This is a genomic window from Paenibacillus sp. NPDC101420 (genome assembly GCF_050277435.1).
Taxonomy (GTDB): Bacteria; Bacillota; Bacilli; order Paenibacillales; family Paenibacillaceae; genus Paenibacillus_AQ.
Genome location: NZ_JBNNSE010000002.1, coordinates 401,497 through 516,839, shown reverse-complemented (window position 1 = coordinate 516,839; position 115,343 = coordinate 401,497). Strand labels below are relative to the sequence as shown.

Sequence of the window (115,343 nt, the reverse complement as noted above, 5' to 3'; positions counted from 1 at the left end):
AATTTACCTCCTAATTTAAGTGATATTCTGTTCAAATCCTATCGAAATTTCTGCACCTCGTCTCAATGAAGAGCGGTATTCTTATACCGCCCTTCATTGTAGAGTGATTAATTAGAGGGAAGACGCCCTTTTCAAGAAACGCCTCCGTCCTCCAACCACTCCGCTATTCGAGGAACCATTTGATCCGTAAGCATATGCTCCATTTTCGGGCCAGGCAACGAATACAGGAAATACTTCCCATAGTGAGATTCGATCACCCTTGTGTCATACACAATAACAATACCCCGATCCTGCGCTGTCCGCACCAGTCTTCCAAATCCTTGCTTAAAGCGGATAACTGCCTGAGGAACAGACAACTTCATGAACGGATTCTTCTTCTGGGCTTGTAATAACTCAGACTTCGCTTCCGCTAGGGGGTGATTCGGCGGTTGAAATGGAAGCCTCACGATAGCCAAGCATGTTAATGCTTCACCCGGAATATCTACACCCTCCCAAAAGCTGCTTGTTCCTAACAGCACAGAGGCTGCACTGTCCTGAAAACGGCGGATCAGCTTACTACGGCTGCCCCCCTCCACGCCTTGACCTAGCACCGTGATCTCTTGTGAGGCTAGAGCCTCTTTCAGAGGATCATAAACCTGGCGTAGCATCTTGTAAGAAGTAAACAGGACAAGCATCCGCCCACGTGTTGTAATAGCTGCTTCTGCTAGTGACTGTACGAGTGTATCGACAAATCGGGCATCGCCTACACTCCCCTTCACACTTGGGAAATCCCGCGGAATAACTAACAGCGCCTGCTCCCGATACTTAAAGGGAGAAGGCAGGAGTGATGTCATCAGACGCCCCTCTTCCGCAGCTTCATTAAGTCCGAGATTATCAATCATAAACTGGAAAGATTTATCCACAGAGAGTGTCGCCGAAGTTAGTACGATACTTTTCTTCTTGTCGAAAAACAGCTCCTTAAGCTGATTACTAACATCAACAGGAACGGCATACAGCTGTAGCGATTTACTGCGATAATTTCCATTCGCCTCCAGCCAATATACTACATTCTCATCATTTAATCCCATAAAAAACCGTACTTGCTCACGTATAGAAGCTAAATCCTTAAATAAGCCGCTAATATCGGTAACTAGGCTATCTGAGGAAGATTGTCCTTCTTGATCTCGCATCTCATTAAGCATTTTATCACCTTTACGGATAATTTCGCTTAATGTCAGATTCATAGTATTCTCTAAAGCAACCAATTCATCCCAATCTTTCGGTTTACGGGTAGGAAGTAGCCGCATGACTAACTGGCCGGCTTCTCCCGCCGCTGCATCGCTGCGTTCCGGCAAGAGGCTGAATAGTTTATCACTAAGCAGATCCCAGGTTTCTTTTACGGTAAGAAGGTCCGGATAGATTCTATCGATCACTCCGCTCCATTCAGAAGCTTCCTCACTGCCTGATGACTGAAGCATTTGGCGAAGTGTAGGAAGTTGGCCATTTCGACTATCCTTATAAAGACGCGATAGTGTATGTGCCACCGTGAAATGCTTCATATGCATGCCTAAATGCTTGCCAGCCACGTCCTCCAGATGATGGGCCTCATCTATTACAAGATGTTCATAAGCCGGAAGTAGTTGATGCCCAGCCTTAACATCTGCGAAAAGCTTAGAGTGGTTCGTAATGACCACGTCTGCAATACCAGCTTCATGCTTAGCCCGATGATAATAACACTTACGGAACCAAGGACACGAGCGACCCAGACAAGAATCGGTATCGCTTGCCACCGTCTCCCAAAAATCTCCGCCACGTCCACTTAGATTGAGCTCTTCGTCATCTCCTGATTCACTTTGTGTCAGCCAAACGATCATCTGAGCCGCAGTAAGCGCATCTTCCCTCGGACTTATAAAGTCTTTTTTATTAATTTTATGTTCGAACTTACGAAGACACAAATAATGCCCTCTGCCCTTAAAAATTGCAGCTTTAAATGGAAAAGGAACTACCTGCGTTAACAAAGGAATATCACGCTCACGCAATTGATCCTGCAGATTAATAGTATGAGTGCTGACCATGACTTTTTCATTAGTGCGTACGCTTTGGTATATGGCAGGCAATAAATAACCAAGGGATTTACCGGTTCCTGTCCCTGCTTCGATCAATAGATGCTTGTCTTCGGCAAGTGCCGTCATCACCTCATTGATCATAATATCCTGAGCTTCTCGGCTTTCATACTGTGGCAAAGTTTCCTTAAGTCGTTTCGTTACTTCATCCATATAATCTGTAAAAGATAAATTGTGTAGTGGATTCTCAGCATGCTCGTCTCGAGGTGGAGCTAATTCGTTCCAGTCTCCTACAGCAAGCGCTAATTGACGATAGAAAGTCAGATCACCTTCGGGCTGAAGCGTCTCCGCTTCCCGTTCACGCAGTAGACCATCAAAATACCAACCCAGATCACTATCCTCTTCCGTAAACAGCTCACAGAGTCTCTGAATCGTCAGCAGAGGCAAATCGTAGAGCTCCTCCAGACATTTCAGCAATACAAGAGCAGTTGCGAGTGCATCACTGTCTGCCTGATGCGGACGATCGTGCGTCACTCCAAAATGTGCACTAACTGATCCTAGTTGATAGGATGTGAGGGAAGGAAAGCAGATTTTCAGAAAATCAATCGTATCTAAAATCCGCCCTTGAAATGGTAAATACCCACATCGGTCTAAAGCATTTTGCAAAAAATGGAAGTCAAATGCGACATTATGCCCTACAAGCACAACATCATCCAAGAGTGGGACAAGCTCCATCATCATCTCATCCAGCTCAGGTGCATCCTTTACATCATCATCGGTAATCCCCGTTAGACCAGTTATAAAAGGAGGTATCGGCGTTCCGGGCTTGACGTAGGAACCATATACCCGGGAGATGGACCGGTCTTCTTCTATAATTGCAAGGCCAACCTGGATAATTTCACCCACGGATTGGGTTCCCGTTGTTTCAAAATCAAGCACGGCAAATTTCATTATAATTCTATTCCCTTTCAATTGAGACTCTTAATCAGCATAACAGAAGTTGCGAAAAAAGGCGATGCACACCACTGGTACAGGGGATGCATCGCTTGAATGAAAATGCGGAATAATAAACCGTAAACGTAATAATTTACAATAATGAAACAAGCTGATTTCCGAAATGAAGCTTACCTCCTCGGCGGCGGCAAACCTCCAAATTAACGGTTGGTTCAGGAAGTGCCGGGTCAAGTTGCAAAGAAAGGCCAAACAGCTCCTGCGCTTCATTGAACCGTTCTTGAGAGGCCCTGATGCAACCTAAAGCGTTATAAACCATTGCCTTCAGCTTGGTTTCCCGTATCAAACCGAGCATATGGTTCAGATGATTCCAAGCAGCTTCCCCCTCCCCTTCCTGCAGGTAAGAGATAGCTAAATATAATCGAGCAGCCAAGCTATCCGGATATTGCACAATAACTTCCTTAAACTGTTCAATACATTTTCCATACATCAGCAGCTTATAATACCCCTGACCTCTAACAAAAGTATCCATGCACAGCTCGGGTGCTTCCTGTTCTGGCACTTCCTCTTCAACCACAGTCGTAAAATCTACACTTTCACGAAAGTGACTTAGCTTCTCTGCAAAGGCCAGCCATTCATCCATCACTTTATCACTAAGTCGATGCAGCATATTATAATTGCATAAAAGCTCATTCCGGCGGGCACCCTCCGCTGTAGGGTAATCTGTAACGATCTCCTGAAGCACCTTGTTCATTTCAGCAAACAAATGTTGAAACATGGGCTATCCCCCCTTACTGAAGATGAAATCAGTTCAGCTTGCCTGACTTCATTTTCTGCGAGAACGGGGTCTTTCATCCCTGCCATTCATTACATGGCGTAAGTCCATAATTTAAGCGATTGTAGCATGCAATTCATGATCAGCCAGCTTCACTGGTCTGTTGTTCTCATCCACGAATACCACCGTTGGCTTATGCGACTCCAGTTCTTCCGAAGACAACATCGCATACGAAATAATAATTACTGTATCTCCCGGTTGAACAAGACGTGCAGCTGCACCATTTAGGCAGATCACACCACTGCCGCGAGGCCCTGGAATAACATAAGTTTCTAACCGTGAACCATTATTGTTGTCCACGATCTGCACTTTTTCATTCTCAAGAATATCTGCCGCTTCCATTAAGTTCTCATCAATGGTAATACTTCCCACATAATTCAAATTCGCTTCTGTCACCGTCGCACGGTGAATTTTGGATTTCATCATATGTCTAAACAAGAGCGGCAACCTCCTTTGGAATAAATACATTATTGTCAATTAATCGCGTTCTGCCAAACTTCACGGCAAGCGCTATAATAATTTCCCCATTTACATCCGTTAATAAAACTTCGTTCTCTAAGCCTTCCAGATTAGGGAAAGTCAGTATTTCCGCATAATCAATGACCGCCAAAGGAGAGCTGGAAATAACCGAGGTCAACAATTCCCGCACTTCAGCAACGGTTGTTACTTTTCCTTCTTCAATAGACTGACGTGCTTCACGCAAGGAACGAGATAACACTAGAGCTTGAGAACGTTCCTCTGGAGATAAGAATACGTTACGCGAGCTAAGTGCAAGTCCATCTCCTTCACGAACGATAGGGCAAGGTACAATTTCAACATTCATATTCAAATCAGATACCATTCTGCGGAGCACAGCTACTTGCTGAGCATCCTTTAGCCCGAAGAAAGCATAATCTGGCTGCACGATATTGAATAGTTTATTAACAACTGTTGTCACGCCATTAAAATGCCCTGGACGCGAAGCCCCACAAAGTCGAGTGGTAAGCTCTGATACCGAGACAGTAGTCCGGGTAGGCTGCGGATACATTTCTTCCACACTGGGGATAAATACAATATCGACACCTTCGCGTTCCGCAAGCTCCAAATCACGCTCTTCATCGCGCGGATAGGAATCATAATCCTCATTCGGTCCGAACTGCAGCGGGTTCACAAATATGCTCATAACGACCGTGTTGCTCATTTCTCCCGCCCGCCGAAGCAGACTGGCATGTCCTTCATGCAGGTATCCCATGGTTGGAACAAACCCAATCGGGGTATGTCCACCTTGTCTCATATATTCCAAAGCTTCGCGAAGTTGCTTAATGCTTCTGACGACTCTCATCTTATTCCCCATCCTTTCCGGCACCGCCGTATAAAGATTCCAGAACGGTTTCATCTGCTTTAAAAACATGACCTTCATCTGGGTACGAGCGATCCTTCACTTCTTGCACATATTGGCTGATACCCTCACGAATCAGGCTACCCACATCTGCGTAGGTTTTGACAAAACGTTTCTCACGGTAGGGTGAGGCATAACGCAACAAATCATGGAAAACCAATACCTGTCCATCACAATAACGACCTGCACCAATCCCAATGGTCGGAATGCTCAGTGCCTCAGAAATTGCTTGTGCTACTTCTTCTGTCACCAGCTCCAGTACCACTGCAAAAGCACCTGCTGCTTCAAGGGCCTTAGCTTCATCCATCAGACGTTTTGCATCTTTGGCGTCCTTACCTTGAATGCGGTAGCCGCCAATCATATTTACCGATTGTGGTGTAAGTCCAATATGCCCCAGCACAGGAACTCCCGCAGCTACAACCGCAGTAACTGTCTCGCAAATTTCGAGACCGCCTTCCATTTTGACGGCATGAGCCCGCCCTTCCTGCATCAGTCTGCGCACACCCCGCAAGGTTTCATCTATACTTCCGTGGTAGGTCATAAATGGCATATCTGCCACAATGAATGTTTTTTGTGCGCCCCGAGTTACCGAACGAGTGTGGTAGACCATATCGTCAATCGTAACAGGTAAAGTTGTATCATATCCAAGTACCACATTTCCCAGGGAGTCACCCACCAGAATAAGATCGATACCGGCTTCTTCAGCAAGTAGAGCCGATGGGTAATCATAAGCAGTCAGCATGCTTAACCGCTCACCATCTGCTTTCATTTTTTTCATTTTCACAATATTAAGTGCTTGTTTGTTTGCCATTTCTCTCTTCGTCCTCCTTTTTGAAATTACATCCCCGTAAAAATCGCAACAAAAAAACCTTTTAGCAACGATTTGCTAAAAAGGTCCGAAGGGCAAAAAAGAGTCACTCGCGATCGTCCCTTCTGTCTCGGTCCTTACGGCTCAGAGCAGAATCCAACGTAACCGTCTAACGCAGTTATGAAGGTGATTCCAATAATAAAACCATTATAAGTACATCAGATCAAGAGTACAGTTCGCAAAACGATACCGCCTCTGCCCCATAGTATAACAAAAAGGACTCGGAAATACACGAAAAAAATATGACAGGGGATGACACCCTGTCATATAAAAAAGATTTATAATAGCTCGATTTCACCTGAGCATACGCTAGAAATCTCTCCTGTGCTGTTTTTAAGGATTAGTCCACCTAACTCATCCAAACCTACCACAACGCTTTCAGAGCGTCCCTGAGGGCTATTCAGAGCGATTTGGCGACCCAAAGTAACTGACATCGACTCCCACAGCTCTTTGATAGGTTTAAAACCTTGTTCCATGTAAAGATTGAAATGCAGCTCTAACTCATTCAGTACAGCTCTTACCAGCTCCGAACGGTCAATAGGGACACCGCCCCGCTGAATCCGAAGAGAAGTCGCTACTTCCTTCAGATGATCAGGATAATCGTCTTCAGTCAAGTTCGCAGAAATTCCAATCCCGGCGATGCAATAATGAAGCTCTCCTTCTCTTAGCGAAGACTCGAGCAAAATTCCACATATCTTTCGACCGCCCGCAAGCAAATCATTTGGCCATTTAATCCCGGCGTCTACTCCGGTTACACGGCGAATTGCCTTACAGACTGCAACCCCAGCAAGCAGTGTTAACTGAGGAGTCTGTAACAAAGGTAAATTCGGACGCAATACAATACTCATCCAAATGCCTTTGCCACGAGGAGAAAACCATTTCCTACCCATTCGCCCTCTAGCACCGGTCTGTTCTTCAGCGATTACGGTTGTTCCTTCTGGTGCACCGTTTTCCGCCAATCGTTTGGCTTCCTCCTGAGTAGATACGACAGACTCCAGGAGCTGAACTCTGTCTAGCCAATTCGAATCAGAAGCTTTCTGCTTCAACCCGGTTAGCGACAGCGCTTTTTCATAGCTCATGTCCATCCATCCTTTTTGCTTCAAGCAGCAATTCTTGTTTATTGTTAAGAAGATCTCCCGAAGCAGTCGCCTGCAGAAGTGCACTCAGCATATTGCCAAGCCAAGGTCCTGGACGTTTCTCAAGCGCTTTCGCCAACTCATTGCCTGTAACAGCAAGCTCCGATAAGCTCTTAAGCGGCATCTGTGAGATCCAGTCTCTTGCAGCTTGCAAATGGATCAAGCCATTTACAAGCTCTGGCGCCGCTGGGGTAGTGACAGCGGGTGAAATCTCTGAAACCGCTGGCGGGTTCGCAGCGGGAAGGCCACCTGCTGGCAAGATCGCCAGCAGCGAGAGCCACCCTTCGGCGGCTTCCACGCCGAAGGTCAGCACGGCGGCGATCCAGCGCCGCCGCAGTAGATCCGTGCCGCCCGGTTCCCCTGGCGGCACAGCCTCCAGGGCAGCGGTCCAAGCTTCGCGGACCCGCAGCACCTGGACGACGCTAGTACGCGTCGTCCCAGAGAACGTCCATGCCCGCAGCAGCTCATCGGCCTCCTGGGCCGACTGCTTCAGGGCATGGAGGAGAAGCGCCCACCGCAGGTGGGCGCTCTCCAGTTCCCCTATCCCGGCCGTTAAGGCGGCAGCAGCCGCCAGATCGGTTCCGGTCCAGGGGAACGGGGCTTTGCCGCGCGCGAGCAGCTCGCAGCGCGCGAGCATAGCAAGGCCGCGCCGAGGATGCGGCCCCTCTACGATGCGGTCCAGCTCCGCGCGGACACGCTCTACAGCAATATGCGCCAGCTTATCTCGCTGGCGCAGTAGCCCCCTCCACGTATTCTTAGCGATGGAGAAATCTAACACCGATGCGAAACGAACGCAGCGAAGCATGCGAAGCGCATCCTCATCGAACCGTTCCTCAGCATCACCCACACAGCGGATCACACGGAGAGCTAGATCCTTCTCGCCTCCGAAGGGATCAATCAAATCTCCACCCAGCCCGCAGCATATCGCGTTAATCGTAAAATCACGACGACGAAGATCTTCCTTCACATCACTAACAAATTCAACATGGTCCGGACGACGATGATCGACATAGCCGCTTTCAGTTCGGTATGTCGTCACCTCAATTCCATGCCCATCCTGAAGCACAGTGACCGTCCCATGTGCTAGCCCTGTCGGAATACTGCGTGCGAAAATGGCTATCACTTCCTCCGGCACTGCTGAAGTTGTAATATCCATATCATGCACTGGCCTACCCAATAGCTCATCGCGAATGCAGCCTCCAACCCAAAAAGCCTCATGGCCGTTTTGCGTTAGCTCAGAAATTACATTTTCCGCCGCAAGAGCCATAGCAGATGGCGCCATTTTCCATTTCATTACGAACTCCTTACCCCCTGACTGTATCCAGTCTAGGTACCTTGCGCCCGAGCACACGGTAATATATATCCTCATACTGACTTGTAATCGAATCCTTACAGAAATCTTTGCAGGCCGTTTCCAGACAAGCTTGTCTGAACTGCTCCACCATGCGATCATCCGATAGGAGTTTGATTGCATATTTCGCCATAGTTTCTGTATCACCAATTGGAGCAATGAATCCTGTCTTGCCATGTTCTATGAGCTCCGGAATGCCTCCGGTTTGAGAACCTATAGTCGGAACACCACAGGCCATCGCTTCCAGGGCGACCAGACCAAAGCTTTCCTTCTCAGAAGGTAACAGAAGAAGATCAGCCAACGAAATAACTTGAGCAATCTCATCCTGTCTTCCTAAGAAGCGGACTTTATCATCCAGACCCATTTCACTGATCTTAGCTTGAATCTTAGGAAGATCTGGCCCTTCGCCAACAAGCAGCAGACGTGAAGGGATTTCACGATTCACTTTAGCAAAGATATCGACAACATCGCTTACCCTTTTAACTGGGCGGAAGTTACTGATGTGCATCAAGATCTTCTCCTCAGGAGAAGCAAAATCTTCTCGCAGATTCGATACATCCCGTGGATAATAGACACGATGATCAACGAAGTTATAAGTGAGGTCGATCTGGCGCGTAATATCCAGCACTTCTCGTGTTTCTCTAATGAGATCCTTCGATACGGCTGTTACGGCATCACTTTCATTAATTCCAAGACGGATTAGATCTTTTAGCGATTCATCCTGTCCAAGTACCGTAATATCAGTGCCATGCAAAGTCGTTACAACTTTTATATCATTACCAAGCATCTGCTTAGCAAGGAAAGCACAAACAGCATGCGGAACGGCGTAATGAACATGCAACAGATCTAAATTCTGCATTTTGGCAACCTGAGCCATCTTCGTAGCAAGTGCTAAATCATAAGGAGGATATTTAAATACATAATAATCATTAACCTCTACCTCATGATAAAATATATTTTTCTGGAATTTCCCTAACCGAAACGGAATGCTGTGTGTAATAAAATGAACTTCATGTCCCTTCTCGGCCAAGAGTTTTCCTAATTCAGTCGCTACTACGCCTGAGCCGCCAAGAGACGGATAACAAGTGATGCCTATTTTCAAACGATCCATATTCCGTCCCCTTCTATACCTTATATAGTTTGATCCCCTGCAGTAAACAGATCTACTGCATAGGGAACTTTTGTTGCAAATCCTTCCGCATAGGGAATAAGTCTCCGCTGTCCAAGCAACATGTCTCTGGAACGAACACGTTCAATATAACCTTCCGTTAGCGGTGTGGATACAGCATCGGCACCGAGCGGCTTGGTGAACTGGGAGCGATAGCAGGACAACGCCTGCTCCTTCAGCCCATATTGTTTAGTAACATCTACAATAAGATCCGTACGTCCTAAATCATTTATAAAATAAAAAAACAGCTGAGGAGCCGGAACTGCCGGCTTGTCCGGCATATATTTACGTAGTTTAGCATTAAAAACAGCCTCTTCTACTAGCTTACTGCACGCAATATGATCCGGATGACGATCTTCCCAATAAGGAGCAAAAACAATCGCAGGAGCAAACCGGCGAATTTCGGCTGTCACAGCGGCCACATGCTCTTCTGTTATAAACAGCCCTCTGTCAGATAAACCCAAATTCGTCCGCACAGACACGCCAAGCAGATCAGCAGCTTGCTGTGCCTCTTCCTTGCGTAGCTCTACAGTACCGTTCGAGGACATTTCCGCAGCTGTTAAATCGCACAGACCTACTTTTAGTCCTGCAGCGGTATGCTTCGCAATCGTACCTGCCATTCCGATCTCCGCATCATCCGCATGAGCCCCAAATACAAGAATGTCCAGCTTCATTCATCAACACCTGGTTTGTATTTATGGACGAGTTCACGCCAAGCAAAGTCACCGCGATCAATCGCCTTCACAAGCACCTCAGCTGTTGCGATATTCGTTGCTACAGGGATACCATATACGTCACATAGACGAAGTAAAGCTGTAATATCTGGTTCATGTGGCTGTGCCATTAATGGGTCGCGCAAGAAAATAATAAGATCCAATTCATCTTGGGCTACCATTGCCCCAATTTGCTGATCTCCACCCAATGGTCCTGACATATAGCGATGAATCTTCAAGCTAGTCACATCCATGATCCGTTGGCCAGTAGTCCCCGTAGAAAATAGTTCATGACCTACAAATACATGCTCATAGGCTAATACAAAATTTACGATTTCATCTTTTTTACGATCATGTGCAATAAATGCGATCTTTAACATGGTGTTCTCCCCTGTCTATTCTATAAAGTGCTCAAATCCATAGATCAAGCCAGTATATCCCATAACCTTTTGAATACCCATCTTAACGCCTGGCATATAGCCTGCTCGCTCATAAGAATCATGCCGGATTTTTAAGGATTGTCCGAACCCACCAAAAATCACTTCTTCTTGGGCAAACACACCAGGAAGACGGACACTATGTATCCGGAATCCATTATAGTAACCCCCGCGCGCACCCTCAATCGTTTCTTCTTCTTTAGGGTTTCCTTGACGAAGCTCTTCCCGTACTTCTGAAATCATCTCTGCTGTTTTGACTGCAGTCCCGGATGGAGCATCCAGTTTTTGGTCACCATGATACTCGATAATCTCCAGATGCGGAAAGTATTTTGAAGCTTGAGCCGCAAATCTCATCAACAGAATAGCCCCTATAGAGAAGTTTGGAGCAATAAGTCCACCTATCCCCTGGTCTTGACACTGCTTGTCCAGTTCCACAATTTGCTCCGGTGTGAATCCGGTTGTACCGATAACCGGACGCACTCCATATTTAATGGCTAGCACTGTATTCATATACGCGGATTGTGGTGTAGTGAAATCGACCACAACATCTCCGTTGCTTCCCGCGAGGGCAGCCTCAAGATCTGAAGTTACAATAACTCCTGAGTCTTCGAGACCTACCAGACGGCCTGCATCGATATCCATCGTTGAACGATCTACCGCAGCCGCTAGCTCCAACTCTTCGTCCTGCAGCACAAGTTTAACAACCTCTTTACCCATTCTCCCGCCTGCTCCGGATACGATAACTCTGATCTTGTTGCTCATATCTTTTCATCCTCGCTTTCACTAGTTATATAGTTACTGCATATACGATTGTATGGATTTCTGAAGGTCTACCATTAATTCTCGCAAGCCAGAATCATCCGGATGTAAAGAAATCACTTCTTTCAAGGCGGCCATAGCCTGCATATGTTCATTCACCCGACTATGTGCGATGGCAAGCCATACATAAGCATCCCCATATAATGGATCAAGGGTGATGGCCTCTTTGAGTAGCGTAATCGGATGATACGGGTTACGAGTTTTGTTATCTTCATCTTCTATCAACCGCTTAGCTTCCTGTACATGCATCATAGCTTGAAGATGCTGTAGATGTAGACTATACTCAGGTTTGCTGCCATCTAACTTCATAGCCGCCTGAGCATGAACTAAAGCTTTATCTAGCATACCACTGCGGGCATACGTTATGGAACAACGATATCTGACTTCAGCATCAGCCGGACTTGCTGCAATCGCGGCTTCAAAGCATACAATAGCTTCTGCAAAGTCACTACGCAATATAGAGCGATAGGCTTCTCTTACATAATCCCTTTGATCCATATCCTCACCATCCTCACGGCTAAATCCCGTTCGTTTGGTACAGCATATGTTATAGAGGCCTAATCGGTGTCTTTTGGTGTCCAACGACCAGCGTCTCGGGTATTAAACTTATGCATGACCTTATTATGTGCTTCAGTCAGATCAATCCCAAGAGAATTTGCAAAACAAACAGTAATAAACAAAATATCTCCCAGTTCAAGCTCTATAGAATTCTCTGCTTCATCAGACTTCTTCGGCTTCTCACCGAATTCATGATTGACTTCCCGCGCCAACTCTCCGACTTCCTCGGACATGCGGGCTAACATAGACAGCGGACTGAAGTACCCTTCTTTAAATTGCGATATATAAGCGTCTACTTCACGCTGAATGTCACCAAGACTTTTGTCCATAAAATGTATCTTTGCCCCCTCTGTATATCTTGCCTTCTGTTTGCCCCTATGTTATCGTAAAGACGTTTTGAAGACAAATCTTTTTTGAATATTTTAACACCTGCAAGAAAAGGTATACTTATTATAGGAAAAGAAAAACTGCCTTAACAAGGCCTAACGAGGGATTCCATGAATTCAAACAAGGTAATTTCAATCAGCAAAACAGTTGCCCCTATCATGCTCGGAACCGCAGTATATGCATTCGGACTACTGTATTTCATCATTCCCAGTCAACTAATGGAAGGCGGCGTAACGGGAATCACACTGCTGCTTAATTATGCCTTTGACATTCCAATCTTTTTAACAACACTGCTAATCAATCTCCCATTGTTTCTGCTCGGTTGGAAAGTCCTAGGCGGCCGCCAAATTGTATACACAGGGGTAGGAATCGGATCTTTGTCCCTTTTCTTGTGGATCTTCGAAAGATTGATCTCTGCTGGATGGATTGTCCCTTTCAGTACCGAACATGACTTTATTCTTGCTGCACTATACGCAGGGGTAACACTTGGAACCGGGCTTGGGATTGTGTTCCGTTTTGGTGGCACTACAGGTGGCGTAGACATTGTGGCAAGAATTCTGGGACGGAATTTCGGCTGGAGTATGGGGCAGATTATTCTGGCCATCGACATTTTCATTATCGGCTCTTCCATCTTCTATATTCCCAAAGAAAAAATTCTATACACACTCGTTGCAGTGTTCATCGCATCGCGTGTCATCGATTTTATCCAGGAAGGCGCATATGCCGCCAAAGCATTTACAATCATTAGTGATGAGGCACCCCAAATTGCTGATCTAATAACTGCTGAACTAGAACGAGGTGTAACACTCATCCCTGCAATCGGTGCGTATTCTAAGCAAGCCAAACATATGGTGTACTGTGTAGTTTCAAGGCAGGAAATTCGCCGTCTTAGTTTACTGGTCAAATCGATTGATCCGCACGCGTTCGTAATTATTAGCGATGTGCACGACGTACAAGGCGAGGGATTCAGAGAAACATAAAATATCCCCACAAAGTGGGGCCTTGCTTCGATACGTACTCAGGTACTTTGCGGGGGCCCCAAATATATAAGTTTTGATTCGTTAAAAAAGGAGCGGGGGATTCTACCCCGCTCCTTTTACTTATTTATATAACCATTCCACTAAATTGGTTTGAAGTTCTGATTCTCTCCACGGTACTTACGATAACCCGCATAAGCTAATACAGCGATAATAAATCCTGCGGCTAGTCCTCCCCAAATCCCAAATTCTTGTGAGGCCAGGGGTACTGACAAAGCCGGCTCATCCTTCTCTTTTCCGAACATTACCCGCACAGTATCCTGACCATAAGACACAATTTCAAGTAACCGGGCCCGTTCGATTTTTTGTGAGGAAGAAGGAATGCCTGCGGCATATGAGAGCCAAGAATCAAATGTATTTACAACTTCAGGTTTCCGAGAGACGATCACCGCTGGCCGGATATTTTCATACCTGCCCTGTAGCCTCTCTACAGCCGTTTTCCATCCCGCCAGATCATTTGTAGCGCCACTTTGCTCCATCGCATTTAAATCCTCGCGAATTAGCTTATAATACTGAAGCCAAATGGGTTGTCCGGGTTGATTCAGACTGTTGGCAGCTAATCGTAACCTGGTAGCTGTAGCCTCCAATTGCTGCTGAGATACTTTTGCACTTGCCACAGCAGCCTTCAGGTCCATAATGACCCCTGACAACGCATTAATGCCCTCTACAGAGGTCATTCCTTCAAAAGAAGAGGACACTATGATCCTAGAGATCTCTTCGGTCTCTTGTCGGACCTTCATCACATCCCCTTCCAAGACATACCCATACAATGCCTCAGCGGCTTGTTCTAGCTGCTGTGCTCCAGTCTTTCCACTCATCACTGTCAAACCGTCGCCCGAACTAACGTCGGCGCTTTGCTTCGAAACCTTGCCAGAACCTTCACCAGCATTCCCTTGCGCTGCTGAAGCTTTTTCAACATTCATGCTGGTCAATAACCAACAAAACACTAGAATAACCAACACATAATATCTCCCTCGGAGCATGAGACATCCCCCTCCTACCTAAGAAGAAACGACGTTGTCGTCTTTATTAGACGATTTTCGTTTCTCGTAAAATTATAAGGATAAAGTATAGGATAAAACTTATACTTCTTATAATTCTAAATGTATGGCAGGCGGACAAGGGTTAGAACTGCTTACTAGAACCTGTTCTTAAACTGATAGATAGAGTCTACTGATCTTTGTCTACTACTAAACAACCAAGCAACAATTACACTAAACACCGTTAGCGCCATCGTGAAATATTGCACCTGTGTGACATCATCATTCAGTACAGAAGGTAACCATGGGTATATTCCATAGGAATAGTCCAGCATATCGTTAGCAAGGGTCCAGAACAGCGCTAGCGGAATCATTTTGCGGAAAGAAAAGAATCGTGCATAGATCAAGGCTTCTACCGCCATCCCCAAATGAGAGATCACCAGCATCCAGTCTTTCCAAACTAGAATGTCTCCTTGATAACCTCCAGCAAAAATCATACTTACTGCCCAAATCCCATACTTCACAGACGTCACAACCGCTAACGCCTCTATAAGCTCCCTTACATTGTTTCCCGTATAGCTTTTTGGAGGAAAGAGCATTAGCAACAGCGCCAAGGTAAAGAACAAGCTTGCGGTTGGACTATCTGGAACAAACGGGAGCAGCCAAAGCGGAAAGTTAGCCGCCGTGAACTCCAATTGATTGCCATACCATATGTAGCCATAAATGGTACCGAGAAGATTCACAATAAATAACAACCAAATGATTCCTCGGTGCTTAAACAGTTTATCAAGAACGGACATACAGATCATTAACCTCCCAAGTAGTGGCAACTTTACATTTAGACATACAAAAACCTGACCGCAGTTTCGATCAGGTTTTGCGTTATTTTTATTTTACTGTTCGCTTTTTTGTTTGGCAAGCCAGTCTGCCAAGGCATCAATGTCTTGATCCGAAAGCCCCGCTCCCAGAGCAATATCATACATCTTCGGCATCTGTCCTTGACCCTCTTTTATAATAGTAAGGATTGCTTCTTTATCATGGGTGTCCCCAACGCCGCGAAGTGAAGGCCCGCCTGCCCCTTTCAAATCCGCCGCATGACAAGAGATGCAAGTAGCTTGCTTAAACAGCCCCATAGCCGGATCATCCTTATCTACAATCGCTACTTCCTTTGCCTTAACTGCACTCGAGGTTGGAAGCCCCTTCGCCCTATTCTCTGCCGCCTTCTCTTCCCGTTGAACATCTTCAGGAATTTGACCAGTTTCAGCCATTTCATGTTTGTATTCCGTCCAAGCGGTATTTGTTAAGTACACAATCGCCGCTAGCGATAAGAACATCAAAGATGAAGCGATCGGTCTACGATAGAAGCGACGTTCTCTGCCCGTGTCAAGAAATGGTGCTAAAAGAAGTGAACCAAAAGCTACACCGGTTACACCTAATGTACCCAGAACGATATAATCACCTGAAGCATAAGGAAGCTTCAAATACTGATAGAGAAACAAGAAATACCAGTCAGGAATTGGGATAACCGTAGCACTCGCATTCGCTGGAAACCCTAGCGGCGCTGGCTCTGAAATAGTAAGCACTAATATTCCTACAAGTACAACGACGCCAACCATCCATTCTTTCAGTAGAAAGTTAGGGATAAAGGCTTCCGATTTACCAGGATAGGCTGAATAGTCTGGAGGTGTGATAAATCCATTGCCTTTACGAACTCTGGTATCACCGACATATACAACCTTTTCCTTAGAATTGTTTCCATGTGCCATCCGTATTCCTCCTCTCTCAGATTAACTTACAACGGTCCAGAAATCCCTTGTCTGCGGATCATAATAAAGTGTCCTACGAGCAGACTAAGAAGCACCGCTGGGAGGAAGAATACATGAAGTGCGAAGAACCGAGTCAACGTTTCTGCACCAACAATCGTACCGCCTTGCATAAGTTCTTTCAATACGGGTCCCATCACTGGAACAGAGTTAGCAATTTCGAGTGTTACTTTAGTCGCGAAGTAAGCTTTATTATCCCAAGGCAATAAGTAACCCGTTAAACCAAGCCCCAACATTACGAAGAAGATGAGCATTCCAACTACCCAGTTCATCTCACGCGGAGCTTTATAAGAGCCTGTAAAGAAGACGCGCATCGTATGAAGGAACATCATAACAATGACAAGACTTGCACCCCAGTGATGCATTCCGCGAACAATTTGTCCAAAGGCAACACTAGATTGTAAATACTCAACACTTGCATAAGCATTGATAATATCTGGAACATAATACATCGTTAAGAACATACCCGATAAGATCTGAATCACTGTAATAAAAAAGGTCAGTCCGCCAAAACAATACACAAACGCAGAGAAGTGATGGGCCGGGTTAACATGCTCAGGAACCTCGTGGTCGGCCACGTCTCTCCAAATTGGCGTAACATCCAAACGTTCGTCAATCCAGTTATAGACATTTTTAAACATTAGAACCTACGCCTCCTCACTAGCTACTGTATTAGGCACAATATCACCCAAAAGAACCCACCCGTTATCAAATTTCGTTTTATACTGGTCAAGCGGTTTTGGAGCTACTTCGAGATTTTTGCCGAGTTTGGTATAACGCGCACCGTGGCAAGGACAGTGATACTCGTCCGGATGTGCCTTATCATTGTTCCATCCAACCGTACAACCTAAATGTTTACAAATGGGTGAAAGCGCATAAATATCACCCTTTGCGTCTTTACGGATCCACGCAGTCAGCGTCGCTGTGCTGTCGTACCATCCGTCTTTCTGTTTCAATTCAAACGTAAACTCTTGGGGCTCTTCGGTGATTTTGCTAATTTCAGCAACCTTTATAAAATCACCTGCGCCCTTCTTATGTAATATTGGGTCCACGACAAAACGGACCATTGGGAGAATTGTACCTGCCCCCATAAAAGCAGTAGCGCCACCTAGCGTGTAGGTCAAAAATTGCCTGCGCGACATCTCTTTACGGCTGGGTGGTTGTTCAGGCCAAATATCCTGTTGATCATTATGGCTGCTCATACTGTTATATAACCCCCTTCTCAAGATATAAGAAAGTATCTAAGGTGTCCGATCAGAGATGCCTTACTATAAATAATCCGTTTTCAAATCTTTTCAATGAAATACATCACATACCATTTCGATTCAACCTAATAATAGCTTAGGCACTAAAACCCGTCAAGAATATTGTCTAATTTGTGACAGGCCAAAAAGTGATTTCCACTTACAATTGTTGATTTTCTGTCACATTTAAAAGTGACTCACCGTCCCCACATCTTTTGAATTTTCATACCAATATCACTATTAATCTTACCTTCCAGAGAGCCCTCAATGATAGGCAGAGAGAGTACTAAATCGCTTTCAAAAATTTCTTGTTCCAGAAGTGCTATATCTGCTGTTAACACCACGGCATACTGGAAACCACTGGATTTGACTTTTCGGCAAACCTCATTAATTAGATCGACATATCCTTCCCCTCCATACTGAATCGCCGGGTAAGTTACAATCCGTCCCTTAAACGGTATTTCCACCAAATCCATAAAATCACGTAATCTTTCTAATGCTTGAACCGTCTCAGGGGGACTCTCGGACCCACTTAATCCTGTAAAAGGTATGAGACATGTATCATAGAACTTTCGATTTTCTTCCCACTGTTCAACTTCAAAATCACTGAATTTCATTAATGTCATCTCCCTATTTGCGATCCTTTTTCGCATCCACTTTTCACAAATTTGCCCGATGTTATAAATCCCATTATATTGAAAGAGGAAGACAAACGTCTAGATTTAGATTTTCCCCCGGCTTCCTTCACCTCTAATTGATACAGAAAGTGAGTTGAACAGGTACCTATTTAATAAAAAAAGAAATGCGCTAAGCGCATTTCTTTATGCCAAACTTTTAAGTTCTTCTGTAAGATTTCGAAAAGCCAATTTATCTCCTGTAGCCAGCGCCGTGTCAATCTCACGGTGCAAGATGTCGGAGCGACGCTTTCGCAGCGCTTCATCCCACACCATTTCTGCCGCAAGTCCTAGCATCACTTCGTACGTAGCCTTCATTTTGTCCATTCGATACACCTCCGCTGTTTAAGAGATCCTTATTGCTTTAATATTTTGATATCCATCAAGATGATTTTGTTTTCGGTTTCAAAAGTGACGGCACCTACTAAATCATATTCAACAATCCTGTCTACGTTCTACATATTTACCCATTCTGATCAATACTTCATCTAATGTTCCTATCAACAACCAAAGCGAAGTCCTCATCTACGTATGTAATCCCCATAAGCATTTGCTTGTATGCCTTCATACTACTATAGATGTTTAGGCACGGCTATCTCCATCCCCCACGGCGTCATCATCACAGTGAGACCAGCAGTAGTCTCCCCTAATTTAAGCATCCCAAGGTGCACCATCATCCGAATAATTCGTTGCTCCAAAATAGAGGCAGCATTGTCATAATAGAACGGTTTAATTAACCACCCAATACCATCCACTAATGAAGGTACGCTCACCCAATTCCCAGCACTAATGCTTACCCAATACACAAGTGAAGGCAGGTTTGGTACAGCCCCCTTATATAGTTTTAACCAAAAAGAGAATATCTGCATCAAAGAGTCACATTTTCCGTCGGCTAACACTGCCTCTCCAGTCGCCGTAAGCCTTAGCCGAAAACCTTCTTCAGTGATCCAGCGGCGATGACGAACATAATCATACAGGAGCGCTAATCTAGGCGGATAATGCTCACATGCCCTACCATAACCAAATCTCCAGCCGCCTTTGCTAAGAAGATCCTCCGGAATATGAAGTGCATTCATCACTCCTTGCTGATACCGCCTATACATTGCCCCTTCCTGATTAAGCTCTGGCTCATTTTCCTTGATATATCTCAGAAGCATAACCAGATCACTTAATAACAATTCTCCTTCATTTCGATACATGGCTGGTTCAGAGCTAACCGCAACCTTATCCTTGATATGTGCGCTCATCGTCTCACGAAAGCGCTCTTTCAAGTCTTTAGGCACTTGGAACAAGTATCTGGTTTGCTGGGAGGAACCGCTAAAGAGCCAGCCTCCGCTTTTGAAACGAGAAACCATTTCCCGGAAGCCCCCGGTCTTTCCTTCTTGAGCATCAAAAGAAGCCTGTCTAGCTACAGCCAACAAATCTTCCAGACTAAAGTAGCTGCGTTCATCAAAAAGTAATGTATTCAGAAACCGTAGATCCTCCGGAGCACATTCCCGGATATGAGACTCCATAAAACTTCTGCTTCCAAGCATAATCAAAATACTCTGGATCAAGTCATGTTTGGAATTCTGCTTGCATTCACACCGGTAGCGTCCCGCTATGGCGGTCAGCTGTCCAATATCTGCATAAGTGAGCATATCCGCCAGATTCATGTTTTATCGCCTCACCGTTTTACTACCATTATGGGAAATACAGCCCTTTTTATTCCCCTTTGCGCAAAAAAAATAACCCGATGCACGGGTTAACGCTGATTTTGCAGGATATGGCGAGTACAATTATATAGAATAGGGTTCCACTCCCGTTCTTTCTTCTCCAAAATTGTCAGGGATAAATTCCCAATTCGCTCAGAATACTTATCTTTGTAAAATGCAGTATACAGTTGAGCGAGGAATCCTCCATGAGATATGACTAGTATGTTCCGATTGGGATGCTGCGCAGAAATATCCTCCATAAAGGCAAGTGCACGTGCTTGAAGCTGTTCGTCAGTTTCTTGACCAAGTGAAAGCTGACTCCAATCTTTCCCCCACTTCTCTTCACGCTCAGCGGCAGTAAGCCCTTCTACTTGCCCGTAGGCACGTTCCCGGATCCGGTCATCAGGATCAAGCAACGGTACATTTAATTTATCAGCGATGATCTTGCCTGTCTCTGCTGCCCGGGAAAGGTTACTTGTAATGCAATAATCCCAGCGATACGGCTCTTGTAATAAGCGGTCAGCAAGCATAGCAGCTTGCATCCGTCCTTCATCATTAAGCGGAATATCACTTTGCCCCTGTATCTTTCCAATTGCGTTCCAGTCCGTCAATCCATGGCGTATCAAGCCGATTAGCATATTGCCTCCCCCTTTTCACCTAAGTATTTGTCTCTTAATGTAACATGGATGAAATAAAAAGTCTTCTTTTATGCGTATTAGAATACAAAAAAGCCCCTTATCTTTACATAAAGGGACTCCTACATCGTTCTTAACACTATTATATACTGCAATAGCTAAGTCATACATCAATAGACCCTTTATGATCTGCGATATCGATTCAGCCGGGTTAACGAAAACACTGCAAAACCCACGCCAAGCATGGATAACATCATCCAATATTGAGGATGAGTAGGTCCCATATTTACTACAAGCGGTTCAATAATCCCACCTTCAGAGCCTAAAATGGGATATGTAGAAGTCCATTCCATAGAGCCAGCAACGCCAGTCTCTACAATTCCACTTTGAGCCACAGTGATATCTGCAGGTGTTCTAAACATAGTAAAGTAAAGAACACTAGACAAAAATACCGCCAGGAAGCAAGCGATCCAGAGACTAAGCCTATGACGAACAATGGCAGATGTCCCTGCGGATTTCCCATCCCCTGGCATCAACCAAGGACTCTCTAGATAAATCCGCTCCATAACTTTAACATTTATAACTTCTGCACGCTCTTCACTAATCTCTTCTTTCAAATCATGCATAAGCTGGCTACTCTCTTGCCACAGAGACCATTCAGCCGCGCAGTAAGGACAAGTTTCAATATGTTGTTCGAGCAAAATCCGCCTAGGATGTGTGGGGGGAGCGTCCCACAAGAGCGGAATACATTCTTGCGCTTCCCTGCAATTCATTCGCCTTACACCCTCTCAACCTGCTCTTCAACTTCAGGCTCATTGAAATAGGATTCGAGTTGAAGCTTCACACTACTTCTGGCACGAAACAACAATGATTTCACGGAGCTTACACTCTGATCCAAAATTTCTGCAATTTCTTGATAATCCATCTGATCGTATTCACGCAGGATTAGCGCAGAGCGTTGTTTCTCCGGAAGATTATTAATTGCCTCACGAACCAAATTCATCCGTTCTTTACGCAATGCAGCCTGCTCAGGCGCTACTTCAAACGGTGCAACGGGAGTATATCCACTCTCTTCTAGGGATACATTTCCGGCACGATTCTTACGAAGCTCACTTAGCACGGTATTACGAGCAATAGTGTACAACCACGTTGAAAAGGAAGCATCTACCTCTCGAAAGGAATGCAAGCTACGGAATGCCTTGTAGAAAGTCTCCGAACAAAGGTCCTCTGCAATTAGCTCCATTTGTGAGTTTCTAAGCATATGATATACAAATGCCAATATTTTTCGTTGATAACGACGCATTAATTCTGAATATAATTCTGTGTTGCCTTGTTTAATTTCCTGGATCAACTGGGAATCCGTCATGGTGAGATTGGCCCTCCTCGCCCTTGCACGTCTTTTCCCGTCCGGTCCGTACTTATTATACCGGTTTGGGCTTTAAAAGTTGCGCTGGTTTACTACAACTTTTTAGTTTATTACAAGAAGAAACGATATTGTCGACCTTTTATGTAAGACAAACGTTCCTTGTGGGAATTTAAGGGGAAATATATGACGTGCAACTTATCCGTTCTTCAATTTTGAAATACACCTATGTATATTCAAACACCCAATAATTAAGGCATGATGATTGTGATGAATATAAAAAGAAAAATGGCATATTTCTATGAGCATATAAATTTTATAACGAATCTAGAAATATACCAGATCTATTGTATCACAGATTCTCATAGGATGACATTAATAGACTTCAGAGCAGTAATCTCGTCAGCATGACCTGACAACAGATTATAAACGAACATGAAGTTCAACCATAAGACTTTGATCACTGTAATGTGACTTTAATCTCTTTTTAATAAACTGTTGACAAAATGTAAACGTATACATATAATAAAAGTACAGTATGGTTTCTCTCCACTCCTATCCAAATACTACACGGTTCCAATTTATTGTGAACTGTAGCCGCTTACTTTGTAAGCGGTCTTTTTTTGTCCTGTAAGCGCTGTACCTTTTGTTAGATGATCTATAATAGGTTATTTTACTATAGCGAGCGAATTAGCTTCTACAAATCCCCACAGTCATCTATTACCCCGTTTGCGTCCACTTGAAGAGGTATGGAAAAGAGTCAAGATAAACAATATACTAGCTATAAAGATATTTGTTGAGGTGAATATGAAATGAATGAAATCGATGAATCAAAACAACTTGTACTTCAAATCGGCGGTGCCTTGAAAAAGTACAGAAAAGAAAAAAACATGAACTTAGATGACTTAGCGGAATTAACAGGTGTAAGTAAACTTACTCTGGGGAATATCGAACGCGGCGAGACAAATCCAACTTTGGCGATTATATGGAAAATTTCAAAAGGCCTATCTTTACCCCTACTAGCTTTGTTCAAATCTGAAGACCCTGTTAGTTTGTATCGAGCAGGCGAAGGTCTTCGGTTTTCTAATGATCAAAAGAATTGGATCATTGAACCCGTCTTTAAAAACGTAAGCAACGATATTGAAATGTGTCGAGCTTACTTACAGCCAAATAGTTCGTATCACCCTGAAGGTCATCATGTGAATACAACTGAAATTGCGACAGTAATGACTGGTTCCATTGAAATTCAAGTCAATGGTGAGATGTACACATTGAATCAATATGATACGATCAGTTTTCGTGCAGATCGCCCTCACTCTTATACCAATCATACGAATAGCGAAACAGTGCTCCATATCTCCTTAAAATATGGTTTCTAAAAGCCGAAAATTTCACTTATAAAATGCAACTCAGTATTCCATTATATATGGGAACTCAGAGTTGTATTTTTTTTAACTAATATAAAGCACTTCAAGTGATAGGACAGTCTTTATAAAGTTAACTATAAAATACTTATTGTTAATTTTAATATATTATAATATACTTTTATTGTCCGCGCGGATGTTATTTCATAGTTTTTCAATCAGCAGAAAACCAAAAGTACACATAATTCTGGAAGGTGAAATGAAGAATGCCGAACAAGAAAATCTTACCATCATCTCTAGGGCTGCTAATACTCGGCATTATTATTATTGCCGCAAATTTACGTGCTCCCTTAACCTCGGTCGGTCCTTTAGTGGGTCTCATAAGGGAAGACGTTCATATCTCCAATACTTTAGCAGGCCTGATAACAACGGTACCGTTACTTACCTTTGCTTTATTATCGCCTCTAGTACCAAAACTAGGACGCAGGTATGGAGTAGAACTTTTAATTTTGTTTGCCCTGATCTTTTTGACTGTTGGTATTGTAATACGTTCTTTAGCTGGCGCTGCAAATCTGTATATTGGAACTGCAATTCTTGGATTTGCAATTGCCGTTTGTAATGTATTAATGCCAAGTTTAATTAAACGTGATTTCCCTAATAAAATAGGTGCCATGACTGGTATCTTTGGAATTTCAATGAGTTTATCTGGAGCGATCGCATCGGGAATTAGTGTACCGCTAGCCGCAAACGTAGGTTTAAAATGGCAGGGAGCGTTGGGAATATGGGGGATCTTAAGCTTTGTATCGATCCTCTGCTGGTTGCCTCAATTAAGGAAGCATACGAAGCGAACAACCTCGACGAGTCAACAGATGGCCTGCAATGATGTAAATGTTTGGCGTTCCCCTCTCGCCTGGCAAGTAACCTTGTTTATGGGTATGCAGTCCATGATTTTCTATGTGCTGATCGCATGGTTGCCTGAAATTTTAAAGCAGCAAGGCATTGACTCAAGCCAATCAGGATGGTACCTCTCAATAATGCAGTTAGCGCTGCTTCCATTTACCTTTATTGTCCCCGTTATTGCTGGGCGAATGTCAAGTCAACGTTCGTTAGTGGTCATCACAACCATTTTGCTTTTGACGGGAACGCTCGGACTGCTTTACGGAAGCTCCAATATCATTCTGTTGTGGATCATCATACTCGGAATTGGTGGAGGCTGCGCCTTTAGCTTATCCATGATGTTTTTCGGTTTACGTACTAAAAATGCGCATCAAGCGGCGGAACTGTCTGGTATGGCGCAATCGATCGGATATCTGCTTGCCGCAATCGGTCCTGCCCTTATAGGATATCTGCATGATGCGACAAATAGTTGGAACCTGCCACTTTTCATTCTGCTTGGAGCTTCGGCCTTTCTCTTTTTAGTTGGTATAGGAGCAGCAAGAAATCGTTTTGTAGATAGCCAAAATAGTTACGGCGAAATAAACTCAAGTTAATTTGGTTAATGTCAGCCAGGAATTTATAATGAATGGCATGACTTATGTACCTGAGAATTTCTTGGAAGAAATACTGATCGAAATGGAGAAAGCGAGTTCGGGAACAGTTACAAAAAGCCAAATCTAAATTAGAGCGAAAAACACCCAATATAAGCCCTCCAAATGAAATAGCGTCAGTGGAGTCCGAAAGACTACTTCAAAGGTGGTACTGACGGCGGCATGTGGAAGCTAGCAACCAACAAGCCAGAATAACAAAACAGCGATTCTCTAATAACATGAGAATCGCTGTTTTTACTATTTATTACGATTTGAAAATGACCCTGAGCGAACCTTAATACTACACATATACGGTATAATCGTGCTCCTGCAGGAGCACTTTCGCTCGTTCCATATCGTTCTCCTGACGAAAAGATAGGCGCATAATACCCGGCACATCTTCACGACTCTCGATGATTTGTACGTTGCTAAGGTTAATGCCTTGGTCCCCCAGCTCAGTAGCGATGCGACCGATAATCCCCGGATGATCCGGTACATCAATATGTAGGTCAAATAAAGGTGCGATCATGCCTTTACGCCGTTCAGGCAACTGACTGCGGAAGCCATTCGCTTCTTCGAAGGCCTCTTCAATCCCTACGCCATCTTCTCTTTCCAGTAGACGAACAAAAGAAGAAACTTCCTCGTTCCAATCCTTCAATAAACGAAGCATTACGGAACGATTGTTCAGCAAAATGTCTCGCCAAATTATAGGATCACTGGACGCAATCCGAGTGATATCCCGAAAGCCCCCTGCAGCTAGCGTGCTATATAAGGAGTCTGTATCGTCATAGGCACGAATCTGATTTACCAAAGCAACAGCAATAATATGCGGTAGATGACTAATGGCACCTACAATCTCATCATGGCGTTCTGGATCAAGGCGTACTATCTGTGCTCTTGTGTGGTGTAGTAGAGACTCCAGTGCATGATAAGCCTCATCTGGCACTCCTGGAGGAGGCGTCAACACATAATAGGCATTCTCAAATAGCAGTGATGAAGCTGCCTCAACACCTGAGCGCTCTGATCCTGCCATTGGGTGTCCGCCGATAAAATGTACTCCAGGAATATCTAAGGAGACCGCACATGCGGCAATACTAGCTTTCGTGCTTCCTACATCTGTAATAATGCAGCCGGGTTTTAGAGGCAATTTACTTAATTGCTGCAGATAATCCTCTAACATCCCTACCGGTACACATAAAAAAATGAAATCAGCATCAAGTGCCGCTTCTTCAACAGAAAGCGTGGCTTGATCAACCACACCTCTGCTTATATATTTACTCGCGGATTCAGGACGGTGGGCATGTCCTACGACGGTCAGGCCCTCCTTGCCTTTAAAGCAAAGGGCCAGTGAGCCTCCGATCAGACCGACACCGAATATAGCTATTTTTGTCGTCATGTTCTTTGAACTACCTGCCTTTTTTAGTCTAGTCTTGCTGTTTATTACTAAGCCCGCACACCAGACTCTATAAGCGTTTGTTCCAGCGCAGTTATAAACGCTGTGTTCTGTTCAGCAGAGCCCACAGTAACACGAATATAAGTAGGGTAAACTTGATGACCCGCTCTTACTATGATTCCTTTACGCATCAAAGCATCGAAAACCTCGGTTGCAGGTTTACGAACATCTACCATAATGAAGTTCCCGTGTGCAGGGAAGGATTCAAGGCCCAGACGTTTGAATTCACCTTGTAATTGGACAATACCCGCGCTATTAAGACGACGGCATTCCTCCACGTATTCTTGGTCATTCAAGGCAGCAAGAGCCGCGGCTTGCGCAAGACGAGTGGTATTGAAAGGCTCGCGTACCTTGTTGATCAATGAAATAATCTCAGGACTAGCAACGCCATAACCAATACGCAATGCGGCTAAGCCATAAATTTTGGAGAATGTGCGAAGCACAACCAAATTCGTATAACGATTTAATAATTGGATACCGTTGGAGTAAGAAAGATCTGTTACGTACTCACAGTAAGCTTCATCAAGAACAACCATTACATTGGAAGGAACAGCATCAAGGAAAGAAACCAAGGCTTCCTCTGGTACAATCGTTCCTGTTGGGTTATTCGGATTACAAATCCAGATAACCTTCGTACGGTCCGTAATACGGGCCAGCATCCCATCCAGATCATGTGTACCATTTACAAGTGGTACCTCGATGGACACAGCGCCTTCGATATCTGCGTTACTCTTATACACAGAGAAGGTCTGGTCAGCCATGATTGTCTCATCACCTGGCAAGAAGAAAGCACGAGCAATAAGAGCAATAATCTCATCAGAACCACAGCCAAAAATAATATTATCGCTGTTCACACCAAGACGGTTGGCAAGTGCTGCCGTCAACTCAACGGCCGATCCGTCTGGATATAGATAAAGATTCTCAAGCTCTGCTAGAATAGCTTCTTTAGCACTCGGGGAAGCTCCATACGGGTTCTCATTGGATGCAAGCTTAATAACCTCACTTAAGCCAAGCTCCTTCTTAACTTCGTCTATAGGTTTCCCTGGTTTGTAGACAGGGAGATTAACTATATTCGGTTTTGGATTCATGAATAGTCCTCGCTCTCCATAGTTGATTACTCCACTATACACAGGTCAAAATGACACTGTTATGGTCTTTTTAATTGTGCCACAAATTCTCGAATTTGCAACAGCCCCTCATTCCGTGTAGCGGGATTATCGAGCAGCGGAATGACCTCTTCTATTTTACGAACAATCGCACTACCTACTACCACGCCATCGCAAATCTGAGCAAAGCGGGCAACCTGTTCGCCAGTTGAGATCCCAAATCCTACAGCCACCGGCAGATCCGTAGCTTGACGCACGGAATCAATAAACGCCTCTACATCAGCATGGAAAGTGGATCGTTCCCCTGTCACACCTAACGAGGATACACAATAGATAAACCCACTCGCACCTGAGACAATCTTCGCAATACGTTCACTTGAGGTCGGTGCAACTAGTGGAATGAGATTAACGCCAACTTCACTACTGCGGCGGCGCATCTCCTCTGATTCCTCGACAGGAAGATCTGGAATAATAAGACCACTAATCTCATGAGCATTCAGTTCTGCGAAAAATGTATCCAACCCCATTTGCAGGATAGGATTGTAATAGGAAAACAAAATAAAGGGCAGGCTGCTTCCGGCTTGACGAGCTTTTAACGCGGTCTCCATACAGGTACGCAGGTGAACCTCCCCCCGCAGAGCTCGTGCAGACGCTCGCTGAATGACAGGGCCATCTGCTAGCGGATCAGAGTAAGGTACTCCTAGCTCCAAAATGTCTGCACCTGCCGCCTCCAGTTCTGCGATGATGGCAAGCGTAGTCTCCAGATCAGGGTCTCCAACCGTCAGAAAAGGAATTAATGCCGTCCGTTCTTCAGCTTTAAGCTTCCGGAATACCAAATCCATCCGGTTTGTAGTTTCGGTTGTCATTCGTTTCCCTTCCCTTCTGTGTACGCCATGATCGATTCCACATCTTTGTCTCCCCGGCCTGACAGGCAGATAACAACAATATCATCCTTGGTAAGGGTTGGACCCATCTTCACTACATGGGCTATCGCATGTGCTGACTCCAAAGCTGGAATAATGCCTTCCGTTACACATAGCAGCTTCAGTGCATCAAGCGCCTCTGCATCCGTAATCGGAACATATTTTGCGCGTTCGATATCTTTTAAATAAGAGTGTTCAGGACCTACGCCTGGATAATCCAGACCTGCGGAGATGGAATGAGCCTCTGTTACTTGACCATGTTCATCCTGCAGAAGGTAACTCATCGAACCCTGGAATACGCCATGAGTCCCCTTACTCATCGTCGCCGCATGAAATGGTGTGTCAATTCCCTTGCCTGCTGCCTCAACACCAATCATACCGACACCTTTATCCTCTACGAATGGATAGAACATGCCGATAGCATTACTACCGCCGCCTACTGCAGCAACAAGCACATCCGGCAGTCTTCCTTCAGCCTCCAGAATCTGGCGCCGCGTTTCATCACCAATAACCCGCTGAAAGTTACGAACCATCATCGGATAAGGATGTGGGCCTACGGCAGAACCGAGAATGTAAAAAGTATCTTCCACATTGCTAACCCAGTAGCGAAGCGCTTCGTTGCCGGCATCTTTTAAGGTACGCGATCCGGACGTAACGGGAATTACCTCAGCACCAAGCAGCTTCATACGGAATACATTGAGTGCCTGGCGACGAGTATCCTCTTCCCCCATAAATACCTTACATTCCATACCAAGAAGGGCTGCAACCGTAGCAGTAGCTACACCATGCTGACCAGCTCCAGTCTCAGCGATCACCTTGGTTTTACCCATCATTTTAGCCAGAATGCCCTGACCAATCGCATTGTTAATCTTATGAGCGCCCGTATGATTCAAATCTTCACGCTTCAAATATATTTTTGCTTCTCCCAGATGTTTACTTAGACGTTCCGCATAATACAGTGGGGTCTCCCGTCCGGAATATTGCTTTAATAGATAATCTATTTCTTCTTGAAAAGCAGGGTCTGCCGAATACTTCTCATAGGCTTCCTCCAGCTCAATCAATGCAGTCATCAAAGTTTCGGGCACGAAGCGCCCTCCGAATGAACCGAAACGTCCATGCTGGTCCGGTACTTGTGTCATGATTGCTTCACCCTTTCCACAAAAGCTGTCATTTTAATAATATCTTTAACGCCTTCACTCTCTACTCCACTAGATACGTCTACTCCGTACGGAGCATAAGTATCTAGCAACTCTCCTACGTTATTAGGATGAAGTCCGCCAGCCACAAATAACGGCAAACCATTTCGTAGCGCGATTTCCTGATAATCAGGCAACCTCTCCCAAGCGAACGTGCGCCCAGAGCCGCCGCTCTGCTGAGGATCATAAGTATCTAACAATACAGCATCAACGAAGCCTGCGTATTGTTCCAATGTATATTTGTTATCCGCGTCATCACGCTCTTTATCAGCAACAGACAATGCCTTCCACACCTGAACTTGTGGGAAAGCTTGCTGAACCTTTTGACAAAAGGCTGGACTTTCCTGCCCATGTAGCTGAATGACATCTAGTGACACAACGGAAAGCAGTTCGCTCAGCTCATCCAGCTCTGGATTAACAAAAACCCCAGCAGCTTTAGGTTTTTCACTAGTCTTCCATTGCGGAAGTTCAGCAATCAGTTCGGAAGCACGCTCCAGAGTAACCCTGCGACGACTAGGAGCGAATACAAATCCAATATAATCTAGTGGTAAGTGTAACATAGATTTTAGCACTTCAACGTCCTGAAGTCCACAGATTTTTACCAATGTCTCAGCCATGCCGGACACGGTCCTTTCCATTTGGAAGCATTCCTAGCAATCCATTTACCGCTTCTTCTACATTTGCCTGACGCATTAGATATTCCCCTACGAGGACCCCGTGAGCGCCAGTCGTTCTTAAGTAGTCAATATCACTTGGCCCTGCAATTCCGCTTTCACTGATCACAGGTACCCCTTGAGGTACTAGTGCTGCCAGCTCTGCCGTTGTCTCTAAGGACGTCTCAAAGGTACGCAGATTACGATTATTAATACCCAGCAGAATATTAGGATGTGTTATCTTGTCTGTACTTAATACCACTGCAAGCTCATTCCGATCATGAACTTCGATTAATACATCCATTCCAAGTCCAGTAGCTATTTCTATAAAATGAGACAGTTTATCCGGTGTCAAAATAGCAACGATTAACAACACCGCATCTGCTCCAAGAATACGCGCTTCATAAATTTGTTTCTCATCGATAATAAAATCTTTGCGTAGCAGCGGCAGATTTACAGCTTCCTTCACTTGCTGCAAGTAAGCAGCGCTTCCCTGAAAATAATCCGTATCCGTCAAAACAGATAAACAATCAGCACCGCCCGCTTCATAACCTTTTGCAATGGAAACAGGATCGAAATCCTCACGAATCAGCCCTTTTGAAGGGGATGCCTTCTTTACCTCCGCAATCAAACCTATATCCCTGTTCTTCCCCTGGGTCAGAGCCTTACGAAAGCCTCTAGTCTGAGGGAGTGCTGCTATATCACGTTCAGCTTGGGCTAGAGAAAAGCTATTACTGAGCGCCTCCACCTCTTTGATCTTTGTAGCGACAATTTTATCAAGATACATAATTAAGCTCCTCCGTCATCACAACAAGCTGTTTCAGCTTGGATAATGCCTTACCCGAATCCACTACTTCTTTAGCTTTCTCGACGCCTCCGGCCATGGTATCTGCCAGACCCGCAACATATATACATGCTCCTGCATTAGCTAACACGATATCTCGGTAGGGATTGATCTCACCTTGGAGCACAGAGGTAATAATTGCTGCGTTCTCTGCTGCGTCTCCACCCAAAACAGCTTCAAGTGGATGTCTGTTAAGACCTAATCCCTCCGGAGTAATTTCATAAGTTGTCACTACACCCTCTTTTAGTTCAGACACTAATGTAGAGGCTGAGATGCTAATCTCGTCTAGACCATCCGAACTGCTTACAACCATTGCGCGCTTGGAACCTAGCTCCTTCAGTACATTAGCCACCGTCTCCGTCTTATTTCGGTCATAAATCCCTAGGAGCTGACGGTCAGCTCCAGCGGGATTCGTAAGAGGACCCAACATATTGAAGATCGTACGTACACCAAGCTCCTTGCGAGGAGCTGCTGCATGCCGCATCGAAGGATGATAAATTTGTGCGAATAAAAAGCAAATGCCGATACGATCCAGACATTCTCGGGCTTGGTCTGCATTCAGATGAATGTTTACGCCAAGGGCTTCAAGTACATCCGCACTTCCCGCTCTGCCTGAAGCAGAGCGATTTCCATGCTTGGCAACTCTTACAGAAGCCGCTGATGAAATAATTGCTGAGGCGGTTGAAATATTAAATTTATGGATGCCGGAACCGCCCGTACCACAAGTATCTAACAAGCGTGCGCGATCAGTCAGTACGGATGTGCCGAACCCTCTCATAGCTTCTGCAAAACCCGTAATCTCCTCCACGGTTTCTCCTTTAATTCGTAAAGCGGTCAGCAGTGAACCGATTTGCGCTTGTGAAGCATCTCCTAGCATTATAGCACCCATTATATCCCGTGCTTCTGTACGTGTCAGATTCTTGCCTTCGATTAGTCCGGCGATTCCTGTTTGAATTAATTTCGTTGCATCCATAATGTTCTTCCTCCCAGCCTTAATGAGTTACTATATAAATCAAACCACTTGTTCAGGGGTATATTCGTACATATAATCTTGGTTGATAACTTGTTTTTCTTTCACTTCGGATGGAAACATAGCTTCTGCCATACGAATAGCTTTCAGCATCCCCTTCGCCTTATTCACCGTTTCTTCATACTCTTTCTCGGGAACCGAATCCCAAACGATACCTGCTCCGGCCTGTACGTACGCACGACCTTTTCGGAAGATGATGGTACGAATGGTGATACAAGAATCCATGTTTCCTGAGAACCCTAAATATCCAATTGCTCCGGCATAAGCACCTCGAGCTTCTTTTTCCAGCTCTGCTATAATCTCCATAGCTCGCAGCTTCGGTGCCCCAGAAACCGTTCCGGCAGGCAGACAGGAGAGAAAGGCATCAAAGAAATCTTTATCCTCACTGAGCGTGCCTGACACATTCGATACCATGTGCATGACATGGGAGTATCTTTCAATCTCCATAAAGGAATCACATTTTACTGAACCAAATTTGGATACTCTCCCTAGATCATTACGACCCAGATCAACAAGCATCAGATGTTCCGCACGTTCTTTTTCATCCTCCAAGAGCTCCGCAGCAAACGCCCGGTCTGATGCTTCACTGTCACCCCTTGGTCTAGTTCCAGCAATCGGCCGTGTCTCCACACGATTTCCATCTACCTTTACGAGTGCTTCAGGTGAAGTGCCAACAATAATCTCCTCGTCCATTTTCAAATAGTACATATAAGGAGAGGGGTTAAGAGTTCTGAGCATCCGATATACATGCAATGGAGAAACTTCCGTTTCAATATGCAACCGCTGTGACAATACCACTTGAAAAATATCGCCTGAGCGAATATATTCCTTCGCCTGTTCTACATTGTTGATGTACTGCTCTTTAGTGAGATTAGAATGAATCTCTCCAAGCTCGATATCCTGCGGAATGCTGCGACGATTCACATTTTCCTTAGGGCCTTCTTTTTGTAGATCTTCGGCCATAGCCTCCAGCTTACGACTCAGGCCTTCATAATTGGATCTGATATCCGAATCTGTATCTCCGTCTTTTACATGCAGGTTACCAACAAGCAGAATCTGTTGCTTCACATGGTCAAAAACAATGATCCGATCGCAAAACATAAATCTTATATCATCCATTTGGAGATCATCCACAGGATGCTGAGGTAACTTCTCATAATATTGCAGCAGATCATATCCGAAAAATCCGATAGCCCCTCCAGTAAATGGAGGCATTTCGTCAAGCTTAGGACTACGGTATGAACGAAGTAACGCTTTAAGCTCCTCAATCGGCTTTCCGTATAGTTGCTTCTTCTCTCCGCCGACTTCAACGTTAATTGCACCCTTTTTACCGGATATCATCAAAAAGGGATCGCTACCGATGAACGAATACCGTGCCCATTGTTTTCCACCCTCTACACTTTCAAGTAAGAACGCGCGATCACGTTCAGCGAAACGTTGGAATAATCGGATAGGTGTTTCCATATCCGCGAGCAGTCGCTTTACAACAGGAATCAGATTATAATCCCGCGACAGCTTTACCACCTCTTGAACACTTGGATTCGTCATTGTTAGATGCCCCCTTAGATATATGAATGGTTCCGAAATACAAAAAAACCCTCTACCGAAGTAGAGGGTTTGTGTAAGTAAGTATATGTTTTTGAGCATTGATTAGCATAATTATGTAGTGTTTACAGACTTATCCCTAAATAAGATATATCACTGATAAATGACTTCAGTGCATATCAAAATAAAGACTCTGCTTACACGATAAATGCTAATCTAAAAAACTTCTCGCACTCTGCTCAACTATACTCATCTCAACTAAACTAAACTCTTCTATACTCGGCTAACTACACTATACATGATGACGAGGGTCATTGACAACCCACAACTATAATTTAAGACTTGCTCTCTGATAAATCCGGACGTAGCTTCTGAGCCTCATTCAGATAAACGTGGCGAATCTCACGCTGCGATTTATCCGTATTAATCTGTACCATCAACCGGATACACATCGGCAAGCTTCCTTTAACCGGGATTTCCGTTGAACACATAAGTGGAACCATTTCCCAGCCTTCAATCTCACGAATAGCTCTTGCAGGAAAAGTAGCATCCAGATCATTGGTCATCGTAATCCATACATTGCTTATATTCTCAGCTATAACATCATTACGTTCTACGATCTCCCGCAGCAATATAACGGTCTCACGTAAAATCTCTGCCTCTTCGTTCCTAGTCACGGTTGTTGCTCCGCGAATTCCTCGGTTTACCACGGTCTTCCCTCCTTCTTAAGCTCTGCGAGAACCTCTCGCACAAGCGACTCCTGCACATCGTTCACAATGCTTACAGAGCCTATGGAATCAGGCACGATAAAGGTCATCTTGCCTTCCTTGAATTTCTTATCATGCATCATAGCGTCCATCAGTTCATCTTCATCATACTCGGAAGGAAGCCGTACAGGCAGTGACAGCGCGGTCAGCATAGATACAGTGTCCTCATAAATGGAAGTACCCCGCCCAAGCTTCGCAGCCAATAGCGCTGAACCCGCCATCCCAATCGCAATCGCTTCTCCGTGCAGAAACACCCCATACCCACCAACTGCTTCAATGGCATGTCCAATCGTATGTCCAAGGTTCAATATCGCTCGAAGTCCATGCTCACGCTCATCATTCGCCACTACCTCTGCCTTAATTGCACAGCCACGCTCTAAAGCATAACCTAAGGCTTCGACATTCAGCTCTAGCAGCTCTTCGGCATGATCACGACACCAATATGCGAACTCTTTGTCCACGAGGAGACCGTGCTTTACCACTTCAGCCAGACCTGATGACACTTGCCGTGCTGGAAGAGTACTTAGTGTATCCAAATCGTAGAGTACCATTGACGGTTGATAAAAAGCACCTATCATATTTTTGGCTAATGGATGATTGACCGCCACTTTACCACCCACACTACTATCATGAGCTAGGATCGTCGTCGGAATTTGCAGAAAGCCGATTCCACGCATATAGGTTGCTGCTACAAATCCTGCTAAATCGCCAACCACGCCGCCGCCTAAAGCTAGAACTGCTGAATTGCGGTCTAATCCTGCTTGAATCGCGGTTGTCATGACTTCTTCATACACGGCTAATGATTTAGAGGCTTCACCTGCCGTCATTATGTGACTAACCACAGTATAGCCGTGAGAACGCAAAGCTTCTTCAAGAGCCGGCAAGTACCTTGGCGCTACTTCAGTATCACTCACTACTAACAGTGGACTACGCTCCGAAAATCCGGCCTCAGCACAATAATGGGCGATGTCCTTTAGTAAACCACTACCGATAAGAATAGGATACGAGCGGTCGCCCAAATCTACATTAATAGTACGCATAATTAGTAGCTCTCCAGCTGTGATAGGTAATTTTCATAGTTCGCTTTAATTTCTTCCAGTGAGTCGCCACCGAATTTATCAAGGAATGCTTTTGCGATTTCCCAAGCCACTACGTTTTCCAGAACAACACACGCCGCTGGAACTGCACAAGCATCGGAGCGTTCAACTTGCGCTGTAAATGGTTCTTTCGTGTCAATATCCACACTTTGAAGCGGTTTATAAAGGGTAGGGATCGGCTTCATGACACCGCGAACTACAACCGGCATGCCGTTAGTCATACCACCTTCAAAACCACCTAAGCGATTACTTGCACGGTAGTATCCTTTAGAAGCTTCATACATAATTTCATCATGGACTTGCGATCCACGCAATTTGCCAGCTTCAAACCCAATGCCGATTTCAACGCCTTTGAATGCATTAATCGACATTACCGCCCCAGCGATTGCTCCGTCAAGCTTCCGATCAGACTGTACATAACTGCCAAGTCCAATAGGAAGTCCTTCGACGATACATTCAACGATTCCACCGATGGAGTCGCCCTCTTCCTTAATCTGATCTATGTAAGCCTCCATCTTCTGTTCCGTTTCTTTGTCGACAACTCTGACAGAGGACTGTTCTGTCCGCTCAATCAGCTCATCGATAGGCAGATCGTTAGCAGGTGCTTCAATTTCACCGATACGAATAACTTGCCCTGCTACCTTCACGCCAAAAGCTGCAAGCAGCTGTCTGGCTACAGCGCCACATGCTACTCTGGCTGCTGTTTCGCGAGCACTGGAGCGCTCCAGTACGTTACGAAGATCCGTATGGTTGTACTTCAATCCGCCATTCAGGTCTGCATGGCCAGGACGCGGCCGATTTACGCGGCGTTTTTCTTCGTCACTGCCAGGAATAGGCTCGATATTCATGATGTTCTTCCAGTGGGTCCAGTCTTTATTCTCTACTACCAAGGCTACTGGAGCACCTGTAGTATAGCCATGACGCACTCCACCTACAATTTGTGCCGTATCTTTCTCAATCTGCATGCGACGTCCACGTCCATAACCCTTTTGTCGACGCTGCAATTGAAAATTAAGCTCTTCAAAATCCAATGTCAAATTACTTGGCAATCCCTCAATAATGGCCGTAAGCTGGGGGCCGTGCGTTTCCCCCGCTGTTAAATAGCGCAAACTCATGCTGCGTTCCCCCTTTTATACTTTTAAACTGTAAACCGCTAAAATCCTAATGATCTTTGCTCATTATAGTATAGGCAATCCTCTTTGACAAGAAAGGGATCTCCCTAAAACGACTCTATTCGCGACAAAATGAATTGGTTTTTGTGTAAAGAAAAAGCGCCATTCATACTCTAAAGAGTATGAATGGCGCTCCTCGGCTCGGTCCGGCACTTGTTAGCTTCCGATCCGCTGACTTGTTGAAGGAAATGTAGACTTACGCTCTTCCAGTTGCAGAAGGCGCTTCAATTGCATTTCTTCTACACCGAGAATTTGCCCGCACTCACGAACGGTAATAAAGCCTCGTTTGTACGCGGCAATGACCTTGCTTTTATCCATCGGTTTAACGATCCTTTCGCTTAGCTTACAGATTCTACTACCCAGTATCACTGAACGATAGCGAAAGTATACCTATAAAAGTACACAGACGAAGGAGCAAGAAGTATTTATTTTTTACGATAGAAAAAGGTTTCCGTCGATTCAAAGCCATATTGCGCTGGCGTAAAGATCTGCTCTGTACTACCTACAAACAAATACCCGCCTGGACGTAAACTAGCCGAGAACTTATGGTAGAGCTTATTCTTCGCCTCTTCAGTAAAATAGATCATTACATTGCGACAAATGATAAGATCAAAACCCTCATCGAACTTGTCCAGCAGTAGGTTCTGTTTACGGAAATCTATGTTTTTCTTAAGCGTGTCGCTAACTTTGAATAAATGACCCTCGGGTTTAAAATAACGCGCAGCAACATCCTTAGGCACATCCTTTAAAGAACGTTCCAGATACAAACCTTGCTTTGCTTTGGAAAGCGCACCGTCGTCAATATCCGTAGCCAGAATACCAGTCTGTCCCAATAAATTCTTATCCGATAAAATCATAGCCAGCGTATAGGGTTCTTCTCCAGTGGAACATGCAGCGCTCCACAGTTTCAATCTGCGACCAGATTGTTGTATGTCAGGAAGAATGATATCTCGCAGTACTTCCCACCGATTCGGATTCCGCCAAAACTCGGAGACATTAATCGTCATTCGGTCCAAAAATTCATAAAATAATTCCTTGTCCTTCATCATTGCTGCAAAAAAATCACTAAAGGTTTGATATCCATTCTTCACACGAAGAGTCGTTAAACGCCGCTTCATCTGCGCTTCTTTATACTGAGCCAGATCAATTCCGGTGCTTTGCTTAACATGATGAATAAACCCGATGTAATCTGAATCTGCTGTTAATGCTGCAACATTACGATCAGACATGTTAATCCCCCGCCTCCCGCTTGGCTCCTACATCCAGACTGCGATCTCTTTGTTATAAAGATTCAATTCATCTGGAGTAAAGAAATTAGCAATTTCTCGTTCTGCACTTTCAGGCGAGTCTGATCCATGAATTAAATTAAGCGGTGTATGGCTGGCAAAGTCGCCTCGAATCGTACCCGGCAAGGCTTCTCCTACCTTCGTCTTACCAATGAGCGTACGGGATAATGCTACAACATCATCACCTTCCCATACCATTGCAAACACTGGACCTGAAGTTATAAAAGAAACCAACTCTGCAAAAAAGTCCTTGCCAGCATGCTCCGCATAATGTCTCTTTGCTTGGTCTTCACTAACTGTAATCAGCTTTGCAGCGACCAGCTTAAAGCCCTTATCTTCAAAGCGTGAGACAATACGCCCAATTAATCCACGTTGTACTCCATCCGGTTTGACCATCAGATACGTCTTTTCCATAGAGGCACTCTCCAATTTCCCATTAGTTGGGTTGTTTTGACGCTATCTTAACAGAAACCAAGCTTTCTGGAAACGTTTAATTTCATGATCACCAAAATACTAATAAGCTCTACCTGTTACAAAAAAGGCAATATCGCGCAGATTACGCTTAGTCTTGTTGTTAGGCAACTGATCTAGTGCAGCAAGTGCCTTCGCGATATATCGCGAAGCCAGCTCCTCGGAACGGGTGATTCCGTCTCCAGAAAGAATAAGATCAATAGCACGCCCTACTGTGCTGTGCCCTTCACGAATAGACTTCAACTCTTCAAGAAGCGGAGCTCGCAATCTTTCATCCTCCAGGCTATAAATGACAGGAAGGGTGATGTTCCCTTGCCGCATATCACTACCTGGAGGTTTACCGATTTGCTTTTCGGTGCCTGAGAGGTCAAGTAAATCATCACGAATCTGGAAAGCCATCCCTACATTGTATCCATAATTATAAAGTAGACGAGCCACCTCTGGTTCAGCATCAGCAGCAAGTGCACCTAATTGGCAACTGACTGCAATCAACAGCGCTGTTTTGCGGCGAATCCGCCGCAGGTAATGACGCACACTTTGCTCACTGTTGAAGAAGTCACGAATCTGTTCCATCTCACCGATCGACATTTCAATCATAGCCTTGGACAAAATCTGATGAATTCGCGGATTCTTCAGCTCCGTCGTCATCACCAGTGCTTTCGCATATATGTAGTCACCGGTGTACATGGCAATTTTATCGCCCCATTTGGCCTTAACAGTAAGTTCACCTCGGCGCAGTTCTGCATCGTCAATGACATCATCGTGAACTAGTGAAGCGCTATGAATTAGTTCTAGCGGTATCGCCACACGCTTCAGCTTCTCAAGATCATACTTTCCAAATTTCCCACCCATCAAAACAAATACGGGACGCAATCTTTTACCGCCAGCTTTTAATAAATGCAGAGAAGTCTCGGTTAGTAGGTCGTCATCACCCTGTACGCTACGGTACAAATCTTTTTCAATCTGATCCATGTCTCTGTTCAGTAATCCGAATATTTGCAGTCGTTTCATTCCTTCACCCGTGTCAACAGTTTATGACTCCAAATCTCCATCTTCACTGCCTGCGGCAGCAGACCCATCTCATAGGCATAGCGGAAATAGAGGTTCAGACCTTTCTGCTGCCTTTCTCCAAAATCATAGCTTAAATTGCGAAAGTACCCTTCCCAATAAGACTTAGTTCCTCCAATTGTCGAACAGGCTGCAAGTACTATAGGATCTAAATCACTTAGTCCCCGCAGTTTACTCTCAGCAAAAGCTTCTGCAATCTCCGCAATGGCTTCCGGTTTGTCATTCGCAGCTTTTCGATTCACTGCCCAGACCGCAAAGGTCATCCCTAAGCCCGTCCATTCTTTCCAAAGCTCCGCCAGATCCGTAACGATATACCCTTGATCCTGCCAAGAGGCTTTAATCGCATGATCACCAATGAGTAAGCATGCATCTGCTTGATGCATCATAGCATCCAAATCAGGATTAGCGCTAATATATTCTGGTTTATTGCCAAAAGCCTTTTCCATTAAAATTTTCAGCAAATTTACCGATGTTGCAGAAGTGTTCGTAACAGCAATCGTACCTGCACCTATCTGTGCAAGAGGCACTCGAGAAAAAAGAAAAATAGACCTCACAGGACCGTCCGCACTTACCGATAAATCAGGTAACAGCAATAACTTATCACTGGCTTCAGCATACGCAAAAGAGGATAATGCACCCACATGAATCGTTCCACGACTCATCCCCTGATTAAGAATGGCAGGTACCTCACTCACCATCTCTGCCGGATATTTCAGTGCAGAGGGATGAAAATTGTGAAATACCGGCCATGAGTTAGTATAGCTGATTTTACCTATGATGGTGTGGCTGTTATTCTCCATCCTTTCAATCCCCCCATCTGCGAAATAATTGATGTTCAATATTAAAGCTGTCAAGCACTTTACCCACCATGAAATTAATCAGATCATCCATACTTTGTGGCCCAAAGTAAAACGCCGGCATTGCCGGAATGATCCGAACCCCCAGACGGGACAGCTTCAACATATTCTCAAGATGAATAGCATGCAGAGGTGTCTCACGAGGAACAAGGACCAGTGGACGTCCTTCCTTAAGCATTACATCAGCAGCACGAGTCATCAGATTGTCGGAGGTTCCATTAGCAACCGCAGACAATGTTCCCATGGAACAAGGCATAATAATCATCCCTTCCACACGAAACGAACCACTTGCAATAGATGCACCGATATCAGCGACAGGATGATAAAGTAGAGAACCGGGATAGCCTTTGAACTTTTCGTTCAAAAAGCCTTCCCGGTCTGATGCGATATAACCTAGTTCTTCTTTAAAAACGCGCCAGCCCGCATTACTTACTACCAAATGAACGGAGTAGCCTAGCGATAGTAACGTTTCGATCAGACGAATACCATAAATAGCACCGCTTGCCCCTGTAATTCCAACCACGAAGTTTTTCGGTTTAGTAAGCGTCATTTTTTGAAATGCACCACCAAGTCAATCAGAGTGAAAGAGAACACCACGATGCTTAGCACGCCGTTCATAGTGAAAAAAGCGGTCTGTAAACGACTGAGATCACTCGGAGATACAATATAATGCTCATAAAAGAGAATAATATATGCGAGGATCATACCAGCCACATACCACCAGCTTAAATCCGTCAAAAACAGCAGCGATACGAATCCAATCGCCGTAAGAATGTGAAACACACGTGCAATAACGAGTGCACCTTGGACCCCAAATCGCACTGGAATGGATTTTAAGCCTTCTTTAAGATCAAATTCAACATCCTGACAAGAGTATATAACATCAAAACCAGCCGTCCAAAACACAATTGTGAAGTAAAATACCATTGAAGTCCAATTCACACTACCGGTCACAGCTACCCAGCCGCCCAGCGGTGCAAGCGCAATGGTGAGGCCGAGGATAAGATGGCATGCCCATGTAAAGCGCTTAGTGAATGAATAAATAACAAGAAGGAATACAGCGATAGGTAACAGCTTAGCTGACAAAGGATTCAATTTAAAGGCTGCCCAAAAGAGCAAGAAAAACGAAATGCCTATAAAAATGACAACTTCACCGATCTTAAGTAACCCTGCAGGAATCGCTCTTCCCGCTGTGCGTGGATTCTTGGCATCACTGATTCGGTCTATCAATCGATTCAATCCCATAGCTGCACTTCGTGCTCCAAACATAGCGATTACAATCCAGCCAATTTGACTCCAGGATGGGAGGCTATCATTCATGACAACGGATCCCAGTAAAGCACCCATAAAGGCAAAGGGTAAAGCAAATACCGTATGTTCAAACTTAATCATTTGTAAAAAGATACCGATTTTCTTAAACATTCCTGTTCTCCTTGAGCCCAATATGTAATGCCGCGATGCCTCCGGTCAAGGGGAAGGATTCCACTTTTTGAAGTCCGGTTTCACGGAAAATAGTGGCCAGTTGCTCCCGGTCTGGGAACATTGCCAATGATTCTGGCAGCCATTTGTATTGCTCGTACCTTTTCGCGAATAACTTACCCAGCAATGGAAGCACACGCTGGAAATAAAAGAAATATACACCTTTAAACGGTTGTTTCATCGGCTTGGATAGCTCCAAACATACAACCATTCCACCAGGTTTTACTACCCGCTTCATTTCGTTAAGCACTTGAACAGGATCTGGCACATTGCGTAGACCGAATCCAATCGTTGCATATTCAAATGCATTGTCTTCAAAAGGTAGCTCCATAGCATTGCCCTGCACCAGCGAAATACGGTCCTGAAGCTTGCGCTCTTCCACTTTGCGGCGACCTACCTCAAGCATACCTGCACTGAAATCCAGTCCGATTACATTGCCAGTCTGCGAGGCTTCCGCCAAAGCGATGCTCCAATCACAGGTTCCGCAACATAGGTCAACGGCCGAATCCCCGCGCTTCATCCCCATCTTCTTCATCGTGAATTTACGCCATGCCTTGTGGCGGCGAAAGCTTAGGATGTCATTCATCAAATCGTATTTTCCAGCAATACTCTCAAATACGGAATGTACAAACTGCTCTTTTGGTTTGCTGTTATCACCCACAGCAGTTGTCGTTTTTTCCATAGTCATCCCTTAACCCTCCACGGCTGCTTGTCCTGTGACCTTCATCTGCAGGAGAAAACGATCCAGCGCCATCTCTAGCTCTCTAAGTAAACTCTCGTCTTTAACGCTTTGCAATAGCCCCTGAATAGACTGAAGCGATTGATGAAGCTTGTCCGTCAGTTGCGAATCACATTTATATTTCATTTTTAGCATCTTCCATTCCTTCTGATCAAGGTTTAGGTCTTGAAGTTGCTTACGTTCTTCCTCTGTTGCAGTCTCCATCATCTTCCAGTAGCAATAGCCATTCCCTGCATTCGCAGGATCATCACTACGAAGAAGCTCAATAGCAACGGTCTCGCACTGACTGAATTCTGCCAGCAGTTTTTCCCACAGCTCCACTAAGGAGTTCTCAATCATAGGCGTAAAAGAAAGGAACAGCCGCATATTCAGCTGTACCATGTGCCGCAAGTATTGTTCAGCCGAAAGGCGTATGCCTCTCATCTTCACGTAGAGATTCGCTTTCAAGACATTGAAATCTGCAATCGCCTTACTCAAGATTCCAATCATCTCGATCTGATCACTCTTTGCAAGCAAATGGTAAAACCAGCTGCTGAAGTAATCGCCAGCTAGTACCTTCAATTGACGGGAACGCATAGGGTCTCCCCCCCGTCTATCATTCGAACGGTCAATGACCTCATGCGTGTCCAGACCTAGTTGAACAAGCGCTGTCACAAGCGTGTACAACTCTCCGGCACTTCCTTTTGCAGAAGAAGCATGATTTAGAAAAATATATAACAAATGACCCCGGCCATCAGAAAACGGCGGCAAATCCGTATGCTTCTGAATCATGTCGTAGTCGGTGTAGGGTTTAGCCAGTTGCGGTATGCAGTACGGTTTCATTTCAGCCTCCGAAGCCATTGACATAATAATAATTCGTTTGTTCACAATCTTGTCTATTATATCACATGTTTTTTTGTCACGCACTGTGGTACGCCTGAGTTTCTTTTAATCCATTCAAGGATAAATGAACTGTTTCTTCCAGAGCTCGGTTTCACTAATGCGGAAGCCCGTTTTGAGACGATCCGATATAGGAAGATTACCCGCAGACTGAAGTTCATCTTGCAGCGTATAAGACCATTCAGAACGTCTGATATCACCAGCCAACAGCAGTCGGCGGCTACCTAGCCATTTATCTTCTACCACAATGCGAAGTAGAAGTTGATCCACATTCGAGGTTTCCTGAATAGCAAAGGAAATGGCCTGAGCCATATTTTGATAGAGTTCCTCAGGTTCATGATCGTTCCCGCTCACTTTCAGATCCAGTGACAGAACATGATCTTCCCAGCCAACGCTATCTATGGATAAGGTCAACGGAAGAGCGCCCAGAACATCAACAAGATTGTCATTGCCCAGCACTGTGTTATGGCTGCCAGTAAAAGTCTCCACTGTCCCATTTCTCTGCTGTACGGATGAGTCTAAGTCTGCCAGTTTCGGCAAAATAACAGCAGAGGTCGCAGTCAAGAGTAATACGGCACCAATCAACCAGGCTTTGTTCATGGACACGCCCCCTTATCCATAGTACCCACTTTTTTTGTGGATATGATCATTCACCCTTACTATATTTTGAAAAAAAGCAGGCTATGCCTGCTTTTCAGCTTTCACTTTCCAATTGTCCGTGTTTCGTTAAAATTTCAGCTTTTCCGCGGATTTTCATTGCTGAGGTATGATCGGTAAATTGGGCAATCAACACCTCACCCTTGTCTAGCTTCTCTGTATGATGAAAGCGTGTATCCGTACCTCTAGTTAGCCCAATGACTTGAACGCCATTTTCTTTGGCCTTAACCACAATATAGTCACTACCTGTCGGAAGCGGATTTTCGCTCGTATTTTTATCCGTCATCACTGATCCTCCTCTAAACCTAATGTACAGCCCATGCTATTCCAAAAAACAAATGCCGCCTTGGAGGGCGGCATAGTTGTTACTTAAAAAGACTATGGGATTGATATGTAGAAATCTTTATTTGATTCCGTCTTTCAGCGCTTTACCAGGTTTGAATGCCGGTACCTTGCTTGCAGGAATTTCGATTTCTTCACCAGTTTGTGGGTTACGGCCTTTACGTGCGGAACGTTCGCGCACTTCAAAGTTTCCGAATCCAACCAGTTGTACTTTATCACCGCTTTGCAGCGCTTCTGTAATTGCTTCGAAAACCGCATCTACAGCTTTAGTAGCATCCTTCTTGGGAAGTTCAGTTGCTTCTGTAACTACATTGATCAAATCAGATTTATTCATGTTTTCTCACCTCCCTGAGTAAATTTCCGGTATCATACACTGTTTCCGTTTAAACGTAAAATATACGTGATAATCCCGTTTATTACTGAACACTGGCGCCCATAGACCTTGAAGCGCAACAAACTTATAGTAATACAGCCCATCCATAAATTCAAGCAGTTAGACAAAAAAGGAGTAGAAATTATCATCTATGCTTGCATAAACATCTAATTCCCATCTAATTTTATAGACCTATAAGACCAGGTTAATTCTTCTTTTCAGAAAAAAAATTGAGTCAGATTCACCGTTATTATAGGAACTAGGAATCAAGTTTCGTTATTTTTACGCATAAAAAGAGTGGGATCTCTCCCACTCTTCCAATCTGCTTAAATTTAAGTTAGAGAATAATTGCAATAAGTCCGCCTGAGCCTTCATTGATGATCCGACCAAGCGTTTCTTGCAATTTGTAGCGCGCATTATCCGGCATCATCGCGATCTTGCCTTGAATACCTTCCCTCACAATGGAATGCAAGGAGCGCCCAAAAATATCGGATTCCCAAATCTTAATCGGGTCGTTCTCGAAATCCTGCATCAAATAACGGACCAACTCTTCACTTTGTTTCTCTGTACCAATGATTGGTGAGAACTCAGATTCAACATCAACACGAATCATATGAATAGATGGTGCGGTGGCCTTTAAGCGAACCCCAAAGCGAGAGCCTTGACGAATCAGCTCTGGTTCATCTAGCGCCATTTCAGCTAGTGAAGGAGCAGCAATACCGTAACCGGTAGTCTTGACCATTTCTAAAGCTTCAGAGAAACGGTCGTACTCTCTTTTCGCGTGTGAGAATTCCTGCATCAGCTGGAGCAAGTGATCTTTACCGCGGATTTCAACCCCTACTACCTCCATCAGAACCTGATCATACAGCTCTTCTGGGGCATACAGATCGATCTCTGCTACACCTTGACCCATGTTCATACCACTTAGGCCTGCTTTATCGATAAAATCATACTCTGTGAACTGAGATACGAGCCGGTCAACATCCCGCAAGCGGCGAATGTCTTTTACCGTATCGCGAACGGAGTTCTCATAGCTACTACGCAGCCAGTGATTCTCTCCAAGCACCATGACCCAGCTTGGCAAGTTCACATTTACTTCATGAACAGGGAATTCGTACAATACTTCACGCAGTACACCTGTTACATCCTCTTCGGTCATGTTTGCTGCGCTGAGTGTCATGACAGGGATATCGTATTTGATGGCTAGCTCGCTACGGAGCTGCTGTGCTTCCTCACTGCGTGGGCGAGTGGAGTTAATGACAAGCACAAATGGCTTACCCACTTCCTTCAGCTCTGCAATGACGCGCTCTTCAGAGTCCACGTACGAGTTCCGCGGAATTTCTGCAATCGTTCCATCTGTTGTTACTACAACACCAAGCGTTGAATGCTCCTGGATGACCTTACGGGTCCCGATTTCTGCCGCTTCCTGAAAAGGAATTGGCTCCTCAAACCAAGGTGTAGAGATCATTCGTGGTCCATTCTCATCCTCGTAGCCTTTAGCGCCTTCTACAGCGTAACCCACACAGTCTACCAGTCGAACGTTAACCTCAAGCCCTTCCGCAACCTTGATTTGGACTGCGTTGTTAGGCACGAACTTAGGTTCAGTGGTCATAATTGTTTTGCCTGCTGCGCTTTGCGGAAGCTCATCCACAGCTCTTACCCGATCTGCCTCATTCGTGATGTTAGGCAGGACAATTGTTTCCATGAAGCGCTTGATAAATGTCGATTTCCCCGTGCGAACCGCGCCGACGACGCCAAGATAAATGTCTCCGCCGGTACGCTCGGCAATGTCCTTGAAAATATCCACTTTTTCCAAAAGAGATCCCCTCCTCATATTACTCCGAAGAAAAAATGCCTGAAGAGCATCGACTTCGCGTTCCGCCGGTAATCTGACCCTTGCAGGACATCAACCGGACTTATCGTATGCCCGCCCGAAGCCTAGCTGCTTTCGACCGGGACGTACTGGCCCCGCGCTAAACTCCGAATGCTCGGACATGCATTTGGACTAGTATCATCATATGTATCCGGAACGAATTTATGACCCATAATCGCGCATTTTGCAATGTAATTTCTAAAAATTAGTTGTGCGCGCCGCAAGGCGTCTGACGCCCGGAAGCTTACTCATCCATCATATGAGATAGGATTTATTGATAGAACTATTTTAGTGGATATGCATGAAGGAAATTTTAGCGTATGTCATCTACATCCTTTTGCCTCTAATTTTATACGGTTACGATTATTTCATGATTTATTTCTAGCTTGAGCTGAATCTCCTTTCTTACCATCATTTCTAGCAATCCAGTCTTACGCGCTATGAAACTGAACCTTAATTCCATCTACGATTTATGTAAGACAATTAAGCTTCAGTTAAGGCAATATCTGAACAACACAAAAACGCCTAATCCTTCGGATATAACCGAAGCTTAGACGCTCTTAAGCTTTAACTTTCACTTCAACTAGGAGACTGCGGGACAGGCTGATTGTTAATCCATAGATACGGCAAAGACTTTACGGGCACGTAATAGGAAGCTTCCTCCAGATCTAGTCGCAAATCTTTTTTCTCGTCATGTTCCCCACCATTCTTTTCGATGGCAGCAATAATATCAAAGACATAATCTACATAGACCGTTCCAGCCTTATCCATGATGAAATCAAGAACCTGCCCAGAATAGACGCTAGTTAATGATATGGAGCTTGTTCCTGCCTTCTTATGATCAATGGTGTAAAGTCCAGGATATAGCTCATCTAGTACGGGCAAAGAGCCGTCATGAGCTGATTTATAACGATTAATCTGACGCTGCACATCATTCACCTTTTGAACGGTAACAAGGTCCATCACCTTAACAACTGGATCGCTTTCCTCATTCAAAATAAGAAAATAAGCGCTTCCGCCCTGTTCAAAAGCCGTAGCCGGAATATCATCCAAATATCCCTTATTGTTCAGCTTGCCTAGGTCTATCCGGAACTTCTCATATCTTGGAGTAGCTTCATCCGCATTAAGGATCGGAAGCACACCTTCCTCTTGTTGAAAATCATCAACGGCTGCTTGTATCCGCTTAACACTTTCTCGATAATTAACGCTAGCACGCTTTTCTTCTCCAGGATACAGACATCCGGAAAGAGTAAGAGCGATTGACATCACTACCAGAAAAAGTCTTGCTCCTGCCTTTAGCTTCTTCTTTCTTCGTATAAACTCCAACCGAGTCCCTCCCACGGTGACAATCTAACACTACCACAGCTCATCTTCTTCCCCACGCCGCGCAGCTTCAAGCTTACGGCGTACAGCAGCCTTAAGTGGATCTTCTGGCACCTGAACGGTCACATCGCTCCATACGGCAGCCTGACAAGCCAGACGCACTCCTTCTTCTAACGTAGTTCCAAGCTTACGTCGTTCAATATCCCCTGGCGGTCTCAGCGCTGTGGCCTCTTCAGTCGCAATTTTAACCTTGCACATCAGACAGCCTGCTTTGCCTCCACAGCGAGTGGTAATGCTCACTCCGGCTTTACGAGCTGCCTCCAGTAACGAGATACCACGATTCACCACAGCTTTACGACCTTCAGGTTGAAACATAACGGTGACGCCATTTTGCGATTTCATGATGTTACTTCCTTCCTCAACATTATGTAACTGCTTACATAATCGAAACAACTCCGCCCAATAGGCCAACTAACATGATGACAAACGCAAGGATAGATAGCAATGCTTTAAGCAGTCCCTTTGTTTTGCTCCGAGCAAAAGTTATTAGAAATACAGACAGTCCCATAATCAGCATTGCAATCAGGGACAACCACATTTTTGTCATCGGATCCAAGGTCAAAGCCCCCATTCGCCTGTAATATATTAGGGATTATTATATCATGACCTTATCCTATTCTGTAAAAAAACATCATTTTTTATATATTATTATTAAGATATTTTAGCTGTGAGAGTTTACCAATAAATAAAAAAAGAGCAAAAGATAACAGAATCTCATGGATTCTGAATCTTTTGCTCACCCAACCTAAAGCTATTTTTTAAGCATCATTTTCATTAAAGACTCCATTGTGCCGGAACCTGCGCCGCCTTTTTTGACGGCATTAACAATTTCCTGCACAGTAGCTTCACTGACCGGCACTTTCGCCATCGATGACACCTGCTTAATTAACTGGCGGAGCTGGGCTTCATTCTGCGTAGTTCCTGGTTTGACCGTACTGGCTAGCTTTTTGACGGCACTTTCCGTAATGTTCTTGCCCGCCTTTTTGTTAATGGCGTTCAATGCATCCTTGGAAAAATCTCTGCTCACTTTTCATCCCTCCTCCGTCAATCCCCAATACAACATATGAGAATTTGCGGAAAAAGGTGAACAGGATCAGGAATGCCACTGCTCCCAAGTTTCCTGAGATATTGCCTCAAGCTCAGGTTTACGATCACGGCCCATCAGAGCCTCAACAGCACTACGCGGACTTCTACCTTTAAAAAGGACATGATAAATTTGATCTGTAATGGGCATTTGGACCCCTAGCTTGATGGAAATGGCATAAGCTGCCTCCGTGGTACGAATACCTTCGACAACCATTCCCATCGACTCCAGTACCTCATCCAGTGGTTTCCCTTGCCCGAGCATAAAGCCAGCACGCCAGTTACGGCTGTGCTGGCTCGTAGCAGTCACTACAAGATCGCCAACACCTGCAAGCCCTGCAAAGGTCAAAGGATTCGCTCCAAGCTCGACGCCCACCCGAGAAATCTCGGCCAGTCCACGTGTCAGAAGCGCCGCCTTAGCATTATCCCCAAATCCTAGACCATCGGATAGACCTGCACCGAGTGCAATAATATTCTTTAGTGCGCCGGCAAGCTCTACTCCTACCTGATCACGGTTCGTATATACACGAAAATCATTGTTTATGAACAATTCCTGTGCTTCAGCAGTACGCTTATCATCAGGTGAAGCCACAACAACTGTAGTAGGACACAGGCGCACTACTTCCTCTGCATGACTCGGTCCGGAAAGAACGACAATCTGCCCTTCGTCACAGCCGAGTTCTTCAGCAATAACGATCGACATCCGTTTCTTGCTTTCAGTCTCAAAGCCCTTCGTAGCATGAACGCATAGCATTTCATCCTTCCAGAACGGCTTCAGACTGCGAGCAACCTGTCGCATACCTGAAGATGGGGCTACAATAACAACCGCTTTAGAACCGGAAACTGCGGTCTCCAGATCGGTGGTTGCAATGATGTTTGCAGGCAGAGAAATCCCCGGTAAATACTTATTATTGAAATGAGAACCATTGATCTCGGCAGCTTGATCAGAGTTACGTGTCCACAGATAAACTTCCGAGTGATTCGCAGCCAGCACACTTGCCAGCGCAGTTCCCCAGCTCCCCGCTACTAGTACGGTTACTTTATCAGACAACACGATTCCCTCCTTTTACTTTTGAGCCTATCTTGTTCTCACGGCCCTCTACAATCTTAACAATGTTCGTCCGGTGCCGCCAGAAGGCAAAAACCGCAATGATAATACTGGTCCAGAGCACAGGCTGTGTAAATCCTGTCAACAATAGAAAGACCGGTGTCAGCGCGACAAAAATCAACGAGCCAAGTGACACGTAACGAGTGATAAAGATAGATCCTATGGCGATAACACCAGCGAGCAGTGCAGGCCATAAACACAGTGTGGCCATAACACCGATCGTAGTAGCGATGCCCTTTCCCCCACGGAAACGAAAGTAAAGCGGCCAGTTATGTCCGACAATGGCAGCGATTCCGCAAAGAGCAGCAACCCAGGTTCCCCAGCCGCCTACCCAAGTTCCTAACCAAACTGCGGCAACACCCTTCAGTACATCCAGCACTAGCACAGATATCGCAGGACCTTTTCCCAGTACACGAAGTGTATTGGTAGCCCCCGCATTGCCGCTCCCATATTGACGGATATCAATTCCCTTTAGTAGCTTGGCGAACAGCACACTAAAGCTGACAGAACCAAGCAAATAGCTTACAACGATAACCAGAAGTTCAAGCGCCACACTTCTTCTCCCCTAACCTTCGTTTTCGGATTTGCGCCGTGTAAAGAGACGGATTGGCGTTCCCTCGAAATTAAACGCCGCGCGGATTTTATTCTCCAAGTAACGTTCATAGGAGAAGTGCATCAGCGATGGGTCATTTACGAACACCACGATCGTCGGTGGCTTCACCGCAACCTGCGTTACGTAGTTAATACGTAAGCGACGGCCTTTGTCAGTTGGAGGAGGGTTAATCGCAATGGCGTCCGATACAACATCGTTCACCAGATGCGTAGTAATGCGTAGTGCATGCTGTTGAGATACATGCTGCACCACTGGTAGCAGTTTTTGCAGGCGCTGTTTAGTTAAAGCCGACAAGAAGACAACCGGTGCGTAACTCATAAACAAGAAGTGGTCACGAATCTTAGATTCGAAGTTCTGCATAGTCTTGTCGTCTTTCTCAATGGCATCCCATTTGTTCACAACAAAAATAGATGCTTTACCAGCTTCATGTGCATAACCAGCGATATGCTTGTCCTGGTCGATAATGCCCTCTTCACCGTTAATTACAACGAGAACCACATCAGCCCGTTCAATCGCACGCATCGCACGCATAACACTGTATTTCTCAATGTTCTCATATACCTTGCCTTTTTTGCGCATACCTGCAGTATCGATAAGCACATAACGTTGTCCATCACGTTCAAAAGGCGTATCAATAGCATCGCGAGTAGTACCAGCAATATCACTAACGATAACGCGTTCTTCACCCAGAATTGCGTTAACCAAAGAGGATTTACCTACATTCGGACGGCCAATCAAAGCTACACGAATGACATCGTCATCATATTCATCATCTATTTTCTCTGGCAGACGTTCTACGACAGCGTCCAATAAGTCACCGAGTCCTGTACCATGACTACCGGAAATTCCGATTGGATCTCCAAAACCTAGGCTATAGAACTCATAAATATCATCTGCACGCTTCATATTATCCACTTTATTGATGGCGAGAACGATCGGTTTACCTGAACGGAACAGAATCTGAGCTACCTCTTCATCTGAATTCGTCACACCACTCTTCGCCTCACACATAAATACAATAACATCCGCTTCTTCAATCGCCAGCTCCGCTTGAACGCGGATTGATTTCAGAATCGTGTCATCTCCATCAATTTCAATACCTCCGGTATCAATCACACTGAACGACTTACCGTTCCAATCTGAAATACCATAAATCCGGTCACGTGTAATCCCCGGTTTATCTTCTACAATGGCCAATCTATCGCCAATCAGCCGATTAAAAATCGTCGATTTCCCGACGTTAGGCCTCCCAACGATTGCCACAACGGGTCTTGCCATATTCATTCCTCCTGTCATCCTTACGATACTCATCATAGCAAAAAACATTAAAATTGGCTAACACTCATGTTAGTTCCAATAAATCTTTCTGTCACTGGAAAAAGAGAATCGGCGAACCCCCGTATCGAGGGCTCGCCGATTACTTTACCCGTATATTCAAAAAGCAGGATTAGTTATTACCTTTGAATTTGTCCAACTTGTCTCCAAAACGTTCAGCAAGCGTGAAGCTAAGGCCTTCGTTGCTTAGAGAAACGTTAGGGTTATTCAATACTTCTTTAGGAGCTCTGTCTCTGCTGTTGCTGCGTTCAGGTCTAGCAGTAGGTGCTGGAGCTTCTTCAGTTTCTTTGATGCTCAGGCTAACACGTTTCTCGGATGGATTGAAGTCCAGTACTTTCACTTGTACTTCTTGTCCTTCTTTCAATACTTCGTGTGGAGTAGCAATGTGTTTGTGGGAGATTTGTGAAATGTGCACAAGACCTTCCACACCTGGAAGCAATTCAACGAATGCTCCGAAGTTCACAAGACGTTTTACAACGCCTGTTACAACATCACCGATGTTGATTTCGCCAGCAGCAGAGTCCCAAGGACCTGGAGCAGCAGCTTTAATGCTCAGGCTGATTTTTCCTTTTTCAGGATCAACCTTAAGTACTTTAACACGTACTTTATCACCTTCAGAAACTACATCAGAAGGCTTCTCTACGTGATTCCAAGCGATTTCGGATACGTGTACAAGACCGTCAACTCCGCCAACATCAACAAATGCGCCGAATTGGGTCAGACGTTGTACAGTACCTTCAATGATTTGACCTTCAGACAGTTCAGCCATAATTTTAAGCTTATTAGCTTCGAACTCTTCTTCAAGAACTTCTTTAGCGGACAGGATTACTTTGCTGTTCTCACGGTCAAGTTCTTTCACTTTAACGCGAAGGGTACGGCCTTTGTAATCGCTGAAATCTTCAACGAAGTGACGCTCAACCATGGAAGCTGGGATAAATCCACGTGCTCCAACATCAGCTACTAGACCGCCTTTAACAACGTCAGCCACAGTAACTTCGAAAGCTTCTTGGGAAGCAAAGTACTTCTCAAGATCTTCCCATGATTTTTCGCTATCAACAGCACGTTTGGAAAGAACAAGGCTTTCCTTGTTGTCGTTGATGCTAACAACTTTACATTCTACTTCCTGTCCAACTTCTACTGCTGCAGCAGCGTTGTCCAGTTGTACTGCGGACAATTCGCGAATCGGAATCACACCGTCGTATTTATATCCAATGCTTACATAAGCTTGGTTATCTTCAATTTTGACGATTGTTCCTTTCACGGTATCGCCTTTTTTTAGAGAAATGATTTCCAAGTCAGCTTGGTTAGTCACTTCTTCTTCGTTAACGGCAGCAACTTCTTCTACAGCTCCGTTATTTTCTGTCACAGCGGATTCCACCGCTTCTACGGTTTCATTGCTCTCCGTAGTTTCCTGATTTTTAATTTCTTCAGACATGTGATTAGCCTCCTCGATTCAAAACCCCATTTATTTAAACCTGCGTATAGCAGAGTTCAAAACAAGCATTGCTTGGTATTACAAATTACACTTGAAGATAGTATGTTCCAAAAAATAGCGACTATGCCGTTATTTAATCATAGCACAGGACGAAATTTGTGATTCCGCTTATCCCTTAACCAACAGTTGGTATACCCGACTTCTTCATCTCATTGATGCGTTCCATAATGACATCGGTAACAGCCTCGAGAGATTCACTTCCTGCACCGGCAAATTGACTGAGATCTATAGGAGCCCCATAGACTACAACCATCCGTCGAAAGGGTTTGTACTCACCGACAATAGCGGCTGGAACAACTGCAGCACCGCTTCGAAGTGCGAAGCTTGCAGCACCTTTCTTGGCAACTCCGGCATCAGAGTTACGCGTACCCTCCGGGAAGATACCCATGACATTACCACCGCGAAGTGTGTTAAGGGCCGTTTTAATGGATTCTTTGCTTACACCACCACGTTTGACCGGAAAAGCACCCAATTTGTTAATGAGCCAGCCAAGCACAGGAACCTCAAAAAGTTCTGCCTTAGCCATATACTTTACTTGACGGTCTAACTTAATCCCGATAGTCATCGGATCCAGCAAACTAATATGGTTGGCACAGAGCAGCACCCCGCCCTCCTTTGGCACATTCTCTTCCCCCACAATCTTAAGCGGGAAAACAATTGCGTAAATCAAGCGAAGCAATCCTCGGCAAAATACATAAATCATAAATGATTTCTCTCCCCGTCAACATGAGATCTACAATGGGATACAATGGCCTCCACGACTTGATCGATATCCATAAAGGTCGTGTCGAGAAGAATCGCATCTTCCGCACGTCGCAGCGGTGAAATCTCCCGTCCTTCATCCAGACGATCCCGCTGTGCAATATCATGTTCAAGCTGCTGAAGCGTCACCGATTCCGCGTCTCTCAATTCCTTATAACGACGGAGAGCTCTTTCTTCCACACTTGCCGTCATAAAAATCTTTACTTCGGCATCGGGCAGCACGGTCGTACCGATATCGCGGCCATCCATTACAACGCCTTTGCGAAGCGCCATCTGACGCTGCAAATGACTCAGTCTGGACCTTACACCTTCGATCTTCGAATACTGCGACACAAGGCCGCTAACCTGAAGACTCCGAATATGCGGCGTTACGTCTTCCCCATTAATCAGCACCTTCTGGATGTCTTTTTCCGGAATAAGCTCAATAACCATATCGTGAACTTTTTGGTTCACTTGATTCTGATCTTCCGGTTCTATGCCTTCTCGGATCATATACCAGGTGATTGCCCGGTACATTGCGCCTGTATCGACATAAATATAAGACAACTTCTGGGCTACCAATCGGGCTACAGTACTCTTGCCTGCCCCGGCAGGTCCGTCGATGGCGACGTTAATTCTGTCGTAAGTATGTGTACCCTGCCTATCCAACGGGGCATTCCTCCTCAAACACTCTTTCATAAGAAAAGCATCTAGCGATGTCAAGTTCGTTCCTGCAATATCAAGGAGCACATACAAATGGATATGCTTGATGATATTATCAAGAAAAAAGCAGGCATTGCCTGCGACTTATAAAATTATACCACAGTTTATACTTCAGTGCAAAATCAGAACACTTAATAGAGCTAAGAAAAATGCCTATCGGTTGCGGAAATCAAACTGTCGTTCAAAGCAGTAACGTATTATTTTCTGACGCTCATTATCCGTAATAGCCACAAATTTCAGCATGGCCAATTGGCGCCCGTTTTCAAGCTTTTTAATCCGAACCACTTCACCTTCAAAGTCCACATGCTCAATACTACCATTTCGATAAGGCACTAGAACCCAGCAGGATAATTTCGCTCCCACCTCGAGCTTCACTTGGTGATCCACCAAGAAAGACGTTCCTCCGCCGCCGATATCATCTGTACGTACAAGGAATTTTTTGCCAAAGCTATCCTTCACAGCTAATTCAAGATCTGCATTCACCCGAAAAAAGCTTCGTCTCTGAATTTTGAAAATCGAATCCGCCTCTGGTTTTTGTATCCGGACCATACGAATTACATCTTCTTTAAACCCGAGAACATGAGTATTAAAGTAATTTTTAATGCCACCCTCAGTAATAAAATAAACCGAAAGCTCGTCCCCCATAAAAAGTCGTTTCAGACGACCGTCACTCTCCTGCATAGGAATTTCAATCAGGAATGCGTCGTCCTCTGTCTCTGCAATTCTCGATCTATATTCAACTTCTGCTTCAGCAGCGTCACTGGAAGCAACCTGTATGTATAGATATTCATTAATTTTAGGATACAAAGATGTCACCGCCAAATCAGTATAGTTAACAATGATTATAGCATGGGAATATCACCCAATGAGATAAATATTATTTGAATTTCAAAAATAAAGAAGGGCGCATCCAAATAATGGATGCGCCCTGTTTTTTCACTTTTGTTCTACCCCTGAAGAAGGCCTGATTTCTTCCACGGACTCTTCAATGCCGTCGTCCGCATTAAGATAAATACGATACTGAGTACCATTTACCTCTCCGCCAAATTCGTAAGTCAAGACTTCTACGGAGTCATCATTTTTAATCCACGCCATGCGATGGTAATTCTCATTGAAATCCGAATTCAGAAATTTCTTCGCTTCCGCCAGAGTCAGCTTTGGCTTTGGAATTTTACGATTGTCCTTATGCTCATTGACATATTCGCTAGCCTCAAATCCAACCGCTGTCCCAGTATCAAGTCCAATACGGATCGTCATTTTCTCAGGATAAATCAAGACATCATTTTGGCTCGTTACAAAGGTTAAATTCCCGATATTATCATAACGGTCAGCATTAACCGCAGTCATATGAGGATATCCTTTTTTCTTAAGAAACTGCTCTGCCTTGGAAACTGCTTCTTCTAGGGTCACCTTAGCAGGTCCTATCTCACGGTTATCGTAATAAGAGATCAGTAAACCACCATTTTTGGTGAAATCCATACTGATAATCTGCTTATTATTCGAACCACTGACTGTAGCCGTATAAGAAGGCCACTTCGTATTTTTGCCGTTTTCTTTAACGTCTACCTTAGCATTCGAGCCGGCATTAGCAAACTTAATGGCTTTACGTTTGATATCTTCAACTGAAACAGGGGTACCTCCGAGCATTTTTACAGAGCGTTTATCGTAAATGCTTGCAACTGAAGGACCCCAATCCAGGTCAGGGTAACCTTCGACACGTTTGTCCACCGACTTAAAGCCGTCAATAATCGAATTATCTTGTGCCTTATTCTCTGTAGCCAATGCGGTTTCAACATCCATCCAGCGCAAACGGCTACCAATCACTTTATTCTGAACATCTTGCAAATCTTTTGAGATTTCTCCAGAGCTCTTATACAATGCTTTTAAATTGCTCAATTCACCATCTGTCAAAGGCTTCTTAGCGAAATCACGAATCCCAGCTTTATAAGAAAAGTTTGAGATTTTGGACAGAAACTCCTCCGTTTTGCTAAATGGCAGTAATGTGAGTGGCAACTGATTAATTTCATTTTGTGCCTCACTGGTCATCCGCCACACATTAACAAGTCCTTTGCGGTGCATCCCGTTAGAAGCGGAGTTAACAGCTAGTGTGTTTCCCAGCTCTCCATGAAGACGCTCCACATGGTAAGACAAATCATGAAAGGCACGCTGATATTGGTTCTCCGCCTTAATTAGGATCGCATTCTTCTCCTGATTCTCCTGATAACCCCACACGAGCGCACCAATTAACAGCAGCGCAGTCAGCGGGAACATTACAGCACTTAATCTTTTGTACATAGGGCTACAAGACTCCTTTCGATAGCTTATTGGCGTTAGTTTGACAATAAACTAGGAGTCTTATGCACCCTTCTGTAACACAATATGACTAAAGTGTTTGAATAGAGGGATTTCACTCCAAATTTGCATAGCATAGCGCTTATGCTCTCTCTTCAATTTCAAAGCCACTGCTATTACTGCAAAGGCATTGCTTAAAGCCGGTTTGAATCACACCCTGCTCTTTTATCCCTCTTAATATGTAGGTCTCACCGCATTGTTTGCAAAGTATACGGACTTTTATACGCAAAAAAAGACACCTCTCTCCTCTCTGGAATCTCCCGCTAAGGAACAATCCTTTGAATATAAGTGTGTCCATCTCGATTATAGGTTAACCTCTTCTTCTCGTTTCAGAAAGCGGAAAGGGGACCGGCTATTTGCCCTATCCACTTTCCCCATCCCTCCGTACCATAGGATAGCCATCAGAGGAACAATAAACCATATCCAGTAGTTAGCTGTCGTACTCAAAATAAAGTCATAAATCCCATGCCACAACCATGGCAGCAAGATAGAGATTAACAGAATCCCTTTTGTTTTAGCTCCTTTTGAGAACTTGGCTCTCCCTAAATGATAGCCCATAATTACACCAAACATAGCGTGTCCAGAAACCGGAAGCAGTGCTCTCAGGAACATGGAACCGATTGATGCATTGCTATACCAAGCGTACATTATATTTTCTATTGTTGCGAAGCCGAGCGAAATCGCTACGGCGTATAGTATCCCATCATATGGCTCGTCAAATTCGGTGTGATTGTAAATCATATGGTAAAGCACAAACCATTTTAGACATTCTTCCACGCCAGCGGATATGAGAAACGACTCCACATAAGGACCGCCATTCAGCCCCAGCATTAGTCCTCTCTGAATGATCATAACAGGGAATACAATCAGAAGGCCTAGCAGGAACACCTTAATAACGATATGAAGCGGTTCTTGATCATACTTATCTTTCAAATAAAAAAAGGTCAGCAGAGCAAGTCCCGGCGCTACTGCCGACGAAATAACCGATAACACGAGCACCGAATAACCTCCCTATATCCCTAGCGCCTTATTCTGCTGATTACAGCAAGGCAGATAACAGCTTTAATTCAAGAATGACCGCCATACCATCAAGAACAAGAATAGGGCTAATTAGCTAAAACGATGCTTATCAGCCCTATCATGCTATTTAATCCTGACGCTTAAAATGAGTGCACAATAACTGGACTGCATTCTCCGGCATTACTGTCTTCCCGTATTCATCGAGGACAGCTTCAGTAACCGGTGAGGAATCTCCAAACTCAGCTAGTACGCCAACAAGACCTGACAACGCTGTTTCTTCAAATTCCTTAGGATCGAAGTACAGATACCATTTATTGTTATAAGAATACAGTTTCCCCTGGGAAGTAATATTACCAATGAGCACATGGGCCGCTTCAACAAGAACCTCGAAATCGCGGAATGCATATACAATGGAGTCGCTTTGTTCAAGAGTAACTTCCATTTCGTAAATCTCTTCTGGCAATTCTTCTTCCCCGGACGCACCGTACTGATGGTGATCATATTTTCCTCGGGTCACTATAACGACCATGCCTTGGGCGGGCAATGCGAAAACTTCTACGGCAAGCGGACCGGTAGCATCAAAACCTAGTTCACTATATGCTTGGTCCATCATCTCCGTAAACAGGTCATGTACCTTGGGAACTTCCTGCCACATGTCTTCCTTCTGGATGCCCCGCTCGCTCAGGTCGTCAAAAGTGAGGAAAATCCGTATCTTATCTTGACTTAATCGCTCTATTCTCATGACAGGATCCTCCTTTTGCAAGCTCATTTATTATAATGTATGATGAGTCCCGAGTAATGAGCCAAAAATGGTTACTATGTATGTATGTTATCATTTTGCAGAGATAAATGCACGAAAATAAATATATAAAATCCTCTTAAAGCATTGCCACTACTGAAGAGCTTATTCTAATTCATAAACCATTTTCAAGCCCTTGAATATAAAAAAGAATCATTCTGCGGAATATTTCATCCTCAAAATGATTCTGAAGGAGTCCTTTACGGTTACAATCCCGGTATGGCAGTATGCGTTTCTTTAAGAATTTGCTCCACTTCGCTCTTCACTTCAGGATTGTTGCGAATGAAATCCTTCAGTAATTTGAGATTGGATTCTTTTGATTTTGCCGGTGATTCCGTTTTATGCTCAGAGGTTCCGCTGTTCGAACCATTACTTTGAGCATTGCTGCTTGTATTACTGCTTGCATTGCTGCTTGAAGCAGCAGTGTTTCCAAACCCTGTCGTAGCCATACCAATTATTTTTTCTTTTGCTTTATCTGCTGCTCCACTCATGGAACCGCCCGATTGCCCCAGCGAAGACATTAGAGAATTCCGCTTTTTGGACATAATCATACTGGCTGCGACGCCCATCAGCACCCCACATAAAAATGACGAAGTATTCATATTTCCAGCCTCCTTGTATGGTAAAATCATGTTTAGTGTTCGCGGAAAGATTGCCGCTCATGCAACCTAATAAGAAGAAAGCGAGTTGAAAAAAGTGGGTAAAATGACATCAGTGCTCCTTCTGGCTACCTTACTGCTGACAGCCTGTGGCAACAGCGGTGCGAATGGAAAGACAGCCGAGGATACAAACACCACAAACAATACGCCTACGGCGGTAGCTACACAGAGCGCAGAAACTACAGCGCCTTCCCCTGAAGTTACAGCCAGCCCTACCCCTGAAGCGTCAGCAGATGGAGGAACTACAGGTAGTAATAATACAGCCAGTAAGGATGAAGACTCCGCTGAAATTCCACTGCTGTACCATATGAACAAAAATTACGACATCGTCCCAAATGAGGAAACTACAAATAAAAAAGTCGTGTTGCTCACTTTTGATGACGGTCCCAAAGATGCGGAAATGATTAATCCGTTAATGGATGTTCTGGACAAACATCAGGCCAAAGCGATCTTCTTCGTAAATGGATACCGCGTTAAAGCGCATCCCGAGCTTCTAGAGTTAATTCATAACCGCGGAGGAATTATCGGCAACCATAGCTGGGATCATATTGTGTTGAAGGACAAGTCTTACACTGAGGTCAAGAAGCAAATCGAAGACGTTCAAAATGCGGTCAAGGAGATTATTGGTGAAGCCCCTCAGTTTTTCCGTCCCCCACATGGTGCTGGCGGAGATGTAGGGAAGAAGATTTCCGCTGAGAATGGGATGTTGTATATGACCTGGTCCAATGGATCACTGGACTGGGAAATGAAAGAGAAAGAAACCGGAAAAACAGATAAGTTAATCAAAAATGTGACGGATCAATTGCATTCCGGCAGTAATATTCTGATGCATGAGCTACCATGGACAGTTGAAGCGTTGGATAAACTGCTTACTACTCTTGAAGGCAAGGGCTATAGCTTTGTAGATCCTCGCAGTATTGAGCTTAAGATGCGCTAATTCCTAATTAGGATAAATTAAAACAGGTAATCCCCTTGATGGAAAGGAGATTACCTGTTTTTTTGTCCACCCGTTCAAGCGGTACAAAGACAGCTTTCTAATGTTTCTCTTTTCGGAGTGTTAGCACGTGCATCTCAGCAGGACTTCCCCAGCGGATCGGCAAGTGAGAGGTTCCAAACCCTCTGCTAATCAGCAGCTTCGCATCCCTTCCTGTCCCATCTCTTCTGGGCCATTGAAACATTCCTGCATCATATTTATGATAGAAATTTTCCACATGCCTTTGACCCAAAAAAGGAAGAATGACCTGCCCTCCATGCGTGTGGCCTGCTAATATCAGATCCGCTGGCACACTTTGACGTTTGGACAACCAGAGCGGATCGTGAACAAGAATGATACGACAAGTGTTATTTAGTGAAGAAGCACGTGACGTTAATCCAGGTAATGGACGATAAGAAGTGTTACCACCCTTTTTCGGAAAATCCACTCCCGTTAACCAAAGAGAAGCTCCCTCACGTTCAATACGCACATTCTCATCCATTAACAGCTTTGCACCACTGCCCCGGATAATCTGATCAACTAGTGAAATATCAGCTCGATAATCATGATTTCCATGTACTACATAGGTAGGAGCAATAGAAGTCACTAAAGTCATATTATCAGTCAGTCGATCCAGAGGACTGTTTTTTTCTGTTAGATCACCACCTAATAAAACAGCACCCACCGTTCCCTTTAACGGAGTCAGCAGTGCTGTTGGAAGGCGGCGGCGATGGATGTCAGTTATAAATAAGAGACGAAACCCATCAAACTCATCTGGGAGCGACTTCAAAATTATTTCCTCGGTAATAATTCTGTTTCTAAAGGCGTTACTCACCATAATCACAGCAATGATTAGTGCAATCAAAAGCACAACCACAACCAATCCCCAAATCCAAAAAATCACCATAAAGTACTCAAAGGCGGCGCCCCTTCGATTCCCCACCAGAGGAGCGCTACCAGCAATATTACAAAGATGAAAATCAGAGAGTTAACAAACATTTTACTAAGCCGAACACGTTCTGATGAATACGTATCCGAACGTGATGGAACAGATTCTTCCTGCTCTTTGTTTCCAGCGTTAGATCCCTTCGCAGAAGCTGCCGGACGGCGCGCTTTCCTTGATAAAGTTGCCGTTGTTGTCCGGGAATGATTGCTCTTTCTAGGAGCCCCCTCCGATCGCGGATTCGTTTTTTTACTTTTGCCAGAAGTTTTGCCTTCGCCACTGCGCTTTTTCTGACGAGACTTCAACCGGCTCAATTCCTCACTCATGATTCCCTCCTGTAGCGGATCACCAGACCAGAGAAAAGGTCGATGAAGAAATGACATAGTATAGGTGCCCATAGGCTTCCTGATTGAATGTATATATATCCAAGACCATAGCTGCTTAAGAATACCCATCCGGTAGGTACAAAGTGGCGCAAATAGCGAACATGAATAAGAGCAAACAAAATACTCGTCCAATAAGGACCAATGGAATACTGAATGGCTCCTCTGAACAGAAGCTCTTCACAGATCGATACCATAGCTGCAATTACAACAATGTGCCATACGGGCCGATTTCGAAATAAAAGGTCGTTTATTCCCCCGTCATCCATGCTTTCTTCAGGTACAATATGAGTCAATAAATAATCAACTACCAGCATTACAGCAGCAAGTCCAAGACCCCATGCCACAAAATGTACGTTTTCTGGAAAAATTAATAGCTGAAAAGGATTTCTTTTCTGAAATAATATCCATATCAAACCGATAATTAATGTAAGCCCCTGAGTAATGTAGAGATTGAGGAGCAGAAGACGGTCTGTTAACTGACCTGGCTCTACTTTTTTTATCTTAATCTCGCCAAATTTGAATTTTTTCATCGTGACCTGCCTGTTCTTTAATTTTTTGGGGCAGCTCCGAAAGAGAAACCGTCCATAATGTTGCTATCAATACATAATACATAGGATAATTCCCCCAGAAAAAGGAGCACTTATTATGAGCCAACGTAACTCCCGTACACAAATGTTGTACACTCTATTTTTTTTGTTTTTCCTTATTTGCGCCTTCGCCGCATTTTTCACAGGCGTCAAGGTTGGCGCAGACAAAACGGAAGCTAAATATGAGCAACAAAAGAGCAGTAATGGATATGGATTAGAAGAATTCACGGGCTCTTACCAACAGAAGGATCTTGTTACTTTCTATCATAACGTATTTTTGCCTTATCGGGAATTCAAGCAGAATTGGAACACGCAAGTGGACAAGTTGGCACGCAGTACAGATGCCCGTGTAAATGCAGCAGCTATGAAGAATCTTAGCCTTCTAGCAGATAAACAATATGAAAGAGTTAACCAGGACTCTATCTTTTCCGACTCTCCCTTATTACATCAATCACAGCTAAACATACTCAAAAGCTTAACTCTATTCTCAAAAGCTTCTGGTGAAATAAGTGCAAGTGCATCTGGTGCAGAGACGGCAAAATTGCTGAAAAATGATCCTTATACTGCCGGTGCGGTTAAATTCGGATTGCTCGCACAAAAGAACTTTTATGATTCTATGCTAAAGTGGGGCTCTAAGACAAACCAGAAAATCCCTTCTGTTGCTGGTGAGCTAAAGACCATGTCCTTTATCCAGTGGAAAAAAATGCCTCTTCTTCAAAAGAACGCATCCATCGCTGATATGATGTTAAATCGCGGAATTTTTGCAGCCTACGATCCTCAGGACATTACTGCAAAAATAGACGATTTGATACATTCTGGTACAGCCAGTTCATTGAATCTTACGGATGTTCAGTCCTCAGTAACCCTGCTTATTTCCACAGGTGCTATACAGGTAGAGGATTTTATGAAGTGGCGAGAGCAGTACTATAGCAAGGAGACGATTCCACAGCTCCCGTTTTTTTATGAATAGAACCAGTCATTGAATCATAACGAAAAATGAAGTTCACTTCAAGAAAGCCTACTTTCAAAGCCTATTGACACATCTACATTACCGTGTTACATTATGAAAAAATTAATCAATCAAAAACGATGATGGAACAAAGATTCTGGAAGTCTTCAGAGAGCCGGTGGTTGGTGCAAACCGGTGACAAACAGATGTCTTTAGCGCTCCTGAGATATTGTATCGAACCTTAAAGTAGGTGCAATCGGATCAACTCCGTTACCAGTGTGGCCTTTGCAGGCCAATGAGGCTGCTTCTTCCAAGTTGCAGTGAATTAGGGTGGTACCACGAAGATAACTCTCGTCCCTTACTACGGCAGTAGTATGGGGGTCGGGAGTTTTTTTAATTTCTAAATACCTAATCTATACTATCCTTTTGCCCAAAGTTACCGATTCCGCGGTACTTCTGCATGCAGCTTCTTTTATGCGACACCGCGTTGATCTACTATTATCGCATGTTTTTTCTCTACTAGTTCGTGAATCTTCAGGTATTGTGGATTGCCCAAAAAGGCGTCCTCGACATATAAAGCTTTTCAACTTTAAGGGGGATAAGAAACCATGTTTAAAGTATTAGTATCGGATCCAATCAGTGATTTGGGCATTCAGCAATTGATGGACGCAGAAGATGTAGTTGTTGACAAAAAAACAGGACTCAGCGAAGACGAACTCATTGCAATTATCGGTGAATACGATGGTCTCCTTGTCCGCAGTCAAACTACTGTAACAGACAAAATCATCGAAGCAGGAAAAAATCTAAAAGTAATTGGTCGTGCAGGTGTTGGTGTAGATAATATCAAACTGGATGCTGCAACAAAGCGTGGTATTGTTGTAATCAATGCTCCTGATGGAAATACAATTACGACTTGTGAGCATGCTTTCGCAATGATGATGGCTCTGGCCCGTCATATTCCACAAGCTTATGCAAAAACAATCGGTGGAACCTGGGATAGAAAAACATTCGTAGGTGTAGAGCTTCGTGGCAAAACTTTAGGTGTACTCGGAATGGGCAGAATCGGTAGCGAAGTGGCTAAACGTGCTAAAGCTTTCGGTATGGAAATTCTTGCTTTCGATCCTTTCCTAACAGCTGAACGTGCTGAAAAGATGGAAGTTAAATTGGCTTCCGTAGACGATGTTGTTCGCGGAGCAGACTTCATTACTGTGCACACTCCACTTACTCCGGAAACACGCCATATGATTTCTCGCCCACAATTCGAAGTGATGAAAAAAGGAATGCGCATCATCAACTGTGCACGTGGTGGTGTAATTGATGAAATGGCATTGGTAGAAGCTATAGATAGCGGTATTGTTGCTGGCGCTGCGTTCGACGTATTTGAGAAAGAGCCGCCGCAAGCAGATCATCCTTTCCTGTCTCATCCAAAAATCATCGTGACTCCTCACCTTGGCGCTTCTACGATTGAAGCTCAAGAAAATGTGGCGATCGATGTTTCGGAGCAAGTGTTGCATATTCTGCGTAATGAACCGTTCATTAACGCGGTCAACATTCCTCCAGTGGCTCCAAGTGTAATGAATAAGCTTCAACCTTACTTCACGCTTGGGGAAAAACTGGGCAGTTTTGTTACCCAAATTGCAGCTGCTGCTATCCGTGAGATCCATGTTGAATACGCTGGTGATCTTTCGGATGTAGATACCCAACCACTAACCCGCTACATTGTAAAAGGTGTGCTCTCCCGCCACTTTGCAGAGGACGTTAATATCGTAAACTCCATGCATTTAGCGAAAACACGCGACGTGAACGTAGTAATAACTAAAGCTTCTAAAACTAAAGGCTTTACCAATCTGATTACTGTTACTCTAAAAGCTGATCGTGACCAAGAGTATCTTGTGGCCGGCACCCTGCTGCAAGGTTATGGAGAACGTATTGTTCAAGTGAATAAGTTCCCAGTTGATATTGCTCCTGAAGGTCATCAAATCTTTGTATCCCATAACGACAAAGTAGGGATTATCGGACTCGTGGGTACATTGCTTGGTGAGAACGATGTAAACATCGCTTCCATGCAAGTGGGACGTAAAATTGTTGGGGGCGCTGCAATCATGCTGCTGACCGTTGACAAAGCCGTTCCTAAGCAAGTCCTTGTGAAACTCGCTGGTTTACCAGAAATTAACACCGCTGAAGAAATCATCCTTCTTTAATCTATAATATAGAAAGGCCATTCCAGAATGTACTGGAGTGGCCTTTCTTATATTTTACGATTCTCTTTCTTCCTATATTATGAACGAAGGGATTATCCTTCCATCAATATCAGTAAAACCATACTTTTCAGCAAGCTTTCCAACCAGCTGCGGCTCACCGGACATAGACATAACCTCTGGATCAGCGGCTAGTGCAGTCACTGCTCGACCAATATATGTCGTCGATTCACTCATTTTCAGTTCCTCAACTTCTTGCCAATGTTCCTCATCTGTATTCATGGCTTCTAGAACCGCTTCTGTTCTCATCCATCCAGGTGAAAGTGGAATAACCGCAATGCCGTCATCCTTTAATTCCTTCGACAATCCGAAAGCCATACGTAAAAGTGCATTTTTAGAAAGATCATAATGAAAGTTGCCTAAATATTTATAATGATCCCAGAAGGTTGTATGGATAATTAGACCACCAGTTTTTGCCTTGCGCATGAAGGGAATTGCGTAATAATTTGTGATCATCTGTGCTCTCACACCGGCATTAAACATATTGTCCCAATGAGCTGTAGGTAACTCCCAAAAAGGCTTTTGCTCGATAGCTAAATCATTGCCTCCCCACACGTTGTTAACTAAGATATCGAGCCGCCCCTGCTCTTCAGCGATCTGACGGATCACTGCTTCTGTTTCTTGATCCTTCGTATGGTCACATTGTATTACCGCACCAGAACCTCCACTCTCTTTTATTTCTCTAAGTACGCTATCTATGCTCCCCTTAATATGCTCTGTGACGGATACATCTGTGGTCCTCCCTGTAATATAGACAAAAGCACCTCTTCTTGCTAATTCTAGAGCGATCCCTCTCCCAGCACCTCTGCTGCTCCCGGTAACCAATGCGACTTTCCCTTTCAATGTCATAGCCCTCAACCCTTTCCACATGAATTCGGATTTCAATATTCTGTGAACATTCCTTACGTTTTATAAGTATAGCCCGTATATATGACATCAACTGACATATATAATATAATCATGATTTAGAAATGATTAATGGTGATCGTCTAATCAATAATTCGAGGAGGTACAATAGCCTAATGAGAGCCGACCGTTTGTTATCAATATTACTTCTGTTGCAAAATCGTGGAAAAATGACTTCTAGAGAATTGGCCCAAACACTCGAGGTATCAGAACGAACTGTGTTTCGTGATATGGAAGCATTAAGTGCTTCAGGAATACCCATTTTAGCTGAACGTGGTCGTGAAGGAGGTTGGATGCTTACTGAAGGCTACCGAACCTCCCTAACGGGAATGAAGCCACAAGAGATTGGTTCACTGCTTCTGTCCGCTGACGCATCTATAATGAAGGATCTGGGGATACAAGACGACTACTCTTCCGCTCTTCTCAAACTAGAGGCTGCATCCTCACATCGACTTAGTAACTCAGCAAATTACCTAAGCGAGCGTATTCATATTGATGGCGCCAGTTGGCATCCTTCGGATGAGACTTATCCGTTCCTTTCTGTACTGCAGAGAGCACTTTGGGAGGACCGCAAAGTAAAAATCACTTATCTCCGGAGCAACGAGAGAACGGTCCGTTTCATTGAACCTCTTGGATTAGTTGCAAAACGCGGAGTATGGTATGTCGTAGCCAAAAGCAAAGAAGAACTACGGACCTTTCGTGTGTCCAGATTAGTTAACGTTGAGGAGACTCATGAGTGGTTTAAAAGACCTGATGACTTTGATTTAAAACAGTACTGGGAAGAGTCCACCACGGCCTTTAAAGCAGCACTGCCAAAGTATCAAGTAATGCTAAGGGTTAGAACATCTGTCTTAAAAGAATTACAGCGAGAAAGATTTGTCTCTGTCCAATTGATAGAGCCAACAAGCAATGCAGAGTGGGTGAACGTAGATGCCGAATTTAATACGATCGAGTCGGCCTGCCGGATAATCCTTTCTTTTAGTCCCTCGGTTATTGTACTTTCACCGCAAGAACTTTTAGAGATGGTAAAGTCTGCTATCGCAAAAATTTCCGCTATTTATGAGGATTTTTGACACGAAATCTAAAGAACTACTTCGAAAAGAAGATTTATGTCAGTTCTTACTATAGACCAATCACCTTTAAATCCCATATAATAACACCAATACATAATATTAATAAGGAGGACATTATACCAATGAACTGGATGCATAAACTTCCGTTAAAACAAAGAATTGTTGCCGGATGTTACCTCGTTGCCGCACTATTTGCCATTCCTGTTTTAGTTACTTTTATGATCTTAGGCAACATTATTTTGGGTATTGTTCTAATCGTAGTTCTTGCTGCTCTAACTTTCCCCGTGGCCCGCTTTATCGAGAGAACGCTTACATCTTCTTTTGATGACATCGCGAATGTATCTCATAGTATTTCAAAAGGGGATTTTACTAGTAGAGCCGATGAGAACGGGTCTATGGGGGACGTAAGTCGTTCCTTTAATACTATGATTGACAAGCTCAAGAAGATTTTGACAGAAGCATCACAAATCACTCGTCAAGTTATGGATGCAAGCCGTGGAATCGAAGATAAGAATCAGAATTTGAAAATTGTCATGGCACAGGTAGCCTCTTCGTCTAACGAGCTAGCTCTTGGTGCAAATGAAATATCTACGGATATCGCTGAAATGACAGAATCCATTAAAGATATTGAGAATAAAGTATCCAATTATACGAACTCAACGAAAGAAATGAACAGACGTTCAATACATACATTAGAACTAGTTGAACAAGGACGGCAGTCCGTTGATACTCAAGCTGAAGGCATGCGCAAAAACATCCAGGCTACTCAAAAAGTAGCTGATACTATCGAAGCCCTGTCTCATAATGCTCGCGGAATTACGATGATTACAAAAACCATCACAGAGATCGCTGAGCAGACCAACCTCTTATCGCTGAATGCCTCCATCGAAGCAGCACGCGCCGGGGAGCATGGTCGAGGATTTGCTGTAGTCGCACAGGAGGTTCGTAAACTTGCCGAAGAATCAACGGCTTCAACGAAGGAAGTCTTTGGCTTAGTTCGGAGCATCGAAACTGATATCAAACAAGCGATTGACAATATCGCTATCAACGAAGAAGTCGTACAGGTACAGAATGAGATGATCACTCAATCTGCTCATATCTTTGCTCAAATTGTGCAAAGTGTGCAGTATATTACCGAGCAAATCTCTTCCTTCTCTGCTGAAAGTGATCTGATGTTGGAAAGTGCCTTGAAAATCTCAAGTGCAATAGAGAATATCTCTGCAATCACACAGCAAACCGCTGCCGGCACCGAGGAAGTATCCGCCGCTATGAATGAACAAATTAATGCCCTGCAGTCCGTCGCTGAAGAAACTGAGAAAATGACACAGGCTGTGTTTAATCTACAGAAGACTATCCATATTTTCAAGTTTTAAGTCACTTGCAAATCATATAAACAAGACCAAAAACTCCTCCTAAGTTTTGACTTAGGGGGAGTTTTTTTATATCTATTATTTCATAGGTTGGACAAGACTTTCGTCAAAATTCGAGTTAATTTGCGAAAATATATTGACAAAGGTACTCTAGGAATATATTGTAAAGGAAAATTCTTCTTATAAATTTTAAAATTAATATTGGCAAAATCTTCGAAAGAGGATGACGCAAAACCATGGATCTACAGCCTCATTTTTAATCAGAGGCCATGACTGCCAGGTTGCAGAAAACCAAGACGACTGAACAATTGTTCAGTCTCTATGGCGATTTATGCCACCAACCTGTGCCCTAATTCAGAGCACAGGTTTTCTAATGTTTGATTTTAAAATAACAATCAACTTGTGAGGTGTATTTTTTGAAGACAGTCGCAGATTACATGTCGGAAGCACTACGGAACCTAGGAGTTACCCATTCCTTTGGTATTATTGGGAAATCCATTTGTCCTATTGTTCTTAAAATGGTAGATTACGGTATTGAATTTATTCCTGGGAGACATGAGTCCAGTTCCGGCTTCGAAGCAGCCGGGTATGCGCTTAAAACTGGAAAACTAGGTGTAGCTTTTGGTACTTCAGGTCCTGGTGGAACAAACCTATTAACTGCAGCAGCACATGCTAAGGCTAACAACCTACCTGTCCTATTTATTACTGGCCATCAATCTATTAAAGAGCTTGGAATTCCCCAATGTCAGGACTCTACTTCTTTTCTAGCTGATTTAGCTGATATGTTTAGACCTGCCACCTTATATAGCAAGCTTATTGAACGTGGAGATCACTTTAACACAATCTTTAATCATGCCATATCCATTGCTTTGAGCGGTAATCGTGGTCCAGTTCACCTTTGTATTCCCTTTGATGTACAAACGGAATTGCTAGAGGAATGTAATATTGTAATCCCTGAACGCGAATCACTGGTTAGCCATGCTAATATCGACCGTGTACTTGATGCTATAAATAGCTCTAAGAATCCAATAATTATCGCGGGTAAAGGCGTTAACCGCTCAGGAGCACATAGTGAGCTAATTCAATTAGCGGAAACATTTAATATTCCTGTAGTTACATCTCCAGGTGGTAAAGGGGCTATAGCTTGGGATCATCCACTCTATCACGGTCCAATTGGAGTAGGCGGTTGTACCCATGGGGATGACTTGCTGAATCAAAGTGATCTATTTATCGTTCTCGGGTCACGTTTAAGTGATATGACTATTTGTAATCTTAAAAGGGAAAATCATCCTGCAACATTAATTCAGTTTGATAGCGATCCGACTTTTGTCGGAAAAATATTGTTCTCTAAAACGATTCCAGTGACTGGAGATCTACGCGACAATCTAGTTTACTATCTCAATAATATTGACACGAACAACATCACAAAACGCGAAGCACCGACAAATTCCGATTATACCGAAGAGCCTCCGATTTTACCAAACCTTTCACTTGCATCGGTCTTGAGTACGATGAGTGATTTGATTCCTTATAACAGCACAGTCTTTGTTGATGATGGAAGTCACGGTTTCCATGCTGCGAAATGGTACAAGGTTAAGAAACCGGGCAGTTTTGTTTTCGATGCTTACTTTGCTTGTATGGGTAATTCCATCGGGATGGCGATTGGTGCAAAGGTTGCTGCTCCAGAAGAAACGATCTTCTGCATTACAGGAGACGGCTGCTTTATGATGCTAGGCGCAGAGATTAACGCTGCTGTCTGCAAGGATATTCCTGTCATATTCATTGTTGTGAATAATAAACAGCTAGATATGGCTCTAAAAGGTATGGAAAAAACTACAGGACGTATTGACGGAACTATCTACGAAGTCCCTATGGATGCTGTGAAATTCGCAGAATCACTAGGCGCTAAGGGTTACAAATGTGAGACAGCGGAGGAGTTCGAAACAGCCATCAAGGACGCTGTTGCCATCAACCGTGTTGCCGTCATTGAACTGCTAACAGACCGTGATGAGGTCCCTCCGACTGCTCACCGTACTTTGAACCTAAATTAGGAGGTCACTTATGAAAGACAATGTAAACAGTGGTCTGAACCACTTCACGAATCTCTCTGGAGACTACGGAGCTAAAGCACTGGCTCCGATTAAAGAACATTTCCCCGATTTGGCTGAATTTATTATGGGGAATGCCTACGGCGATATTTTTCAACGCAACACAATCGAAGCTGACTGGAAGGAAATCGCAGTTATCTCTGCCCTGATTTCGATGGGTCAGTTTGATCAATTGGGTGTTCATTATGTCATGGCTCTTCGTGTGGGAGTTACTGTAGAACAACTCAAAGGTATTCTATTACACTTAGTACCCGCTATAGGGGCACCTAGAATCATCACCGCTTTTAATATTCTTCTCGAAACGATTGAAGAAATAAAGTAACTATTTTCAGTAAATTAAAATATCGGGAGAGATGTTAACGTGGGACAGTTTATTTTAAAGACAGACACTACTAAAAAAGTGATCAATATTGAGCTGGAAGGAACATTTTCTGAAGAAGATGGTCTGAAATCTATCCAAGCTTATCAACAAACTATTAATCCTATCACTCCAGCAGACTATGAATTACAAATCGACTGCAGAAAGCTAAACGTAACTGCACCTGATGTTGTACCTCTTTTGGAAGGTTGCTTCGTAATGTTTAAGAATGATGGATTTGTAAAAGTAAATCTAACCCTTGAGAATAACCCAATTCTTAAAATGCAGCTTGCTCGTCTGGGTCGTAAAGCAGGACTAGATAACATCGAGATCATTTCCACCGTTACAGCTTAATTCTTCTTATAACTAAAAAAACTATAGAGTTTTTCAGGAGGATTCATTCATATGACCGGAATTCGTATTCAAGACATTGATATCTATCATCCTAGTAATAAAGTTGGTAACGACTTTTTTATTAAGCATTTTGACGAAGAGGGTATTGATATCCGAGGTCTACTGACCACTTTAGGTCGTGATACGCGCTATAGCATTAAGAATGAGGAAGAAAATTCTCTTACGATGGCTTTTGAGGCTGCCAGTAATGTGTTGGATAAAAATGGTCTCACTGGTGCTGATATCGATCTTATTGCCTATGCAAGTCAAACTCCTGAATATATCTTTCCTACTAACTCTTTAATGATTCACCGTTTAATTAACGGCGCATCCCATACAATTTGTATAGATAGCAACGCTAACTGTGCAGGTATGACTGCTTCCGTAGAACAGGTGAGCCGTCAAATGCAAGCCAATCCTAGAATTAAACGTGCTTTGGTCATCGGATCCGATTATGTAGCACCTCATGCAGATAAGAATGATCCCGTCTATTATGCTAACTTCGGTGATGCAGCTGCGGCAGTCCTTCTTGTGCGCGATGATAATGCGGTAGGCTTCATTGATTCTGTCTATCAAACAGACACATGCGTTTATGGCAACTCCATGTTCCCGGCTGAAGGCTTGGCTAATCTGGGTAGAAAAGGCGTAGCGGCTGGAGAATTCAATGTGAAGTTCATTCCATTTGATGATTCCATTTGCGTAGATGCTGCTTCTGAATCGATTCGCACGCTTCTATCTGATAACAACATAGCGCCTGAATCTATTAAAGCGGCCTGTTTCTCACAGCTTTCACTGCCTAATATCGTTGGTGTTTGTGAAAAAGTGGGTATTGATCGTGAGGTTGCGGTTTACATAGGTGATGAATTCGGGTACACCTCAACCAGTAGCCCGTTTATCGCTCTACACAAAGCTATTACTACAGGAAAGATCGAACGCGGAGATAAAGTTCTGTTCTGGACAGTGGGCGCTGGATGGCAAAACGTTGCATTTGTTATTGAATATTAAGCGTTACAACCTAAAAAGCGGCAGGCCAAGGATTATCCTTAGCTTGCCGCTTTTTAGGTTGATCTGTTCTTTAGGACTCGCTGGCAAAGGATAACCCCTTTTCAGTGAGCGCACGCCGTAGTACATCAATCCCTTTTGGTCCCATCCCATGGAGCTGCAGAAGCTCTGACTCAGTGAGCTTACTGATTTGGTGAATCTGTGTATACCCAGCACCATGAAGTGCTCGAAGTGCAGGCTTAGATAGTCCACTCGGTAGATCAGATTCTGTTCCATTAAACATAGACATATGCATCTCCCTGATCACTGATATCTTTCATGTTTTTCCCAGCCCATGGTACGCGCTACAGCGTCTTTCCAGGCGTTGTAACGTCGTTCACGCTCATCTATACCCATTACAGGTGAAAAGACCCTCTCAGCTTTGTTAAAGCTTTCTAGCTGCTCTCTTGTCCAAACTCCTGAGGTTAATCCAGCCAGAAGTGCTGCTCCCAGCGCAGTCGTCTCCGCATATGTAGTTCGAGTAACTTCACTACCGAGGATATCAGACTGAAACTGCATCAACAAATCATTACGAACCGCTCCACCATCTACACGAAGTCCGGTCAATGGCATGCCTGCATCTTTTTCCATCGCCCCAATTACATCTCTAGACTGAAATGCTAATGACTCTAACGTTGCTCTTACCAAATGCCCCGAGGTGGTTCCTCTAGTTAGACCGAAGACTGCTCCACGTGCATACATATCCCAATAAGGGGCACCTAGTCCAGTAAAAGCAGGTACGACGACAACCCCTTCACTGTCCTCTACTTCCCGCGCTTTGTCTTCCGAGCCTGCCGGCTCCGTTATGAGTCCTAACCCCTCCTGAAGCCATTGTACAGCCGCTCCGGCTACAAACACACTGCCCTCGAGTGCATAATAGAGCTCATCCCCCATTCCCCAAGCTACAGTGGTCAACAACCCATGACTGGAGACTACAGCTTCTGTACCTGTATTCATCAGAATAAAGCATCCAGTTCCATATGTGTTTTTGGCACTGCCGGGTTCAAGACAAGTATGTCCAAACAAAGCTGCTTGTTGATCCCCCAATACAGAGTGAATAGGTATTTCTGTCCCGAACCACTGCGCGTCTGCTGCTCCAAATTCACTACCGGACATCCTCACTTCTGGCAGGATGGAGCGTGGTACACGAAGCTCCTCCATTAGCTCTTCGTCCCAGCAGCGCTCATGTAGATTATATAGCATCGTACGCGATGCATTAGTTACATCAGTAGCATGTACAGCCCCGCCAGTAAGCTTCCAGATTAGCCAGCTGTCTACTGTCCCAGCTAGTAGCTCGCCATTATTCGCCCGCTCTCGTGCGCCTTCTACATGATCAAGAATCCAGGAGAATTTTGTTGCAGAAAAATAAGCATCCACAACGAGTCCCGTCTTGCTAGCAATGAGTCCCTCTAACCCCTTACTCTTGATCTCTTCACACAGCTCTGCAGTACGTCTGTCCTGCCACACAATCGCAGGATAAATCGGCTTGCCTGTTGCTCTATCCCAGATCAGGGCCGTTTCCCTCTGATTTGTAATTCCAATGGAATATACTTCCTGAGGTGTTATCCCGCCCTGAGTAATCGCATCTCTTGCAGCTGCAAGCTGTGACGCCCAAATTTGCTCTGGGTCATGCTCCACCCAGCCAGGGTGTGGAAAAGATTGTTCAACCTCATATTGCCCTTGTGAGACGATTCTAGCGTCCTCATCGAACACTATGGCTCGTGAACTGGTAGTCCCTTGGTCTAAAGATAAAATCATTTGATGGCCTCCCAAGCATAAACAATGAGATATGTTCCACGATGAACAAGATTAATGTGTTTGTTTCAACAAAAAGCACCTCTGCTGTCAGAGGCGCTATCACACATTGTGTTTGGAATTACTGTTTTTCGACAGGAAGTCTTAGGGTAAAGGTTGTACTTTCGCCCAACTTACTGGAAGCTGAAATGGTTCCGTGATGCGACTCAACAATATTTTTAACAATCGCAAGCCCGAGTCCCGTTCCACCTGATTCTCCCCGTACACGTGCCTTATCGGCTTTGTAGAAACGATCAAATATATAAGGCAGATCTTCCTGCGGAATGCCGACGCCTTCATCCTGAATTTTAATTTCAAAATAGCGACGCCCTTCTAAGACACAAGTTCCTGTATGAACTGTGATCTTCTTGCCACCCTGCGTATGACGAAAAGCATTATCGAGCAAATTGGTTAAGACTTGCTCAAGCTTATCTTCATCCGCTGCCTTAAGAACAAGGACATCGCTCTCTTTATTTAGCTGCAGATGAATATCACGCTCTTTCGCACGTACGGAAAATTTGCGATACACTCGTTCCAGCAGTTCGTTCACATCTACTTCTGCCTTCAACATATCCGTATGTCCAGCTTCCATTCGCGCAAGGTCGAGCAGATCCTTTACAAGACGTCCCATACGGAGCGATTCATCATGAATGACCTGAATCAGTTCACTGCTTTCCTCTGGTGAAGATGCCATTCCGTCAAGTAAAGCCTCACTATAACCTTGCATCATCGATAATGGCGTCCGAATCTCATGAGAGACGTTTGCCACGAAGTCACGGCGCATTTTTTCGAGTCGTACTTCTTCAGTCACATCACGCAGAACAGCAACCACTCCACGAATGCTACCCTCAGAATATAAAGGTGCCATATGGACGGACCACACGCCCTGCCGGACATGTACATTAGAACGCTCATCGCCGCCTTCTTTCAACGTGCTCAAAAATAAAGGACGTAGGGGAGGTGGAACATTACTCTCAGCCGTTTCCGTATGAGGTTCAATGTCACTCTCTTGTTCCCACTCTAAATCGCTCCAGCTCTCAAGTAGCGATTGACCGTGCGGATTGGTCAGAATAATCTGGCCTTCGATGTCAAAGGTGATTACAGCATCACTCATGCTACGTAATACACTGGATAGATGGCCCTTCTCATGGTGCAGACTGCGAATATTCTCTTCCAACTCCTCAGCCATATGGTTGAAGGAAGTCGCCAATTGGCCAATCTCGTCACTTGTGACCAGCGTCAGCCTTGTTCCGTATTCACCACGTCGAATGTTGTTTGCAGCCTCGATGACACGTTGCATCGGCTGAGTGATCTTGGTAAACAAGAACAACGCGAAGAATGTCGTCAAAGAAAATCCGATCATGCACGTATACATAAATAAACGTTTGATATCGCCGGAATTAGCAAAGTTGCTGTCGATATAGGGAAGTAGAAACAACCCGAGTGTAATAAGCACGACAGCGACCAGGCAGATGATCGTGACCCACAGCTTGCCGACAAGACTTCTCCAGAAGTTCACTTATTTAGGTACCTCAAGTTTGTAGCCTACACCCCATACAGTTGTAATCATCGCCGCGGATTCCGGTGATACTTTATTCAGTTTTTCACGAAGACGCTTAACATGGGTATCGACTGTACGCAAATCTCCGAAAAACTCATAATTCCAAACATCTTTAAGTAGTTCTTCACGAGAGAACACTTTATCCGGTGAAATCGCCAAATAATGCAGCAGTTCGTATTCTTTCGGTGTCAGACTCACTTCTTCACCGCCAGCAGTTACTCGGTGTGCGTCATGCTCAATAATAAGATGAGTGAATACAATGTTATTACTGGAGTTGCTCTCTTTGGACAAAAATGCTGTTGCTGAAGAACGGCGCATAATGGCCTTCACGCGATAAATCACTTCGCGAGGACTAAATGGCTTCACGACATAATCATCCGCGCCCATTTCAAAGCCCTGTACACGATTAATCTCTTCGCCTTTAGCTGTAAGCATTAAGACAGGTGTCGATTTGACCCCTCTGAGTCGGGTCAGCACTTCCATTCCATCAATGCCAGGCAGCATAACATCCAGCAAAATTAGACCGTAGTCATTTGCTGTTGCTTTGCGAAGAGCGATTTCGCCATCTTCAGCTTCGTCGATTTCATAACCTTCTTTTTCAAGATACATCTTTAGCAGGCGGCGAATGCGTTCCTCATCATCCACTACCAGAATTCTGTTTAAATGATCTGCCATTTCACAACAACCCCTTCATCAAATACAGTAGAACGTAACCTTAAATCCATTGTGCTGTGTTAGCAGGTAAACTATGCTCAGTCCGTCCCCGCATAAGAATGAAGTCCGGCGATGACTAGATTAACGCCAACTAAGGTAAACATTACGACCAAAAAACCTAGAACGGCAAGCCAGGCAGATTTTCGCCCTTGCCATCCACGAGCCAATCGTAAATGAAGATAAGCACTATAGAAGAGCCAAGTAACGAGTGCCCAGACTTCTTTGGGGTCCCATCCCCAGAATCTTCCCCAGGCTATTTGCGCCCATATCATTGCAAAAATCAAAGCGCCTAATGTGAAAATAGGAAAGCCAATGGCTATCGCCCTATACGTTATCTCATCTAGATCGCCTTCATCAATCCCCTCCATAACCGGGTGAATCGCTGCGCCTAGTGGCTTGCGTACGATCAAGCGAAGAATTCCGTAAAGGAGTAATCCGGAAAGAATCGACCAGATTACAGTATTAAACTTCCGGCCAGCATTCACACCATTCATCCATGAAGGAGCTTCAAAGAGAGGTTCTTTCATGCCAAGAAACGACTGGAAGCTTTCTATTTCGCTATTGTGAGGAGCCACAATCGGCGGCATTCGATAACTCACTTTCTCTATTGTACTATTTTCCTGCCCTGCGCTGTCAATCGTAACGTTGGGACGGACAAAAACAGTCTCATAACCTGCTCCGCGGAAAGCAAAAACTGAACCCAGAAACCCAATTATAACAATGATTGAAAAGAGAGTAAATTCAATCAGTCTCTGTTGCTTACGATCCGCCTTCTCTTTACTGGAAAAATTAACAGTCCGTAGCAGATACATCAGCCCTGCCGCAAAACCTACCGCGAAAAAGGATTCACCTAGTGCTGCCAGTGTTACGTGAATCTTGAGATAGTTCGATTGCAGGGATGGAATTAACGGCTGAACCTCCTGTGGAAATACAGCTGCGTACGCCATCACAATAATGCTAATTGGAACTGCAAACAGACCGAGAATAACTTTGCGATAGATCGCGTACATCACTGTAAAGGCTACCATAACCATCATGGATAAGAAAGTCATGAACTCATACATATTGCTGACTGGAATATGTCCTGCACCAAACCAACGTGTAAAGAAATAAATAAGATGAAAGATAAGACCTATAGAAGAAACAATAAAAGCTATTTTACCCCATCGAGCAGTATGTTCCTCTGGCTTGCGGCCCGACCACTTGCGACCCATGATAGCGATAGTGAATAACATAAACGACCCGCTGTATAATAAGAATGCGGCAATAAAGACGGCACTGCTGATATCGAGCAAGCTCATGTAAGGCCTCCTCCATTATCTATTGATTTTTCATCGACTACCATATCTACTTTTTCTAAAATAAAAACGATCTCACGACGGAAACCGAACCAATTCTTGTTCGTATGTCCTCCGAGTATTAGCTCTCCGTTTATAACGGTAAGCCAGATGCGTCTATGCTGCCAGTAAAATCCAAGGATTAAACCTAGCATCACGATTGCTGCACCTAACCATACAAAAGGCATTGCACGATCAATACGTATATTCAAGTATGTAGTCGATTCCGAAAAATCAACATCGCTCATGTTGTCCACTTCAAGCTCAAGAAATCTATTGCTGCCACCAAGCTTATCGTTAATAGCCACCTGCTGAAACTGAGACTTATCTACCTGCTTAGGAAAATAGAAGTACTGCTGCCCTTCCGCTGGCAAATTCGGTCCTTGAATCAAGAATAAGAATGCTGGTGCATTCGGATAAGGCGACTTAGATATCGGCTGACCATCCTCATTCAGTCCAAAATCCATATACTTCTCTTTTAAAGTCATCGTATAGGGTCCCGCTGTAATTGTACGCTGCGGATTCTTCATATCCAGTTTGAATTTACCGTACGACTCCCCAGTGGTGGAATTTTTAAGCACAGGCTGTACAGAACGCAGTACAGGTGTTAGATCATAATCAAACTGATACGCTTTCAATCCTTTATAATCCAAAGGTGAGTTTACTTGGATATTATGCGTTGTCGCCTCGGTAAGCTGCGGTTCCTTAGTAGGATCTGCGCAATCCGCGGTACATTTATAAAGCACTGCTTTAGTTTGGAATAATTTTGGTAGGATCTTTTTGCCTCGAAACTCCTCAGGCATCTCTTCATCTGTGTAGAACTCTACGGTGAATTTCTCGTTTTTTAAATAGTAGGTAGTATCCGGAATCTGTGTAATCTCCCCTTGCGGGAAAGCAAGATGCTGATCCATGTTGAGACCCGGCAATCCTCTTGCCAGTACAGCAAGTAAAAAAATAATCAAACCAATATGTATTACGTAAGGCCCCCAGCGGCTGAAGCGGTGTTTCTCTGCCAGCAGAGCTCCTCCATCCGTCTTGACTCGGTAGCCCTTTTTACGCATAGGCTGAACCACCCGAGCAACCCAAGCTTCTGGTTCTTCTTGCACTTCAGTAACTAGCACAGCCTTTTGCCGAGTTAAGAACTGACGATGTTTCCGAATCTTCTGCCTAGTTAATGCCTTATATAGCGGAAGTACTCTGTCCAAACTACAAATGACTAATGAAGCACCAATCATTACGAGTAGAGTCACAAACCACCAGGATTCGTATGTATGTGAAAGTCCAAGCTTATAGTAGATGTCCCCAGCTGTTCCGTACTCCTGCTTATAATAACTCGATGCATCAATATTAAGGAAAGTACTCTCCTGAGGGAAAATGGTTCCCAGCATAGAGCCTAACAGTGTCAAAACGATTAGATATATCGCTATTTTGACAGATGAAAAAAAGTTCCAAACTCGATCAATAATGCTTGGATTAACACGCTGCGAACGACGGGCTACACCATCATAACGCATTTCCAGATTCTCGCCCCAGTCCGATTCTTTGCCAAGCGGTTTTCCGCATGCTTCACATAGAACAGTGCCTACAGGGTTCTGATGGCCGCATTCACATTTGGTATTGGTTATAAAAGCCTCGCGTTCACTCATCAATCCACCAGCTTCCCAATTTGATCATCTAGTGAATCTAAATCAAGCTGGCCAATATGAATGCTGTCAATTTTACCCTTTGCATTAATAAAAAAAGTAGTGGGGAGCGGAGAAATACCATAACTTCGTACAGCGTCTCGTCCCGTGTCCATCAAAATCGGAAAATCAATATTGACTTGCTTCACAAAATTCTCGACAGTCATCTGATCTTCACCTACGTTGATTCCAATAACGACTACATCTTTGTCCTTCCATTTTTCCCATTGTGCTTGGAGAGCCGGCATTTCTTTTACACATGGCGTGCACCATGAGCCCCAGAAATTCAGCACAATAGCCTTACCCTTATACTCGTCTAACGTATGCCCAAGTCCATCAAGACCCAGCAAATCAATGGCAGGCGCTTTACTACCTTCCTCTGGTTTTCCGCTTCCACCAAATACAGAGGAACCAATGGCATAACCACCCACTAGAACGATTAGAAACAGAATTACGATTTGAATTGGTTTTCTCGCTTTACCCACATGTAAAGCCCCCTTCTGTGACGCAACTCATACTTATGTTGTAAGGTGTGAACATCCTATGAACATTATAGCGAATTTCGTCACAGTATTAGGGGGTTTAATTGTGAATATTGTGTGTCTTTATGACTCTTTACGTGGAGTTCTTTCTTTGAGTAATCCTGCTTTGGCAATTTGCTGCAGATGGTTAATTTCATCTTTAGTCAAATGACGGTAAGATCCACGTTTAAGATTTTGCAGCATAATATCCCCGAATGAAATCCGCTTCAGACGGAGAACGGGGTGTGAAATCGCATCAAACATGCGTCGTACCTGACGGTTACGTCCCTCGTGAATCGTAATGCTGATTACTGCTTCTTTATTCGCTTCATCAATATCTTTGTACTCTACTTCGGCAGGCGCTGTCATACCATCTTCCAGCTTGATCCCAGCCTTTAGCTTGTCCAGTGCAGTACCGTGCGGAATACCCTTGACCGTAGCGTGATACGTCTTAGGTACATGATGCTTAGGATGGGTAAGCAAGTTAGCGAAATCTCCATCATTCGTTAACAGCAGCAGTCCTTCCGTATCATAATCCAGACGGCCTACAGGGTAAACCCGTTCTGTAATTCCTTTAAGGTAGTCTGTTACAACCTTGCGACCCTTTGGATCGGAAGCACTTGTAATGACTCCTTTAGGTTTGTTGAACATAATATAGATTTTGTTCTCGCCCCGGATCAGTCTACCGGAGACTTTAATAATATCTGTTGCGGGGTCCACCTTCGTGCCAAGCGTAGTTACGAGTTCCCCGTTGACTTCCACTTTACCGGCCAAAATCATTTCTTCACACTTACGTCTGGACGCCACACCTGCCTGCGCCAAAATTTTCTGTAATCTTTCCATTTTCGACTAGTCACCTCAGATTAATGATAACCATCAGAGGGATAAATCACAAGTTCATTCCATGGAAAAAATGCGCCTGGGCAGTAATTATTGTGGGGTTCGATGATTAAAGGGGAGATTTGGTAGCGCTCTACCAGTTCTAAAATGAGTTTACCTGTGGCAAATAGCTGTTCCTTCCTTCCAGATAATGGAGGAATGCCATCTTCCCTGCTGAAATCACCTTCCAAGCAAATGTGAATATACTCCGGATCGGTCAGCAGTGGTGCTGCATAAATGGCTCCGTCCACACCAACCCAGAAATCAAAGCCTTTGCCATTAATGGAAGTACAGCGAGACTGATGCAGAATAAAACCTTTGTAGTTCATAGCGGATTGCCTCCCTCCACATTGCTGCAATAGCATATGTCGAGGAAGGAAAGGGGGTGACGCCTCCTACCCAAAAAGCAGGAGGCAGACCGCGATCGCGGCGACGAAGCCAACAACATCGGAGAATAGACCTACCTTAAGTGCATAACGTCCATTACGCACACCAACGGCTCCAAAATAAACCGTTAATACATAGAGCGTTGTGTCCGTGCTGCCTTGTATGGTGGAGGCAATCATGCCGATTAGAGAATCCGGACCATGAACGCGAATCAGATCCGTGGTATAAGCAAGCGAGCCTGTCCCAGTGAGGGGCCGCAGAAGGCCGAGCGGCAGTACTTCTGGAGGTACGCCAAGTCCCCGCAGAGCAGGAGATATGAATCCCATTAGGAAGTCGAGTGCGCCCGATGCGCGAAAGACGCTGATCGCCACAAGCATTCCCACAAGATGAGGAATAATCGCGATTGCCGTTCCAAATCCATCCTTCGCCCCTTCAACAAATGACTCATACACCGGGACTTTACGCGTAAAAGCATAGAGCGGGATGAACGTAATCATGACCGGAATCGCCCATGCCGATAGGAGACTGATTAACTGGTACAAGTCATGCTCACCCTTTCAATGAAGAATTAGGCAGCGACGTCTTGGCCAATGGAGCAGAACCAGACTTTGCTGACGGCGGCTTTGGAGGTTTGCGCAGCAATGTCATCCTTCGGAAAAACCGGTCAGCCGCTATAGCCGCAAGAGTCGCCACAGCCGTTGCGGCGAGGGTTGTGCCTACTATTCCCGCAGGATCTGCCGAATTGTAATTCAATCGGATCGCAATTAGTGTCGCGGGAATTAGCGTAATGCTTGCTGTGTTAAGCGCCAGTAAGGTACACATGGCTGGTGTGGCCGTTTCTTTATCCGGGTTGAGCTTCTGCAGCTCCTGCATCGCCTTGATTCCCATAGGTGTAGCCGCATTGCCAAGTCCAAGCAAATTAGCGCTCATGTTGGAGAGAATATATCCGATTGCAGGATGGCCCTTCGGCACATCTGGAAAGAGGAAGGCTACGATTGGCCCAAGAATCTTGGCTATTTTTTTAAGCAAACCAGCATCCTCTGCGATCCGCATGATTCCTAGCCAGAATACAAGCACACTTATTAAGCCGAAACTTACTGTAACCCCACTCTTGGCTCCGTCGAATACGGCGGCTGTAAATTCATCCATTCTGCCGTTAACGGCGGCGAACAGAAAACCGATGATGATCATTCCTAGCCAGATCCCGTTAATCATGGATACGCCTCCCTCTTCATTATTCAGCTATCTGCTTACTTGGAACTTTCACCCAATTTAAATAACGCCTTCAGTGCACTCCCTATAGCCTGAAACCAATTATCAGCAGGATAAGTGTGTGCTTGCGTTGTACTGTATTTTTTAGTATAAGCGGATTCCTCAGGTGGTAAGGACTCTCGTGTATATACTGGAACCCGGCCTATCTCCTTGCCACCTAGATCAAGAACGAGAACCCCTTGTAATCCAAAGTTTGATCTTGCAGCTTTGGCTGACGCCGAAGGGATCTGATTTAAGACAAGTTTGGTGGTCACTCTATCCTGCTCCCCTTGTCCGAGCGGATAGGCGAATTTTTTGGCTGTCACGAAGTCATAACCGCTCACGGGGTCCCCGCGTTCGATCATTGTTTTTAGTGGGTAGTGATTAAATCCAAAGTTTAGCAGTGAGGCATGATCATTCCAGTCATCCCCATCATTTATGGTCACTGCGACAAGCTGCTGGCCGTTTCTGGTCGCTGAGCTGACAAGGCAGCGTAGCGCTTTTTTGGTATATCCTGTCTTCACACCGTCTGCGCCCTCATATAAGTACAGCATTTTATTTTTGTTTCTCCACTTGTAATCCCATTTCTCATTTGGATTGTCCGCAGTTTTCTCCTGTGTCTTCACAATTTGCTTAAATACAGGATTATGAAGAGCATACGCCGTCAGTACGGCTAAGTCGTTAGCACTCGAATAATGACCTTCAGCATCTAGACCATGCGGATTAGCAAAATGAGTGTTTTTTAATCCGAGCTCTTCAGCCTTATTGTTCATCAGGTATACAAACCCTTCTTCAGAACCGCCGATATGTTCAGCGATCGCTGTTGCCGCATCATTCCCAGAGCGCAGCATTAGACCATACAGCATATTTTCCAGCGTCATCTCTTCACCTTGCTGTAAATAAATAGAGGAGCCTTCTTTGGCGAAAGCATTTTTACCAACTTTGACTTTGGATGCTAAATCACCATTCTCAATAGCGACGAGGGCGGTCATTATTTTAGTCAGGCTGGCAATAAGCATCGGCTCATCTCCTCGACTGCTATACAAAATACGCCCGGATTCCACATCAATCAGCGCCGCTGCCCGTGCATGCGTAGATATGGAGCTGTTCTCCGCATGAATCAAAGTTAGCGGTGTCAGAAACAGCAGCAAAATGCTCAGTAATAAGGCGGTTGGAAATTTACGGGTTATTGTCTTCATATTTATCCTCCGGATTCTTATCGGTTCTTAAGTAAAGTCATTCATTTCATGCTTATGTTGTACAAGTGTATGCGGACCAGCCTTAGGGTATGTCCTCTCCACACAAAAAGGGACACCGCCTGATGTAAGGCGATATCCCCGAGGCTATTTGTACAATTATGTGTACCTAATGTGTTGAAGATTGGGATGTACTTGGATCGGGTTTAGCAGGTGCTTGTGCTTGTGGTGCTTGTGATGCTTGTGATGCTTGTGTAGCAGTTGACCCAGCTTGACCTGAAGTACTGCTGCTTTGGAACATGGTCTGGATTTTGTCGATGAGCCCAGGCGTAGCATCGATAATTTTTTCGAACAAATGCGTTTGATTGTCGAGTGGCACAATGTTTACCCCATCTTTACCAACCACTAGAAAAGCGATCGGTCTGATGGAGACACCGCCCCCACTACCGCCACCAAAAGGAAGCATTTTGACACCGCCTTGGGAGCTTGATCCACTTATAGAATCCTCTACTCGATAATCACTACCCCCTGCAGCAAATCCAAAGGCCACCTTACTAATCGGCAGAATAATACTACCGTCAGGTGTTTGTACTGGATCTCCAACAATCGTATTAACATCTACCATACCCTTGATATTTTCCATCGCTGTTTGCATTAGGCCCTGAATAGGATGGTCGCTCATATTGTTTCCTCCTTTAATTGAGTACGATTTCTCTTGCTTCTACAGCGCTTATCATCCCCACATCCACGCATTTGTATGTAACTTTCATTCTAAACTTTGCCCATGAGACTCCCTACGCATCCGTTTTAGTAATTTTCTCCACTTACTGATTCCCCCCGCCTCCCTCAAGACACGAAGAAGAAGCTGCAATGATGCGTATACGGCATAGGAAACGGACAATTTACCCTCACATACGAACTCCATTGAAAAAGAATGCTCATCTTGAAAAATAGGCTTCACAAACACTCGTGGATTGTGCTTCAATTTGACCCTCTGCGAAATAAATCCAACGATGCTCCATTTCAATCCCCAGACGGCTCCTGATACTATGGCAGTGTCTGCCGCATCACCTAGTGAGAAGTCTGTGGACCAGTCGAGCTTTGATATTTTGACATGTGATACAGTTTCCTTGAACCACTTCTTCAATCCACGTGTGGATCTCACTGCTAGCTGTACATTGTCCCGCCAGCGCTCAATTCTTTCTTTATCGAATTGCTCTTCCTTTACAGTGTCAACACCTGTAGTCGCGGTACCCGTCTCTTTAAACTTCCCAAGCACGCCTTGCTCCAATCCCTTAAAGACCAATCGAGGCAGTTCATAGTGCAGTTTGATCAGACCAAAAAGTGTCTTAACATCTAACTCGATCAGATCATTTTTGTCATGTTTATAGCACCGGATGCGGAAATCGATAGATGAAGACAGAACCAGGATCATTGCCAGTACCAGCAATCCGAGGGGTATTCCAAGCCATAACGTCACGTATTTACCTCCAAGAAACCTTAATAATGGGAACCTTTGGTTTAGTATGGCAATTTAATCTGGAAAAAATTCGGGGTTTGGCTAAAAAATGTGACTCTACAAAAAAATAGGGACTGCCCATAAACCATTATGAATGGTTTATGGGCAGTCCCAGCAATACAAATCATTGCGGAATAACAAAATAAACTAAGGTTGCTCTATATCCTCGAACGTCATTTGAGTATCCAGCTTATTGAACAATAGCTGTGTCTCCTCTTCCAAATTATCAGTGGATTCGAAGTTAGATGGTTCTGGCAGCTCATTCAGACTTGCTAGGCCAAAGCTCTCCAAGAATGATTTAGTCGTCCCATATAAGATTGGACGCCCTACGGCCTCCGCACGACCTACCTCATGGATCAAATCCTTGTTATTCAGCGTATGAATAGCACGTTCGGATTTCACGCCTCGAATCTCTTCGATCTCCACCCGTGTAATGGGCTGACGATAGGCCACGATCGCCAATGTCTCTAATGCGGCCTGAGACAAGGTTGATCTGGATGGGGAATAAGCCAAGCGTTCAAAATAATGGGCATGCTCAGGTAATGTAGCCAACCGATAATTCCCGGCAATTTGGACTACCTGCAATCCCCGCTCCTGTGTTACATAATCCTCTTTTAGTTCTTCTAATGCTCCAGCCGCAAGCTCTGGCCGCTGCTCCGTAATCTCGGCGACTTGCCGTACGGAGATCCCTTCATCACCTGATAGAAACAACAGGCCCTCAATAATCGATTTCAGCGTTTTGTAATCCATTGAAGTGTTCTCCTCCTCTCCACTCCATTACGATGTCCTCAAACAATTTCTCTTGATAGCAAAAAATCGCCTTCATTTTCATCAGTTCCAGAATCGCAAGAAAAGTAACTACGATTTCGTGTCGCGCCATTTCATCGTGAAGCAGTGCTGAGAAATGGAGCCTTCCGCCTTTTCCTCTGCGCTGCAGCGCATCCGATACATCACGTATACGATCTTTTACCGATATTTCGTCCCGGGTGATCCGCTGGTAAGATGACCTTCTTGCCGCCTTACTAAGTGCCTTACGGAAAGCAGCTATAAGGTCGGAAGTATGTAGTCCTTTTAGCGTATGGTCAATCTCTTCAGGCACGTATGGACCCAGATCCTCCGGCTCCTTCGTAAAAATCAAGCTCCGCTCGCTCTCCATATCCATTAAATGAACAGCAATACTCTTGAATTTACGATACTCAATCAGTCGCTGAACGAGTTCAGCTCGTGGATCAAATTCATCTTCTTCGTAATATTCAAAATCATCGATCTCAATGACCGGTGGTTTGGGCAGCAATAGCTTGCTCTTTATAGATAATAGGGTTGCGGCCATCACGAGAAATTCACTCGTAATATCCAGTTCAAGCTCCTGCATACTTCGCAGGTATTCCATATACTGTTCGGTGATCTCGGCGACCGGAATGTCCTGGATGTCGATTTCCGCCTTATCGATTAAATGCAAAAGCAGATCCAGCGGACCTTCAAACGTTTCCAGCTTGTACAATACAGTCACGAAGCATCCTCCCGCCTAAAAAAGTAAAGTGCAGCGCCCTAATGGACGCTACACAAGTAGAAAGGGCTCTATAATCCATGCTTTCTTCTTATACTATAAATAAGCACGAATTCGACTGATTCGTCAATAGCTGTCTTACTTAAACAATTTGTTAAGATTCGCCATTTCAATCGCAGCAGTCGCAGCATCCCAGCCTTTATTCCCTGCTTTGGTTCCTGAACGCTCAATGGCCTGTTCAATATTCTCAGTAGTTACTACGCCAAAAATCGTCGGCACGCCGGTTTTAAGATTGATCGCAGCTACCCCTTTTGCAACTTCATTACATACATAATCATAGTGCGTTGTAGAGCCACGGATAACAGTTCCTAAAGTGATTACAGCGTCGTATTTACCGCTTTCCGCCATTTTTTGAGCGATTAACGGAATTTCAAACACACCTGGAACCCAAGCAACATCTACTTCATCATCGTTAGCACCGTGGCGTTTAAATGCATCAAGTGCACCTGACAAAAGCTTGCTGGTAATAAATTCATTAAAACGTCCTACTACGACTCCGTATTTTAACCCCTCGGAAACTAAATGTCCTTCTAAATATTTCGGCATATCATTCATCTACCCTTCGTTTTTTATTGTGTGTGATTATACTTTCGAATCCTCATTTTGTTCAATGTCGTCAAAAGACAGCAAATGCCCAAGTTTCGCCTGCTTCGTATGGAGATAATTAGTATTATCCTTATTCTCCGGCATTTGAATTGGCACTCGCTCAACAACTTCCAATCCATAACCTTCCAACCCTTTGATCTTTCGAGGATTGTTCGTTAAGAGACGAATTTGACTTATACCTAGATCCTTCAGAATTTGTGCTCCAATTCCGTAATCACGCAAATCTGCTGGAAAACCAAGCTTTAGATTGGCATCTACAGTATCGAGTCCTTCTTCTTGAAGCTTGTAGGCTTTAAGCTTATTAATAAGACCAATGCCCCTGCCTTCTTGACGCATATAAAGCAACACGCCTCTACCAGCAGCTTCGATCTGCCGAAGCGCTGCTTCAAACTGGGGACCACAATCGCAGCGATGGGAGTGGAAAACGTCACCGGTTAAGCATTCGGAATGTACTCGTACTAACACTGGCTCATCACCGGAAATATCGCCCTTCACCAATGCTACATGTTCTTTATCATCCACTTCATTTGTATAGGCAATGGTCTGAAACTCACCGAAATCAGTAGGCAGACGTACAGACACCTCGCGATTGACGAGCTGTTCCTTCTCATTCCGATAGTGAATGAGGTCTTTGATGCTGATCAACTTAAGATCATGCTTCTTAGCAATCTCAACCAGATCAGGCAACCGGGCCATCGAGCCATCTTCATTGATGATTTCACAAATCACACTGGCTGGATATGCACCACACATACGGGCTAAATCAACAGCAGCCTCTGTATGTCCGGAACGGCGTAGTACGCCACCTTTTTTCGCAATCAGCGGGAACATATGGCCAGGTCTACGGAAATCAGACGGCTTCGCTTTAGGGTCAATCATGGCCTTTACAGTCAAGGATCTTTCCCCTGCTGATATACCAGTAGTTGTATCTATATGGTCAACCGATACAGTAAAGGCTGTGCCGTGATTATCTGTATTGTGACTGACCATAGCCTGTAGTTCAAGCTCTTCCGCACGCTCAGCGGTAATTGGCATGCAGACCAAACCACGTCCCTCAGTGATCATAAAATTGATGACTTCTGGTGTCGCCCGTTCAGCAAGAGCTATAAAATCCCCTTCATTCTCACGATCTTCATCATCCACCACGATAATGACTTTGCCGCGCATTAAATCATATATCGCTTCTTCAATCGGATCCAAGACACTATCCTTCTTCGATTGTTCGCTCATGATCCTATCCTCCCAATAGCTTTACGAAGGATTATTCCCTTCTTCGTAAGCTTACTCATTATTTAAACAAATCCGTTTGCCGCCAAGAAATCACGACTAATCCCGGAACTGCTATCACTTTCTTCATCCTGTGCAGCTGAGCCATAATGAAGAAGATGACCTACATATTTGCCCAGGACATCACACTCAATATTCACACTATCTCCTGCCCGCTTATAAGTTAGCACAGTTTCCCCTAACGTATGCGGAATAATGGATACAGTAAGCGATGAAGCCGTCGTCTTTACTACTGTTAAGCTAATGCCATCAATCGTGATCGACCCTTTAGGGATGATATATTTAAACAGCGATTTGCGATCCGGCGCAATCTCATAGACTACTGCATTTTGATCACGCTTTACACTTTTGATGACAGCAGTGCCATCTGCATGTCCCTGAACAATATGACCTCCAAATCGACCACCGGCTGCCATTGCTCGCTCCAGATTCATCCGACTGCCAGGACGTAGCTCCTTCAGATTACTGTTTCGATAGGTCTGAGGCATGACATCCACTGTAAAATAGTTCTCGCCTAAAGCTGTCGCTGTAAGACAGACGCCATTAACCGATACGCTATCACCAATCTTCAAATCATCCATGATGACGGAAGCGGCAATGTTCAGCACCATCATTTCTCCACCGGTGGAGACACTTCTCAGAGTGCCAACTTCTTCGACTAATCCAGTGAACATGCTTTCCCTCCTAGGAGTTTTGTGTGAGTAACACTTCTCCGCTATCTCTCCGAACAAAACTTGCTCCGGAAGCACACGATTGAGTTTTGTAACCATTCACTTTAGCGTACCGGAGTACCGCTGATACATACATTATCTCCGAGCACTTTTACTTCCAATCCCTCCAGAGAAATCGCATCCTTCATTAGCTCTATACCAGGAAATACGAACGTCCCTTTCGCTTCAGCACCACCGCCAACAATCTTTGGAGCGAAAAAGAGAATCACTCGATCAACTAGCCCACTCTCCAGCATCGCACCATTTAGCGTGCCTCCGCCTTCAAGTAAAATCGATCCGATTTCCATTTCACCGAGTGTTACCATAGCAGCCTTCAAATCCACCCGTGGTCCTGCTCCGCTAACAATGATTTGCACACCTGCTTGAAGAAGTGCTGCTTTCTTTTCATCATCTGCGGCTTCAGTTGTCACGATGATAGTAGGCGCTAGACCGTCACTTACAACTGCTGAATCCAAAGGAATACGTAGTCCAGAATCAATCACAATCCGTATCGGATGAATACCCGGCACTTCCGTTCTTGTCGTCAGTGAAGGATTATCTGCAATCACTGTGTTCACACCGACCATTATTCCCTGATGCCGATGCCGCAGCGTATGTACGATCTCCCGCGCTTCACCATTTGAAATCCATTTACTGTCTCCAGATTTGGTAGCTAGGTTACCATCCAGCGTGCTGGCACTCTTGAGCGTAACAAAAGGCTGTTTTGTTAAAATATACTTGATAAAACGCTCATTCAACCGCAGCGCACGTTCTCGCAGCAACCCTACTTCTACTTCAATGCCATGCTCACGCAGCATTTGAACGCCGCGACCCGCAACCTGAGGGTTAGGGTCTTCACAAGCGACTACCACTCTGGCTACTCCCTCGTCGATCAGCCTTTGGCTGCAGGGCGGAGTCTTGCCATAGTGACTGCATGGTTCCAGTGTTACGTAGGCAGTGCTGCCCTGTGCTTGGCCAGCCGCCATATTCAAGGCATGAACCTCAGCATGACCTGTTCCGCGCTGCAAATGAGTTCCAAGTCCAATCATCGCTCCATTCTTTACAACAACACAGCCAACAACAGGGTTAATTCCCGTCTGTCCTTGGGCCCGTTCTGCCATATCCAGCGCTAACGACATATAAAACTCGTCATTCATATTATCCATCTCGTTCCCCCTATCCACTTACTGTCTATCTGATGCGTAAAAACAGAAAAACCCATCTCATTCTCCAGGAGGAGTAAAGATGGGTTATGCGAGAGTTTATCGGCAGTCCAAATAAAAGTGTGCGTAAATAACCGTCAAACGACGGCAATTGTGAAATATCGCACATAATAAATGAAAACACTGCAGTCCACCTGTCTATTACAGACAAGCGGTTAACCTCTCCTTCTTCCATCCAGACTATACTGTCGGTCCCGGAATTTCACCGGGTCCACCGTTCGCGTCAACAACGCGAGCCGGGTAGCGGACTAAGTGTGGTAGATAAACTTAATAAATAAGCACTCTACAACAACATCACCGCCGGTAGGGAATTACACCCTGCCCTGAAGGATTGATCCTTTATTTAATTGAGGTTCAACTTTTCCTTACTAACAAAATTATCACTTACACCTTCGAAATGCAAGTGCGTTTTATATATTTACTTAAAATTTGTAACTTAATTCTGAGAGGTATGGTGATTACTAGAAGAAACGACATGGTTATACATAGCCTGCAAATGTACAGTTAAAACCCATTCCATACATTTACATAACAAAAGAAAAAGCGCCTGGACTGTATCTCCAGGCGCTTTTTCTTTTTCCAATTACAATCCGCGTTCTTGTTGTTTCAACAAATCACGAATTTCCGTTAGCAACACGATATCTTCTGCGGGTGCTGGCGTCTCCACCACTTCAACTTTAACGGCTTCTTTGCGCTGGAATTTATTAGCCAGTTTAATCACCATAAAGATTGAGAAGGAAATAATAAAGAAATCAACTACCGCCTGCAAAAATTGCCCATAAGGGATAAGCAGTTCATTATGCATAACCATAACACTTAGAGCCCGATCCTTCAGATCTATACCACCTGTTATCAAGCCAACAATTGGCATAATGATGTCAGATACTAATGAAGTCACAATCTTACCAAAAGCTGCTCCGATAACGACAGCAATGGCTAAATCTAGTACATTTCCTTTCAGGGCAAAAGCTTTAAACTCTTTCCACATCTTCCAATTCTCCTCCAACCTATTGAATTTGAAATTATTATAGCATAGCCGCTTCCCAAATCTTAAGGCTTGTTAAGAAACTATTAAGTTTACTTTTTACTTTTACATGCCGCCATTGGGAAGTTCGCCTGTTTCATCTTTGGTATGTGGACGGTTTTATAATAGCCTTAAGTTTTTCAAAGAGCTAAACAAACTGTTTCCCATCGATCCTCGCCAGCCTTCAAATAAGGATTTCAATCGAGAATATTGTATACTTCTTGTAGTACGGACGGTATAGAGGCCTGTATAAAAATTCGGGAAACACAAAAATTCCCGATCTGCCAAGGGTCAGGAACTAGATAAAATCACTGGACTCAGTAATACACTCATCGTACACATTCGAAAAATCAGAGAAAAAATTGAAGCTAATTCAAGAAAATCACAGTATTTAAAGACGGTATAGGGCGTTGGCTACAAACTGGAAAAAGGAGGTTCTTCTAGATGAACTTTAAAAGATTCGATACCTTATCTTGGAAAATAGTTGGCTTTAGCCTAACGAGTCTAGCTCTTACAGCAGCAATTTTATTGGTCGGCTATTATGGGACATCCCTTTTGCTATGGCTCAATCCTTCTCATTCCTTCTGGGGCGTTAAACTCATCCGCTGGGTGACCAATAACATCGGTTCTACTCCTATAGTGATTCTTATTGGGGTTCCTTTATTTATTTTTTTCATCCTGAAGCTATCCAGAAATACAACAAGCCATCTTCATAACATTTCAAGCGGGGTTCAAGCGATTGCTGACGGCAATTTATCTTTCAAGATACCAGTAACAGGAACGGATGAACTCGGTAAACTCGCGGAAAATATGAACCTCATGGCGGGTAAGCTAAAATCCGCTATAGATGAAGAACGAGCAGCAGCGAAAGCCAAAAACGACCTAATCACTGGTGTATCCCATGATCTTCGAACCCCTCTAACTTCTGTACTGGGATTCCTGGAATATGTGGAAAAGGATCGTTATAAGAACGAGGTTGAGCTGCGTTATTATGTGAATATCGCCTATGAGAAATCCCTGACTCTTAAAAAGCGAATCGACGATTTATTTGAATATACACGTGTTAGCAGCAACGGGCTTCCCCTTAATATGGAGCCTGTAGATCTCGGCAAGCTGCTCGAAAAGCTTGTCGAGGAATTCGCTCCCGTATTGGAGCAAGCGGATATGACCTGCCGTATTCATACGGATATGAGCCCTTTGATTATCCATGGTGATGCGGACGAGTTAGTACGATTATATGAGAATCTATTTACCAATGCGGTTAGATACGGTAAAGAAGGTAAGATTCTAGATATTTCCGTTTATAGAAAAGGTGACAGTGTGATTGTTACATGCACGAATTACGGTAACCCGATCCCTGCCACGGACCTCCCCCACTTATTCAAGCGATTTTATCGTGTAGATAAGTCACGTTCCAGGGAGACTGGCGGAAGCGGCTTAGGACTCGCGATTGCCAAGAGCATCACAGAGCTCCACGGTGGAACAATTTTAGCCAAAAGCTCACGTAAACAAACCGAATTCGAGACTTCCTTCCCTGCGAGTGAATAGGTTCTAAACACAAACAAAAGCACCCGACTATAATCACGCCGGGTGCTTCTTTCAGTTCAATTTCTAATCATACTTATTCACTTACTTTAAGTTTCCTCCACGTCTAAACACACGGTTTAGAATATAGCCTATGGCTATTAATCCAATACCTGTCATGTAGAGCGGCGCAGGGCTACTTTCTCCCGTCTTTGGAAGCTGAGGGGCACTTGAAGTGCTGTTGTTGACTGTACCTTTCGGAACTTCCTCATCAACAATGTCGACTTCACCCAAAGGAACATTTTCATCTGTAATAACTAAATCAGGAGCTCCTACTTCTTCTGATGTCGCGGATTCCAGATCGGTCGTATTCCCAGGGCCAGCAGGTACTGCCGGATCATTGATGATTACTCCTGGCGCCAGCGAACTCGTAGGTGTAGGTGTTAACGGACCTCCTGGGGCTCCTGAGGTTGGTGTAGACGCAGGTCCTGATGTCGGCTCTGTTGACGGAGTAGCCGTCGGTTCCGATGAAGCTGCTGGTGTTGCGGTTGGGACTATAGTTGGTTCTGGCGTTGCAGTAGGCGTAGGCTCAACTACTTTATGATTCGTAATTACGAGTTGATTCGTTGATGAGGAATGAATGGACACTGGATGCTCTGTAGGATCAAGTACATAGCCACTAGGAGCTGTCGTCTCAATCAATACGTAGTTACCCAACCATAATTTATTGAATGTTGCTGTACCAGCGGAATCTGTGGCTAAGCTATTAATAAATACCCTGTCTGAGCCGTTAAGGCGATAGAGTGCAAAAGTTGCATCTGCCAGCGTCTTCAAGTTGTCCTCTGCATCCAGCTTCTTGATCATCAAGGAACCTCTAACCCCGCTGCCTGATCCTGATCCACTCGACACACCGACGATAATTTCTTTAGAAGAATCTTTGCTTATTTCGATAACATTAAAACCACTGAAACGAACAGTATTAGTAACCTTGTCTCCTGTATTCGCCATAATCAGGGATTGATAGTCGAGAATATAAGGTTTACTAATCTCCTTGGCGAAGCTTAAAGCAAACGACTGCTTGCCGTCTACATCCGTTTTTATTTCTAAGCTGTAATCGATACCCTGAATCAATTCAGGTCCACTTTTTGTTACATCCCCGTTTTCAGCTACGCTTGTAGGATACAGATGGAATGAATCCTGCAGCAGAATCTGATTAGCGCTAGGAATATCTTTGATTAACGCATTCTTCACAGTAGACTGACTACGATTAATTTGAATGCCCCAATCGATTTTTTCGCCATTCTGAACACCATTTTTCAAGAGATATTCGTCTCCATAAGGAATCTTTACGGTAGCGTTCAAATCCTTGGATACCTTTTTTGCCCCATCATAGAGACTGGCTTTATTATCAATAGAAGTGCCAATGACTTTGCCTTCAAGACTTGTATGAAATTCTATATAATAAGCGGATTGAATAGCATCTGTAAAGGAGAGCTTCAGCTCATTATTACCATTAACACTGTAAGTGTATTTGCTACTATTTACCTCGACACCTTTCGTTGGGTCTCCATTCTTAGCAACATTCATGGTGTACACTTTCAGCGATCCAGGAACCAGGGTTTGACCCGATTTCAAAATATCCACGACCTCTGGCTCTGCAACTGTTTTGCTATTATAGTTGACCCCTAATGTCCAAGCTAATTCTTTAGTTGAAGCATTATAAGAACCAAACTTCAAACCATTGCTTTTCGCTTCGGTTCTTGGAATAAATAGCCCTTCTGCTTCTGTTGTGCGAGGAATTTCGGACGTGTCTAACCAGTCCATCCTAACCTTGTTATTGAAATTTTCAGTATTAGACCAAATCCAATCCTTATTAAATTCCGTTGTATAGCTAATCGTATAAAGACCAGTAATCTGCGAATTAAAGACAACCTTGAATCCTTTATTAGCCTGAACAGGAGCATTGTAAACCAAACTATATTTGGAAGGATTCAATACATTCCCATTAGAATTTCTAATTACGAGTGATTCCGGAATAAACTTCAGTCCGCCAAACGGGAATGACTCCGTAACTTCAACCTGACCCATTGGATAGTTATCACTGTTTAATGTGACTTTCCATCCAACCGTTTTATTCTGATAATCTACGCCTGATAAGTTCTTATACAAAATGGCTGGCCGTATTAAGCGTGTAGCTTCTCCAGTATAGGTACTGTCCGTAACTGTATTAGTGATTATAGTATCTTCAAATACACGCTTTACAGCTTTGGTCTTATATTCGATTCGATAAGCAGATGTTACATCTTGTTTAAATTGCAAGGTGAATCCTGACTTCTTCACGTCTGAAGCTGCAACTACAGTGTAATCAATATCCTTGGTCAAAAGATTACTCAACGTCGCTGTACCCGCTGAATCCAGTTGCACCGTGTATACTTTTATCGAATTGGCTACTAACGCTTGAGAATCATCAAACAAATCCATTAGTACAGCATTTCCTTGCGGAATCGTTTTTTTATTATAGTTATATTCGATTGCCCAGGAAATGATTTGATTGCTCCAGTCATATCCGCTAGAGTACTTGTTCAAACTTCCTCCTCGTTCTACTTGAACAGTAGCAGAGGAACTTGCAGGAACTTGCCCATCTCCTGTAAAAGTCGCTGTATTCGTGAAGCTTAGCCGATGCTCATCAGTAATAGCTGTGGAGTATTCAATACGGTAAGCACTCGAAATCGCAGGATCAGTGAAACAAACATTTAACGATCCTCCAATGAACTCTGTAGAATATTTACTGGTATCGAGTAGTGCACCTTGTGTTACCGAACCGTCCAACTGGATACTCAGTTGATACACACTCACAGTAACCGGAGTGCTAAGTGACAAACCTGTTGGTATAGGGTCCGTTACGACTGCATTTCCAACAGTTTTTAATGATTTATTTACGTCAACAGACCATAGAATATGGTCTGCATTAAAACCCTGAGGAATCCCCCTCTTCTCAATGGTCGATCCTACATTCGGTTTGAAATTCACAGTAACCGTCTGAACACCACCGCTCACCGGAAATAAAATCTGCTGAACAGTACTTCCTGAGATTGTTTGTTTATCAAACTTAGTATTGATCCGAAGCGTTCCTTGCACGTCATCATGCGTTTCTATGTAGTCGTTAAAGATCATTGTTACTTGGTGTGATAACTGCTCGACTGTAAAAGTTCCTACATCTCCATCCTCTGAGACCAACAAGCCGCTAATATCATTAAAAAGCTGAAACTGCTCTGGAAGCTGAAAGGTAAAGGTGTCACCTTGCTTGTACGGATGAGCTTTAGGAAGAGACCACGTATAATCTAATGTTACATTAGCTTCTTGCTCATAGACGCTATCCGTAACCGTCTGCCCGTCTTCACCATATACAGCCATTGAGACACTGGTGATGATATTCCGCTCTTGATCGATTGCCGCTGCTTGTACTTGTGAAGTGAACCCGATGCCATAGGCATATTGTGCTACAAGCATCAGAATAACGATCATCACACTTATTCTTTTCTTTAACATTATCCTAAAGCCTCCAATTCCTTTTCCAATTTGATTTTTCTATGTTTGTATCCCCTCTTGAAGCATAATCTCTGCCATCCCTCATGCTCGTATGCTTCTTATGTAATTCCGCGCTCATTACCCCATCTTATGTTAAAATAATGAAAAGCCATCCTTTTGTGGGTAGCTGACAGAATGCATACATATATAACCATTTTTTGGATGTTTCGAAACAGAAAATATCAAAAATTTACAAAGATGTTTTTTGAAGTGCTTTTTAGGTACGAAGGAGGTTGGTTCCATGCATCTTTCATCTTATTTTGATCAACAGCGTACGGAGGATTTCATTATGTTCTCCCCTTCACATTGGATTGCTCTGTCTATCATTACATTGGTCTTTATACTGTTTTACAGTTTAAGATTCGAGATTCGGACTGATGTGAGACTTCGGCAAAGTGTGCGCTTGCTGCTGATTATTATTCTTTTGTTCTCAGAAACAGGTCTTCAAATATGGTACCTCTCTCAAGGCGTATGGCAATCCAGCAGCTCACTCCCGCTCGAACTATGCGGAATTACTTTACTACTATCCGTTATCATGCTGATCACTCGCAGCCGAGCACTATATTCCTTTCTGTATTTTGCTGGGATTGGTGGAGCATTCATTGCTTTACTCACACCGAATCTGGTCTATCCATTCCCTCATTTCCGATTTCTACTGTTCTTTATAGCACATGGTGGTATTGTTCTCGCTTCTCTTTATATGACCTGGATTGAGGGCTATAAGCCCACTTGGAAATCCCTCCTGTTCACCATGCTTGGACTAAACCTTGTGGCCGCTTGTGTGTGGATCGCCAATTACATCCTAGGATCTAACTACATGTTCCTATCTCATAAGCCCAGCACTTATTCTGTATTGGATTATTTCGGGCCTTATCCTTATTACCTGCTTGTTGAAGAGTTGTTTGCCTTCATTGTGTTTCTGCTCATGTATTTGGTATTCTTCTGGGTGCCAGAGCAACGTAAATCGAGACGTAAACGAATAAGCCGGATTCCTTATTAAAATAAGAAAAGGCCAGCCTCCGATAATCCGGAGACTAGCCTTTTTAAATTAAGAATTCTTAAGCTTCGATGATTTCTACCGAAGTCATTTTGTCGCGTCCTTTGAAAGTATCAACAAGATCCATACCTTCAACTACTTTACCGAATACAGTGTGAACTCCATCCAAGTGTGGTTGCGGTGCATAGCAGATGTAGAACTGGCTTCCGCCTGTGTTCTTACCCGCATGTGCCATAGCAAGTGTTCCGCGCTCGTGCTTGTTTGGGTTGATTTCGCAGTTGATTGTGTATCCTGGACCACCAGATCCAGTTCCGTTAGGACATCCGCCTTGAGCTACGAAACCAGGGATAACACGGTGGAATGTCAATCCATTGTAGAAACCATCTTTTGCTAGCTTTTCAAAGTTAGCTACAGTGTTTGGTGCATCTTGATCGAACAAGTCAATCAGCACTACGCCGCCATTTTCAAGAGTAATTTTCGCTTGCTTTGCCATATGTAAATGACCCCTTTCAAAATTAACAAATTTAGAATACCTCAATTATATTACTATGAAACTACGCACAAAGCAAAGCAAGCAGGAGTAATTCCTGCTTGCTCTTTATGCCTTACCAGTTTTCCCTACCTAACATTAACGGCTGTTACTTAGCAACAGCAGCTTGTTTAGCGATACGCTCAGGAACAATATCGTTGGCAATAAGATCATTATAGCTTTCGCGACGCACTACAAGATCGCTGTGTCCGTTCTGAACGAACACTAAAGCCGGACGACGAAGCCGGTTGTAGTTGCTCGCCATGGAGTAATTGTAAGCGCCTGTGCAGGCTACAGCCAACAGATCGCCGCTTTCAGCCTCAGGCAGCTCTACATCCCAGATCAGCATATCTCCGCTCTCGCAGCATTTACCAGCGATGGATACAGTTTCTGTAGCCTCTTCATTCGCACGATTAGCAAGTAATGCCTCATATTTAGATTGGTACAATGCAGGACGTGGATTATCAGTCATCCCACCGTCAACGGCAACGTACTTACGCACGCCTGGGATATCCTTGTTCGTACCTACTGTATAAAGTGTAGTACCTGCATCTCCAACAATACTACGGCCCGGCTCCACCCAAATTTCAGGCAAAGCATTATAGATACCAGCAAAATGAGTCTTCACGGCATCCGTAATTGCAGTTACATATTCAGAAACATGTAACGGGGTATCACCCTCAACGTAACGAATACCGAAACCTCCACCTAGGTTTACTACACGGAAGTCCACTTCCAAACCTTCTTTAACACTACGAGCAAAACTCGCTACACGTTCAACAGCAAGCTGGAATCCATCCGTTTCAAAAATTTGAGAACCAATATGGGAATGTACGCCAAGCAGCACTAAATTCTTTTTGCTGACTGCCGCTTTAACTGCTTCATAAGCCGATCCATTACCGATATCAAATCCAAATTTGGAATCGGTCTGGCCTGTTGTAATATACTCATGCGTATGAGCTTCGACACCTGGTGTCACACGTAACAAGATGTTAACCTTAACTTCTTTACGTGATGCAATCGACTGCAAAAGATTAAGCTCTACCAGATTATCGACTACAAAGCAGCCAATCCCGGCATCAATCGCCATTTCGATCTCTTCAGACGTCTTATTGTTGCCATGAAAATGAATGCGTTCTGCAGGAAAGCCAGCTTGCAAAGCAGTATAAAGTTCGCCATCAGATACAACATCAAGCGACAAGCCTTCTTCATCAGCCAAACGAACCATAGCCATTACTGAGAACGCCTTACTTGCGTAAGCTACTTGGAACCCAAGTCCAGAGGATTTAAAAGCATCCATATATTCCCGGCAACGTTGTCTCACCAATTGCTCGTCCAATATATATAGCGGGGTTCCATATTCCGCCTTCAATTCAGTTACATCACATCCGCCGATCTCCAAATGCCCAGCATCGTTAATTCGGCTAGTACCGTGTAGAAACATTCTTTAGTCCTCCAATTTCTGTGGAATATCAAGGTTCCACCCTGTCTTTAGTGTATTCAGTATAACAGACAGTGGGAACTCCATTGAATGGACTAATTTGCAGTAGTTTTGTATTTTCCTACGATTATTAATCATTCTTTTGAGTAGGCGGCACCCTTGTATTGTCTCTAGTTTTGTTGAAAGACGGCCTTGTCTTCGAGCTTAAGACTGGCTTGCGCACTAGAATTTCGCTCATTGCCTTTGCATTAAAAGGTATGAACGGCCACATATAAGAGGAGTTATAGGACCGATGGGTAGTTAGGAAAATAGTCAGTAGCGTCGTGCCAATCATAAATCCAGGCACCTGGAATGCCGCTACGGCTAGTAATAATACAAGCCTGACTATTCGATTCGCAAGACCCAGCTCATAACTCGGGGTCGCAAACATGCCTATGGAAGCTACAGCCATATATAGAACAACCTCGTTTACAAAAAGGCCGCTCTTCACCGCTATATCGCCAATCAATATCGCTGCAATCAGACCCATCGCTGATCCTAAAGGGGTTGGAGTGTGTACTGCGGCCATCCGCAGTAAATCAACCCCAAGCTCCACAATAAGAAACTGGGCGAGTATTGGAATTCTGGCGGTCTTTTGAGGTCCAATGAAGTCCAGCATAGCCGGCTTTAGTTCAGGATGAATGACAAGCAACATCCATAGCGGCAGCAGGAACATGGACGCAAATATACCGATGAAACGGACCCACCGTAAGTACGTTCCCATAAAAGGAGTCTGACGATTCTCCTCTGCATGTTGACAAAGATCAAAAAAGGTAGTCGGAAGAACAATAACAATTGGTGAGGTATCTACAAATATTATTACCCGTCCCTCCAATAAATTGGAAGCTACGACGTCAGGGCGTTCAGAATAACGCACCATAGGATATGGATTCCATCCACCGCCGATAATCGCCTCCTCTAATTGTTTATCTGCCAGAGGAATACCATCAATATCAATGCTTTTGATTTTGTCGATAACAGACTTGACCTGTGTTTTATCAACGATATCATCAATGTAAGCCACGCATACATCTGTTTGTGTCCGTCGCCCAACCCGAAATAGCTCATATTTTAACCCTGGATCTCGAATCCGTCTTCTGACAAGCGAGATATTGCTCAGTAAAGTCTCTGTAAAACCGTCGCGCGCACCGCGCACCACCCGATCAATCGAAGGCTCGGCTGGACTGCGACTAGGGTAAGAACGAGTATCCATGATGATAACTTTGTTCTCACCTTCGACGAATAGCACGCTCAAGCCTTCTAGTACCTTCTCGATACTTTCGCTTAAAGAATTCCCCTCTTCCACCTGGATGTGAGGGACATATTCATTCATAAAGCTAGACAGCACACCCGTAGACAGATTCTCAGAGGTGAGATAGGTCAGACGTTTTAGAATATCATCGGTCACATCTGTGTTGGTAAATCCACTTAAACAGAGTAGAGCTGTCTTATGTCCGCCAAAGGACATCTGTCTGAACGTTACATCAAAGCTTGTGCCCAGTCCCATTACCTCAGTAAGTGTTTGTTTCGTATCTTGCAGGGACATTGGGATTTCATCATTACCTTGCCAGTAAATGACGGATTCTTTTAACGAGTTGGAGTGCTCGCGATCCCGTTTCTTTTGTAGCTTGCCGCTCCCCTTTTGATTGCTGTCTTGTGACTCTTGTTGCGCTTGCTTCTTAGATAGTTTGGGCTTTGGCGTCACTTTGGCTTGAGATTCTTCCCCGGACTCTGTTGCGGACTCTGATCCGACTGTTTGTTGGGTATTCTGATCTTGCGCCTCATCTTCGGATTCCGAGTCTGAATCTAAGCCGAATAACCTGGCAAAAAATCCTTTACCAGGCTCATTCTGCTCCTGATTTCCGAGCTCATCTGACGCCTCTGCATCCTGCTGCCCGGAATCGGGCTGAGCTGATGCTTCAGCGTTTTGCTCTTCTGCCCCTAGCTCCGCAGCTGCTTCTGTATCCTGTTGCCCGGAATCGGGCTGTGCTGACGCTTCGGTACTCTGCTCTTCTGCCCCCAGCTCCTCAGCTGCTTCTGCATCCTGCTGCCCTGAATCCGGCTGAGCTGATGCTTCAGCGCTTTGCTCTTCAGCGCTTTGCTCTTCTGCCCCTAGCTCCTCAGCTGCTTCTGCATCCTGCTGCCCTGAATCCGGCTGAGCTGATGCTTCAGCGCTTTGCTCTTCTGCCCCTAGCTCCGCAGCTGCTTGTGCATCCTGCTGTTCTTGACTCGGATCAGCTGCTGTAGTATTTTCCGCCGGATCTGCGTCTTCACTGGTCATAGAAGCTCCATTAACCTCGGTATGATCATCAACTAGATCCTCTGCGGTATTCTTCATTGCTGCGGCAGCCGCAGCGTTTTCTTCCTGATGATCCTCTTCTGGCACAGAATCACCGCTGTGAATAAATTTGCTCATTCCATAACCCCCGTTTACTGTCGGTATACAAACCAGTCGAACAAAGAACCCGCGACCTTCCCGCTTACCATCGCCATTAACAGGCCGAACAGATAATGTGTCATGTTCAAGCGTTTAGCGAGTATCGGCAGCACATTTAATACCTCGGTCAATGCTGCAGCAAGCATCCCGACAAAAATCCCGTCAAAAAGTCCTATACCAAGTTCAACTAAAGGACCTGAGGATATTTTCCAATTCCAAAAATCACTTACGGTTCCTAGCAATGATCCAGCTACCATCGCACCCTCGTACCAATGTACTTTATCGTAAGAAGAAGTTAATTGAGCCAGACGGGGCACCATGTCGAGAACCACAAATAAAGCGATCACACCACCACCTACTGCGATCCCCCCTGCAATACCCAGCAGCAAATTCAACCCTAGTGTTATAGGTGCCGTCATCTTCCGTCCTCCACGTTCTCTGGTTGATTTTCTCCACGGCGCCTCATTTTGCTATACTCCTCATTGATGACGTATTGGTCGATATTTTTCTGATACAGGTACATTTCCACTTCTAGCGGTGTAGGCTCTTCATTCCACTTTTTCTTAAATAAATGGTTGAAAAAAATGACCATCCCAAAGCCGATTCCCAGCGAATACGCAATCTGAAATACAACCGGATGCTCATCCCGATGACCGGTGATCATCTCCACGATTCGGATTTGAACCTCCTGCATGTTTACATCTGCATGGAAATTCATGATGGTCAGCGCAGACCCAAAGAACAGCAGCAGCCACACTAAGACAAACATCGCTACTGAAGGCTTCCGCCTCTCCACTGGACCTTCAATCTGAACAATCGTTCTCCCTTCGCCGATCGGCTCAATGTCCGCTTCCGGCAAAAGCTCATAAATGCGGGGAATAACCATCAGAAGATCAATCAAAATTAGATTGCCGTCACTTTGCTCTGGCTTCATTAGCAGAATAGATTCCAGCGACTCTTTCAGCTCTGGCTCCGCGATCAAAAATGCAATATCACCCAATGTGACACCTTTACCTTTGGGCACCGTCACCCGGTTCTTAAGCTGTATATAGATGGCGGGAGCAGAATGTTGTTTCATCCGCATTCCTCCTAAAGGTTGTGGTCAAGTAGCTCCGGTGCAAGATAACGGTAGTATGGGAGTAAAGCCTTATTTTTACTCTTTTAGCTCTGAATCAATTTCCAAAGATGCTGAAATGTTGAATTTTTATTGGTATCGGAAATGCTTACCCCACCTTACAATCTTGTTATAAAAGAGAAAGGGAGGAGTTTTATGTAAACGGATACAACCATCGCTAAACTAAGGGCGCCTGTTGTTAAAATCCTAATCCGGAGGTTATGATCATGAACAAACAGAACTCAAAAACAACGTTCAAATTGTTCGTTTGCCTGTCTCTCGTGTTTAGTATGTGTTTCAACTTTGGTAATAACAAACCAGCGGAAGCTGCTACGACTTTTGCAAAAGGGGCTGATGTAGGCTGGTTATCGGAGATGGAGTACTATAATTGGTCTTTTTACAATGATAACGGTGTGAAACAAGACCTACTGCAAATTCTCAAAGATCACGGAATGAACTCCATTAGACTACGGGTCTGGGTTAACCCTTCCATTAATTTCTCTAACAAAGCCGATGTTGTGAAACAGGCCGTTCGGGCCAAGAACATGGGTTTCCGAATCATGATTGACTTTCATTACAGTGATACATGGGCAGATCCCGGCAATCAGAAGAAACCTGCTGCCTGGACCAGCAAGAACTTTACAGCTCTAAAGACAGCGGTATATGACCACACGTATGATGTTATGAATACACTCAAAGCTAGCGGTGTTACGCCGGAATGGGTACAGGTAGGGAACGAGACGAATAATGGAATGCTTTGGGAGGATGGAAAGGCTTCTGTAAGTATGAGTAATTTTGCTGCGTTGATCAATTCAGGATATAGTGCAGTAAAAGCGGTCAGTAGTAGTTCAAAAGTCATCGTCCACCTCTCTAACGGCTACGACAATTCCTTATTCCGCTGGATGTTTGACGGTCTGAAGTCTAACGGTGCCAACTATGATGTGATCGGCATGTCACTCTATCCTACTACAAGCAACTGGTCTACACTGAATGCTCAGACATTAACGAATATGAATGATATGGTTGCCCGGTATGGTAAAGAAGTGATCATTTCTGAGGTCGGGATGGACGTTAGTGCTCCAACAACGGCTAAAGCTTTTCTTACCGACATCATTAGCAAAACAAAATCGGTAAGTGGCGGCAAAGGGCTTGGCGTGTTCTATTGGGAGCCGGAGAGTTATGGTACATGGTACGCTTACACAAAAGGTGCCTTTGATTCTTCTGGTAAGCCTACGGTGGCTTTAGATGCCTTTTTGAATTAAAAAAGAAGACAGCCACGGTGCTTAACCATTGGCTGTCTTCTTTTCTAATAATCTTTAGAAATGGAGCGAATCCAGTTTCTTACCTTCAAAATCAAATAGAGCTAAATTGGACCACCCATTCTCATGCCCGACAGACCATTCCTTTTGCGAAGGAATCCAAGCAGGCTCCCAGTAATAAAAGCCGATTCCTTTTCCGTTAGGTGTATTCTCAATTACGTTTATGAAATCCTTCATATACTTAGCTTGACCTTCTACTGTGGCTGGATAACCTTCATGGAGCTGGGCTTCCTCATTCACAATTACTGGAAATCCTTCAGGTGCATTCAGTGTCCATGGATAGGCTGTTTCCACCACAATGATATCCTTGTTATAACGCAGCGCTAATTCGTTCAGGTTAAGCTGCAAGTCTTCCAAAGTACCATGCCACCAAGAGTAGAATGATAATCCGATAACATCATAATTTACACCATGTTCTAAGAAACGATCAAAAAAGTTACGGCTCGCCGGATGATCAGCACCCCGGTCAATATGGATCATGATGGACAAGTCAGAATCGACGGACTTCGCACCCGCTATACCTGCTTTAACTAGCGTAGTGAACTGCTCCCACTGCTCCGGAGTATCACAATCTCCATCCACCTTGCCTTCTCCCCATAACATGCCTGGCGTAATTTCATTACCGATCTGCACCATATCGGGCAGTGTGCCTTGGGACTGTAAAGCTTTAAGGGTCTCGCGTGTATAATCATACACGGCGGATGTCAAACCACTGAAGTCAAGTGCCTCCCAAGCTTTTGGCTTCCATTGGTTAGCTGGATCCGCCCATTTATCTGAATAATGAAAATCCAGTAGAAAATCCAGCCCTGCTTCTTTGATCCGCTTTGCCATAACCAGCGTCCGTTCCAAATTGCAAAAGACGCCTGGAGGGTCATTCCAAATCCGCAGCCGTATGGCATTTACTCCATTGTCCTTAAGGATGTGGAGTAAATCCTCACCTTCCTCAGCGTTCCGAACAGAGCGACTATGGAATTTGCCTCCACCCTGCTCTATTTCATCCAAAAACGAGATGTCCATTCCATTAATAAATGTCGTTATCATCATCCCTACTCCTTTACAGAACCAAGTGTCATTCCTTTAACAAAATACTTCTGCAAAAATGGATATACGATTAGAATAGGAGCAGCCCCGATAAAGATTTGCGCGGCTCTAACCGTTGTCTGCGAGATTAATTCCATCTCCTTCGGATTAATGCTCATGGAGCTCATATCCCGTTGAATGATAACGGTCTGCAGAAAGGTCGCCAGCGGAAACTGCTTGGAATTGTTCAAGTACAATAGTCCATCGAACCAGGAGTTCCAGTGGAACACCATACTAAACAGTGCAATCGTCGCAATCGATGGTAATGAAATCGGTAAGTAAATGCTGAACAAGGTACGGAAATGTCCTGCGCCGTCAATTAGCGAAGCTTCCTCCAAATCTTTAGGAATACCGCGGAAGAAGTTCAGCATCAGAATTACCAAGAATGTATTCACCGCACCTGGCAGAACGAGTACCCAGAAGGAATCCATTAAGCCAATCTTTTGAATAACAATATAGAATGGAATCAGACCACCATTAAACACCATGCTGAACACGAACAACCAGGAATAAACATTCCGGCCTTTGAAGGCTGAGTTTTCCTTAGATAGCGGATAAGCTGCCAGAAAAGTAATCAGAAGCGTAAGTCCGGTTCCGAGTACAGTTCTTTGTACGGATACCCATATAGAGTGTAGGAATATCGGATTATTCATTGTCTTTTTATAAGCTTCCAGAGAGAACTGCTTTGGCCACAAGCCCACCAGATTGGCATCAGCCGCAGACTTGGCACTGAAAGATACAGCTAATACGTGAATCAGAGGAACAATACACATGAGTGCGAGTATGATCAGAAAACAAGTATTGAATATGTTGAAAATACGATAACCTCTAGTTTTGTAATACATAGGTCTCCCTCTTCCATTGGTAGTTTAGAAAATGCGATATCCTGCCCATTTTTTAGCTAGACTGTATGATACAAGGATTAGGACCATACTAATGGCTGACTTGAACAGTCCGATTGCTGTACCAAAGCCCATCTCACCATTCAGAATAGCTGTCCGGTATACGAAGGTGTCGATAATATCGCCTTTCTGATAGACCAGCGGATTGTAGAGGTTAAAGATCTGGTCAAACCCTGCATTCAATACATTTCCGAGAGCCAGAGTACCTACCACAACAACCATTGGCAGTAGAGAAGGCATTGTGATAAAACGTGTCTGTTTCCAGCGGGTTGCACCATCTATTTCAGCAGCTTCATATAATGAAGGGTTAATTCCTGCTAGAGCAGCCAGGAAGACGATCGTGTTATAACCAAATTCCTTCCATACATCCGTGAGAATGACCGTGAACCTGAACCAGTTATTATCTCCTAAGAAAAAGATGGGTTTAATCCCCATACTGCCGAGGATCTGATTGACGAAGCCATCTGTAGCAAGCAAATCTAGCAAGATCCCGCCAAGGATGACCCAAGACAAGAAGTGAGGTAAATAAACCAATGTCTGAATTGTACGCTGTATATAAACCTTGCGAATCTCATTCAAAAGAATGGCGAACACAAATGGCACAGCCAGATTGAAGATCATCTTCAGAACGGCAATAATCAATGTGTTCCAAATGACCTGCATGCTGTCATTACGTTCAAATAGATAGCGGAAATTATCTAATCCAACCCACGCTGATCCCGAAATTTTTAGCCATGGCTTATAATCCTGAAACGCCATCACAATTCCGCCCATCGGTATAAAGCTGAAGATGATCAGGAATATCATCGCCGGCAGCAACATTAAGTGAAATGGCCATGTTTTTTTAAGTGTTCTCATCCTTGGTCCCCCATATCGTGTCAAGTTCTTCTGTAACCATACTCAAATTATAGCAACGACAGGATTCCCCAAATAGCGAGCAAAACCAATATATATGGTACAAAACCAATCTCTTTACCGTATAGAAACAGAAGCAAATTTATACAAATTCGGATAACCGCTAACGCAAAAGGAGACCGTTCCCACAGCTAAATAAACAGCTGAGGAAACAGTCCCTAATTGTGCTACTTATACCCTTAACAGAGCATTATTTTACGCTGTCATACCATTCATTTACTTCTTTAGTGATTTGGTCGCCGCCGCCTGATTTCCAGGTCGCTACGAAGGTATCGAAAGCTTCTAGTGGCTTGTTGCCATAGATGATCTCATTAAACGTTTGGTTCTCAATTTTGTTCAGATAATCCATCTTCGATTTCATAGTTTCAGTAGTAGGACCGGTGAACATATTTTTGAAGGATTTATCCTCTTGTGCCAGCAGAACCTTTGCAGCTGCAGGGGTATCCTTACCATAGTTCACAGCTACATCCTTCTCCAAACGAGTGGTTGGTTCAGCACCATCTGCAAGATTAAGAAGGGCTTTCATTTGGGCATCCGGAATCCGGGCACCGTCACGAACCAGCATATAACGAACGCTGTTCACATAACCACCAGCAATTTTATCATTTTCAATCATCTTACCGTTTGCATCTAGTTCATAGTCATATCCTGCGAAGAGGCCATTATCCAGCTCGCTACCAGGCTTAGGATCAGCGAAGTTATCGAACAGATAGTTTTGATAGGTGAAGAATGCTTCTGGATTTTTCATCTTAGTGCTAATCAGAGTTACACCGTTGGTGAACTGTGTTCCATGACGCATAACTTTACCATCTGGTCCCGCTGGAATTTCAATTGGAGCCCATACAGCATCCGGAGCATTCTTCACAGTATCTTGAAGCGGCCAACCGCTCATCCAGTAAGGTCCTGGGAGAATACCTGCTGTACCCGCCACTGCCGGCTCAGCTGTTTTGTTCTCATCCCAAAGCGCTGCTTCTTGAGGAATGTAACCTTTTGCGAGCCATTCCTTCATTTTTTCCAGCCCTTGCTTCATACCTGCATTTACAGAGCCGTATTCCAATTTACCATCAGCATCAAGATTCCATTGCTGCGGAAGCGTTCCATAAGCACCGAAGATCCAGGAAGGATCGCCCATCCAAGTGTTCATCGATGTCTTAAAGCCGATACTAAGCGGAGTTACCTTGTCTGGTGCCAAGCCATCAGGGTTCTGATTCTTGAATGCATCCATAACTTTTTCTAGCTCATCTATCGTTTTAGGTGCTTGCATATTTAGCTTGTCCAGCCAATCTTGGCGGATCCAAAGAATGTAATCATGGTTGTACGCGTAATCGAGAACAGGCAGACCCATTCTTTTGCCATCACGGCTGTATTGGTTCCATACGTTCGGATCCTGTGCCATGGCTTCTTTCCAAGTAGCTGAAGCGTATTTATCAAACAGTGTTCCCACTTCAGCATACATACCGGAATCGATCAAATCCTGAGCAATCGTGCTATCACCCGTACCGATCGTTACAACATCGGGCATTTCCTGACCAGATGACATCGACAGGCGCAGTTTGGTTCCAAAAGCACCATTCGTATCTGTAATGGACCAAAGTGATTTTATATTGATGCCGAACTTTTCTTTTGTCCACTTCGTAGCTACGTTATTCTCAATGCTTTCCCCGTTCTTGAATTTAAGCTCAGGGTCAACACCCCATACCGTTGTAATGGTTACCTCAGGATCATATTTATCCTTGTAGGCGTTTTCAGAATTAGATGTTGTATTGGTAGTCGTATCACCGGCTGTATTCTTTCCATCAGCAGCATTATTGCCCGAACAACCTGCGAGACTACCTACCAAAAGCATACTCATACACAGGAGCGGCAGCCATTTTTTTCTCTTCATCGCGCTCATTTTGTTCCCCCTTAGATTCCTTAAGTGTTGGTTATGACTTAATTATAGGGAACGAAGATGATGTCGAATACGTCATTTAAACAAGGTTTCTGCACCTTTCTCAACCTCTCTATCCGTCACGAAACTCATTTGGTGTCATATTGTAATGCTTTTTGAACATTTTGCTGAAATATTGCGGATTCTGATATCCAAGTTCGGTCGTGATTTCATAGATTTTTTTATTCGTATTCTTAAGTAGATAAAGTGCACGTTCCATCCGCATGCGGATAATATAGTCTCCGAGCCCTTCTCCTGTCTCTGCCTTATATATTTTAGATAAGTACACAGGGTGCAGATACACATGATCCGCTATCGTCTTGACCGACAGATCATGCCCAGAATGGTTCCCTACCAGCTCATGTACCTGCTTAATAATGTAACTTTTCGTGTTCTGATCACTTTCTGAGAGTTCCTTCTGAAGCTTGTTTAGCATATCGAACGCCCAGTCCTTCAGCTTGTCAAAAGAAACAATGATGCTCTGAGTCAACATCGGATCGAACGCATATTGGTCGATTTGTGAGATGAACTGCCCCCCTTTGTGAGCAATGTACATGAATGCATTAGTAATGGACAGAAAGACTTCATACAGATGCTCACTTGAAAAGCGTGCATTCTCCATATCTCGGAACACATCAGCTATCTTCTGACGGGCTGTATCCCATTGTTTAGATTCCAGCAAATGAATGAGCGTTGGCGGACGATAAAGACTTTCGAGTGATTTGATGCTCATCATCTCCTGAAGATGACGATCCCCCAGATAAAGTACCGAGCCTGTTTCATTATGTGTTGTCAAATACATTGAACTTAAGCCACTTCGATAGGCAGCCGTCATCCCTTCGGGAAAAGCAAACCACTCCGTTACGATAAGCGATATCTCACCCTTCAGGTAGTTACTCACACTAATTCTGAAGTTAGCAATCGCTGACTTAAGGATCTGTTGTCTCGCAGCATCGTAATTATTCGACTTCTCTAACTCTCGCTGGATGACTGGCTTCAGTTCCACAAGCAAAATTAAACAATCATGTGGTGCTTTGCAAAACCAGACATGGAACTGCTCCTTAAAGAGCTCCTCGGCAATATTGCCGATGGCATATTCCATTAGGGAAACCGAATGATGATCCATTGCGGCGTAATGTTTACCCAGCTGAATCAATAACATCGCCGCTTCAACATCTGATTCGAAAGAGATTTCATATTCCTTAAGCTTTAATGCAAGTGTCCGCTCAGACAGCACTCTACCAAGTAGTAACTCATGCATCAAGTTGGCCCGCAAAACACTGTAATCGGCTTTGCGATTATAGAGTAGCAAATGATATTTATCATGTGCCTCCCATTCGTCTTTTAGAGACTCAATCGCTCCGGAGATACTATTGATAAATTCCTCATCACTTACTGGCTTCAAAATATAATCAAAAGCCTGTAGCTGAATCGCCTTCTTAGCGTACTGAAAATCAGAAAAACCTGTCAGCAGAATCGACCGGATATCCGGCCATCTCTCGCTCACCGTTTCAATTAATTGCAAACCGGACATTCCAGGCATCGAAATATCAGTAACCATGATATCTATGTCCTGCTGTTCCAATATTTCCAGAGCCTCGGCACCCGATGCCGCCTGATGCACTTGCTTTACGCCAATCTCGTCCCACGGAATCGTGCGGGCCAGACTTTCTGTTACATAAGGCTCATCATCGACTAACAATATCTCTATCATCATATTCCCTCCTAGATGTCATCCATATTATTGTCAGTTAACGGTAACAACCACTGAAGTTTAACCTGCAATCCTCCGAGTGATGATGGTGCAATCGTCAATCCTGCATCCTCACCAAAACGCAGCCGCATTCTCTGATGCACATTCCAAAGCCCGCAGCCCATTTCTTCATCCATCGCTTTGCCTAGCTTATTTTCCAATACGATAATTTCCTCCGGGGTCATGCCTTTTCCGTCATCCTCAACCGTTAATGTCATAACTCTTCCGTTGCATGTGCCCGTAATTCGCACCAGCCCCTCTTTAGAGACAGGTTCAATCCCATGGATAACCGCATTCTCGACCAAAGGCTGAAGAACCAACGGAGGAAGATCTCTTTTCCGCATTTGCGGCGGGATATGAACTTCATATTGAAGTCTGCTCATCCTCATTTTTTGGATCTCCAGATAGTGAGTCACAAATTCCGTTTCTTCAGATAAAGCGACAAGATCGCGTTCTTGGCGGGTCGTATATCTGTAATACCGGGATAAATTATGCGACATACCGACGACAGCACCCATATTATCGAGCTTCGCCATACTCGTAATAAATGAGAAGCAATTATAGAAGAAATGCGGATTAATCTGGGATTGAAGCTGCTTTAATCTAGCTTCTCGAACATGGATCTTTTCCATTAACACATTCTCAATCAGCTTCTGAATCTGTTCCACCATGCTATTAAACCTTCCGGACAGAAAGCTGAACTCATTCTTACCTTTGATCTCCACCCGCGCAGAGTAGTCTCCTTGCTTCAACCTCTGGAAGCCTCCAACCAATAATCGAACGGGCACCTGCACCTGAACATACAGTAGATAGGCTACGAGACAGCTCATTAATAACAATGCACCAATAGCAAAATAAAATAAGCGATTGGAGGTTTGGATCGGATGCAGTATTTCTGACAGCGGCATATAGTCGATCAAATACCAGCCCATTTTATCCGAATAGACTATGTTTACACTGTAGGACTCACCATTAATGTTGACGGTACGATTTTCGCTTTGCTTCAGCTGCTCTTGCTCCAGCCTTTTTACCAATTCATTAGCTAGCAGCTTGTCAGCACTACGGTTAAAGATAAGACCAGTTCCCTGTTTATAATAAAAAGGATCTCTCCTGCCATCACTTTTGAATTTATCCAGCATATCTTCAATGTTTCGGCTGTCAAACTCCACTTTCATAATCGTATTGGCCTTTTCAGGAGTGAACTCTGACATGAAGGGGGTAAAAGAAAACCAAGAGAACACAAAATGGTCGCCATCTTGCTCAATGATCTTTTCTACATGCCAGCCTGACTTTACTTCCCGCTTCAAATCCTCATCCGAATACGGTATAGCATCATTCTCTGACACCATTCGGTGGATGGACGGTGAATATAGATACAACTTACTCTTCCAGTTGGAGGAGCTTTCCTGAATACTGATTTTGGTCTGAATCCGCTTAATCGTGTTTATCGCATCCAGGTTCAAATGTGTTCCCTTCAAATAAGTATCCTTTAAGCTCAAAATATCAGGATCATGAATGAGCAGGATCGGCCAGGAGGACAACAGCTCCATATTGCTCTCTACTTGATTCTGAAAAAAACTGAGCTGATTGCTGTTCGAAGTATTTAACTCCGTACGTAGCACATCCGTGGTCGTCTTATTGGAATAGAAATAGAGGATCGTAATAGGAATCAGCATGATGACCATGATACTTACGATTTTGGTAAATAAATTAAATCTATACACTTTCCTTCACACTCCGACTCAAATGTCATAGCCTCTATTGTACAAATAATCTTCATTAACGCATAGATAATTTCTCCCTGCAAAATGAGGTAGACAAGTGATAGCTTGTTCAAGCACTATTATCGTCCTCTCTATTGTAAAGGCTTAAATTATTGCGCTATATGCTACGTACGAAACATTTCTGCAGTTTTTGCAGTCTAATGTATTGTAAAGACATACAAAAAGGGATGATCCGAAAGCCGCTAGGCATTCCAGTTCATCCCTTTATACTTTATTTAGTTCAATCTATACAATCAGAGTCTGTTCAGAGCGTTTGTGCTTTAGATTGTTGACTCGATATGAAGAATAAAGCGGTCCAGATCAACGCGAACCCGATAATTTGCGGTAGCGTGACGAGCTGCTGGAATACGATCCAGTTAATGATTACTCCCGTCATAGGAAAGCTTAGTTCAGCCAATGTAGCGAAGGAAGCTTTAGTAGTGCTTAGTCCTTTGTAATACATCAGCATACTGAGTAGTCCTGGCAGCAGAGCCTGCAGCAACAAATTAATGGCTATGGCAGCAGATGCACCAAACCCACCATTAATCTGCCAAGGAGCACCTTCTAATGTGGTGATAACGAAAAGCAACGGCAGCGCCAATATAAATCTTAGGGAAGTCACTGTCTCATATTTCATAGACCCAAGCAGATAACGTCCCATTACTGTTGAGCCACCCCACAATGCGGCCGCTCCTAAGGCCATCAGACTGCTAACACCGATAAAGTTGTTCACATGTCCGAATGGAATACTCCAGCCAAAGGTCAGCAGATAGGTTCCTACCAGTGCCACAATAATGAGGATTCCGAAATTTTTAGGCAGACGTTCTTTAAGAATTAAGGCTGCAAGCCCGATAGCGAATATCGGCTGAAGCTTTTGCAGCAACAGCACAGCATTCAAATCCCCACTGGAGAGTGCCATCGTAAATAGAATTGTCGCCCCGGCAGAACCTCCCCAGGAAACAATTAGCAAAGCTCCAATCTGGCGAAATCCAATACCTTTTAGCTCCTCCCGGTGACGCCAAAGAACAGGGGAAGCAGCCAAGAAAAGCACCACATGCTCCAAAAGAACAATTTGCGATGAGGTCAAAGATTTTAAGAGGATAATACGAAAGAGCGGATCAACGCCCCATAGTGCTGCACCGAACACAACGAGCCAAAACCCACTGCGTAACGGCGACGTGCTGCTTACCTTACTAGCTGATGATGAAGCTGTTACATTACTCATAATTCCATTCTCCTTGTCGATACAAACCCTCGATAAGAGACCAAAAACCCCCGAATCACCATAAAAGGTCGACTCGGGGG

General features: G+C 44.3%; 116 protein-coding genes, 1 pseudogene, 2 riboswitches and 1 other annotated feature. Of the genes and pseudogenes, 16 read left to right on the top strand and 101 right to left on the bottom strand.

Features of this window, described 5'->3' with window-relative positions; translation table 11 throughout:
- Positions 1-131: 131 nt before the first annotated feature.
- From dinG to ACQKMP_RS11095, 13 genes are all read right to left on the bottom strand, one after another.
- Positions 132-2,993 (bottom strand): ATP-dependent DNA helicase DinG, encoded by a 2,862-nt coding sequence (gene dinG, locus ACQKMP_RS11155; protein WP_339242677.1) that lies wholly within the window; start codon positions 2,991-2,993, stop codon positions 132-134.
- A gap of 136 nt (positions 2,994-3,129) precedes the next feature.
- Positions 3,130-3,771, bottom strand: coding sequence for a tetratricopeptide repeat protein (locus ACQKMP_RS11150; protein WP_149646832.1), 642 nt, complete (start codon positions 3,769-3,771; stop codon positions 3,130-3,132).
- Positions 3,772-3,882: 111 nt separating this feature from the next.
- The gene (gene panD, locus ACQKMP_RS11145; RefSeq protein WP_042129504.1) at positions 3,883-4,266 is read right to left on the bottom strand and encodes an aspartate 1-decarboxylase; all 384 of its coding nucleotides are present in this window, start codon (positions 4,264-4,266) and stop codon (positions 3,883-3,885) included.
- A complete protein-coding gene (panC, locus tag ACQKMP_RS11140) occupies positions 4,259-5,149 on the bottom strand; it encodes a pantoate--beta-alanine ligase (RefSeq protein ID WP_339242680.1) in 891 nt (296 codons plus the stop codon). Before panC ends, panD begins: the two co-directional genes overlap by 8 nt.
- 1 nt (position 5,150) lies before the next feature.
- On the bottom strand, positions 5,151-6,017 hold the full coding sequence (gene panB, locus ACQKMP_RS11135) for a 3-methyl-2-oxobutanoate hydroxymethyltransferase (protein WP_042190123.1): 867 nt from the start codon (positions 6,015-6,017) through the stop codon (positions 5,151-5,153).
- Positions 6,018-6,352: 335 nt separating this feature from the next.
- Positions 6,353-7,153 (bottom strand): biotin--[acetyl-CoA-carboxylase] ligase, encoded by an 801-nt coding sequence (locus ACQKMP_RS11130; protein WP_427469375.1) that lies wholly within the window; start codon positions 7,151-7,153, stop codon positions 6,353-6,355.
- A complete protein-coding gene (locus ACQKMP_RS11125) occupies positions 7,143-8,504 on the bottom strand; it encodes a CCA tRNA nucleotidyltransferase (RefSeq protein ID WP_427469374.1) in 1,362 nt (453 codons plus the stop codon). Before ACQKMP_RS11125 ends, ACQKMP_RS11130 begins: the two co-directional genes overlap by 11 nt.
- Before the next feature lie 10 nt (positions 8,505-8,514).
- Positions 8,515-9,672, bottom strand: coding sequence for an N-acetyl-alpha-D-glucosaminyl L-malate synthase BshA (gene bshA, locus ACQKMP_RS11120; RefSeq protein ID WP_339242685.1), 1,158 nt, complete (start codon positions 9,670-9,672; stop codon positions 8,515-8,517).
- 20 nt (positions 9,673-9,692) lie between these two features.
- Positions 9,693-10,403 carry a bacillithiol biosynthesis deacetylase BshB1 gene (gene bshB1 / locus ACQKMP_RS11115; protein ID WP_042190130.1) on the bottom strand — a complete coding sequence of 237 codons (711 nt, stop codon included), beginning with the start codon at positions 10,401-10,403 and terminating at the stop codon, positions 9,693-9,695.
- Positions 10,400-10,822 carry a methylglyoxal synthase gene (locus ACQKMP_RS11110; protein WP_042129517.1) on the bottom strand — a complete coding sequence of 141 codons (423 nt, stop codon included), beginning with the start codon at positions 10,820-10,822 and terminating at the stop codon, positions 10,400-10,402. The genes bshB1 and ACQKMP_RS11110 overlap by 4 nt, the downstream gene beginning before the upstream one ends.
- 15 nt (positions 10,823-10,837) lie before the next feature.
- Positions 10,838-11,641, bottom strand: a complete 804-nt coding sequence (dapB, locus tag ACQKMP_RS11105; RefSeq protein WP_042190132.1) for a 4-hydroxy-tetrahydrodipicolinate reductase — start codon at positions 11,639-11,641, stop codon at positions 10,838-10,840.
- A gap of 33 nt (positions 11,642-11,674) precedes the next feature.
- Positions 11,675-12,196, bottom strand: a complete 522-nt coding sequence (locus ACQKMP_RS11100) for a tetratricopeptide repeat protein (RefSeq protein ID WP_042190136.1) — start codon at positions 12,194-12,196, stop codon at positions 11,675-11,677.
- 59 nt (positions 12,197-12,255) lie between these two features.
- A complete protein-coding gene (locus ACQKMP_RS11095; protein WP_036676271.1) occupies positions 12,256-12,585 on the bottom strand; it encodes a nucleotide pyrophosphohydrolase in 330 nt (109 codons plus the stop codon).
- Between the two features lie 168 nt (positions 12,586-12,753).
- Here ACQKMP_RS11095 and ACQKMP_RS11090 point away from each other — a divergent pair, with 168 nt between their 5' ends.
- On the top strand, positions 12,754-13,623 hold the full coding sequence (locus ACQKMP_RS11090) for a YitT family protein (RefSeq protein WP_042190138.1): 870 nt from the start codon (positions 12,754-12,756) through the stop codon (positions 13,621-13,623).
- Positions 13,624-13,763: 140 nt separating this feature from the next.
- On the opposite strand, the gene ACQKMP_RS11085 is transcribed toward ACQKMP_RS11090, so the two are convergent.
- The 11 genes from ACQKMP_RS11085 to ACQKMP_RS11035 all read right to left on the bottom strand — a co-directional run bounded on the left by ACQKMP_RS11085 (position 13,764) and on the right by ACQKMP_RS11035 (position 22,096).
- Positions 13,764-14,663: a sporulation protein YpjB gene (locus ACQKMP_RS11085; RefSeq protein ID WP_339242692.1), complete on the bottom strand. Its 900-nt coding sequence runs from the start codon at positions 14,661-14,663 to the stop codon at positions 13,764-13,766.
- Positions 14,664-14,818: 155 nt separating this feature from the next.
- Entirely contained in the window at positions 14,819-15,460 is a 642-nt protein-coding gene (locus tag ACQKMP_RS11080; RefSeq protein ID WP_339242694.1) for a DUF1405 domain-containing protein, read from the bottom strand.
- Positions 15,461-15,553: 93 nt separating this feature from the next.
- Positions 15,554-16,426: a menaquinol-cytochrome c reductase cytochrome b/c subunit gene (locus tag ACQKMP_RS11075; protein ID WP_042190142.1), complete on the bottom strand. Its 873-nt coding sequence runs from the start codon at positions 16,424-16,426 to the stop codon at positions 15,554-15,556.
- Between the two features lie 26 nt (positions 16,427-16,452).
- The gene (qcrB, locus tag ACQKMP_RS11070; RefSeq protein WP_042129529.1) at positions 16,453-17,124 is read right to left on the bottom strand and encodes a menaquinol-cytochrome c reductase cytochrome b subunit; all 672 of its coding nucleotides are present in this window, start codon (positions 17,122-17,124) and stop codon (positions 16,453-16,455) included.
- Positions 17,125-17,130: 6 nt separating this feature from the next.
- A complete protein-coding gene (locus ACQKMP_RS11065; protein ID WP_042190144.1) occupies positions 17,131-17,685 on the bottom strand; it encodes a ubiquinol-cytochrome c reductase iron-sulfur subunit in 555 nt (184 codons plus the stop codon).
- A 239-nt stretch (positions 17,686-17,924) separates the two neighbouring features.
- The gene (locus tag ACQKMP_RS11060) at positions 17,925-18,344 is read right to left on the bottom strand and encodes a DUF2487 family protein (RefSeq protein ID WP_149646826.1); all 420 of its coding nucleotides are present in this window, start codon (positions 18,342-18,344) and stop codon (positions 17,925-17,927) included.
- 204 nt (positions 18,345-18,548) lie between these two features.
- The gene (locus ACQKMP_RS11055; protein WP_042129535.1) at positions 18,549-18,728 is read right to left on the bottom strand and encodes an IDEAL domain-containing protein; all 180 of its coding nucleotides are present in this window, start codon (positions 18,726-18,728) and stop codon (positions 18,549-18,551) included.
- 245 nt (positions 18,729-18,973) lie between these two features.
- Complete coding sequence (locus tag ACQKMP_RS11050) at positions 18,974-20,056, bottom strand: hypothetical protein (RefSeq protein ID WP_339242698.1); 1,083 nt, start codon at positions 20,054-20,056, stop codon at positions 18,974-18,976.
- Positions 20,057-20,145: 89 nt separating this feature from the next.
- Positions 20,146-20,733: a histidine phosphatase family protein gene (locus ACQKMP_RS11045; RefSeq protein WP_042190151.1), complete on the bottom strand. Its 588-nt coding sequence runs from the start codon at positions 20,731-20,733 to the stop codon at positions 20,146-20,148.
- Between the two features lie 179 nt (positions 20,734-20,912).
- Complete coding sequence (locus tag ACQKMP_RS11040) at positions 20,913-21,503, bottom strand: anti-sigma factor family protein (protein ID WP_042190154.1); 591 nt, start codon at positions 21,501-21,503, stop codon at positions 20,913-20,915.
- A gap of 5 nt (positions 21,504-21,508) precedes the next feature.
- Entirely contained in the window at positions 21,509-22,096 is a 588-nt protein-coding gene (locus ACQKMP_RS11035) for an RNA polymerase sigma factor (RefSeq protein WP_042190156.1), read from the bottom strand.
- 809 nt (positions 22,097-22,905) lie between these two features.
- On the opposite strand from ACQKMP_RS11035, the gene ACQKMP_RS11030 reads away from it, so the two are divergent.
- Positions 22,906-23,472 carry a helix-turn-helix domain-containing protein gene (locus tag ACQKMP_RS11030; RefSeq protein WP_042190158.1) on the top strand — a complete coding sequence of 189 codons (567 nt, stop codon included), beginning with the start codon at positions 22,906-22,908 and terminating at the stop codon, positions 23,470-23,472.
- Positions 23,473-23,723: 251 nt separating this feature from the next.
- Positions 23,724-24,947: an MFS transporter gene (locus ACQKMP_RS11025; protein WP_339242702.1), complete on the top strand. Its 1,224-nt coding sequence runs from the start codon at positions 23,724-23,726 to the stop codon at positions 24,945-24,947.
- A 337-nt stretch (positions 24,948-25,284) separates the two neighbouring features.
- Here the strand turns inward: ACQKMP_RS11025 and ACQKMP_RS11020 are convergent, their stop codons facing one another.
- The 39 genes from ACQKMP_RS11020 to ACQKMP_RS10830 form a co-directional block, all read right to left on the bottom strand.
- The gene (locus ACQKMP_RS11020) at positions 25,285-26,379 is read right to left on the bottom strand and encodes a prephenate dehydrogenase (protein WP_339242704.1); all 1,095 of its coding nucleotides are present in this window, start codon (positions 26,377-26,379) and stop codon (positions 25,285-25,287) included.
- A 47-nt stretch (positions 26,380-26,426) separates the two neighbouring features.
- A complete protein-coding gene (gene hisC / locus ACQKMP_RS11015; RefSeq protein WP_076284569.1) occupies positions 26,427-27,524 on the bottom strand; it encodes a histidinol-phosphate transaminase in 1,098 nt (365 codons plus the stop codon).
- A 59-nt stretch (positions 27,525-27,583) separates the two neighbouring features.
- Complete coding sequence (gene trpA, locus ACQKMP_RS11010; protein WP_042190168.1) at positions 27,584-28,408, bottom strand: tryptophan synthase subunit alpha; 825 nt, start codon at positions 28,406-28,408, stop codon at positions 27,584-27,586.
- On the bottom strand, positions 28,405-29,604 hold the full coding sequence (gene trpB / locus ACQKMP_RS11005; RefSeq protein ID WP_042190170.1) for a tryptophan synthase subunit beta: 1,200 nt from the start codon (positions 29,602-29,604) through the stop codon (positions 28,405-28,407). Before trpB ends, trpA begins: the two co-directional genes overlap by 4 nt.
- A complete protein-coding gene (locus ACQKMP_RS11000) occupies positions 29,601-30,278 on the bottom strand; it encodes a phosphoribosylanthranilate isomerase (RefSeq protein WP_339248630.1) in 678 nt (225 codons plus the stop codon). Before ACQKMP_RS11000 ends, trpB begins: the two co-directional genes overlap by 4 nt.
- Positions 30,271-31,101 (bottom strand): indole-3-glycerol phosphate synthase TrpC, encoded by an 831-nt coding sequence (gene trpC / locus ACQKMP_RS10995; protein WP_042190172.1) that lies wholly within the window; start codon positions 31,099-31,101, stop codon positions 30,271-30,273. The genes ACQKMP_RS11000 and trpC overlap by 8 nt, the downstream gene beginning before the upstream one ends.
- Complete coding sequence (gene trpD, locus ACQKMP_RS10990; protein WP_339242709.1) at positions 31,091-32,131, bottom strand: anthranilate phosphoribosyltransferase; 1,041 nt, start codon at positions 32,129-32,131, stop codon at positions 31,091-31,093. Before trpD ends, trpC begins: the two co-directional genes overlap by 11 nt.
- A gap of 39 nt (positions 32,132-32,170) precedes the next feature.
- Entirely contained in the window at positions 32,171-33,736 is a 1,566-nt protein-coding gene (trpE, locus tag ACQKMP_RS10985; protein WP_427469373.1) for an anthranilate synthase component I, read from the bottom strand.
- A gap of 332 nt (positions 33,737-34,068) precedes the next feature.
- Positions 34,069-34,443 carry a chorismate mutase gene (gene aroH / locus ACQKMP_RS10980; RefSeq protein WP_427469372.1) on the bottom strand — a complete coding sequence of 125 codons (375 nt, stop codon included), beginning with the start codon at positions 34,441-34,443 and terminating at the stop codon, positions 34,069-34,071.
- Complete coding sequence (gene aroB / locus ACQKMP_RS10975) at positions 34,437-35,540, bottom strand: 3-dehydroquinate synthase (protein ID WP_427469371.1); 1,104 nt, start codon at positions 35,538-35,540, stop codon at positions 34,437-34,439. The genes aroH and aroB overlap by 7 nt, the downstream gene beginning before the upstream one ends.
- Positions 35,541-35,542: 2 nt before the next feature.
- Complete coding sequence (gene aroC / locus ACQKMP_RS10970) at positions 35,543-36,712, bottom strand: chorismate synthase (RefSeq protein ID WP_042190184.1); 1,170 nt, start codon at positions 36,710-36,712, stop codon at positions 35,543-35,545.
- A 213-nt stretch (positions 36,713-36,925) separates the two neighbouring features.
- Complete coding sequence (locus tag ACQKMP_RS10965) at positions 36,926-37,087, bottom strand: hypothetical protein (protein WP_170880309.1); 162 nt, start codon at positions 37,085-37,087, stop codon at positions 36,926-36,928.
- A 107-nt stretch (positions 37,088-37,194) separates the two neighbouring features.
- The gene (locus tag ACQKMP_RS10960; RefSeq protein WP_076284563.1) at positions 37,195-37,998 is read right to left on the bottom strand and encodes a CheR family methyltransferase; all 804 of its coding nucleotides are present in this window, start codon (positions 37,996-37,998) and stop codon (positions 37,195-37,197) included.
- Positions 37,999-38,025: 27 nt separating this feature from the next.
- The gene (ndk, locus tag ACQKMP_RS10955) at positions 38,026-38,469 is read right to left on the bottom strand and encodes a nucleoside-diphosphate kinase (protein WP_094870061.1); all 444 of its coding nucleotides are present in this window, start codon (positions 38,467-38,469) and stop codon (positions 38,026-38,028) included.
- A gap of 99 nt (positions 38,470-38,568) precedes the next feature.
- A complete protein-coding gene (locus ACQKMP_RS10950; protein ID WP_042190190.1) occupies positions 38,569-39,537 on the bottom strand; it encodes a polyprenyl synthetase family protein in 969 nt (322 codons plus the stop codon).
- Positions 39,534-40,394, bottom strand: a complete 861-nt coding sequence (locus tag ACQKMP_RS10945) for a menaquinone biosynthetic enzyme MqnA/MqnD family protein (protein ID WP_427469370.1) — start codon at positions 40,392-40,394, stop codon at positions 39,534-39,536. Before ACQKMP_RS10945 ends, ACQKMP_RS10950 begins: the two co-directional genes overlap by 4 nt.
- A 4-nt stretch (positions 40,395-40,398) precedes the next feature.
- Positions 40,399-41,001, bottom strand: coding sequence for a UbiX family flavin prenyltransferase (locus ACQKMP_RS10940; RefSeq protein ID WP_042190195.1), 603 nt, complete (start codon positions 40,999-41,001; stop codon positions 40,399-40,401).
- On the bottom strand, positions 40,998-41,873 hold the full coding sequence (locus tag ACQKMP_RS10935) for a UbiA-like polyprenyltransferase (RefSeq protein WP_042190197.1): 876 nt from the start codon (positions 41,871-41,873) through the stop codon (positions 40,998-41,000). Before ACQKMP_RS10935 ends, ACQKMP_RS10940 begins: the two co-directional genes overlap by 4 nt.
- Positions 41,866-42,618 carry a demethylmenaquinone methyltransferase gene (locus ACQKMP_RS10930; RefSeq protein WP_341145949.1) on the bottom strand — a complete coding sequence of 251 codons (753 nt, stop codon included), beginning with the start codon at positions 42,616-42,618 and terminating at the stop codon, positions 41,866-41,868. The genes ACQKMP_RS10935 and ACQKMP_RS10930 overlap by 8 nt, the downstream gene beginning before the upstream one ends.
- A gap of 3 nt (positions 42,619-42,621) precedes the next feature.
- Positions 42,622-43,575 carry a heptaprenyl diphosphate synthase component 1 gene (locus tag ACQKMP_RS10925; protein WP_427469369.1) on the bottom strand — a complete coding sequence of 318 codons (954 nt, stop codon included), beginning with the start codon at positions 43,573-43,575 and terminating at the stop codon, positions 42,622-42,624.
- Between the two features lie 30 nt (positions 43,576-43,605).
- Positions 43,606-44,148, bottom strand: a complete 543-nt coding sequence (locus ACQKMP_RS10920) for a hypothetical protein (protein ID WP_076284560.1) — start codon at positions 44,146-44,148, stop codon at positions 43,606-43,608.
- A gap of 94 nt (positions 44,149-44,242) precedes the next feature.
- Complete coding sequence (gene mtrB / locus ACQKMP_RS10915; RefSeq protein WP_042190204.1) at positions 44,243-44,491, bottom strand: trp RNA-binding attenuation protein MtrB; 249 nt, start codon at positions 44,489-44,491, stop codon at positions 44,243-44,245.
- A 117-nt stretch (positions 44,492-44,608) separates the two neighbouring features.
- On the bottom strand, positions 44,609-44,881 hold the full coding sequence (locus ACQKMP_RS10910) for an HU family DNA-binding protein (RefSeq protein WP_036676223.1): 273 nt from the start codon (positions 44,879-44,881) through the stop codon (positions 44,609-44,611).
- Between the two features lie 376 nt (positions 44,882-45,257).
- Positions 45,258-46,736 (bottom strand): stage IV sporulation protein A, encoded by a 1,479-nt coding sequence (spoIVA, locus tag ACQKMP_RS10905; RefSeq protein ID WP_042129583.1) that lies wholly within the window; start codon positions 46,734-46,736, stop codon positions 45,258-45,260.
- Between the two features lie 636 nt (positions 46,737-47,372).
- On the bottom strand, positions 47,373-48,119 hold the full coding sequence (locus tag ACQKMP_RS10900) for a DUF3939 domain-containing protein (RefSeq protein WP_256716305.1): 747 nt from the start codon (positions 48,117-48,119) through the stop codon (positions 47,373-47,375).
- 30 nt (positions 48,120-48,149) lie between these two features.
- On the bottom strand, positions 48,150-48,518 hold the full coding sequence (locus ACQKMP_RS10895; protein ID WP_149646812.1) for a 2Fe-2S iron-sulfur cluster-binding protein: 369 nt from the start codon (positions 48,516-48,518) through the stop codon (positions 48,150-48,152).
- Positions 48,519-48,552: 34 nt separating this feature from the next.
- Positions 48,553-48,732 (bottom strand): DUF2768 family protein, encoded by a 180-nt coding sequence (locus ACQKMP_RS10890; protein ID WP_042129589.1) that lies wholly within the window; start codon positions 48,730-48,732, stop codon positions 48,553-48,555.
- A gap of 195 nt (positions 48,733-48,927) precedes the next feature.
- Complete coding sequence (locus tag ACQKMP_RS10885; RefSeq protein WP_076284557.1) at positions 48,928-49,203, bottom strand: stage VI sporulation protein F; 276 nt, start codon at positions 49,201-49,203, stop codon at positions 48,928-48,930.
- 66 nt (positions 49,204-49,269) lie between these two features.
- Complete coding sequence (locus ACQKMP_RS10880) at positions 49,270-50,310, bottom strand: NAD(P)H-dependent glycerol-3-phosphate dehydrogenase (protein WP_076299572.1); 1,041 nt, start codon at positions 50,308-50,310, stop codon at positions 49,270-49,272.
- On the bottom strand, positions 50,303-50,920 hold the full coding sequence (plsY, locus tag ACQKMP_RS10875; protein ID WP_042129592.1) for a glycerol-3-phosphate 1-O-acyltransferase PlsY: 618 nt from the start codon (positions 50,918-50,920) through the stop codon (positions 50,303-50,305). Before plsY ends, ACQKMP_RS10880 begins: the two co-directional genes overlap by 8 nt.
- Before the next feature lie 12 nt (positions 50,921-50,932).
- The gene (gene der, locus ACQKMP_RS10870) at positions 50,933-52,258 is read right to left on the bottom strand and encodes a ribosome biogenesis GTPase Der (RefSeq protein WP_042190218.1); all 1,326 of its coding nucleotides are present in this window, start codon (positions 52,256-52,258) and stop codon (positions 50,933-50,935) included.
- 169 nt (positions 52,259-52,427) lie between these two features.
- Positions 52,428-53,750 carry a 30S ribosomal protein S1 gene (gene rpsA, locus ACQKMP_RS10865; RefSeq protein ID WP_256716304.1) on the bottom strand — a complete coding sequence of 441 codons (1,323 nt, stop codon included), beginning with the start codon at positions 53,748-53,750 and terminating at the stop codon, positions 52,428-52,430.
- Between the two features lie 175 nt (positions 53,751-53,925).
- Entirely contained in the window at positions 53,926-54,513 is a 588-nt protein-coding gene (locus tag ACQKMP_RS10860) for a lysophospholipid acyltransferase family protein (RefSeq protein WP_042190219.1), read from the bottom strand.
- Complete coding sequence (gene cmk / locus ACQKMP_RS10855; protein WP_231573321.1) at positions 54,510-55,220, bottom strand: (d)CMP kinase; 711 nt, start codon at positions 55,218-55,220, stop codon at positions 54,510-54,512. Before cmk ends, ACQKMP_RS10860 begins: the two co-directional genes overlap by 4 nt.
- 207 nt (positions 55,221-55,427) lie before the next feature.
- Complete coding sequence (locus tag ACQKMP_RS10850) at positions 55,428-56,081, bottom strand: flagellar brake protein (RefSeq protein WP_427469368.1); 654 nt, start codon at positions 56,079-56,081, stop codon at positions 55,428-55,430.
- Between the two features lie 129 nt (positions 56,082-56,210).
- Positions 56,211-57,569 carry a germination protein YpeB gene (gene ypeB / locus ACQKMP_RS10845; RefSeq protein WP_427469367.1) on the bottom strand — a complete coding sequence of 453 codons (1,359 nt, stop codon included), beginning with the start codon at positions 57,567-57,569 and terminating at the stop codon, positions 56,211-56,213.
- A 360-nt stretch (positions 57,570-57,929) separates the two neighbouring features.
- Positions 57,930-58,625 carry a glutamic-type intramembrane protease PrsW gene (prsW, locus tag ACQKMP_RS10840; RefSeq protein WP_042129603.1) on the bottom strand — a complete coding sequence of 232 codons (696 nt, stop codon included), beginning with the start codon at positions 58,623-58,625 and terminating at the stop codon, positions 57,930-57,932.
- A gap of 148 nt (positions 58,626-58,773) precedes the next feature.
- A complete protein-coding gene (locus tag ACQKMP_RS10835) occupies positions 58,774-59,388 on the bottom strand; it encodes a genetic competence negative regulator (protein ID WP_042190227.1) in 615 nt (204 codons plus the stop codon).
- 263 nt (positions 59,389-59,651) lie between these two features.
- Positions 59,652-60,047, bottom strand: coding sequence for a hypothetical protein (locus ACQKMP_RS10830; RefSeq protein ID WP_042190229.1), 396 nt, complete (start codon positions 60,045-60,047; stop codon positions 59,652-59,654).
- Between the two features lie 85 nt (positions 60,048-60,132).
- Here ACQKMP_RS10830 and ACQKMP_RS10825 point away from each other — a divergent pair, with 85 nt between their 5' ends.
- The gene (locus ACQKMP_RS10825) at positions 60,133-61,041 is read left to right on the top strand and encodes a polysaccharide deacetylase family protein (RefSeq protein ID WP_379424368.1); all 909 of its coding nucleotides are present in this window, start codon (positions 60,133-60,135) and stop codon (positions 61,039-61,041) included.
- A gap of 97 nt (positions 61,042-61,138) precedes the next feature.
- On the opposite strand, the gene ACQKMP_RS10820 is transcribed toward ACQKMP_RS10825, so the two are convergent.
- Genes ACQKMP_RS10820 through ACQKMP_RS10810 form a run of 3 tightly spaced genes read right to left on the bottom strand, consistent with a single transcriptional unit; the run spans position 61,139 to position 62,936 of the window.
- Complete coding sequence (locus ACQKMP_RS10820; RefSeq protein WP_052404376.1) at positions 61,139-61,984, bottom strand: metallophosphoesterase; 846 nt, start codon at positions 61,982-61,984, stop codon at positions 61,139-61,141.
- The gene (locus ACQKMP_RS10815) at positions 61,978-62,346 is read right to left on the bottom strand and encodes a hypothetical protein (RefSeq protein ID WP_042190231.1); all 369 of its coding nucleotides are present in this window, start codon (positions 62,344-62,346) and stop codon (positions 61,978-61,980) included. The genes ACQKMP_RS10820 and ACQKMP_RS10815 overlap by 7 nt, the downstream gene beginning before the upstream one ends.
- Entirely contained in the window at positions 62,343-62,936 is a 594-nt protein-coding gene (locus tag ACQKMP_RS10810; protein ID WP_042190233.1) for a CPBP family intramembrane glutamic endopeptidase, read from the bottom strand. Before ACQKMP_RS10810 ends, ACQKMP_RS10815 begins: the two co-directional genes overlap by 4 nt.
- Positions 62,937-63,051: 115 nt before the next feature.
- Here ACQKMP_RS10810 and ACQKMP_RS10805 point away from each other — a divergent pair, with 115 nt between their 5' ends.
- Positions 63,052-63,963: a hypothetical protein gene (locus ACQKMP_RS10805; RefSeq protein ID WP_042190235.1), complete on the top strand. Its 912-nt coding sequence runs from the start codon at positions 63,052-63,054 to the stop codon at positions 63,961-63,963.
- Between the two features lie 110 nt (positions 63,964-64,073).
- Positions 64,074-64,304: a binding site (T-box leader), on the top strand.
- A gap of 246 nt (positions 64,305-64,550) precedes the next feature.
- Positions 64,551-66,143, top strand: a complete 1,593-nt coding sequence (serA, locus tag ACQKMP_RS10800; protein WP_076284555.1) for a phosphoglycerate dehydrogenase — start codon at positions 64,551-64,553, stop codon at positions 66,141-66,143.
- A gap of 72 nt (positions 66,144-66,215) precedes the next feature.
- Here serA and ACQKMP_RS10795 read toward each other — a convergent pair whose 3' ends face one another.
- Complete coding sequence (locus ACQKMP_RS10795; RefSeq protein ID WP_427469366.1) at positions 66,216-67,049, bottom strand: SDR family NAD(P)-dependent oxidoreductase; 834 nt, start codon at positions 67,047-67,049, stop codon at positions 66,216-66,218.
- Positions 67,050-67,222: 173 nt separating this feature from the next.
- On the opposite strand from ACQKMP_RS10795, the gene ACQKMP_RS10790 reads away from it, so the two are divergent.
- The 6 genes from ACQKMP_RS10790 to ACQKMP_RS10765 all read left to right on the top strand — a co-directional run bounded on the left by ACQKMP_RS10790 (position 67,223) and on the right by ACQKMP_RS10765 (position 73,413).
- Positions 67,223-68,179, top strand: coding sequence for a helix-turn-helix transcriptional regulator (locus ACQKMP_RS10790; protein ID WP_379424370.1), 957 nt, complete (start codon positions 67,223-67,225; stop codon positions 68,177-68,179).
- 122 nt (positions 68,180-68,301) lie between these two features.
- Positions 68,302-69,552 carry a methyl-accepting chemotaxis protein gene (locus tag ACQKMP_RS10785; RefSeq protein WP_042190241.1) on the top strand — a complete coding sequence of 417 codons (1,251 nt, stop codon included), beginning with the start codon at positions 68,302-68,304 and terminating at the stop codon, positions 69,550-69,552.
- Between the two features lie 190 nt (positions 69,553-69,742).
- Positions 69,743-69,838, top strand: a riboswitch (cyclic di-GMP riboswitch).
- Positions 69,839-69,956: 118 nt separating this feature from the next.
- Positions 69,957-71,600 carry a thiamine pyrophosphate-binding protein gene (locus tag ACQKMP_RS10780; RefSeq protein ID WP_427469365.1) on the top strand — a complete coding sequence of 548 codons (1,644 nt, stop codon included), beginning with the start codon at positions 69,957-69,959 and terminating at the stop codon, positions 71,598-71,600.
- A gap of 10 nt (positions 71,601-71,610) precedes the next feature.
- Positions 71,611-71,979 carry a carboxymuconolactone decarboxylase family protein gene (locus ACQKMP_RS10775; protein WP_042129622.1) on the top strand — a complete coding sequence of 123 codons (369 nt, stop codon included), beginning with the start codon at positions 71,611-71,613 and terminating at the stop codon, positions 71,977-71,979.
- A 39-nt stretch (positions 71,980-72,018) separates the two neighbouring features.
- Positions 72,019-72,369 carry a hypothetical protein gene (locus tag ACQKMP_RS10770; protein WP_042190245.1) on the top strand — a complete coding sequence of 117 codons (351 nt, stop codon included), beginning with the start codon at positions 72,019-72,021 and terminating at the stop codon, positions 72,367-72,369.
- Positions 72,370-72,420: 51 nt separating this feature from the next.
- A complete protein-coding gene (locus tag ACQKMP_RS10765; protein ID WP_427469364.1) occupies positions 72,421-73,413 on the top strand; it encodes a 3-oxoacyl-[acyl-carrier-protein] synthase III C-terminal domain-containing protein in 993 nt (330 codons plus the stop codon).
- Positions 73,414-73,483: 70 nt separating this feature from the next.
- Here ACQKMP_RS10765 and ACQKMP_RS10760 read toward each other — a convergent pair whose 3' ends face one another.
- The 21 genes from ACQKMP_RS10760 to mscL form a co-directional block, all read right to left on the bottom strand.
- On the bottom strand, positions 73,484-73,699 hold the full coding sequence (locus tag ACQKMP_RS10760; protein WP_339242753.1) for a DNA-binding protein: 216 nt from the start codon (positions 73,697-73,699) through the stop codon (positions 73,484-73,486).
- A gap of 14 nt (positions 73,700-73,713) precedes the next feature.
- Positions 73,714-75,207, bottom strand: a complete 1,494-nt coding sequence (gene glpK, locus ACQKMP_RS10755; RefSeq protein ID WP_339242755.1) for a glycerol kinase GlpK — start codon at positions 75,205-75,207, stop codon at positions 73,714-73,716.
- 118 nt (positions 75,208-75,325) lie between these two features.
- Positions 75,326-76,762 carry an ATP-binding protein gene (locus ACQKMP_RS10750; RefSeq protein ID WP_042190254.1) on the bottom strand — a complete coding sequence of 479 codons (1,437 nt, stop codon included), beginning with the start codon at positions 76,760-76,762 and terminating at the stop codon, positions 75,326-75,328.
- The gene (locus ACQKMP_RS10745; protein WP_036676174.1) at positions 76,763-77,479 is read right to left on the bottom strand and encodes a response regulator transcription factor; all 717 of its coding nucleotides are present in this window, start codon (positions 77,477-77,479) and stop codon (positions 76,763-76,765) included.
- A gap of 77 nt (positions 77,480-77,556) precedes the next feature.
- Complete coding sequence (gene ccsA, locus ACQKMP_RS10740; RefSeq protein ID WP_042190256.1) at positions 77,557-78,819, bottom strand: cytochrome c biogenesis protein CcsA; 1,263 nt, start codon at positions 78,817-78,819, stop codon at positions 77,557-77,559.
- Complete coding sequence (gene resB / locus ACQKMP_RS10735) at positions 78,816-80,501, bottom strand: cytochrome c biogenesis protein ResB (protein ID WP_427469363.1); 1,686 nt, start codon at positions 80,499-80,501, stop codon at positions 78,816-78,818. The genes ccsA and resB overlap by 4 nt, the downstream gene beginning before the upstream one ends.
- Complete coding sequence (locus ACQKMP_RS10730) at positions 80,501-81,022, bottom strand: redoxin domain-containing protein (RefSeq protein ID WP_042190261.1); 522 nt, start codon at positions 81,020-81,022, stop codon at positions 80,501-80,503. The genes resB and ACQKMP_RS10730 overlap by 1 nt, the downstream gene beginning before the upstream one ends.
- A gap of 120 nt (positions 81,023-81,142) precedes the next feature.
- Positions 81,143-81,901, bottom strand: coding sequence for a pseudouridine synthase (locus tag ACQKMP_RS10725; RefSeq protein WP_036676166.1), 759 nt, complete (start codon positions 81,899-81,901; stop codon positions 81,143-81,145).
- A 20-nt stretch (positions 81,902-81,921) separates the two neighbouring features.
- A complete protein-coding gene (locus ACQKMP_RS10720) occupies positions 81,922-82,266 on the bottom strand; it encodes a hypothetical protein (RefSeq protein ID WP_042190263.1) in 345 nt (114 codons plus the stop codon).
- 66 nt (positions 82,267-82,332) lie between these two features.
- Positions 82,333-82,821 (bottom strand): spore maturation protein, encoded by a 489-nt coding sequence (locus ACQKMP_RS10715; RefSeq protein ID WP_042190265.1) that lies wholly within the window; start codon positions 82,819-82,821, stop codon positions 82,333-82,335.
- 52 nt (positions 82,822-82,873) lie between these two features.
- Entirely contained in the window at positions 82,874-83,539 is a 666-nt protein-coding gene (locus tag ACQKMP_RS10710; protein WP_042190267.1) for a nucleoside recognition domain-containing protein, read from the bottom strand.
- Between the two features lie 35 nt (positions 83,540-83,574).
- The gene (locus ACQKMP_RS10705; RefSeq protein WP_427469362.1) at positions 83,575-84,774 is read right to left on the bottom strand and encodes a D-alanyl-D-alanine carboxypeptidase family protein; all 1,200 of its coding nucleotides are present in this window, start codon (positions 84,772-84,774) and stop codon (positions 83,575-83,577) included.
- A 166-nt stretch (positions 84,775-84,940) separates the two neighbouring features.
- The gene (ytfJ, locus tag ACQKMP_RS10700) at positions 84,941-85,453 is read right to left on the bottom strand and encodes a GerW family sporulation protein (RefSeq protein ID WP_427469361.1); all 513 of its coding nucleotides are present in this window, start codon (positions 85,451-85,453) and stop codon (positions 84,941-84,943) included.
- An 84-nt stretch (positions 85,454-85,537) separates the two neighbouring features.
- Positions 85,538-86,251, bottom strand: a complete 714-nt coding sequence (locus ACQKMP_RS10695) for a DUF2953 domain-containing protein (protein ID WP_379424376.1) — start codon at positions 86,249-86,251, stop codon at positions 85,538-85,540.
- A gap of 186 nt (positions 86,252-86,437) precedes the next feature.
- The gene (scpB, locus tag ACQKMP_RS10690; RefSeq protein ID WP_042190273.1) at positions 86,438-87,040 is read right to left on the bottom strand and encodes an SMC-Scp complex subunit ScpB; all 603 of its coding nucleotides are present in this window, start codon (positions 87,038-87,040) and stop codon (positions 86,438-86,440) included.
- Positions 87,009-87,800, bottom strand: a complete 792-nt coding sequence (locus tag ACQKMP_RS10685) for a segregation and condensation protein A (RefSeq protein ID WP_042190275.1) — start codon at positions 87,798-87,800, stop codon at positions 87,009-87,011. Before ACQKMP_RS10685 ends, scpB begins: the two co-directional genes overlap by 32 nt.
- 135 nt (positions 87,801-87,935) lie before the next feature.
- Positions 87,936-88,403 carry a 6,7-dimethyl-8-ribityllumazine synthase gene (ribH, locus tag ACQKMP_RS10680; RefSeq protein WP_042194286.1) on the bottom strand — a complete coding sequence of 156 codons (468 nt, stop codon included), beginning with the start codon at positions 88,401-88,403 and terminating at the stop codon, positions 87,936-87,938.
- A gap of 36 nt (positions 88,404-88,439) precedes the next feature.
- On the bottom strand, positions 88,440-89,693 hold the full coding sequence (locus ACQKMP_RS10675; RefSeq protein ID WP_042190277.1) for a bifunctional 3,4-dihydroxy-2-butanone-4-phosphate synthase/GTP cyclohydrolase II: 1,254 nt from the start codon (positions 89,691-89,693) through the stop codon (positions 88,440-88,442).
- 62 nt (positions 89,694-89,755) lie between these two features.
- On the bottom strand, positions 89,756-90,424 hold the full coding sequence (gene ribE / locus ACQKMP_RS10670) for a riboflavin synthase (protein ID WP_427469360.1): 669 nt from the start codon (positions 90,422-90,424) through the stop codon (positions 89,756-89,758).
- 101 nt (positions 90,425-90,525) lie between these two features.
- Positions 90,526-91,626 carry a bifunctional diaminohydroxyphosphoribosylaminopyrimidine deaminase/5-amino-6-(5-phosphoribosylamino)uracil reductase RibD gene (ribD, locus tag ACQKMP_RS10665; protein WP_042190282.1) on the bottom strand — a complete coding sequence of 367 codons (1,101 nt, stop codon included), beginning with the start codon at positions 91,624-91,626 and terminating at the stop codon, positions 90,526-90,528.
- Between the two features lie 216 nt (positions 91,627-91,842).
- Positions 91,843-92,018: riboswitch (FMN riboswitch) on the bottom strand.
- Positions 92,019-92,266: 248 nt separating this feature from the next.
- Positions 92,267-92,671 (bottom strand): large-conductance mechanosensitive channel protein MscL, encoded by a 405-nt coding sequence (mscL, locus tag ACQKMP_RS10660; RefSeq protein ID WP_076299560.1) that lies wholly within the window; start codon positions 92,669-92,671, stop codon positions 92,267-92,269.
- A gap of 358 nt (positions 92,672-93,029) precedes the next feature.
- Here mscL and ACQKMP_RS10655 point away from each other — a divergent pair.
- Positions 93,030-93,113, top strand: a pseudogene (locus ACQKMP_RS10655) (DNA-binding response regulator); the annotation flags it as partial.
- Between the two features lie 38 nt (positions 93,114-93,151).
- On the top strand, positions 93,152-94,255 hold the full coding sequence (locus tag ACQKMP_RS10650) for a sensor histidine kinase (RefSeq protein WP_427469359.1): 1,104 nt from the start codon (positions 93,152-93,154) through the stop codon (positions 94,253-94,255).
- An 81-nt stretch (positions 94,256-94,336) separates the two neighbouring features.
- Here ACQKMP_RS10650 and ACQKMP_RS10645 read toward each other — a convergent pair whose 3' ends face one another.
- Positions 94,337-97,780, bottom strand: a complete 3,444-nt coding sequence (locus ACQKMP_RS10645) for a collagen binding domain-containing protein (protein WP_427469358.1) — start codon at positions 97,778-97,780, stop codon at positions 94,337-94,339.
- A gap of 280 nt (positions 97,781-98,060) precedes the next feature.
- Here ACQKMP_RS10645 and ACQKMP_RS10640 point away from each other — a divergent pair, with 280 nt between their 5' ends.
- A complete protein-coding gene (locus ACQKMP_RS10640; RefSeq protein ID WP_427469357.1) occupies positions 98,061-98,819 on the top strand; it encodes a TIGR02206 family membrane protein in 759 nt (252 codons plus the stop codon).
- A gap of 58 nt (positions 98,820-98,877) precedes the next feature.
- Here the strand turns inward: ACQKMP_RS10640 and ACQKMP_RS10635 are convergent, their stop codons facing one another.
- The 5 genes from ACQKMP_RS10635 to ACQKMP_RS10615 form a co-directional block, all read right to left on the bottom strand.
- Positions 98,878-99,309 carry a peptidylprolyl isomerase gene (locus ACQKMP_RS10635; protein ID WP_042190291.1) on the bottom strand — a complete coding sequence of 144 codons (432 nt, stop codon included), beginning with the start codon at positions 99,307-99,309 and terminating at the stop codon, positions 98,878-98,880.
- Between the two features lie 145 nt (positions 99,310-99,454).
- Complete coding sequence (lysA, locus tag ACQKMP_RS10630) at positions 99,455-100,789, bottom strand: diaminopimelate decarboxylase (protein WP_076284538.1); 1,335 nt, start codon at positions 100,787-100,789, stop codon at positions 99,455-99,457.
- Positions 100,790-100,916: 127 nt separating this feature from the next.
- Positions 100,917-102,530 carry a spore germination protein gene (locus tag ACQKMP_RS10625; RefSeq protein ID WP_427469737.1) on the bottom strand — a complete coding sequence of 538 codons (1,614 nt, stop codon included), beginning with the start codon at positions 102,528-102,530 and terminating at the stop codon, positions 100,917-100,919.
- 725 nt (positions 102,531-103,255) lie between these two features.
- Entirely contained in the window at positions 103,256-103,681 is a 426-nt protein-coding gene (locus ACQKMP_RS10620) for a stage V sporulation protein AB (RefSeq protein WP_339242777.1), read from the bottom strand.
- A complete protein-coding gene (locus ACQKMP_RS10615) occupies positions 103,678-104,340 on the bottom strand; it encodes a stage V sporulation protein AA (RefSeq protein ID WP_042190298.1) in 663 nt (220 codons plus the stop codon). Before ACQKMP_RS10615 ends, ACQKMP_RS10620 begins: the two co-directional genes overlap by 4 nt.
- A 263-nt stretch (positions 104,341-104,603) precedes the next feature.
- Between ACQKMP_RS10615 and ACQKMP_RS10610 the strand changes: the two genes are divergently transcribed.
- A complete protein-coding gene (locus tag ACQKMP_RS10610; RefSeq protein ID WP_042190300.1) occupies positions 104,604-105,638 on the top strand; it encodes a glycoside hydrolase family 53 protein in 1,035 nt (344 codons plus the stop codon).
- 54 nt (positions 105,639-105,692) lie between these two features.
- Here the strand turns inward: ACQKMP_RS10610 and ACQKMP_RS10605 are convergent, their stop codons facing one another.
- The 7 genes from ACQKMP_RS10605 to ACQKMP_RS10575 form a co-directional block, all read right to left on the bottom strand.
- Positions 105,693-106,739: an arabinogalactan endo-1,4-beta-galactosidase gene (locus ACQKMP_RS10605; protein ID WP_339242780.1), complete on the bottom strand. Its 1,047-nt coding sequence runs from the start codon at positions 106,737-106,739 to the stop codon at positions 105,693-105,695.
- A 2-nt stretch (positions 106,740-106,741) separates the two neighbouring features.
- Positions 106,742-107,620 (bottom strand): carbohydrate ABC transporter permease, encoded by an 879-nt coding sequence (locus ACQKMP_RS10600; protein ID WP_042190304.1) that lies wholly within the window; start codon positions 107,618-107,620, stop codon positions 106,742-106,744.
- Positions 107,621-107,644: 24 nt separating this feature from the next.
- Entirely contained in the window at positions 107,645-108,535 is an 891-nt protein-coding gene (locus ACQKMP_RS10595) for an ABC transporter permease (protein WP_042129685.1), read from the bottom strand.
- A gap of 247 nt (positions 108,536-108,782) precedes the next feature.
- On the bottom strand, positions 108,783-110,486 hold the full coding sequence (locus ACQKMP_RS10590) for a sugar ABC transporter (RefSeq protein WP_339266231.1): 1,704 nt from the start codon (positions 110,484-110,486) through the stop codon (positions 108,783-108,785).
- A gap of 109 nt (positions 110,487-110,595) precedes the next feature.
- Positions 110,596-112,236 carry a response regulator transcription factor gene (locus ACQKMP_RS10585; RefSeq protein ID WP_042190308.1) on the bottom strand — a complete coding sequence of 547 codons (1,641 nt, stop codon included), beginning with the start codon at positions 112,234-112,236 and terminating at the stop codon, positions 110,596-110,598.
- A gap of 11 nt (positions 112,237-112,247) precedes the next feature.
- On the bottom strand, positions 112,248-113,999 hold the full coding sequence (locus tag ACQKMP_RS10580) for a sensor histidine kinase (RefSeq protein WP_427469356.1): 1,752 nt from the start codon (positions 113,997-113,999) through the stop codon (positions 112,248-112,250).
- 304 nt (positions 114,000-114,303) lie between these two features.
- Complete coding sequence (locus ACQKMP_RS10575) at positions 114,304-115,263, bottom strand: DMT family transporter (RefSeq protein ID WP_339242787.1); 960 nt, start codon at positions 115,261-115,263, stop codon at positions 114,304-114,306.
- Positions 115,264-115,343 lie beyond the last annotated feature (80 nt).

What these genes read in the sequence shown, in the direction of transcription:
- ACQKMP_RS10950 (WP_042190190.1), bottom strand. Translation starts at nt 39,537, where the DNA reads ATGAAACGACTGCAAATATTCGGATTACTGAACAGAGACATGGATCAG.
- ACQKMP_RS10610 (WP_042190300.1), top strand. Translation starts at nt 104,604, where the DNA reads ATGAACAAACAGAACTCAAAAACAACGTTCAAATTGTTCGTTTGCCTG.
- ACQKMP_RS11090 (WP_042190138.1), top strand. Translation starts at nt 12,754, where the DNA reads ATGAATTCAAACAAGGTAATTTCAATCAGCAAAACAGTTGCCCCTATC.
- ACQKMP_RS11125 (WP_427469374.1), bottom strand. Translation starts at nt 8,504, where the DNA reads ATGAAATGGAAAATGGCGCCATCTGCTATGGCTCTTGCGGCGGAAAAT.
- ACQKMP_RS10650 (WP_427469359.1), top strand. Translation starts at nt 93,152, where the DNA reads ATGAACTTTAAAAGATTCGATACCTTATCTTGGAAAATAGTTGGCTTT.
- ACQKMP_RS10600 (WP_042190304.1), bottom strand. Translation starts at nt 107,620, where the DNA reads ATGTATTACAAAACTAGAGGTTATCGTATTTTCAACATATTCAATACT.
- ACQKMP_RS11100 (WP_042190136.1), bottom strand. Translation starts at nt 12,196, where the DNA reads ATGGATCAAAGGGATTATGTAAGAGAAGCCTATCGCTCTATATTGCGT.
- hisC (WP_076284569.1), bottom strand. Translation starts at nt 27,524, where the DNA reads ATGAATCCAAAACCGAATATAGTTAATCTCCCTGTCTACAAACCAGGG.
- ACQKMP_RS10935 (WP_042190197.1), bottom strand. Translation starts at nt 41,873, where the DNA reads ATGTTTAAGAAAATCGGTATCTTTTTACAAATGATTAAGTTTGAACAT.
- ACQKMP_RS11110 (WP_042129517.1), bottom strand. Translation starts at nt 10,822, where the DNA reads ATGTTAAAGATCGCATTTATTGCACATGATCGTAAAAAAGATGAAATC.
- serA (WP_076284555.1), top strand. Translation starts at nt 64,551, where the DNA reads ATGTTTAAAGTATTAGTATCGGATCCAATCAGTGATTTGGGCATTCAG.
- ACQKMP_RS10615 (WP_042190298.1), bottom strand. Translation starts at nt 104,340, where the DNA reads ATGAAACAACATTCTGCTCCCGCCATCTATATACAGCTTAAGAACCGG.
- panB (WP_042190123.1), bottom strand. Translation starts at nt 6,017, where the DNA reads ATGGCAAACAAACAAGCACTTAATATTGTGAAAATGAAAAAAATGAAA.
- ACQKMP_RS10810 (WP_042190233.1), bottom strand. Translation starts at nt 62,936, where the DNA reads ATGAAAAAATTCAAATTTGGCGAGATTAAGATAAAAAAAGTAGAGCCA.
- ACQKMP_RS10820 (WP_052404376.1), bottom strand. Translation starts at nt 61,984, where the DNA reads ATGGTGATTTTTTGGATTTGGGGATTGGTTGTGGTTGTGCTTTTGATT.
- ACQKMP_RS11055 (WP_042129535.1), bottom strand. Translation starts at nt 18,728, where the DNA reads ATGGACAAAATGAAGGCTACGTACGAAGTGATGCTAGGACTTGCGGCA.
- ACQKMP_RS10860 (WP_042190219.1), bottom strand. Translation starts at nt 54,513, where the DNA reads ATGATTTATGTATTTTGCCGAGGATTGCTTCGCTTGATTTACGCAATT.
- bshA (WP_339242685.1), bottom strand. Translation starts at nt 9,672, where the DNA reads ATGGATCGTTTGAAAATAGGCATCACTTGTTATCCGTCTCTTGGCGGC.
- ACQKMP_RS10760 (WP_339242753.1), bottom strand. Translation starts at nt 73,699, where the DNA reads ATGTCTATGTTTAATGGAACAGAATCTGATCTACCGAGTGGACTATCT.
- ACQKMP_RS10640 (WP_427469357.1), top strand. Translation starts at nt 98,061, where the DNA reads ATGCATCTTTCATCTTATTTTGATCAACAGCGTACGGAGGATTTCATT.
- ACQKMP_RS10830 (WP_042190229.1), bottom strand. Translation starts at nt 60,047, where the DNA reads ATGAATACTTCGTCATTTTTATGTGGGGTGCTGATGGGCGTCGCAGCC.
- ACQKMP_RS11075 (WP_042190142.1), bottom strand. Translation starts at nt 16,426, where the DNA reads ATGGCACATGGAAACAATTCTAAGGAAAAGGTTGTATATGTCGGTGAT.
- ACQKMP_RS11020 (WP_339242704.1), bottom strand. Translation starts at nt 26,379, where the DNA reads ATGACGACAAAAATAGCTATATTCGGTGTCGGTCTGATCGGAGGCTCA.
- ACQKMP_RS10590 (WP_339266231.1), bottom strand. Translation starts at nt 110,486, where the DNA reads ATGAGCGCGATGAAGAGAAAAAAATGGCTGCCGCTCCTGTGTATGAGT.
- ACQKMP_RS11025 (WP_339242702.1), top strand. Translation starts at nt 23,724, where the DNA reads ATGCCGAACAAGAAAATCTTACCATCATCTCTAGGGCTGCTAATACTC.
- ACQKMP_RS10575 (WP_339242787.1), bottom strand. Translation starts at nt 115,263, where the DNA reads ATGAGTAATGTAACAGCTTCATCATCAGCTAGTAAGGTAAGCAGCACG.
- ACQKMP_RS10620 (WP_339242777.1), bottom strand. Translation starts at nt 103,681, where the DNA reads ATGACGGCACCTATAACACTAGGGTTGAATTTGCTGCTGGGTATTGCA.
- ACQKMP_RS10930 (WP_341145949.1), bottom strand. Translation starts at nt 42,618, where the DNA reads ATGACTATGGAAAAAACGACAACTGCTGTGGGTGATAACAGCAAACCA.
- ACQKMP_RS11035 (WP_042190156.1), bottom strand. Translation starts at nt 22,096, where the DNA reads ATGACGGATTCCCAGTTGATCCAGGAAATTAAACAAGGCAACACAGAA.
- ACQKMP_RS10775 (WP_042129622.1), top strand. Translation starts at nt 71,611, where the DNA reads ATGAAAGACAATGTAAACAGTGGTCTGAACCACTTCACGAATCTCTCT.
- trpD (WP_339242709.1), bottom strand. Translation starts at nt 32,131, where the DNA reads ATGGATGCAACGAAATTAATTCAAACAGGAATCGCCGGACTAATCGAA.
- ACQKMP_RS10965 (WP_170880309.1), bottom strand. Translation starts at nt 37,087, where the DNA reads ATGGATAAAAGCAAGGTCATTGCCGCGTACAAACGAGGCTTTATTACC.
- aroC (WP_042190184.1), bottom strand. Translation starts at nt 36,712, where the DNA reads ATGAGTTTGCGCTATTTAACAGCGGGGGAAACGCACGGCCCCCAGCTT.
- ACQKMP_RS11045 (WP_042190151.1), bottom strand. Translation starts at nt 20,733, where the DNA reads ATGCTAATCGGCTTGATACGCCATGGATTGACGGACTGGAACGCAATT.
- ndk (WP_094870061.1), bottom strand. Translation starts at nt 38,469, where the DNA reads ATGGAAAAGACGTATCTGATGGTCAAACCGGATGGAGTACAACGTGGA.
- trpE (WP_427469373.1), bottom strand. Translation starts at nt 33,736, where the DNA reads ATGACGAATCCAAGTGTTCAAGAGGTGGTAAAGCTGTCGCGGGATTAT.
- ACQKMP_RS11060 (WP_149646826.1), bottom strand. Translation starts at nt 18,344, where the DNA reads ATGAAATTCAGTGATTTTGAAGTTGAACAGTGGGAAGAAAATCGAAAG.
- ACQKMP_RS10960 (WP_076284563.1), bottom strand. Translation starts at nt 37,998, where the DNA reads ATGTCTGATCGTAATGTTGCAGCATTAACAGCAGATTCAGATTACATC.
- ACQKMP_RS11050 (WP_339242698.1), bottom strand. Translation starts at nt 20,056, where the DNA reads ATGAATCTGGCGGATATGCTCACTTATGCAGATATTGGACAGCTGACC.
- ACQKMP_RS10795 (WP_427469366.1), bottom strand. Translation starts at nt 67,049, where the DNA reads ATGACATTGAAAGGGAAAGTCGCATTGGTTACCGGGAGCAGCAGAGGT.
- ACQKMP_RS10585 (WP_042190308.1), bottom strand. Translation starts at nt 112,236, where the DNA reads ATGATAGAGATATTGTTAGTCGATGATGAGCCTTATGTAACAGAAAGT.
- ACQKMP_RS10715 (WP_042190265.1), bottom strand. Translation starts at nt 82,821, where the DNA reads ATGATTACGTTCATCCCGCTCTATGCTTTTACGCGTAAAGTCCCGGTG.
- rpsA (WP_256716304.1), bottom strand. Translation starts at nt 53,750, where the DNA reads ATGTCTGAAGAAATTAAAAATCAGGAAACTACGGAGAGCAATGAAACC.
- ACQKMP_RS10725 (WP_036676166.1), bottom strand. Translation starts at nt 81,901, where the DNA reads ATGGAAAGATTACAGAAAATTTTGGCGCAGGCAGGTGTGGCGTCCAGA.
- ACQKMP_RS11085 (WP_339242692.1), bottom strand. Translation starts at nt 14,663, where the DNA reads ATGCTCCGAGGGAGATATTATGTGTTGGTTATTCTAGTGTTTTGTTGG.
- ACQKMP_RS11080 (WP_339242694.1), bottom strand. Translation starts at nt 15,460, where the DNA reads ATGTCCGTTCTTGATAAACTGTTTAAGCACCGAGGAATCATTTGGTTG.
- aroB (WP_427469371.1), bottom strand. Translation starts at nt 35,540, where the DNA reads ATGCGTACTATTAATGTAGATTTGGGCGACCGCTCGTATCCTATTCTT.
- mscL (WP_076299560.1), bottom strand. Translation starts at nt 92,671, where the DNA reads ATGTGGAAAGAGTTTAAAGCTTTTGCCCTGAAAGGAAATGTACTAGAT.
- ACQKMP_RS11150 (WP_149646832.1), bottom strand. Translation starts at nt 3,771, where the DNA reads ATGTTTCAACATTTGTTTGCTGAAATGAACAAGGTGCTTCAGGAGATC.
- der (WP_042190218.1), bottom strand. Translation starts at nt 52,258, where the DNA reads ATGGCAAGACCCGTTGTGGCAATCGTTGGGAGGCCTAACGTCGGGAAA.
- ACQKMP_RS11040 (WP_042190154.1), bottom strand. Translation starts at nt 21,503, where the DNA reads ATGAATTGCAGGGAAGCGCAAGAATGTATTCCGCTCTTGTGGGACGCT.
- ribD (WP_042190282.1), bottom strand. Translation starts at nt 91,626, where the DNA reads ATGGATAATATGAATGACGAGTTTTATATGTCGTTAGCGCTGGATATG.
- ACQKMP_RS10940 (WP_042190195.1), bottom strand. Translation starts at nt 41,001, where the DNA reads ATGACGCTTACTAAACCGAAAAACTTCGTGGTTGGAATTACAGGGGCA.
- ACQKMP_RS10785 (WP_042190241.1), top strand. Translation starts at nt 68,302, where the DNA reads ATGAACTGGATGCATAAACTTCCGTTAAAACAAAGAATTGTTGCCGGA.
- dapB (WP_042190132.1), bottom strand. Translation starts at nt 11,641, where the DNA reads ATGAGCAACAAGATCAGAGTTATCGTATCCGGAGCAGGCGGGAGAATG.
- ribH (WP_042194286.1), bottom strand. Translation starts at nt 88,403, where the DNA reads ATGCCGAAATATTTAGAAGGACATTTAGTTTCCGAGGGGTTAAAATAC.
- ACQKMP_RS10895 (WP_149646812.1), bottom strand. Translation starts at nt 48,518, where the DNA reads ATGAAATCGCAAAATGGCGTCACCGTTATGTTTCAACCTGAAGGTCGT.
- ACQKMP_RS10645 (WP_427469358.1), bottom strand. Translation starts at nt 97,780, where the DNA reads ATGTTAAAGAAAAGAATAAGTGTGATGATCGTTATTCTGATGCTTGTA.
- panC (WP_339242680.1), bottom strand. Translation starts at nt 5,149, where the DNA reads ATGAGAGTCGTCAGAAGCATTAAGCAACTTCGCGAAGCTTTGGAATAT.
- ACQKMP_RS10710 (WP_042190267.1), bottom strand. Translation starts at nt 83,539, where the DNA reads ATGATTAACGGGATCTGGCTAGGAATGATCATCATCGGTTTTCTGTTC.
- ypeB (WP_427469367.1), bottom strand. Translation starts at nt 57,569, where the DNA reads ATGTACAAAAGATTAAGTGCTGTAATGTTCCCGCTGACTGCGCTGCTG.
- ACQKMP_RS11095 (WP_036676271.1), bottom strand. Translation starts at nt 12,585, where the DNA reads ATGGACAAAAGTCTTGGTGACATTCAGCGTGAAGTAGACGCTTATATA.
- mtrB (WP_042190204.1), bottom strand. Translation starts at nt 44,491, where the DNA reads ATGACGGATAAAAATACGAGCGAAAATCCGCTTCCGACAGGTAGTGAC.
- trpB (WP_042190170.1), bottom strand. Translation starts at nt 29,604, where the DNA reads ATGACACAAGTACCGGACCAGCATGGACGTTTCGGTTCATTCGGAGGG.
- resB (WP_427469363.1), bottom strand. Translation starts at nt 80,501, where the DNA reads ATGAGTGAACGCGAGGCTTTTATAACCAATACCAAATGTGAATGCGGC.
- ACQKMP_RS10835 (WP_042190227.1), bottom strand. Translation starts at nt 59,388, where the DNA reads ATGAGAATAGAGCGATTAAGTCAAGATAAGATACGGATTTTCCTCACT.
- ACQKMP_RS10705 (WP_427469362.1), bottom strand. Translation starts at nt 84,774, where the DNA reads ATGAAGACAATAACCCGTAAATTTCCAACCGCCTTATTACTGAGCATT.
- ytfJ (WP_427469361.1), bottom strand. Translation starts at nt 85,453, where the DNA reads ATGAGCGACCATCCTATTCAGGGCCTAATGCAAACAGCGATGGAAAAT.
- ccsA (WP_042190256.1), bottom strand. Translation starts at nt 78,819, where the DNA reads ATGAGCTTGCTCGATATCAGCAGTGCCGTCTTTATTGCCGCATTCTTA.
- bshB1 (WP_042190130.1), bottom strand. Translation starts at nt 10,403, where the DNA reads ATGAAGCTGGACATTCTTGTATTTGGGGCTCATGCGGATGATGCGGAG.
- trpA (WP_042190168.1), bottom strand. Translation starts at nt 28,408, where the DNA reads ATGACAACCGAAACTACAAACCGGATGGATTTGGTATTCCGGAAGCTT.
- ribE (WP_427469360.1), bottom strand. Translation starts at nt 90,424, where the DNA reads ATGTTCACTGGATTAGTCGAAGAAGTTGGCACTCTGAGAAGTGTCTCC.
- dinG (WP_339242677.1), bottom strand. Translation starts at nt 2,993, where the DNA reads ATGAAATTTGCCGTGCTTGATTTTGAAACAACGGGAACCCAATCCGTG.
- ACQKMP_RS10635 (WP_042190291.1), bottom strand. Translation starts at nt 99,309, where the DNA reads ATGGCAAAGCAAGCGAAAATTACTCTTGAAAATGGCGGCGTAGTGCTG.
- ACQKMP_RS11130 (WP_427469375.1), bottom strand. Translation starts at nt 7,153, where the DNA reads ATGAGCTATGAAAAAGCGCTGTCGCTAACCGGGTTGAAGCAGAAAGCT.
- ACQKMP_RS10790 (WP_379424370.1), top strand. Translation starts at nt 67,223, where the DNA reads ATGAGAGCCGACCGTTTGTTATCAATATTACTTCTGTTGCAAAATCGT.
- ACQKMP_RS10720 (WP_042190263.1), bottom strand. Translation starts at nt 82,266, where the DNA reads ATGAACTACAAAGGTTTTATTCTGCATCAGTCTCGCTGTACTTCCATT.
- scpB (WP_042190273.1), bottom strand. Translation starts at nt 87,040, where the DNA reads ATGGATTACAAAACGCTGAAATCGATTATTGAGGGCCTGTTGTTTCTA.
- ACQKMP_RS10805 (WP_042190235.1), top strand. Translation starts at nt 63,052, where the DNA reads ATGAGCCAACGTAACTCCCGTACACAAATGTTGTACACTCTATTTTTT.
- ACQKMP_RS11000 (WP_339248630.1), bottom strand. Translation starts at nt 30,278, where the DNA reads ATGGCTGAGACATTGGTAAAAATCTGTGGACTTCAGGACGTTGAAGTG.
- ACQKMP_RS10945 (WP_427469370.1), bottom strand. Translation starts at nt 40,394, where the DNA reads ATGGAGAATAACAGCCACACCATCATAGGTAAAATCAGCTATACTAAC.
- ACQKMP_RS10910 (WP_036676223.1), bottom strand. Translation starts at nt 44,881, where the DNA reads ATGAATAAATCTGATTTGATCAATGTAGTTACAGAAGCAACTGAACTT.
- trpC (WP_042190172.1), bottom strand. Translation starts at nt 31,101, where the DNA reads ATGTATCTTGATAAAATTGTCGCTACAAAGATCAAAGAGGTGGAGGCG.
- ACQKMP_RS10920 (WP_076284560.1), bottom strand. Translation starts at nt 44,148, where the DNA reads ATGAACAAAGCCTGGTTGATTGGTGCCGTATTACTCTTGACTGCGACC.
- glpK (WP_339242755.1), bottom strand. Translation starts at nt 75,207, where the DNA reads ATGATTTTATCTTTAGACCAAGGGACTACCAGTTCACGAGCCATAGTG.
- qcrB (WP_042129529.1), bottom strand. Translation starts at nt 17,124, where the DNA reads ATGTTTAAAAATGTCTATAACTGGATTGACGAACGTTTGGATGTTACG.
- ACQKMP_RS10815 (WP_042190231.1), bottom strand. Translation starts at nt 62,346, where the DNA reads ATGAGTGAGGAATTGAGCCGGTTGAAGTCTCGTCAGAAAAAGCGCAGT.
- ACQKMP_RS10605 (WP_339242780.1), bottom strand. Translation starts at nt 106,739, where the DNA reads ATGATGATAACGACATTTATTAATGGAATGGACATCTCGTTTTTGGAT.
- ACQKMP_RS10675 (WP_042190277.1), bottom strand. Translation starts at nt 89,693, where the DNA reads ATGAGCGAACAATCGAAGAAGGATAGTGTCTTGGATCCGATTGAAGAA.
- ACQKMP_RS11030 (WP_042190158.1), top strand. Translation starts at nt 22,906, where the DNA reads ATGAATGAAATCGATGAATCAAAACAACTTGTACTTCAAATCGGCGGT.
- ACQKMP_RS10745 (WP_036676174.1), bottom strand. Translation starts at nt 77,479, where the DNA reads ATGGCAGATCATTTAAACAGAATTCTGGTAGTGGATGATGAGGAACGC.
- ACQKMP_RS10765 (WP_427469364.1), top strand. Translation starts at nt 72,421, where the DNA reads ATGACCGGAATTCGTATTCAAGACATTGATATCTATCATCCTAGTAAT.
- ACQKMP_RS11065 (WP_042190144.1), bottom strand. Translation starts at nt 17,685, where the DNA reads ATGAGCAGCCATAATGATCAACAGGATATTTGGCCTGAACAACCACCC.
- ACQKMP_RS10595 (WP_042129685.1), bottom strand. Translation starts at nt 108,535, where the DNA reads ATGAGAACACTTAAAAAAACATGGCCATTTCACTTAATGTTGCTGCCG.
- lysA (WP_076284538.1), bottom strand. Translation starts at nt 100,789, where the DNA reads ATGTTTCTACACGGTACTAGCCGAATTAACGATGCTGGGCATTTGGAG.